This window comes from Prescottella equi (assembly GCF_020171745.1).
In the GTDB taxonomy this organism is placed as follows: domain Bacteria; phylum Actinomycetota; class Actinomycetes; order Mycobacteriales; family Mycobacteriaceae; genus Prescottella; species Prescottella equi_A.
The window spans coordinates 114,118-229,460 of record NZ_JAIVAH010000007.1; the positions used below are offsets into that span (position 1 = coordinate 114,118).

Below are 115,343 nucleotides of genomic sequence, written 5' to 3' on the forward strand. Positions count from 1 at the left end.
CACGATAGGACGGGCCGCGGGCGCGAACCAGGGGTTTGCCGGAACTGTCGTCAGCTCGCGTCGTGCTCGTGGAAGTGGGTCGCGCCGATCGTGTGCAGGAGTTCGTGCACGGTGTCGTCGATCAGTCGGTACCGCACGGTCCGGCCGGACCGTTGCGCCGCCACCCAGCCCTGCTGCCGCAGCAGGCGCAGCGCGTGCGACACCGCGGTGCCCGTCATGCCGAGCGCGGCCGCGAGGTCGGTGACGCAGATGTCCGGCGCGTGGTGCAGGCACAGCAGCAGCCGCAGCCGGTTCGGGTCGGACAGCAACTCGAAGCGTCCCGCCCAGCCCGCGATGTCCGGCGTCACGAGCGCCTGCGCGGCGCGTCGGACATGGTCCGGGTCGATGGCGGGCATCTCGGTCACGGCCCCAGTGTAGGTCCGCGAGTCCGAATCGGGACCCAACTAACGTTGAGGCGTGGTCATGCAGCAGGCAGTCAATCCCGCCGACGGTGTCGGCATCGCGTACCGGGTGATCGGCGACGGCGCCCCGCTGGTCCTCGCGCACGGGACGGCGCTGTCGAGCGCGATCTGGCGGGCGTTCGGGTACGTCAAGGCGCTGCGCGACGAATTCCAGCTGATCCTGCCCGACATGCGCGGTCACGGCCGCAGCGACAAACCCCACGACGCGTCGTCGTATGCGATGGACCTCGTCGTCGGTGACATCCTCGCGGTGCTCGACGACCTCGGGCACGACCGGGCGCACTATCTCGGCTACTCGTTCGGCGGCCGGGTCGGACTGTCGCTCGCGGTCGCCGCGCCCGAGCGCCTGCGGACCCTCACCGTGGGCGGCGGCAGCGCCCGGCCTCAGGCCGGTTCGTTCGACAAGCTGTTCTTCCCGGGCTGCATCGACGTCCTGGACCACGAGGGCATGACGGCGTTCCTCGATCAATGGAACGCGTACCGCCCCTGGCCGCTCGATCCCGCGACGCGGGCGGCGTTCGACGCCAACGACACTCGTGCCCTGGTCGCTTACCTGCGCCGGTCCGAAGCGGAACCGGGTGTGCCCGATGCGGCGCTGCAAGCGCTGGACGTGCCGACGCTGCTGTTCGTCGGCTCCGAGGACCGGCCCCGGCTGTCCGACACCAAGCGGCTCGCGGAGTTGATCCCCGGATCCAGGCTCGCGGTGATCCCCGGTTTCGACCACGCCACCACCGTCGCGGCCTCGCCCGAGGTGCTCGCCGTGGTGAAACCGTTTCTCTCCGAGAACGACTGAGGGAGCCCTCCCGAATGACAGGAGAACTCCCTCGACGGTCGTGTCTCAGCGGCTGAACGCACCCTCGAGCCGGTTGCGCGAACCCGGGTGGATCAACCGCGCCGCGCTCACCAGTCCGTGCTCGGACCAGGTCCGGCGCCGGATCAGCAGGCACGGTTCGCCGCGATCGATCTGCAGCAGACGGCACTCCTCCGGGCTGGCGAGAACAGCCTCGACGACGTGCTCGCCGCGCACGAGGGGTGCGACGCGACTGAGGTAGTCGTTGGGCGTGATCTTGGTGAAGTCCTGATCGAGGTACTCGGGTGCCTCCGACGGATTCACCAGCCGATCCTCCACCTGGATCGGCTTGTCGTCCTCGTAGTGCACGAGAACCGAGTGGAACACCTTGGCGCCGACCGCATCCCGGAGGAATGCCTGCGAATGGTCGGTCTCCTCCTCGCGCACGAAGATCACCTCGGTGCGGTGCCGATGGCCCCGCTCCTGGATCTCGTCGGCGATGTTCTTGACCTCGAACAGCGGTGACGGGGTCTTGGTGCTCGCGACGAACGTGCCGATGCCCATCATCCGGACGATCAGGCCCTCGCCCGTCAGCTCGCGCAGCGCCCGGTTGATCGTCATCCGGGACAGCCCCAGCGCGCCCACGAACTGGTTCTCGGACGGCAGCTGATCACCCTCGGACCAACGGCCCGACCGGATCTGCTCCGCGACCAGCTTCTTGACGCGCTCGTACGCGGGGACGGACTCGCCGCCGGCCTCGTCGAACAGCGCGGCCAGTTCCGCGTCGACGTCAACCACTGCCATCCGCTGCCCCTGTTCCTCGAGAAGTCCCGCCGCTCCGTCGGTCGACTCGGCCCACGAAGTCTACCGACCAGCGAGTTGCCGGAACGGTGCTGGTCATCGGCTCGTCGACGCCAGAGCGGGTTCGCCGACGCCGATCCCGTACGTCCGGGCGCGGTCGAGGACCGCCTCGGCCGCGCGCAGACGCGGGAGGTAGCTGCCGTCGATGCTGTCGGTACGGCGGCCGAGGAGTTCCCGCGCGCGCCGCACCTCATCCGGGCTCGGCGCGAACCCGCTGTTGATCGTGCGGATGTGGTCCGGCTTCACGCACAGCATGCCACCCATCCCGGTCGCGACGGAGCGACGGCAGTAGGCGCGCAGGCCGTCCATGTCGGGCGCCAGCGACGGTCCGTCGATCGGCGCGGGAAGACCGGCCGATCGGCTCGCCAGCACGAGGTGTGCCCGCGCGCCCATGACCGTCGCCGAGTCGTCCGCCGCAGCCGTGTCGTGCCGGAAGTCGCCGCTGCCGAACGCCAAGCGGGTCAAGGAGTTCGCGCGCGCGATCGACACCGCCTCGAGCACCCCGGTCGCCGACTCGACCAGGGCGATCAGACCGCCGGCGAAGTCGCCCAGCGCGGACGCCGTCGCGTCGATCTGTTCCGCCGACTCGGTCTTCGCCAGGACCACCCCGAGCACCCCGGGGCACCGGCTCGCGAAGTCGAGGTCCACGTTCCAGTCCGCGGTGGTGGCGTCGTTCACCCGGAGCCACGCCCGCCCGCCGCGGGCCGCCCAGTCGTGGATTTCGTCGCGCGCACGGGCACGATCGCCGGGTGCGACCCCGTCCTCGAGATCGAGGATGACGGCGTCCGGGCCGTAGCCGCGGATGCGCTTGTCGAGGTCGTGCGTGCGGGTTCCGGGGACCAGCAGCCACGAGCGCGCGTCGCGGGGCGAGACCGCCCCGACGGACTCACTGGTGTTGCGGCAGTTCACGGTAGTGATGACTTTTCCTCTCGTGGGTGGAGAACAGAACAGGGCTGCGGATCAACCGACCATCCGTCGCAGCTGACGCGACGCGACGGACAGCGCGGCCAGGTCCCGCTGGCCGGACGCGGAGATCTCCGCGAGGGAGTTCCGGGCCCGGCGCAGCCGCGACTCGTTGCGTTCCTCCCAGTCCGCGATCATTCGCTCGGTGTCGTCGCCGGGCACCGCCTGCGCGAGAACCTCGAGGGTCAGGGCACGCACGCTGTCGTACAACTCGTCGCGCAGGGACAGCCGGGCGAGCGCGTCCCACCGGCTCTCCTTGCCGAGCGCGGATACACCGTTGAGCAGCGGGACGATCCCGACCCGCTCGCACAACCGGAAGTACAGCTCACCGGCGACGGCGATGTCGTACTCGGCCAGTTCCGCGATCTCGACCACATCGAGCAGGCCGAACCGGTCCAGGGCCAACTCGACGTCGCGGACCAGGTCCTCGGGGGCACCGCGGTCGGCGATCGCGCGCGTGCGGTCCCGGAGGTTCGTGCGGTCGGCGCCCACCAACCATTCCTCGAGATGGGCCGACGAGTCCTCGATGCGCTCCCGGAAGCGCGCGATCTCGGCGCCCACTGCGAGGGGCTGCGGCCGTCGGTGCAGCATCCAGCGGGACGCCCGGTCGAGCAGTCGGCGGGTGACGAGAACCAATTCGTCGGCGACCTCACTGGGAACGTCGGCGGCGGCGATCCGGGACCACAGATCGGACAGCCCGAACACCTCGCTGACGATGCCGAACGCCCGCACGGCGTCGTCCGCCGTCGCACCCACTTCCTCCGCGAGCCGGAAGACGTACGTGATGCCACCGCGATCGACGACACGGTTGGTGAGTGCGGTGGCGACGATCTCGCGGCGCAGCGGATGCCGGTCGATCGCGTCGGCATGCTCGCGGCGCAGCGGGCTCGGGAAGTATTCGCGCAGCGTCGGCAGGAACACGTCGTGGTCGACGAGCTCGCCGGCCAGCAGCGCACCCTTCAGCCCGAGCTTCACGTGCGCCATGAGCGTCGCCAGTTCCGGGGCCGACAAGCCCTCGCCGGCCCGCTGCAGCGCGGCGAGCGCCTTCGCATCGGGCAGCACCTCGAGCCTGCGGTCCAGCGCCCCGGCGGCCTCGAGTGCCTTGATCTGACGGGCCTGCACGCCCAGCATCTCGGACGCGTCCGACAGCGCGACACCCATCGCCTCGTTCTGGGAGACGTTGTCCGCCAACACCAGCGCCGCGACCTCGTCGGTCATCTCGGCCAGCAGACGCGGCCGTACCTCGGCGTCGAGGTTGCCGTCGCCGACCAGACCGTCGAGCAGGATCTTGATGTTGACCTCGTGGTCGGAGCAGTCCACGCCGGCCGAGTTGTCGAGGGCGTCGGTGCCCACTCGCCCACCGGTGCGGGCGAACTCGATCCGTCCGGCCTGCGTCAGGCCGAGGTTGCCGCCCTCGCCGACGACCCGGGCCCGCAGCTCGCATCCGTCGACGCGCACCACGTCGTTCGCCTTGTCGCCCGCGTCGGCGTGCGATTCGGTCGAGGCCTTGACATAGGTGCCGATGCCGCCGTTCCACAGCAGGTCGACCGGGGCGCGGAGAATCGCCCGGATCAGTTCGGGCGGCGTCAGTTCCGTGACGCCCGGGTCCAGACCGAGCGCCCGGCGGACGGAGTCATCGATCGGGACGGACTTCGCACCGCGCTCCCACACGCCGCCGCCCGGACCGATCAGCGACCGGTCGTAGTCGGCCCACGACGACCGCGGCAACGCGAACAGGCGCTCCCGCTCCGCGTACGACGTCTCGGGGTCGGGCTCGGGGTCGAGGAAGACGTGCCGGTGGTCGAATGCCGCGACGAGCCGAATGTGCCTGCTGCACAGCATGCCGTTGCCGAAGACGTCGCCACTCATGTCGCCGACGCCGACCGCGGTGAAGTCCTCCCGCTGGGAGTCGACACCCAGTTCCCGGAAGCGACGCTTGACGCTCTCCCACGCGCCCCGCGCGGTGATGCCCATCGCCTTGTGGTCGTAGCCCACCGAACCACCCGACGCGAACGCGTCGCCGAGCCAGAAGTCGTACTCGGCCGCAACCGCGTTCGCGATGTCCGAGAACGAGGCAGTGCCCTTGTCGGCGGCCACCACCAGATAAGTGTCGTCGGCGTCGTGGCGGACGACACCCGGAGCCGGCAGGACGGCCCCGGTGCCGCGATCGATGTTGTCGGTGAGGTCGAGCAGGCTGCGGATGAACATGCGGTAGCCGGCGACGCCCGCTTCCCGCTGGGCCGCGCGGTCGGCCTCGGCGTCGCCGGTCGGCACCGGCGGCCGGCGCAGCACGAAGCCGCCCTTGGCTCCCACCGGCACGATCACGGCGTTCTTGACCGCCTGCGCCTTGACCAGCCCCAGCACCTCGGTGCGGAAGTCCTCCCGGCGGTCGGACCACCGCAGACCGCCGCGGGCGACCGACCCGAACCGCATGTGCACGCCCGCGACGGCCGGCGAATACACGAAGATCTCGTGCCGGGGCCGCGGCTCCGGCAGCTCGGCGATGTTGCGCGCGTCCAGCTTCAGCGCCAGGGCCTCGCGCACCGGATCGGCGAAGTGGTTGGTGCGCACGGTGTTACGGATGGCATCGAGCAGGGCGCGGAAGATCCGGTCCTCGTCGAGCCCCGGCACCTGCGCGATCGACGCCGCCACCTCGGTGGCCACCGCCTGGCCACCGTCGTCCGACTCCGTGTCCGGATCGAATCGTGCCGTGAAGCACCGGACCAGTTCCGCGGCGATGGACGGGTAACGGCACAGCACGTCCGCGACATACGCACTGCTGTAGGGCAATCCACCCTGACGCAGATACTCGGCGTACGCGCGCAGCACCGCGACCTCGCGCCAGCGCAGGCCTGCCCGGGCCACCAGTTCGTTCAACCGGTCCGCCTCGGCGTCACCCCGCCACAGCGCCTCGACAGCAGTCCCGAACCGGACGGCGAACCCGTCGAATCCGTCGACCGGGGCCGACGGGTACCGGACGGTGAATTCGTATAGCCAGCAGGACATTCCCGCGGGAGACGTGAGTGCGTAGGGACGCTCGTCCAGGACCTCGACACCGAGGCTCTGGAGCAGCGGCATGAGGTCACCGAGCGAGGCCGGGCGGCCGCCGACGTACAGGGTCAGGCGGTGCGTCCCGCGGCCGGTCGCGTCGGCGGCGATCCGCACCCGGACCGCCCCGTCGGAGAGCCCGTCGAGGATGGACAGGTCGATCCGCGCCCGCTCCGGGGCGAAGTCCTGCTTGTAGCCGGCGGGCAGTTCCGCCACGAAGCGAGCGAGATGCTCCCGCGCTCCGGGATCCGCGTCGGCGAGCAGTCGCTCGTCCCAACGGCGGAAGATTCGCGCGAGAGCATCGTCGATCTCGCTGGGGTTGGGCATCGATTCGGTCGGGGTGGAGACGGTGTTCATCTGGGAACCTTCCGCCGGGTGCCACGCTGCACCCGACTGGTCGTCGTGTCCGTTCAACTGGTCGAACATCTCGGATGTCGGGGGCGGTTCCGAAGGGCGCCCCTTGACATCAGCTTGTATAGACAGGAATATACAAGTCATAGTTGCAGAACGTGAGCCAGCGCACAACAGCTACGCCCACACGGATTCGGACGACAACGGCGTCGGACCGAAACCACGAAACACCACCGCGCCCTCACCGCCCGATTCGCTAGGAGTTACCCGATGGACATCACCTCACCCGGCCACGAAGCCCGCCCGGTCAGCGCCCCGCGCGGCTCCGAGCTGAACACCCTCGGGTGGCAGCAGGAGGGCGCACTGCGCATGCTCATGAACAACCTCGATCCCGAGGTTGCCGAGCACCCCGACAACCTGGTCGTCTACGGCGGCACCGGCCGCGCCGCCCGCAGCTGGGCCGCGTTCGACGCCATGGTCGCGACCCTCAAGACGCTGAAGAACGACGAGACCATGCTGGTGCAGTCCGGCAAGCCGGTCGGCGTCTTCCGCACCAACGAGTGGGCGCCGCGCGTGCTGCTCGCCAACTCCAACCTCGTCGGCGACTGGGCCAACTGGGAGCAGTTCCGCAAGCTCGAGGCCGAGGGCCTGATGATGTACGGCCAGATGACGGCCGGTTCCTGGATCTACATCGGCACGCAGGGCATCCTGCAGGGCACCTACGAGACCTTCGGCGCGATCGCCCGCAAGCGTTTCGACGGCACCCTCGCCGGCACCATCACCCTGACCGCCGGCATGGGCGGCATGGGTGGCGCGCAGCCGCTGGCCGTCACCATGAACGACGGCGTCGCGATCTGCGTCGACTGCGACGTCACCCGCATCGACCGCCGCATCGCCCACAAGTACCTCGACACCAAGGCCGACAGCATCGAGCACGCGCTGCAGCTGGCCACCGAGGCCCGTGACGCCCGCAAGCCGCTGTCGATCGGCCTGGTCGGCAACGCCGCCGAGATCTTCCCGGCCTTGCTGGCCATGGACGCCCCGATCGACATCGTCACCGACCAGACGTCGGCGCACGACCCGCTGTCCTACCTGCCGATCGGCGTCGACATCGCCGACATGAAGGATCTGGCCGCGAAGGATCCGGAGAAGTTCACCGAGGATTCCCGCAAGGCGATGGCCGCGCACGTCGAGGCCATGGTCGGCTTCATGGACAAGGGCGCCGAGGTCTTCGACTACGGCAACTCCATCCGCGACGAGGCCCGCAAGGCCGGTTACGACCGCGCGTTCGAGTTCCCCGGCTTCGTCCCGGCCTACATCCGCCCGCTGTTCGAGGAGGGCCTCGGCCCGTTCCGCTGGGCTGCGCTGTCGGGCGACCCGAAGGACATCGCCGCGACCGACAAGGCGATCCTCGAGCTGTTCCCCGAGAACGAGCACCTCAAGCGCTGGATCGAGATGGCCGGCGAGAAGGTCGCCTTCGAGGGCCTGCCCGCCCGCATCTGCTGGCTCGGCTACGGCGAGCGCCACAAGGCCGGCCTGAAGTTCAACGAGATGGTCGCCAGCGGCGAGCTGTCCGCGCCGATCGCGATCGGCCGTGACCACCTCGACTCCGGCTCCGTCGCCTCGCCGTACCGCGAGACCGAGTCCATGAAGGACGGCTCGGACGCGATCGCCGACTGGCCGCTGCTCAACGCCCTCGTCAACACCGCGTCCGGCGCCTCCTGGGTGTCGATCCACCACGGTGGCGGCGTCGGCATGGGCCGCTCGATCCACGCCGGTCAGGTGTGCATCGCCGACGGCACCGAGCTGGCCGCGAAGAAGATCGAGGCCGTGCTCACCAACGATCCGGGCATGGGCGTCATCCGCCACGCCGACGCCGGTTACGAGCACGCCATCGACACCGCGCGTGAGCGCGGCGTGCGCATCCCGATGACGGAGAACAACTGACCGAGGGCAACTGACTCACACCTGAACAAGGGCTCACGACGACCAGCGTGAGCCCGAACCGGCGGCACTGACGTCGGCTCCGCGGCGAGCGGCAACGCGCAGGACGATCCCCCCTGCGCGTTGCCGCTCGTCGTCGTTTCCGGGGGCGCGGGAACGACGGACCGGAGGCCCCTGGACAAACGACAGGACCGGATGCGATAGTCGTCATATGCCACTAGGTGGCAATTGACTTCCACTAGATGAAATCTAGCGATTCCCCCTCTCGTTCCTCCAGGAGTTACCCGTGACCGCTCAGACGCTCGACGACACCCTCGACCTGACCGAATTCCGCAGCACCGTGCGCGCTTTCGCGAACGCGGAGATCCTTCCCGGCGCCGCCGAGCGCGACGAGTCCAAGGAATTCCCCGCGCGCCTGATGCGCCGCCTGGCCGAGCAGGACCTCATGGGCATCTCCGTTCCGGAGGAGTTCGGTGGCCTCGGCCTGTCGACCCGCGCCCAGCTCGTCGCCGTCGAGGAGGTCGCCCGCGCCGACGCCGCGCTGGCGTCGATCTACACCGCCCACTACCTGGGCCTCGAGCCGATCCTCGTGGGCGGCACCGAGGAGCAGAAGAAGCGCTGGCTGCCCGGACTGGCCTCGGGTGAGGTCCTCGCCGGCTTCGCCCTCACCGAGCCCGACGCGGGCTCGGACATCGCCTCCATGCGCACCGTGGCGCGCCGCGAGGACGACGGCTGGCACCTGTCCGGCTCCAAGACCTTCATCTCCAACGCCCGCGAGGCCGACCTCGTCGTGCTGTTCGCCAAGACCGACCCCTCGGCCGGCTTCCGCGGCATCACCGCGTTCGCGGTCCCGAAGGGCACGCCCGGCATCAGCTACTCGGAGCCGCAGGACAAGATGGGCATCCGCTCGGCGCCCACCTACACCGTCTACCTCGACGACGTGGTCCTCCCGCACGACGCCGTGATCGGCACCGAGGGCCGTGGCGGCAACATCGCGCTGACGGCGCTCAACCGCGCCCGCATCGACGTCGCCGCGATGGCCAACGGAATCGCTCTGCGCGCTTGGGAACTCGGCCGCGAGTACGCGTCCGAGCGCAAGCAGTTCGGGCACCCCATCTTCGAGTTCCAGGCCATCCAGCTGCTGCTCGGTGAGTGCGACGCCAAGCTGGTCGCCTCGCGCGTGACCGCCGACTGGGCCTCCGACGTCAAGGACGCCGGCCAGGACCTGCGCCGCGCCGCCTCGATCTCCAAGTTCGTGGCGACCGAGGCCTGCTTCTCGATCGTCGACCAGGTCGTCCAGATCCACGGCGGCGCCGGGTTCATGCGCGAGTCCGAGATCGAGCGTCTCTACCGCGACTGCCGGATCCTGCGCATCTTCGAGGGCACCTCGCAGATCCAGCTGCTGACCATCGCGGGCAACGCCCCGTCGATCCGGTCCACCGAGTACTGAGAACGACTGGGAGACAACATCATGACCGCGCTTCCCCCGCTCGACGGCGTCCGCGTCGTCGACCTGTCCCGCGTGCTCGCGGGCCCGTTCTGCACCGCGCTGCTCGCCGATGCCGGCGCCGACGTCGTCAAGATCGAGTCCAAGGCCGGTGAGGATTCCCGCCACCTCGGACCGTTCCGGGACGGCGAGAGCATCTACTTCAACGTCCTCAACCGCGGCAAGCGCTCGATCGCGCTCGATCTCAAGGACCCCGAGGACCGGGAGTCGTTGCTGCAGTTGATCGCCGACGCCGACGTCGTCGTCGAGAACTTCCGCCCCGGCGTCACCACCCGACTGGGGATCGACTACGAGGCAGCGAAGGCACGCAACCCGAAGATCGTCTACGCGTCGATCTCCGGCTTCGGCCAGAAGGGCCCGATGTCCGGGGCCGCCGCCTACGACCTCGTGGTCCAGGCGCTGTCCGGCGTCATGAGCATCACCGGCACCGAGGAGTCGGGTCCCACCCGTCTGGGTGAATCGTTCGGCGACACCATCACCGGCGTCTTCGCCGCGTGGGGCATCAGCACGGCACTGCTGGCCGCCCGCACCACCGGTCAGGGCCAGCACCTGGACGTCGCGATGTTCGACAGCATGCTCGCGATGCTGCCCACCGCGCACAGCCAGCTGCAGGCGTCCGGCGAGACCCCGAAGCGGGTCGGTAACCGGCACCCTGTGTCGACGCCGTTCGACACCTACAGTGCCGACGACGGCCTGTTCGTGCTCGCGATCGCGAGCGAGAAGGGCTTCCAGACGCTGGCCCGGACCATGGGGCGCGAGGAACTGATCACCGATCCCCGGTTCACCGAGGACGCCCTGCGCACCGAGAACGAACCCGCGCTGCGCAAGGAGATCGAGGCGTGGGCCGCCGGCCGCACGGTCGCCGAGGTCCTCGACCTGCTGGACGCGGCCGGACTGGCCGGCTCCGAGGTGTGGGACGTCCAGCAGGCGCTCGGGTCGGACCAGGCCCGGTACCGCGGCGTCGTGGAGACGTTCGAGCACCCCAAGGCGGGCACCGTGTCGTACGTCCGGCAGCCGGTCGTCTTCGGCGACAGTGCGCGTCCGGCGGTGCGGCGCAGCCCGCTCCTCGACGAGCACCACGACGAGGTCCTCGGCGGAACGCCCGCACGATAGATTCGTCGGACGGTCGGCCGAACGGTCGACGCCCTCGGCATGGGAGACACGCATGGCCCCCGGTGACGTGACGCGCAGCGCCAGTCGCACTTTCGAACTGCTCGGCGCGATCATCGAGCACGGTGGACTGACCCTCGCCGACGCCGCGAAGACGACCGACCTCGCGACCAGCACGGCGCTGCGGCTGATCCGCAGCCTCGAGCAGACCGAGTTCGTCCTCCGCGGTGAGGACAACGTCTATCGGGTCGGTCCGCGACTGCTGCAGATCGGCGCCAAGGCCATCGCGGACAACCAGCTGCTCCTGCGGGCGCAGCCGGCCATGACCGAGATCGCCGAGATCACCCGGGAGTCGACGTACCTGTCGGCTCCCGGGCCCCGGGGAACGGCGCTGTACATGGGGCAGATCGAGGGCACCCACGCCATCCGGCACATGGGTTGGGTGGGGCAGACGGTGCCGCTGCGGGGAACCGCCGTCGGCGCGGCCCTGCTCGGCGAGGTGGGCGCGGACGGCTACGCCATCGCCCACGACACCATCGAGGACCACTCCACCGGTGTGGCCGCACCGATCTACGACGCGATCGGCCGGATCGTCGGCGCGCTGAGCGTCGTCGGTCCCACGTTCCGACTCGACGACGACGTCTGCGCCCAGCACGGACGGGTGCTGGTCGAGCGCTGCGCACGGCTCTCGGCCGAACTGGGCCGCACGGTCCCGTCGTAGGCCCGGCCGGATGTCACATCGGTTCAGTTGGACTGAACGAATGTCACATTCGGCCACCCACGGCAGGTCGGGACTGAGAAGTTTGGTGCCGCGGTCTCGTATTCGAGACAATGACGCGGCACGCCGGCCGATCGGGCCGGGGTCGGAAGGGGACGTTCGATGTCGACGAGCCGGGTCAAGTCCGCGGAGCGGGTACTCGACGTGCTCGATCTGCTCGCTCGACGGGGTGTGCCGATGGCTGCGACGGAGATCTCGAGCGCCCTGGACCTGCCGAAGAGCACGACGCATCACCTGCTCAACGTGATGCGGGACCGGCGGTTCGTCGCGTACTGGCCCGATCAGCGGGCCTGGACGCTCGGCGTCTCCGCGTTCGAGGTGGGGGCGTCGTACATGCGGTCCGGGCCGCTGCACCGCGAGGGGCAGCGGCACATGGTCGCCCTCACGCAGGCCGCGGACGAGACGTCGCACCTGGCCGTGCTGCAGGGCACCGACGCGATCTACCTGGACAAGCGCGAGCCACTCAAGCCCGGTGTGCGGCTGGTGACGGAGGTCGGGACCCGGCTGCCCGCGCACCTGACGGCGGTCGGACGGTCGATCCTGGCGCGTCTCGATCCGGAACAGCTGAGCGCGCTGTATGCCGGGTACACGTGGCCCACCCGCACCGGCGAGGGGCCGACGTCGCTCGACGACCTGCGTGCCCTGCTGCAGACCGACCGCGAGCTGGGGTACTCGGTGGAGCGTGACTCGACCACCAACGGCGTCACGTGCATCGCCGGACCCGTCGTCACGCGCGACGGTCGTCCGGTCGCCGCACTGGGCGTCGCGTACCTGAGCGGCGCGCGCACGGATGCCGAGACCGCGAAGCTGGCCGAGCTGGTGACGGACGCGGCCGCGCACTTCTCGGACAGCCTGAGCGACCGGATGGTCGAAGAGTCCATGGAGTCCTGAGCCCGCTCCCCACCCGCCTTCGCGGAACGACCCCACCCTTCCATTGTCTCGTATACGAGACTATGGTCTCCTATACGAGACACAATCGCCACGGCCCCGCATCCGACGCGACCGTCGGGCCGTCCCTGCCTTCGGAGTCCTCCATGACCCTCACCGCCCAGTCCACCGACCTCGTCGACGTCGGACTCGGACCCGTCACCATCCAGGACGTCGTCGACGTCGCCCGCCGCGGCCACGGGGTGCGCCTCACCGACGACGCCCTCGCCGAGATCGCGCGTTCGCGCCGCCGCATCGAGGACCTCGCCGTCGACCCCCGCCCGGTGTACGGCGTCTCGACCGGTTTCGGCGCGCTCGCCACCCGGCACATCCCGCAGGAGCTGCGGACCCAGCTGCAGCGCAGCCTGATCCGCTCGCACGCGGCCGGCTCGGGCCCCGAGGTGGAGCGCGAGGTGGTGCGCGCGCTGATGCTGCTGCGCCTGTCCACGCTCGCGACCGGACGCACCGGCGTGCGCCCCGAGGTCGCGCAGGCCTACGCCGACCTGCTGACCGCCGGGATCACGCCGGTGGTCCACGAGTTCGGCAGCCTCGGCTGCTCCGGCGACCTCGCCCCGCTCGCGCACGTCGCGCTCGCGGTGACCGGCGAGGGCACGGTCCGCACCGCGGACGGACGACTGCTCGACGCCGCCGACGCGCTCGCCGAGCACGGCCTGAGCCCGGTCGTCCTCGCCGAGAAGGAGGGCCTGGCCCTCATCAACGGCACCGACGGCATGCTCGGCCAGCTCGCACTCGCCGTCACCGATCTCGACCATCTGCTCAAGCTGGCCGACATCGCGGCCGCGATGAGCGTCGAGGGCCTGCTCGGCACCGACCGGGTGTTCGCGGCGGACCTCCAGGCGCTCCGGCCGCACCCCGGTCAGGCCGCGGCCGCCACCAACATGGCTCGGCTGCTGGCCGATTCGCCGATCGTCGCGAGCCACGCCGGCCCCGAGGACACCCGCGTGCAGGACGCCTACTCGCTGCGCTGCGCACCGCAGGTGGCCGGTGGTGCGCGCGACACCGTCGAGCACGCCCGCACCGTCGCGCACCGCGAACTCGCCTCTGCGGTCGACAATCCCGTCGTCACCCTCGACGGCCGGGTGGAATCGAACGGCAACTTCCACGGCGCCCCCGTGGCCTACGTCCTCGACTTCCTCGCGATCGTCGCGGCCGACGTCGCGAGCATCAGCGAGCGCCGGACCGACCGGTTCCTCGACGTCGCCCGCAACCACGGTCTGCCGCCGTTCCTGGCCGACGATCCCGGCGTGGACAGCGGACTGATGATCGCGCAGTACACGCAGGCCGCGATCGTCTCCGAGCTCAAGCGCCTCGCGGCGCCGTCGAGCGTCGACTCCATCCCGTCGTCCGCGATGCAGGAGGACCACGTCTCGATGGGCTGGTCCGGCGCCCGCAAGCTGCGCCGCGCCGTGGACGGGCTCACCCGAGTCCTCGCCATCGAGATCCTCACCGCGGCACGAGGTATCGACCTGCGTGCCCCGCTGCAGCCCGCACCCGGCACCGGCGCCGTGGTCCGAGCCCTGCGCGAGAGCGTTCCCGGACCGGGCACCGACCGATTCCTCGCGCCGGAGATCGAGCGGGCCGTCGCACTCGCGGCGTCCGGCACACTGGTGGCGGCCGCCGAGCACGAGATCGGCGCCCTGCAGTGACCCGCACTGTCAGTCTTCCCCGTGCCCGGCCCGAGATCGACGCGCTGCCCGCGTATTCGAAGGCCTCGGGCGCGGCGACGGTTCGCTGGCGCGCGTCGAGCAACGAATCCACCATCGCGCCGTCCCCGGCCGTCGTCGAGGCGATCGCCCGTGCCGGTGCACACGGCCACCTCTACCCGACGCTGTTCGCCGACGATCTGGTCGCGGCGCTCGCCGAGCGGCTGTCAGTCCCGGCCGACGCGGTGCTGACGGGCGCCGGGTCGCTGGCGCTGCTGCAGCAGGTCCTCACTGCCTACACCGGACCGGGCACCGAGGTGGTGCACGCGTGGCGCAGCTACGAGGCGTACCCGATCCTCATCGGGATCGCCGGTGCCACAGCCGTTCCGGTGCCGCTGGACGCGGCGCACCGGCACGACGTCGATGCGATGATCGCGGCGGTGACGCCCGACACCCGCGCGGTGCTGGTGTGCAACCCGAACAACCCGACGGGCACCGAACTCACCGAGACCGAGTTGCGGCGACTGCTCGACCACGTGCCCTCGGACGTCCTGGTGATCCTCGACGAGGCGTACCGCGAGTTCGCCGAGGAGCAGGTCGACGGCGTGGAACTGCTGCGCGAGTACCCGAACGTGGTGGTGCTGCGGACCTTCTCGAAGGCGTACGGGCTGGCGGGCCTGCGCGTGGGCTACGCGATCGCCGATTCCGCCGTCGCCGCTCCCCTGCACGCCGCCGCCCCGCCGTTCGGCCTGAGTTCAGTCGCCGAGGCCGCGGCGTGCGCCGCGCTCACCGACCCCGGGCACACCGACCGGATCGTCGAATCGGTCCGGGCCGGACGCCGGCACCTGCGCACGGGACTCGCCGACCGAGGCATCGAAACCCCCGCCAGCGGAGGAAACTTCGTCTGGATCCCGGTGGGCGACCAGGCCGCTTCCCTCGACGCCGCCTGCGTCGCGCACGGGGTGTCCGTGCGAGCGTTCTCCGGCGAGGGCGTGCGAGTGACCGTCGGCGACCGCGACGCCGAGGATGCCGTGCTCGCCGCCGTCGACGCCTTCACCGCAGACCGACAGAACTGATACGAGGAACCCGATGTCTCTCACCGCCCTCTCCGACGCCCTCGGCTCGAGCCGACTCGTCACAGACCCGGACGTCATGGATGCCTACACCCGGGACGAGGCGCACCTCGCGATCCCCGGTCGCCCGCTCGCGGTGCTGCTCGCGGACTCGACCGAGGACGTCGCCGCCGCCATGAAATGGGCCACCGCTCATCGTGTTCCGGTGGTTCCCCGCGGCGCCGGCTCGGGCCTGGCCGGCGGCGCCACCGCGATCGACGGCTGCCTGATGGTGTCCACCGCGGCCATGCGGGACATCGTCGAGCTGAACGCCGCGGACCAGCTGGCGGTGGTCCAGGCCGGTGTGGTGAACGCCGACCTCGACCGGGCGGCCGCCGAGCACGGCCTGATGTACGCCCCGGATCCGAGCAGCTTCCAGATCTCCACGATCGGCGGCAACATCGCCACCAACGCGGGCGGGCTGCGCTGCGTCAAGTACGGCGTCACCCGGGACTCGGTGCTGGGTCTCGAGGTGGTGCTGGCCGACGGCCGGATCCTGAGGACCGGGCATCGCACCGTCAAGGGCGTCGCGGGCTACGACCTCACCGGGCTGCTCGTCGGCTCGGAGGGCACCCTGGGGATCGTGACGAGCGCGACCGTGCGCCTGCGCCCGCGGCCACGCCGCGAGCCCGCGACGATCGTCGGCAGTTTCCCGTCCTTGCGGGCGGCCGCGGACGCCGTCGCCGCGGTGGTGCGCGCCGGGATCGGACCGAGCCTGCTCGAACTGATCGACCGGGCCACCCTCGTCGCAATCGACGAGTGGAAGCGCATCGGCCTGGAGTCCGGGACCGAGGCGATGCTCATCGCGCAGGCCGACGGCCCGGACGCCGACGAGGCCGCCGCTGCGATCGAACGCCACTTCACCGACGCGGGCGCGGACTTCGTCGCGGTCTCCCAGGACCCGGCCGAGTCGGCCCAGTTGCTCGAGATCCGCCGGCTCGCGTACCCGGCGGCCGAACGCCTCGGCCAGTGCCTGGTCGAGGACGTCGGGGTACCGCGCTCACGGCTGCCGGAGATGGTCGAGTCGATCGAGGAGATCTCGCGGCGACACGACGTCACGGTGATGACCGTCGCGCACGCCGGCGACGGCAACGTGCACCCGACGTTCGTGTTCGATCGCCTCGCCGACGGGTCGGTCCCGGATGCCGTGTGGACGGCCGCCGACGAGGTGTTTCGACGCGCCCTCGAGCTCGGTGGCACGCTTACAGGTGAGCACGGCGTCGGGGTGTTGAAGCGACGCTGGATGGCGCTCGAAGTGGGAGAGACAGGATTGGACATTCATCGCGCGGTGAAGGCCGCGTTCGATCCGCTCGGTCTGATGAATCCCGGAAAGGGCTTCTGACCGGCGACCAGGACAAACAATCCGGATACAAAGCCAGATGTTGACAGGCCTGTATATACAGGCCTATACATTTCCCATCGGCATGGCGTGATCCAACGCACAAGCATCGAAGAAGGTGGGCATCACCCCCGGAAGTCGACCCCGCCGCACGGTGCGGTCACCGCAGAAAGAGCAGGACCTATGACACACGACGGCAGCACTTCCGAGGTGCTCCTCGCCCCGGAGCGACGCACCATCGACGTCGTTCCCGACGACGAACGCCACGGCACGCCCCGCAGCCAGTTCACGCTGTGGTTCGGCGCGAACATGCAGATCACCGCCGTCGTCGACGGCGCCCTCGCCGTCGTCTTCGGCGCCGACGCACTGTGGGCCATCATCGGCCTGCTGATCGGCAACGTCTTCGGCGGCGCCGTGATGGCACTCCACTCGGCCCAGGGCCCCCGCATGGGCCTGCCGCAGATGATCTCGAGCCGCGCCCAGTTCGGCGTCAAGGGCGCGGTGATCCCGCTCGTGCTCGTGATCCTGATGTACCTCGGCTTCGCCGCCACCGGCACGGTTCTGGCCGGCCAGGCCGTGAACAAGGTGCTCGGCCTCGACAGCGCCTGGATCGGCATCGTGATCTTCGGATTGCTCACCGCGTTCGTCGCCGTCACCGGCTACAAGCTGATCCACATCGTCGGCAAGATCGCGACCGTCGTCGGCATCATCGGATTCACCTACCTGGCGATCCGCCTGTTCCTCGAGTACGACGTCCTCGACTACGTCGGCATCGTCGACTTCGACTTCGTGACGTTCCTGCTCGCGATCTCCCTCGGCGCCGGCTGGCAGCTGACCTTCGGCCCGTACGTCGCCGACTACTCCCGCTACCTGCCCCGCGAGACCAGCGAGCGCACCACGTTCTGGTCGACCTTCCTCGGCAGCGTCGTCGGATCGCAGTGGTCGATGACCTTCGGCGCCCTCGTCGCGGCCGTCGCGGGTGACGCCTTCCTCGGCAACCAAGTCGGCTTCATGGGCGACCTCGCCGGTCCCGCGATCATCGCGTTCCTGATCTACCTGGTGATCGTGACCGGCAAGCTGACCGTCAACGTGCTCAACGCATACGGCGGCTTCATGTCGATCCTCACCACGGTGACCGCGTTCGACGGCCGTTCGCAGATCTCGACCAAGGCCCGCTCGTTCTACATCCTCGGCTTCACCGTCATCTCGATGTTCATCGCGATCGCCGCGAGCGCCGACTTCCTGGACAACTTCAAGAACTTCGTCCTGGTGCTGCTGATGGTGTTCACGCCGTGGAGCGCGATCAACCTGATCGACTACTACCTGATCTCGAAGGAACGCATCGACATCCCGGCGCTGTACGACCCCAAGGGTCGCTACGGAGCGTGGAACGTGCCGGCCCTGGTCGTCTACGTCGTCGGCGTCCTCGCCCAGATCCCGTTCCTCGCGCAGAAGATGTACACCGGCCCGATCACCGACATGCTCGGCGGCGCGGACATCTCCTGGATCGTCGGCATCGTGCTCACCGGCGCGATCTACTACCCGGTCGCCAAGCGGACCAACAACCCGCCGGCCGAGATGATCTACCCCGCCCACACCTCGATGGTCGACAGCCGGGTCTGACCCCGGCCACCTCTCCCCTCACCGAACAGTCACCTAGGAGCCTCACGTGACCACGACCGGTCCCCGGACCACCGCACTGACGAACATCGGCACCCTCGTCACCAACGACCCCTCGCTGGGCGACGGGGCGCTGGGTGTCCGGCACGACGCTGCGGTCGTCTTCGAGGACGGCGTGGTCGCGTGGGTCGGTGACTCCGCGGATGCTCCCGCCGCCGACGCGGGGCACGATCTCGGCGGCCGGGCCGTGCTGCCCGGCTTCGTCGAGAGCCACTCGCACCTGGTGTTCGCCGGTGAGCGGGCCGAGGAGTTCGCCGCCCGCATGTCGGGCGAGAAGTACGCCGCGGGCGGCATCCGCACCACCATCGAGGCGACGCGCGCCGCGAGCGACGACCAGCTCGCCGCGAACGTGCGACGCCTGCTCGACGAGTCGCTGCGCTCGGGCAGCACCACCGTCGAGATCAAGAGCGGCTACGGCCAGAGCGTCCGGGACGAGCTGCGCAGCGTGCAGGTCGCGGGCCGGTTCACCGACGAGGTCACGCTTCTGGCCGCGCACGTCCCGCCGCCCGAGTACGCGGGCCGCGGCGACGAGTACGTCACGATGGCCGTCGACGAGATGATCCCGGCGTGCGCCCCGTACGCGAAGTGGATCGACGTGTTCTGCGAGCGCGGCGCGTTCACCCTCGAGCAGTCCCGCGCCGTCCTCGCCGCCGGCGTCGCGCACGGCCTGATCCCCCGCGTGCACGGCAACCAGCTCGGCGAGGGCCCGGGCGTGCAGTTGGCCGTCGAGATGGGTGCGGCGTCGGTCGACCACGTCACGTACGTGACGGACGCCGACATCGACGCGCTGGCGAACAGCTCGACGGTGGCGACCCTGCTTCCGGGCGCCGACTTCTCCACCCGCAACCAGTACCCCGGTGCCCGCGCGCTGATCGACGCCGGTGTCACGGTCGCGCTCGGCGCGGACTGCAACCCCGGCACCTGCTACACCACCAGCCTGCCGTTCTGCATCGCGATCGCGGTCCGGGACATGCACATGACCCCGGCCGAGGCCGTGTGGGCGGCCACCGCGGGCGGCGCGAAGGCGCTGCGCCGCGACGACGTCGGCAGCCTGCGGATCGGCGCCCGCGCCGACGCCATCGCGCTCGACGCCCCGTCGTACCTGCACCTCGCCTACCGTCCGGGTGTGCCGCTGATCCGTGAGGTCTTCAAGGACGGCGTCCTCGCGACGGCCACGAACTGATCGAGGGAACAGGCAGCTGACATGACGAACCACATCGACGTCGACATCGCTCCCCGGCCGTGGTCGGGACGCACCGACGGCCTCGGAGCCGAACATCTGCGCTGGCACCAGGCCGTCACCCCCTACCGTCCGGAAACGGGCCCCGGCACGGTCCTGATCGGCTTCGCGAGCGACGAGGGCGTGCGCCGCAACAAGGGCCGCCAGGGCGCCTCCGCCGGCCCGGACGCGCTCCGCAAGGCCCTCTCGTCGATGGCGCTCGAGAACGCGACGACGCTGTCCGACGCGGGCACCGTCGCCGTGACGGGCGATCGGCTCGAAGCCGGCCAGGAAGCCCTCGGTGCCGCCGTGACCACCGCACTCGACGCCGGACGGCTCCCGGTCGTGCTCGGCGGCGGCCATGAGGTCGCGTACGGCACCTACCTGGGTGTCGCCGGTTCTCAGCTGCGACAGCGGCATCCACGTCTGGGCATCCTCAATCTCGACGCCCACTTCGACCTGCGCAGCGACCCGATCCCGAGCTCCGGTACGCCGTTCCGGCAGATCGCCGAGGCCGAGCAGGCCGCGGGCACGAGCCACCGCTACGACGTCATCGGTATCAGCCAGCCGAGCAACACCAACGCGCTGTTCGACACCGCGCACCGACTGGGGGTCCGGTACCTGCTCGACGACCACTGCGGCGTGGCCGATCGGGCCCGGGTCGACGAGTTCCTCACCGACTTCCTGGACGACGTCGACATCGTCTACCTGACGATCGATCTCGACGTGCTGCCCGCCGGTGTCGCGCCGGGTGTCAGCGCACCGGCCGCCTACGGTGTGCCGCTCGAGATCATCCAGCACGTGTGCGACCGGGTGACCGCGAGCGGCAAGCTCGCGGTCGTCGATGTCGCGGAACTCAACCCGGCCCTCGACGTGGACAACCGGACCGCCCGCACCGCGGCCCGGCTCATCCACCGCATCGTTGCCGGGCACGTTCCGCCGACGGCCTGACACAGCCCGCCGCCGCTCGAGCCGCTATTCCCCCTCCCCTGTAGCCGGCACCCTCTTCCAGGGTGTCGGCTGCAGTGGTTTCGGAGGCATGCGGTTGTCCGGTCGTACCGTTGACGCGGTCAGGCTGCGTGTGGTCCTGCCCGCCCGTGAGCGGGCATGGGTTTCTTGTACGGATCGACGGTGCTCGGTGGGGTGAACCACGGCTTTCTGTCAGTGCCGATTTTCACTTCCCAGTGGGAGTGGTGCAGCAGTTGGTGGTGGTAGCGGCACAGCAGCACGAGGTTGTCGAGATCGGTGGGTCCGCCGTCGGCCCAATGCGTCACGTGATGGCCTTCGCAGTGGGCGGGTGGTGCGCCGCAGCCGGGGAAGGCGCAGCCATGATCGCGGGCGATCAACGCTCGACGCTGTTTCTTCGACACTGTTCTGCTGGTGCGGCCCAGATCGATCGGGACGCCGTCACTCATGACGACCGGGGTGAGGTGGCAGTCGCAGGCCAGGCGTCGTGCAGTCGCGATCGACAGTGGCCCCATGTGTGGCATGCGTGCGATGTCTTTGTCGCCGAACAGGTCCCGATCGCTCTCCGGGTCATCGTCCAGATCGCCGCCGAACCCCGTCCATGCGTGCTCGTGTGCTGTTTCGCTGCGGGCGAGGTCGGCGGCGTTCACGTGCAGGGACAGATGCGGCCGTTCCCCGCCCTCGATGGGGGCGTCGCCGGAGTCGAGGTAGCGGCGCAGGATCTCGGCGAACGCGTCCGCGCGCTGCCGCGCCGGGGTGCGGGCGCCGGCAGGGTCGTCCATCGGGTTACGCGGCTTGGTCAACGCAGACAACGCCGTCAGCAACATCTCGCCGGTCACCGCGTCGAGATCCCCCTTGACCGCGACGCGACCGTTCAACGTTTTCGAGGCGTGGAACTCGTTGCGCTCGACGTCCTCGCTGGGTGGCAGTTCGTCGGATTCGAAGATCCGCTCCAACCGGGAGATGCAGGTGCGCACGGTCGTGGTGGTGGCGGTGGGCCCGGTGGCGCTGTCCAGCAACACTTTCCGGCACGCATCCAGTGCGTCGTTCGGCATGCCGCGGGGCGGGGTCTCGCAGAACTTTCCGATCAAAGCGGCATGCTCGGCAGAGATGTCACCTGCGTTGAAGGCGTCGGCGATCTCGGATTGCCGACCGAGCATCTTGCCCAACGCCAGGATCTTCGCTGCGACCGATACTTCCAACAGCGAATTCGCGGCCAGCCAGAACTTCACACTCCGAAATCCGAGGGTGTCGAGCGAAACTGCCCGCTCATCCACCTCGGCCACCATCGCAACACGTAACGCCTCGAGGCGCTCGATCTCGCCGGAGACATCCAACGTGGCCTGCAACAACAAGGCCTCAGGGAGCCGGCACACGTCATCGGGCCGCAGCGCGGTGGTTGCGATGCCCGAATTGTTGAGTCCCCCCGGATTCATGACTCGAGCCTAGTTCGAACTGGTGTTCGAGTCAAGGAGTTTCTCGTGCGCCAGACTTCCTGGCAGGCTCCGGGCGTTTACGATCCGGGACACGAGCAGGAAAGGGGGAGGCGTGTGGCGAGGTCACGGCCGACAACGGCTAGTTGTGGGCTCCGGTTCGGGTACCTCGGATCGTATCGGCGCGATCACCGACGCCGCAGGCAACAAAAAAGTTGTTCTGTTGGAATGCAAGGGCGGAAAAGCCCAACCGTGGCGGGAGCTCTCGCCTGAAAGGAGTAATTTGTGGCTACTCGTAAAAGAGACCGTGTTGCCAACATGATTAAGACGGAATTGACCGATGCATTGGCGCGCGCGGGGTACATGCCGTTTGATCCCCTAGTGGAGACGAATGAGGGTGCCTTCTGGTTCAAGAGTGATTCTGTCGGCATTCCGAATACCTTCGCGGCTGTGCAAGCACTTATTGGCTATTCGAGGGACGGTGCAGTGAGGTGCACGGGAACTGCCTTCCTGATATCTCCGACGATAGATGACGCACTACGGTCAATGCCATCGGACGCACTGCTGAAAGGCGATCGGCCGGACAGCCCCTTCCATGAGCGCGTTGACCATCGGTTTTTCAACGATCTGCCGGGTCTGGAGTCGGTGGGGGAGGCGCCATGGGTGATTACTGAGGCGGACGTGCCGATTGCCGTGCAGTGGTTTGAGAATCGCGTATCCGGGGCGGTTGCGAAATGGTTCGACGATCGCAAATCGCTCGAGAGGTTGATCTGGGTGGCGGAGGAGCCGATCCCGGGAACCTCGCACAACCGAATCAACCCCCGTGTTCTACGGGCGACAATTATCTTGTGCATCGTCAATGGTAAATTCACTTATGCGGCAGGATTGATGACGGCGCACCTTGAACGCGATCACGTGCAGCCGAATATTGATTCATCCGAGCGTGTTTCCGCGTTTGATAGGGCTCTGGCGGATAGGTTTCCAGAGTATCGGCGTGCCCGAGGCTGATGACCTTGCCATTTCCCAGAAATTGGGATATTCCGCTGTGGATGTCTTCTCGGGGCTCCCAGGCTGCCGTAGCTGTCGACTAGCAGCTTCGCGACCTGCGGATTCAACGCCCAGTTGAGGCGTGATTCGGGACCTTCACTGTCGCCCAGATTGCTCGTGATAAGCATGTCATCCGAAGGCATGTCGAAGGGGAAATGTATGGACCGCCGCAGCTTGATCACGATCGCTGAGCAGTTGGTACCGGAGAGGCCGTCGCTCACTGAGGCGGTCCGGGCGGCAGTGGATGACAGATGGGCATTGGCGGAGCTGACCAGAGGTTTACAGGACGCTGCGGTCATGGAGTACATCGACTGGTCTGACGATCCGGAGATGGCCCGAGAAGCATTGGAATCCTTGAAGTTCCACCCGTCGTCCATGTCGTGGGATTGGTGGGAAGAACACGAGGATGACGACGATGAGGACGAGGACATCGAGCGGTTCCTCGGCTTGGCCGGAGAGCAGAGCCGCAAGCACGGCGTACTCCTGGTCGAACTCGATCTCGGTGCCGATGGCTACCTGCTGGGTTTCGTTCCCACAGGCTCGGCCGAGGACATGATCGAAGCCGGATCACTGAATGTCGTTCGCCGAGGCTGGCAGGATGCGTGAGGCGGCGCAGTTCTTGACGCAAGACACTGGATCGACCGCCGACGGGCAATGCTTCGGACCTCTCACAACCAACGCGGCGGCTGGAGTTCGCTGCCCGCGGTGAGCCCCACCGCACCACGACCCGATGCCCAGTGGACCACGGCGACAAGCGAACCCGCGACGATGTCGGTCACCGGCGGACCGTCCTCGACGACGACGAACCGACGATCGCCCACCTCGAGGACCAGGCCCGCGCCCTCACCCCTGCGTCGCCACATCGCAACGATGTCGTCGAGGAGCGAATCGAGCACCACCTGTGGGAAGTCCTCGAACCGTGCGCCGTTTCCGAGATCGACGGCGTGGATCCACACCTCGCGATTGCGCATCCAGGCCGTCTCCGACGCCGGCACCGTTCGCCCCTGCGCGGTCCGTACCTCGGCGTCCCACGCAGCGTCCGGCAACGTGCGCCACTTCTCGTCGAGCTGGGCCGCTCTCTCGGCGAAGAGGTTTCGCAGCGATCCCGCACTGAGGAGAGCACCCTCGTCGATCTCCCGGGCCCGCTGCTCCACCGACTCGTACATCGGCGTCTCGATCCCGGTCGCCGCCCAGTCCAGGATCCGGCACAGCGCGGCGGCGTTGTAGGCGACGTGCGCGACGAGGTGCTTGCGCGTCCACCCGTCGAGCAGGCTCGGGCCGGAAAGGTCCTCGTCCGACAGCGCCGCCAGCTTCTGCGCGAAGTACGCGGTGCCCTCTCGCGCGATATCCAGGCGCTCGGCCAGATCCAGATCGTTGAACGCCACGAATGCTCCTACTCGACGACGGTCCCGCTCCCTCGACCGTAGCCCCACCCGAGAAACAACTCGGGCGCCGCGACCGAAACGGTTGCAGCGCCCGAGTTGGGAGTTGCCTCAGATCAGGCGCTCTGGCCCTCGCGCTCGGCGACGATGTTCAGAGCGATGTCGACGAGCATGTCCTCCTGGCCACCGACCAGCTTGCGCTTGCCGGCCTCGAGCAGCAGGGTGCGGACGTCGACGTCGTAGCGAGCCGACGCCGTCTCTGCGTGACGCAGGAAGCTCGAGTAGACACCCGCGTAGCCCAGGGTGAGGGTCTCGCGGTCGACGCGGACCGGACGGTCCTGCAGCGGGCGGACGATGTCGTCGGCAGCATCCTGCAGCGCGAAGACGTCGCAGCCGTGCTTCCACTCGTGCAGGTCGGCGACCGCGATGAAGGGCTCGATCGGGCAGTTGCCGGCACCGGCGCCGTGACCGGCGAGCGATGCGTCGACGCGGTAGACGCCTTCCTCGACGGCGACGACGCTGTTCGCCACCGACAGGGAGAGGTTCTCGTGCGCGTGGATGCCGATCTCGGTGCCCTCGTTGAGGACGTCCTTGTAGGCACGGACGCGGTCACGGACACCGTTCATCGTCAGGCGTCCGCCCGAGTCGGTGACGTACACGCAGTTCGCACCGTAGGACTCCATCAGCTTGGCCTGCTTGGCCAGCTCCTCCGGGGCAGCCATGTGGCTCATCATCAGGAAGCCGGAGACGTCCATGCCGATCTCGCGGGCCGTCTCGATGTGCTGCGCGGAGACGTCGGCCTCGGTGCAGTGCGTCGCGATGCGGACCGAGCGCACACCCAGCTTGTAGGCGTGCTTGAGCTCCTCGATGGTGCCGACACCCGGCAGCAGCAGGGTGGTCAGGCGGGCGTTCTCGAGGACGTCGGCCGCAGCCTCGATCCACTCCCAGTCGGTGTTGGAGCCCGGACCGTAGTTGACCGAGCCACCGGCGAGACCGTCACCGTGCGCGACCTCGATCGCGTCGACACCGGCAGCGTCGAGAGCCTTGACGATCCGCTTGACGTCCTCCGGCGAAATGCGGTGGCGCACAGCGTGCATGCCGTCGCGCAGCGTGACGTCCTGGACGAAGATAGTGGGGTTGGTGCTCATCGGGTGGCTTCCTTCTTCTGGGCGATGCGCTCAGCGATCTGCAGGCCGGCAGAGGTCATGATGTCGAGGTTGCCTGCGTAGGCGGGCAGGTAGTGTCCTGCACCCTCGACCTCGAGGAAAATCGACACCTGGTGGGTCGGGCGGTTGCCGCCGTCGATCAGGGTCTCGACCGGCTGATCGGCGGGGATCTCGGAGATCTGGACCTGCTGCTTGAGGCGGTAGCCGGGCACGTAGGCCGAGACGTCGCCGACCATCTTCGCGACGGACTCGCGGATCTGGTCGTGCGTGGCCGGGTCCGAAGCGTCGACCAGGCAGAAGACCGTGTCGCGCATCATCAGCGGCGGCTCGGCCGGGTTCAGGATGATGATCGCCTTGCCGCGCTTGGCGCCACCGACGGACACGATCGCGCTGGACGTGGTCTCGGTGAACTCGTCGATGTTGGCGCGGGTGCCCGGGCCGGCGGACTTCGACGCGATCGACGCGACGATCTCGGCGTAGGCAACCGGGACGACCCGGGAGACGGCCGCGACCATCGGGATCGTGGCCTGGCCACCACAGGTCACCATGTTCACGTTCGTGGCGTCGAGGTGCTCGTCACCGTTGACGGCCGGCACCACGAAGGGGCCGATCGCGGCGGGGGTGAGGTCGATCATGCGCTTGCCCAGCGGGCGCAGGCGCGCGTCGTTCACGACGTGAGCCTTGGCCGACGTCGCGTCGAAGACGATCTCGATCTCGTCGAAGTTGGGGAGACCGACGAGGCCCTCGACACCCTCGGCGGTGATCGGCACACCCATGGAAGCGGCGCGGGCGAGACCGTCCGACGCGGGGTCGATACCGACCATCGCGCCCATCTCGAGGTGATCGGAGTGGTTGAGCACCTTGATCATCAGATCGGTGCCGATGTTGCCGGATCCGATGATCGCGACCTTGACCTTGCTCATGCCTCGGTTCCTTCCTTGAAACGTGTGGTCACGACACCGAGTCCGGACACGGAGACGGTGACGACATTGCCGGCCTGGACCGGCGCCATGGGGCCGAGGGCACCGGACAGGATGACCTGACCTGCGCGCAGCGGCTGGCCCAGCTCGCGGGCCGTGCGGGCGAGCCACACGACGGCCTCGATCGGGTCGCCCAGGCAGGCCTCGCCGTTGCCGGAGGAGACTTCCTGGCCGTCGACGGCCATCGACATGACGACGTCCTTGGGCTCGAACTCGTCGAGCGTGCGACGCTGCGTGCCGAGCACGTAGACGCCGGAAGACGCGTTGTCGGCGACGGTGTCGCCGAAGCGGATGTCCCAGTTCTCGATGCGGCTGTCGCAGATCTCGAGCGCGGCGACCGCGTACTCGATCGCGCCGCGCACCTGCGCGGCGTCGAGCGGGCCGTCGATCAGGTCGGCGCCGAGCACGAAGCCGACCTCGCCCTCGATCTTCGGCTGGATCAGAACGCTCATCGGGACGTCGTCACCGTCGGCGTACTGCATGTCGTCGAAGAGGACGCCGAGATCGGGCTGGTTCACGCCGAGCTGCTGCTGGACCGCGACCGACGTCAGACCGATCTTGCGGCCGACGACGACGGCGCCCGCCTTCATCCGGAGGTCGTTGACGCGTTCCTGCACCTGGTAGGCGGCGACGAGGTCGTCGGCGCCGATCAGGTCACGGATCGGCGCGCAGGGCACACCGGCCGCTGCGGCCGACGCGAGGCGCTCCGCGGCAGCGGCGATAGCGGACTCGCTCACCGCGGTGGAGTTCGTGGACTGGGTCATGTCGATAACTGTGCTGGGCGGGGGCGCCCGAGGCCAACCTTCTGTCTCGCTCAGCGATACGCTCGACGCGTGACCGGTGCAGCGAACCTCGACACGGTCCTCGGCAAAGCGGTCGCGATCCTGCGCAGTTACCGCCCCGAGGACAACGTCGTACCGCTCGCAGAGCTGGTGAGACGCACCGGGCTGCACAAGGCGACCGTGCACCGGCTCGCCGGCGAACTCGTGGCGAACCGGCTCCTCGATCGCGTCGACGGCGGCTACCGGCTGAGCGGCGGACTGTTCGAGCTGGGCATGCTCGCCTCGCTCGAGCGCTCGCTGCTCGAGATGGCGATGCCGTTCCTGCAGGACCTGTACGAGCGCAGCCACGAGACCGTGCACCTCGGGGTCCGTGACGGCCACGACGTCGTCTACGTCGCGAAGATCGGCGGCCACCGCCAGGCGATCTCCCCGTCCCGAACCGGTGGGCGCATCCCACTGCACTGTTCCGCGATCGGCAAGGCCCTCCTCGCGCACTCCGACCCGGACCTGCGCCTCGAGGTGCTGGCGGCACCGCTGGTCCGGCGGACGCCGCACACGATCGTGGCGCCCGGCATCCTGCAGACCCAGCTCGACAAGGTGGTCGAGACCGGCGTCGCGTTCGAGCGCGAGGAGTCGGCGCTGGGCATCGCATGCGTGGCCGCACCGGTCTTCGGCGCCGACGACCGTGTCGTCGCGGCCATCAGCGTCACCGGACCCACCAACCGCTACCGGCCCGAGAGTCAGGTCGCCGCGGTCCGGGCGGCCGCGGAGGGGCTGCGCAGCACGATGTCGCGCCGCGCCCAACTCCGCTGATCACACTCCCTCTGCGTTCGCGACCGGATCGGACCAGATGTCCATCGGCACGGCCTCGACGCTGCGCCCGGACTCGTCGAGGATCCGTCCCATCCGCTTGAAGAAGCGCAGTGTGACGGTGCGGTCGAGGATCTCGAGCGACGGCACCGTCCGCCGCAGGAGCTGTTCGAGCCGGTGGACGTCCTCGAGCGAGCGGACCCACACCGAGTAGAAGAAGTTGGCGGGCGCCCCCGTCAAGACGAGGCACGCGCGAGTCTCGGGCAGTTCGACGAGGCGCTGCGCGACGGCGTCGCACTCGTCGACCGGCACGTGCGCCCACATCAAGACCGACACGGGCCAGCCCGACAGCGGCTGCGCGACGTCGCAGCGCAGCAGCAGCGAGTTCCGATCCAGCAGGGTGCCGAGCCTGCGGCGTGCGGTGCTGACGCTGCAGCCGAGTTCGGCGGCGATGTCGGTGAGCGACGCCCGGCCGTCCCGGGACAGGCAGGCGATCAGTGCCCGGTCCGCGTCGTCGAGCGGACGCAGCGTGCCCGTCGTGCGACGGCCACGCCCGTCGAGGTGCGCCCGCTGGTCGGCGTCGAGTGCGCGCAGCTGCCAGTCCCCACCCATCGCGTAGGGACGGATCACGAGATGCGTTCGGGTCGAGCGGATTCCGGGCAGCTTCTCGATCGCGTTCAGCAACAGGCGCGACAGCGCAGCAAGGTCCTTCACGCTGACCGTGAGCAGTAGGTCACGGGAGCCGCTGGCGTGTTCGACGGTGAGGACGTGCGGCCACCGCACCAGGATCTCGGCGGTCGGCAACACCTGACCGGCCACGCACTCGATCTCCACCAGCGCGGCCGTCTGCGGACCCGCGGGGTGCGCGGTGACCCAGGCCGACCCGCTCTCGACCAGACGGGACCAGCGCCGAGCCGCCGTCACCGGATCGACCCCCAGCGCCGCCCCGACCTGCGCCCACGGCGCCCGCGGGCCGAGCTGGAGCGTGTTGATCAGACTCAGGTCGAGTTCGTCCAGCGCGTCATATTCCTGAGCAGATCCATCGGTCACGGAAAAATCCTGCAAATTCGTCGGGTGTGATGCACGTCATGGGCATCATGCCTCGAGTTGCGCCGCTTCGGCACGACCACCCGAGGAGAGGGGACGCCGGTGTCGTTGACCGAGGACGCGAAGGAACTGCACGAGGACCTGGTCCGGCTCCGTCGCACGTTGCACGCCGAACCGGAGGTGGGCCTGCATCTTCCGCGCACCCAGGAGCGGGTACTCACCGCACTGGACGGGCTGCCGCTCGAGATAGGCACCGGTACCGACCTGACGTCGGTCACCGCGGTGTTGCGCGGCAGCCGGCCGGGGCCGACGGTGCTGCTGCGCGGCGACATGGACGCGCTGCCGGTCGGCGAGCGGGCGAACGTCGACTACGCCTCGACGATCCCGGGGAACATGCACGCGTGCGGGCACGACCTGCACACCTCGATGCTCGTCGGCGCCGCCCACCTGCTGTCCGCGCGCCGCGAGGGTCTCGCGGGCGATGTCGTGTTCATGTTCCAGCCGGGTGAGGAGGGCTACGACGGCGCCGGACACATGCTGGCCGAGGGCGTGCTCGAGGCGTCGGGGTCCCGTCCGGTCGCCGCGTACGGTCTGCACGTGAGTGCGTCGGGAGCCCCCGGCGGCGTGTTCGTCACGCGGAAGGGCCCGTTGATGGCCGCGAGTGACGTCGCAACGGTGCGGGTGCTGGGCCGCGGCGGCCACGGGTCGTCCCCGCACGGGGCGCTCGACCCGATCCCCGCGGCCTGCGAGATGGTGACGGCCCTGCAGACGTTCGCGACCCGGTCGTTCGCCCCGTTCGACCCGGTCGTGCTGACAGTGGGCGCCTTCCATGCCGGAACCGCTGCCAACGTCATTCCCGACGACGCCCGGTTCGACATCACGGTGCGCACCTTCTCCGTCGAGAGCCAGGCGAAGGTCCGGGCGGGAATCGCTCGGGTGTGCCAGGGCATCGCGGCCGCGCACGGGCTCGAGGTGGACGTCGACTACGACGAGCAGTACCCGGTGACCGTCAACGACGACACCGAGACCGAGTTCGTCGCCGACGTCGTCGCCGAGGTGCACGGACCGGAGCGGTTCGCGTGGCAGCCGCAGCCGGCGGCCGCGTCCGAGGATTTCTCGCGGGTGCTGAACGAGGTTCCGGGGGCGTTCGTGTTCCTCGGCGCGTGCCCCGCGGACCGGGATCCGGCGGCGGCCGCGTTCAACCACTCGCCGCTCGCGGAGTTCGACGACGCCGTCCTGGGCGACGGCGCCGCGCTCTACAGCGAACTCGCGCTCCGGCGGCTCGCCGCCGCCGACAGCGCGGCGTGAACGGTCCCCGGTCCGCATGTACCCCCCGTGCGGACCGGGGCCGGGATCACTTGGCCAGCAGGCCCTTCGCGATGTGCGTCACCTGGATCTCGTTGGAACCGGCGTAGATCATGAGCGACTTCGCATCACGCGCAAGCTGTTCCACCTTGTACTCGGCCATGTAGCCGTTGCCGCCGAACAGCTGGACGGCCTCCATCGCGACCTCGGTCGCGGCGCGGGACGAGTACAGCTTCATCGCCGACGCCTCCGCGAGGGTCACCTTGTCGCCCGCCGCGGTGCGCTCGATCGCGTTGAACACCATGTTCTGCACGTTGAGACGCGCCACCTCCATCTCGGCCAGCTTGAGCTGGATGAGCTGGAACTGCGCGATCTCCTTGCCCCACAGCTTGCGGTTCTTGGCGTACTCGATCGACAGGCGCTGGCACTCGTTGATGATGCCCAGCGCGAGCGACGCGATGCCGATGCGCTCCGCCGCGAACGACTCCTTCGCGCTCTCCTTGCCGTCGCCCTTGGCCGGGTTCTCGGTCTCACCGAGCAGTCGGTCCTTGGTGATCCGGACGTTGTCGAAGAACAGCTCACCGGTGGGCGAGGAGTTCATGCCCATCTTCTTGAACGGCGCGCTCTGCGTGAAGCCCTCCATGCCCTTGTCGAGCACGAAGCCGAGGACCTTGCGGTCGCGGCGGTCGACGGAGGCGTCGCCCTCGTCGAGCTTGGCGTAGACGATCGTGACGTCGGCGTACGGACCGTTGGTGATGAACGTCTTCTGACCGTTGAGGATGTAGTCCTCGCCGTCACGGCGGACGTACGACTTCATGCCGCCGAACGCGTCGGAGCCGGAGTCGGGCTCGGTGATCGCCCACGCGCCCACCTTCTCCATCGTGACGAGCCCCGGCAGCCAGCGCTTCTTCTGGGCCAGGGTGCCGCGGCTGCGCAGGGTGCCGGCGGTGAGGCCGATGCTCACACCCATCGACGCGACCAGGCCCAGGCTCACGCCCGCGATCTCGCTGTTGAGGATGACGCCCATGCTGCCGGCGCCGCTGAAGCCGCTCGACTTCTCACCCGACTCGGGCAGCGCCTCGCCGCGCTCCTTCGCCTCTTCCTTGGCGAAGGACTTCTCGAGCGCCTCGGTGGCCATCTCGTCCATACCGAACGTCGAGTACATCTTGCGGATGATCTCGAACGGGGGCAGTTCACCACTCTCGAGCTTGTCGACGTGCGGCTTGACCTCCTTGTCGATGAAGCCACGGAGGGCGTCACGGAACATCAGGTCGGTGTCTGACCACTCGTACATGTAGAACTCCAGTCGGTGCGCTCGATGTGGCCTGCATGACAGACCGGGCCACCCCGTGGCGGCCGCCACATCCACACATATAGAACGCGTTCTCTTTTGTCCACCCTTCGGGCATTTAGTTAGTGCACGACTTAATCGTGTATGCTTCATTTCATGACCACGACCATCCCCGAGCAGGATCTCGACTGGGGCGACGTCGATCCACTCGCCCTCGATCGTCAGGTGTGCTTCGCCCTCGCGGTGGCGAATCGCGCGGTGCTGTCGGTCTACCGCCCGCTCCTCGAACCGATGGGACTGACGCACCCGCAGTACCTCGTGATGCTCGCGCTGTGGGGCCGCGCTCCCATGTCGGTCAAGGAGATCGGGCAGGCACTGCAGCTCGACTCCCCCACGCTGTCCCCGCTGCTCAAGCGACTCGAGTCCAGCGGACTCATCACACGCACCCGCAGCGCCGCCGACGAGCGCCAGCTGGTCGTCGAGCTCACCGAGGACGGGAAGGCCCTGCGCACCCAGGCCGAACGCATCCCCGGCGCCGTCGTCCAGCGACTCGGCGTGAGCCTCGCCGAACTCGAAGAACTCCACTCCGTCCTCACCCGTGTCAATGCGGCGGCACTGCGCGCCGGCGCCCTGCACGAATGAACCGCCCCTTCCAGACAGGTACAGGTATCCAGGACATGTCCAGCAAGACTCCTTCGAAGGCCAAGCGCCCCAATCCGTTCCAGTGGGTTGCCTACTCGTGCGGCCGCAAGCTTCCCGACTCGATGCAGGCGTGGGTCCTCAACGACCTCATCGGCGACTGGGCAGTGCCGCGCCACATGATTCGCAGCATGGTGCCGTTCCTCCCGATCTTCGCGGCGTTCTTCCTGTTCCCCGGACCGCTGTGGCTGCGCGGATCGATGGTGCTGCTCGGTGTCTTCCTGGCACTGTTCTTCTCCGCGGCCTACATGGAGCAGAACCGTCGCCGCCGGCTCGAGAAGCACGGTCTGGACCCCAACCTCGAGAACCCGAAGAAGGTCGCCCGCCACGACGCCGAGAAGGCCGCGTACGAGAAGGCACACCCGCACGCGTTCTGAGGTCCACCTCCCGGTCCCCGAGACAGAACCCGCTCGCGGACCCCAGGAGCCCCTAACCTGCGCGCATGACCGAGTTCATTCTCCCGACCACGCCAGGCCCTTGTCGGAGTCTGCAGACCCACGTCCGCGACGAATGGATCGACGTCAACGGACACATGAACGCCCAGTTCTACGGCACCGTGATCTACGACGCCCACGCCCGGTTCACCGACTCGATCGGTCTCGGTGACGAGTACGTGCACCGGACGGGATTCGGCAAGATCGTCGTCGAAGCCCACATCACGTACGAACGCGAACTCCGACAGGGCGAGCCGATCGCCGTCGACTCCTGGCTGCTCGGGGTCGACGACAAGCGAGCACACTTCTTCCACGAATTGCGCTCGCTCACCTCGGGTCACCGCGTCGCCGCGGGCGAGCAACTGGATCTGCACTTCGATCTGCAGTCACGTCGGGTCGCGCCGTTCCCGGAGGAGGTCCGGTCCCGGCTCAGCGCGTTGTCGGGCTCGCAGCTCTCCGCCGGGATGCCGGCCGGGACGGGACGCACGCCCGGCGTCAGGACGTGAGACGTCTCATCTGCTGTAGAGGGTGACGCCGTCGGATTCGACGGCTTGCACCGCGCCGCGGTCGGCCAGAACATCCAGGTGCGCAACGGTTTCGACAACCGCATACGGCTGCAGCGACGCGGGAAGTTCGTCGAGCCGCTGATCGCGTCGCGTCCAGCGCAACCGGTGCGCCACCTCGAACGCGGTGACCGCGTGAGACGGCACGGCATCGAGGGTGCGGTCCAGGCGGGCGTGATGGTGATCGATCAGCTGACGGGCGCGCTCGGCCGCGCTCGGCATCGTCGGGCCGTGCGCGGGCAGCAGCTGCGCGTCGGGCATCGTCTGGACCAACAGCAGCGAGGCCAGGTAGTCGCCCAGCGGCAGCCTGCCCGGCGTGGTCTCGAGCCCGATCCACGGCGTGATCCGGGGAAGGACGTGGTCGCCCGTGAAGAACAACCGAGCCTCCGGATCCCAGAACGAGTAGTGCCCGTTCGTGTGCCCTGGCGTGGGGATCGCGACGAGGGTTCGGTTCTGCAGCACGATCCGAGGGTTGCCCTCGAGCCAGTGGTCCGGCAGTTCCATCCCGACGTCGGGGACTCCCTGCATCCCCTCGACCATCCGGTGTGCGCCCGCCCGCACCAACATGGCTGCCGCGCCGGACGACGTCTCCCCGGCCGCCGCTCCTCCCATGTATCGCTCGACCATCGGCCGCTCGCCGACCCCGAGACTGACGGGGGTGCCGTGCCGGCGACGAATCTCGAGCGCCTGCGAGTAATGGTCGGTGTGCCAATGCGTGATGAGGAAGCGGCTGATCCCGCTCGGCTCGAATCCGATGCGTTCGAGACCCTGCTCCAGATGGCGGACCCCGTCCTCGGTGGCCCACCCCGAGTCGATCAGGACGACGTCGTCGCCGTCGACGATGACGTACACGTTGATTGCCGGCGGGCCCTCCGGAAGCGGCAACGGGATACGGAACACTCCGGGCGAGATCTCGTGCGCACCCGGCGCGGTCCAGTGCGGCACCGGGTCGGGCTCGACGGCCGCCGGAGCACTACTTCGCGAATCCACGCCTGGAACATGCCACGGGTGAATCCTCCCCCGGCTCGCGTCGACCGCTGAGCGAGACCGACTCAGTACGAGGATGTCCCGCCGCCCGCACGTCGTGCGTCGAGCGCCGAACCCAGCGTGATGATCCCGTCGTAGGAGTTGGGATCGAGTCCGGCGAGATCCCGGATCCTGCCCAGCCGGTTGTTGACCGTGTTCGGGTGGATGCAGAGGGCGCGCGCCGTTCGACCCCGATCGAGGTCGTGATGGAGGTAGACGTCGAGTGTCTCGACCAGTTCCGGGTACGGATCCAACGGCAGCAGACAGTCCCCCAGGTACTGGTGACCGGCGGTCGCCCGCGACAGCTGGAACGGCAGCGCAAGATCCCTGAGCTGATACACGGCCGGTTCTCTACCCATCCGGCGCGCGAGTTCGAGGAGTTCGCGGGCCAGCGCTCCGGCTCCCGCGAGTTCGCGGCGTTTGACGGGTCCGGACACCGCCCCGGTCACCGTGGATCCGACAACCTCGCCCACGGCCGCGGCCAGGTCGACCGCCACCCGGAACCAGTCGGCATCCGCGCCGGGCCACCGCGGAACGAGCACCGTCGTCGAGTCGGGCTCGACGATGGCGAGCGTCGGTGGCGTACCGACCGCCTCGAGCACCCGGACCGTGCGCGCCTCCCTGGTCCGCCACGCCCTCGCGTCCGTTTCCATGTCGCCGCCGGACAGGGCGAGGACCGAGTACTCGTCTGCCAGTTCGATCCCGCACCAGCGCGCCGTCGGGTCCGCGTCCTGGCCGGCCAGCAGCAACCGGGCCAGCAACTCGCGCGACGGCTGCTCGTCCCCCTCGAGCGCCACCCGCTCGCTCTCGTACGAATCCACGACGGTGCGGGTGACGACCTCCTGAAGTCGCAGGACGCCGTCCGCAATGTCGACCAGCGCGGCGGCCCGCTCACCCGCCGCCGCACGGCACTCGTCGAGGAGGATTCGACCGAACCTGTGCCAACTGTGCAGCACCGCAGACAGCGAAGCACCGTCCACCGCCGCCTGAACGGCACCTTCACGGACCGGCCGCAGTTCATCTGCGGTGAATGTCCTGTTCTCCCGGATCGCTCTCGCTGCGATCCGAAAGAATCGAAGAGTGCTGCGCTGCAACAACTCCGGGTTCGGAAGATTGGCAGTGGCCGGAGTCCCCCGCTTACGGCCGAACGCTTCGAACCTGGTGTCCAGGCGATCCAGGACGGCGAGAACAGCGGCGCTCGGTGCGCCGCTAATGAGCTCGTCGTCCGACGGCATGCCCGAACGATACGCCGACGGTCCGGCGGGTCGAGGCGCAATCGGACGGGCCTGTCACGCGGAGAACGCCGATCCGGACATATCTCGTGCAGCCGCGCCCGGGTCAGCACTTTGTGCCGGCGGGCTCGTCTCGCCTATCCGATTGCGGTGAGCCCGGCGAGGGTCGCCGAGCATGCGTTCGCGACTTCCACGCCCTTCTTGTCGAAGTGCGAGGTGAAGAACGCGTCGTGATCGAGATGCTCGTGGAAGTGGTGCGGGGTGAGCACTGCCGAAAACACCGGCACGTCGGTGTCGAGCTGGACGCGCATCAGGCCGTCGATCACGGCGGAGGCGACGAACTCGTGCCGGTAGATGCCGCCGTCGACCACCAATCCGGCCGCGACGACTGCGGCGAAGCGTCCGGTGCGGGCAAGGCGCTGGGCGTGCAACGGGATCTCGAACGCTCCGGGAGTCTCGAAGAACTCGATCTCGGTCGGGTCGTGCCCCAGCTCTTTCCACTGCACCACGAAAGCGTCACGTGCGTGGTCGACGATGGCCCGATGCCAGGTGGACTGGACGAAGGCGATGTTCATACGCGAGATCCTAGAACGTCGAAGCTCGCCGGAAGGCCCCGCGTTCGAGAAATCTGTCTTGCGTCAGAACTTGGCGGGGATTGACCGCATTGCAGGTTGGAGTTGTGAGTGGCCGAGTCGTGTGAGGAGCGCAATCCTGTTCCCGCCCCGGGTGCGATCTCGCCGACCTCGATCGCTAGTCCTCGTCCTCGTACTCCGGTTCGGGCTCGTCCAGCCATGCCTGATACTCCGGACTCGTCAGATCGAGGAAGATCGCGCTGACACTCAGGTCCAGCGTAATGACCGCTTTCGGCAGGTCCCACCGGAGAGCTGCCGTTGGTCCGGGTTCGGCGCTCGTGGCTGTCCCGAGGAGTGCGGTCAATGCCACATCGAGGTTCGTGAACCCTTCGTCCAGCAGCGGACGCACCACTGTCATGGGTGTGGCGTCATCTGCCAGGTCCGTGACCAAGATCGAGATGTATTGCATCGAACGGTTATGCCTGTACATGTTCGCCTTCGGCCTGCTGACATGAAGGTCCGTCCGAATCGAGCCGCCGCCTTCCCGGAGTTCGACGAGCTCCCATCCAGCTTGCGAACAGAAGGGTTCCAGGTCGTCGACAGTCCAGGTCCAGTCGAATTCTGCGGCGAGGCGGGCGATCCGGGTGGCGCCTTCGATGTCGACGTGCATGGGTGGATGCTACTTTCTGCTCGACCGCAGTTCCGGCAACCCATGGACCACGCTGATCCAGCGAGACACCAACGGTCGGTTCACATCCAATCCGACAAGGCCACCCAACGGCCGTTGCCCAGCCGAGATCCGGCTGGCCGGTACCGCCGTCGATATCGGCGTGCAGGGATCGAGGCGGCTGACCGGTGCACTCGCCGATCGGTCTTCGTCGTCCTCGTCCTCTTCGTCGTCCCATTCATCTTCGGGTTCGTCGGTCCACGCTTGATGTTTGGGGCTGACGAGGTACATGGCTACGGACTTGAGCCCAGCCGACAGGATGATCACCACGTTCGGCAGATCCCAACGAAGTTCCTTGACAATACCGGCGGTGACGGGGGTTCCCTCCCCGAACTCCGCGGTCATCGGCACGCTCAATTCGGCGAGGAACTCCGCCATCACCTCCGGAATATCGGTGTCGGGATCGGCTACGTCGGTCACCCAGATGTCGATGTAGTTGAGTGGCCCCCAGGTCAGGTGCGCGTTGCCGCTGCGGCGGTTGATGTCGAGGTTCGTGATGATCTCCGCACCAGTGGCGGAGAAGCGTTCTGGTTGCCAGCCGGCGGCGGCGCAGAAACGTTCGAGGTCCTCGGAGTCCCACGTCCAGTCGAAACGGGCTGCCAGGCGCGCGGTCCGGACCGCGCCTTCGATATCAGCGTGCATGGTCAGGAATCATGCCTTCGCGCCGAGAGGATGATCACCACGTTCGGCAGATCCCGGCGAAGTTCCTTGACGATGCCAAGCGTTGTCCCCGCTCCATCTCGGTACGCCTTCGACTGGGATCTTCGTTCGCCTTGACCTCGCCATACGCCTCCCCTTCCGGCTCGTGTCCCGGATCGTAAACGCCGGGACCCTGCCAGAAAGTCTGACGCGCGAGACACCCATTGACTCGAACATAAGTTCGAACTAGAATCGAGGCATGAATCCGGGGGGACTCAATAATTCGTGCATCGTGGTCACGGCGCCGCGGCCCGAGGACATGGGCACACTGCCCGAGATCTTGCTGCTGCAGACCGCGCTCGACATCTGCCACGCAATGGAGCAACTCGACGCCCTGCGGGCGGCTGCCGTTGCCGAAATCGACGAGCGCGCAGTCTCGTTCGACACCCTCGGGTTCCGCAGCGTCAAGCAGTGGCTGGCCGCCAACACGCTGCTGGAAGTATCGACCACAACACGGATCCTGACCTTGGGGCGCATGCTCGGCCGGCAACCCGAGATCGCCGACGCCTTCAACGCCGGCACTATCTCCGCCGAGCACGCCGCCCTTATCGGGAAGTTCTGCGAAACCCCACCCCGCGGCATGCCGAACGAAGCGTTGGATTCCTGCCGGAAAGTGCTGCTGGACAGCGCCACCGGACCCACCGCCACCACGACGACCGTTCGCACCTGCATCTCCCGGCTCGAGCGGATCTTCGAATCCGACGAACTCCCGCCGAGCGAGGACACCGAACGCAACGAGTTCCACGCCTCGAAGACCTTGAACGGGCGAGTTGCAGTCAAGGGTGATCTCGACGCAGTCACCGGAGAAATGCTCCTGACCGCCCTGTCGACGTTGACCAAGCCGCGCAACCCGATGGACGACCCCGCCGGCGCCCGCACCCCGGCGCGTCAGCGGGCCGACGCCTTCACCGAGATCCTGCGCCGCTACCTCGACTCCGGAGACGCCCCCATCGAGGGCGGCGAGCGACCCCACCTATCCCTGCACGTGAACGCGCAGGACCTCGCCCGCACCGAAGCGGACCACGAGTGGACAGGCTCGGACGGCGATCCGGACCTGTTCGGCGACAAAGACATCGCCCGCATGCCCCACATGGGACCACTATCGATCGCGACCGCCCGCAGATTGGCCTGCGACTGCCACCTCACGCCGATCGTCATGAGCGACGGCGTACCGATCGACCTGGGCCGCACCAGCAGAACAGTGTCGAAAAAGCAACGGCGGGCACTCATCGCCCGCGATCACGGCTGCGCCTTCCCCGGCTGCGGCGCAGTCCCCGCCCACTGCGAAGGCCACCACGTCACACATTGGGCCGACGGCGGACCAACCGACCTCGACAACCTCGTGCTGCTGTGCCGCTACCACCACGGACTGCTGCACCACTCCCACTGGCAAGTGAGAATCGGCGCCGACCGCCACCCGTGGTTCACCCCACCGTCGACCGTGGATCCCTACAAGAAACCCATCCCCGCCCACAATCGCGCCGGACCCCGGGCGGCCTGAGGGAACGGCGGATCAAGCGGTCCGCAGGAGAAGTTGCCCCAGCACAGTGGCAATCGTCGGTGGATCGTCCATGGGCAGCAACGGCAGACGAACATTCGCCGTCGAGATCCGCCCCTGCGCGTGCAGAACCGCCTTGACGACAGTGGGATTCGGCCCGGACATGAGCGCGCTCGCCGGTCCCACCAGCGCATTGGCCAAGGCCCGCGCCTTCAGCGAGTCCCCGCTGCGCCACAAATCGAACAGTTCGACGAACTCCCGCGTGCAGACGTTCGCGGTCGCGAGAATCGCGCCCGCCGCGCCCATCGCCAGCAGCGGCGAAACCAGCGTGTCCTCCCCCACGAGAATCGCGAACGAATCGTCGCATTCCGCGAACAGACGCGCCGTGCCGGTGTCCACGACACCCACCGCCTGCTTGATCCCGACGATCCGCGGATGCCGCGACAGCCGGACGATGGACTCCCAGCCCAGACGCTGGCCCGTCCGATACGGCACGTTGTACAGGACCAGCGGAAGGCGACTGCGGTCGGCGACGTGCTCGAAGTGCGCCACCGCCCCGGCCTCGGATGGGCGCGTGTAGTACGGCACGGTCACCAGCACGCCCGCCGCATCGACCAGCCCGTCGACCTCCTCGATCGCCCGCACTGTGTCGGCCGTGTCGTTGGACCCCGCCCCGACGAGCAGCGGGACACCCCGCTCCCGGCACACCCTGTCGCAGATCAGCAGGACCTCGCGGCGCTCGTCCGGCGTGAGCGTCGACGGTTCGCCGGTGGTCCCCAGCGCGACGATTCCCGACGCTCCCTCGTCGATCACCTCGTGAGCGAGGCGTTCCAGATCGGTGGTCGCAACTGCGCCGTCGTGCGCGAACGGCGTGATGAGGGGGACGAGGATTCCTGACGGGTGAAAGTTCATGCGATCAGTCTCGGCGGCCCTCAGCTGAAGAACCAGTTCACATTTCTGATGCAAAACGTAAGCTGAACTGATGCTCGATGTTCGCAGACTGAGGCTTCTGAGGGAACTTGCCCATCGCGGCACCATCGCGGCGGTCGCAGAGGCACTGGCGTACACGCCGTCCGCGGTATCGCAACAGCTTGCGGCGCTCGAACGCGAGGCCGGGCGCCCTCTGCTGACGCGCACGGGTCGCCGGGTGAGCCTCACACCCGCCGGTGCCGTACTCGTCGAGCACACCGAAGTGGTTCTGGCCGAACTGGAGCGAGCCGAGGCCGCACTCGCTGCCGGCGCAGAGGGCATGTCCGGGTCGGTGCGCCTGGGCACCTTCACCACGGCGCTGCAGACGGTGGTGCTGCCGGCCATGCTCGAAATCGCTCGCTCCGCAGGCAATCTCGATCTGTCCGTGACCGAGGTCGATCCTGCGGACGTACCGGACCTCCTGCGCAGCGATCATCTGGACATGGCGCTGGTGCACGAGTACGACAACGTCCCGTCCGCCATGGGCTCGGGCATCGAACTGGAACCGTTGCTCGACGAGGTCGTCTTCCTGGCGTCCCCGAGCACCCCCGACGGCAGCGGGATCGACGTGATCCGCGGCCACTCCGAAAGTCGCTGGATCGTCGGCAATCCCGGAACGCTCTGCCACACGATGGCGATCCGCACGTGTCAGTCCCAGGGCTTCGAACCCCGCGTCGCACATCGGGTCGACGACTTCACCGCCGTCCTGCGACTCGTCGCCGCGGGAGCCGGGGTGGCGCTGGTGCCGCAGCTGGGTGCCACCGAGGTCCCGGCTGGAGTGACGCTCACCGCGTTACCGATCAACAGGAAGACCCGCATCGCCTACCGCCGCGGTAGCCGATCGCGGCCGGCATTCGCCGCTGTCGGCACGGAACTTCATCGTGCAGCGCTTGCCTTCCCACGTCCCGGCGACGAACCCCACTACGCCTGACCGCCCGTCACTTCACCGAGCCGACGCTCGAGGTACTCGCGCTCGGGTGCGGTCCCCGCAGACTCGAGCGCGCACCGGTACGCGTCGGCGGCCTCGTCCCGGCGGCCGAGGTGGGCGAGGAGTTCTGCCCGGGCCGTCGCGTACGGGTGGTACGACGTCAACCGTGGCTCGTCGGCCAACTCGTCGAGCAGCGCCAGGCCGGCCTCCGGACCGTCCCGCATCGCGACTGCCACCGCACGATTCACGGCCACCACCGGCGACGGCACCAGTCGGAGCAGCACGTCGTACAAGGCCACGATCTGCGGCCAGTCGGTGCCTGCGACGTCGGGCGCCTCGTCGTGCAGCGCCGCGATCGCGGCCTGCACCCCGTAGACGCCGGGCGGGCCGCCGGTGAGGGCGACCAGCACCAGCGCGCTGCCCTCCTCGATCATCGGACGGTCCCAGACCGTGCGGTCCTGGTCGTCCAGCAGCACCATCTCGCCGCCCGGACCGGTCCGGGCGCCCCGACGGGCGTGCACGAGCAGCATCAGCGCCAGCAGTCCCGCCACCTCACGCTCGTCGGGCAACAGCCGGTGCAGGACGCGGGTCAACCGGATCGCTTCCTCGGCGACGTCGAGGCGCTGCAACGAAGGTCCGGCACTGGCCGCGTAGCCCTCGGTGAAGATCGAGTACAGCACCTGCAGGACACCGGGCAGCCGCTGCGGAAGCTCGTCGGCGCCCGGAACCCGGAAGGGGATCCGGAGATCCTGGATCCGCTTCTTGGCCCGCGTGATCCGCTTCGCCATCGTCGCGGTCGGCACGAGAAAAGCCCGAGCCACCTCGGGTGTCGTGAGGCCGGCGAGGCAGCGCAGCGTCAGCGCCGTGCGGTCCTCGGCCGGCAGCGCGGGGTGCGCGCACGTGAAGAACAGTTGGAGCCGCTCGTCGGGCAATTCGCCACCGGCGTCCGCGGCGGGAGCGGGATCGGCCCGATCCGCCTCCACCTGCAGCACCGCGATCCGCGCCGCGAGTACCTGGTCCCGGCGCAGACGGTCCACCGCCCGGCGCCGTGCGGTGGTCAGCAGCCACGCCCCCGGCTTGGACGGCACCCCGTCCACCGGCCAGTGCCGCAGCGCGGCCTCGATCGCCTCCGACGTGGCCTCCTCGGCCAGGTCGAGGTCGCCGAACCTGCTGACGAGGGCGGCGAGCAGGCGGCCGCGCTCCTCCCGGAAAACCTCCTCGACGGACGTCTCCGCGTCGGCCGCGCGGCCGCCGCCCTCCCTGCCCATCGGTCGTCAGTTGCCGAAATCGGCGATGGGGCGCACCACGATCCGCCCGCCGCCGCGCGATCCCGGGCAGCGCGCCGCCCAGTCGAGCGCGACATCGAGGTCCGGCACGTCGATGACGTAGAACCCGCCCAGGACCTCACGGGTCTCGGCGAACGGCCCGTCGGTGGCGATGGTGCGGGCGCCGTCCTCCCCCACCTGGATGCTGGTCGCGGTGACGAGGTCGGCCAGCGACTCCCCCGAGACGAAGATCCCGGCGTCCTTGACCTCCTTGTCGTAGACCATCCAGTCCTCGGGGGTGCAGCCACTGGCGGCATCGGCGGACTCGGCGTTGATCAGCAGCAGGTACTTCATGATCGGTTCCTCCTCGAGAGGTGCTCGTTGTTGCGGTACACCATGACGACGAACGAGGAGGCCCCGAAAGGACAGCGCCGGTGAACTTTCTTTCGCGCCGTCAGTCGAGCCCGCGCAGGAACTCGAGCATCGCGGTGTTGACCTGCTCGGCCGCCTCCATCTGCACGAAATGCCCGACGTCGGGGATCACGTGGGTCGAGCGCAGGCCGGGCACCATCGCGGCCATCGTCTCGAACGGATTCTCCCCCATCATCTCGAGCACCGGGTCCTTCGATCCGGCGATGAACGTCGTCGGGACGGTGATCGGACGCCCGTGCAGTTCCTCGTTCTGCTCCCACACGTAGTCGTCGGCGCGGTACCAGTTGAGCCCGCCCGTGAACCCGGTGCGCGTGAACTCGTCCACGTAGTAACCGAATTCCTCCTCGCTCAGCCACGACCACGGCAACGCGGGCGGTTCGGGCAGCACGTCGAGGTAGCCGTTGCCCTCGGACGGGAAGTCCCAGCAGTCGAGGTAGCGGTTGGCGCCGCTGAGCGCGTGGAAGATCTTGGACAGGAACTCGCGCGGATGGTCGCCGAGTTCCCGGTCGGCCGGACCGTACTCCTGGAAGTAGTGCAGGTGCACGAAATGCTGGGACGACATGTACCGGAAGCCGTCGGTGGGCCGGACGGGCGACCGCGGCATCCGGGGGACGCTCAACTGCATCAGGGCCCGCACCCTGCCCGGCGCCCAGTTGGGCAGGTCCCACACGAGTTGCGCGCCGAAGTCGTGGCCCGCGAACACCGCCTGCTCGATACCGAGCGCATCGAGCAGGCCGACCATGTCGTCGACGGTGTGCCGACGGTCGTACTCGCGGGGATCCGCCGGCACGTCGGTGCGGCCGTAGCCGCGCATGTCGGGGGCGATCACCCGGTAGCCGGCTTCGGACAGCGCCGACAGTTGGTGTCGCCAGCTGTACCAGAGTCCCGGAAAGCCGTGACACAGCACGATCGGGTCGCCTTCGCCCTGCTCGGCGATGTGCATGTCGATGTCCCCGACGCGTACCGTCCGGTGCGTGAGTGTCTTTGCAGGATCGGTCATTCCGGAATATTAGGTCACTTCAAACGCGGGCGGAGCCAATCGACGAGATCGTCGAGCACCTTCTCCTGCTCGGGTTCGTTGAACACCTCGTGGAACAGGCCGTCGTACGTCTTCAGCGTCAGATCCTTCGACCCGGCGTGTGCCGCGATCATCCGGCTGCCGGAGATGTCGGCGAGGTGGTCCTCGGTGCCGTGCAGGAGCAGGACGGGCAGGGTCAGCGACGGCAACCGCGCCGGAAAGCTCTCGGCGGCGAGGATCATGCCGCGGGCGATGCCCGCCTTGACCTTTCCGTGATGGACGAGAGGATCGGACTCGTACGCCGCGACCACCGCGGGATCGCGGGAGACCGACTTCGCGTCGAGTGTCTCGACAGGGATTCCGGGTGCGAACCGGCCCAGGATCTTGCCGATCTCGACCACGATCTTGGGCTTGCCGCCGACGACGTCGACGGCCGGCGCCGAGAGGATCAGACCCGACAGTTCGTCCTGGTGGTCGAGAGCGTACGACAGCGCGATCGCACCGCCCATGCTGTGTCCCAACAGGAACCGGTCGAGTCCCGGATTCTCGGCGGTGGCGATAGCCGACAGTTGGTGCAGGTCATCGATGAACTCCGACCAGTCGTGCAGCTCGATCCGCTTGCCGCCCGAGCGGCCGTGCCCGCGATGATCCGGCGCGTAGACGACCAGACCCAGCCCGACCAAACGTTCGACGACGTGACCGTAGCGGCGCGCATGCTCGCCCAGACCGTGCGCGAGCAGCAGGATGCCCGTCGGGGGACCGTCCGGACGCCAGACGTCGTACACGATGCGGGTGCCGTGCACCCCGGCGAATTCCGACTCTGTGTGCTGCACGAATGCGAGTCTAGGTCGGCAGACGGCGTTATGGGGCGCTTGTCGCCCGACGCTTGTCAGCCCGATCCGTCGGCGGCACGATGAAAGTGGCCGACAGGAGTCGCGATGAACACCACCGATGCCCCGTTTCTGAGGTACACCGACCAGACCGGGCACGCCCGGGAGGTGACACTGTCCGTCGACACCCCGCGCGTGACGGTGGGCCGGTCGTCGGACGCGGACGTCTCACTGGCCGCCGACCCGGAGGTCTCGCGCCTGCACGCGACGCTCGAGTGGATCGGCACGGACTGGACCATCGTCGACGACGGTCTGTCCCGCAACGGCACGTTCGTCAACGGCGAGCGCATCTCGGGCCGCAGGCGCCTGCGCAACGGCGACAGCATCCGGATCGGCAACTCGGCGTTCGTGTTCCGCGACCTGGCGGGGCAGGGCGGCGAGCCCACCCGGGTGGCCGCGGACATCCCGACGGTGCGCTCGCTCACCAAGACACAGCGGGAGATCCTGATCGCGCTGTGCCGGCCGTACAAGCACAATGCGGCGTTCGCGAACCCGGCGTCCAATCAGCAGGTCGCGGACGAGGTGTTCCTGAGCGTCGACGCGGTCAAGACGCACCTGCGCGCGCTGTTCGCGAAGTTCGGTGTGGAAAACCTGCCGCAGAACCAGAAGCGGTTGCGCCTGGTCGAGAAGGCGCTGCACAGCGGGGTGATCACCGAGCACGATCTGTGACCGGTCAGGCCGCGGCGCGCACGTCCGGCGTCACCTGCGCGCGCAAGCGGGTGAGCGCACGATGCTGCGCGATCCGCACCGCGCCGGGCGTCGTGCCGAGGGCGTCGGCGGTCTCGGTGGCCGACATGCCGCGCACGAGGCGCATGACGAGAATGTCGCGGTGCCGCGGCGGCAGGGTCTCGACGAGGCTGCGGGCCCATGCGCCTCGCTCACCGGCGATCGCGCGCTCCTCCGGGCCGGCCTCGGGGCACACCACCTCGCCCGCGTCCTCAAGCGGCGCGCACGCCTTCCCGGCGGCGCGGCGGGCGTCGATCACCTTGTGGCTCGCGATCGCGTAGACGTACGTCAGGAAGGACGCACCGCGGTCGCAGTAGCGCGGCAGCGCGGTCATCAGGGCGACGCACGCCTCGTGGGAGACGTCCTCGGCCACGGCCTGCAGGGTCCCGCGCCCGAGCCGGGCGAAGCAGTACCGGCGCACCAGGGGGTAGACGATCGCGAGCACCCGCTCGCGCGCCTCCCTGTCGCCGGCGACCGCACCCGGCACCCACTCCTGCAGCACCTCGCGGGCACGCTCGGCGGACATCTCGTTCTTCGCCGTCATGGTCGGCACGTATGCACGCATCTCGTATCTCCCGACGCGGACGGCGCGGTCGGCCGTCCCACGTCTTCGATCCTCGGCGCGTTGCGCGGCACCCGACAGGCACCCTCGGGTGGCAGTCCTCCACCCTGTTCCGCTTGTCGGAGTCCGCCGCTAGGGTTCCGGGCATGACCGTAGAGCAGAGCCTCGACGACCAATTCCTCACGGCCGCAGATCCTTATCGCCGCGAACTACTGGCCCACTGCTACCGCATGATGGGATCGATCCACGACGCGGAGGATCTGCTGCAGGAGACGATGGTGCGGGCGTGGCGCGGCTACGGAAAATTCGACGGCCGGTCGTCGATCCGCACGTGGCTGCACCGGATCGCGACCAACACGTGCCTGACGGCGCTCGAGGGCCGCGACCGCCGGCCGCTGCCCACCGGGCTGGGGGCACCCAGTTCGGATCCGTCGGAGGAGCTGGTCGAGCGCCGCGAGGTGCCGTGGCTCGAGCCGATCCCGGATTCGATGGTGTGGGGCGATTCCGGTTGGGGTGCGGACGATCCTGCGACGGTGGTCGCCGCACGCGAGTCGGTGCGGCTGGCGTTCGTCGCGGCGCTGCAGCACCTGTCGGCCCGGCAGCGCGCGGTGCTGGTGCTGCGCGACGTGCTGCAGTGGAAGGCCGCCGAGGTGGCCGACGCGCTGGGCACGTCCACCGCGGCCGTCAACAGCCTGCTGCAGCGGGCCCGCGCCCAGCTCTCCGAGGCCACGCCCAACCCGGACGCGCTGGTCGAACCGGACTCCGATCACACCCGCGAACTGCTGCGCCGGTACGTCGACGGGTTCGAGCGCTACGACATCGACGGACTCGTCGAGCTCTTCACGCGGGACGCGGTGTGGGAAATGCCGCCGTTCGTCGGCTGGTACGTCGGCGGCCCCGACATTGCCCGGCTCGTCAAGGAGAAGTGCCCGTCGGAGGGTCCGGGCGACATGCGCCTGCTGCCGGCGTCGGGCAACGGCCAGCCCGCGCTCGGCATGTACATGCGCGGACCGGACGGCGTGCACCGCCCGTTCCAGCTGCACGTCCTCGACATCACCGAGCGCGGGGTCTCCCACGTCACGTGCTTCTTCGACGTCGACCTGTTCGCGAGGTTCGGGCTGCCGCCGCAGCTCTGACGAACCCCGCGAACGTCGCCGTCACTGGCCGGCGGCGGCCGGATCCATCCACATGACCTCCCAGACGTGATTGTCGAGGTCGCGGAAGGACCGTCCGTACATGAAGCCGTGGTCCTGCGGGTCCATCCACTTGCTGCCGCCGGCCGCGATCGCGGCGTCCACGAGCGCGTCGACGCCGTCCCGGCTGTCCGCCGAGATGCACGTGAGCACCTCACGGCTCTTCGACGTGTCGCAGATGTCGTCGGCGATGAAGTCGCGGAAGCGGTCCTTCTGCAGCAGCATGATCCAGGCCGAGTCGTTGATCGCCATGCAGGCGGTCTTCTCGTCGCAGAACTGCTCGTTGAACTCGAAGCCGAGGCCACCGAAGAACGTACGGGTGGCGGCGACGTCCTCGACCGGCAGGTTGACGAAGATCAGACGGGACATGGGGGCTCTCCTTTGCGCGCGTGCGGGGTCGGGCCGAGCCCGATCGAGGCTCGCACAGATGACAGACCACCGCCGCGCCGAAAACTCATCGCGGCCGCAAACTCGTCGCGGCGGACCGCAGGGGCTAGGCACACGACCGGCGCGGTGGTCTGATGGATTCATGAGTGAGGACAAGCGACACTTCGTGGCGAGTCGACTCGACGGAATCGTCCACACGCTCGAACTGCAGGCGCCGACCGAGAGCGAGCCGTCACCGGTACCCACCGCGAACGGCTTCACGGGATCTCTCGCGGAGGCGCAGCGGCACCGGGCCGAACTGGAATCCGCGACACCCGCCCGCGTGGACGAGATCGCGGCCGGGTATCCGGAGATCGCGAAGGACTGGGCCCAGAAACAGTCGGCCTGAGCCCGAGACCTAGTACCCGTACGGGAAGGCCACGCCTGCGGCGTCGAGCCGCTTGACCCGGCGATGCTCCACGAGCACCAGCGCCGAACCGACCACCAGGCTCACCGCGCAGATGGTCCCGGCGATCCACGCCCATCCGGCGAACCCGTAGCCCGCGGCCACCAAGGCCATGCCCAGGGTCACGATCGCGATGCCGACCAGCGCGTAGCCGGGCCAGTTCCTGGTGTCCGCGATGGCCTCGCCCGGGTGGTCGTGTGCCACCGGGGCCGGGCGGGGAACGTTGTCGTAGTAGCTGTCGCTGTAGCTCACAAAAGCCTCCCGGTCCGAAAGTTCCGATTGCGCTCTCGTACTGCGGGCCGTGTCCCGTGCGGAACGTGGCGACGACGGCCTCGTGCCGATTCTCCACCCGGTGCGGGACCTTCCGCACGACTACGGCGGATCCGGCCACCCCAGGTGGTGAAAAGCCCACCCCTCGGTGATCCGACGGCCCCCTCGGGGAGCCTGTCGGCGCCTCCCCCGGACGACGAGATTGGAGTGAGCAGGAACGACGCGAACCCGGGAGGCCACCATGAGGACCAGCGCTCACGACCTCAGCCGTCGTCACGTCGTGGAGTCCGAGGACGGGGTGTCGCTCGCGGTGCGCGAGTACGGCCCGGCGGATGCCCCGGTCACCGCGGTGTTCGTGCACGGCCACTGCCTGCACACCCACTCGTGGGCGCGACTGCGCTCGCATCTCACCCGAGAGTGGGGCACCGCGGTCCGGATGGTCTTCTACGACCATCGCGGCCACGGCGAATCCGGTAGCGCCCCCGCACACACGTACACGATCGACCAGCTGGGCCGCGACCTCGACGCGGTGATCCGGAAGGCCGTCCCGACCGGACCCATCGTGCTGGTCGGCCATTCGATGGGCGGGATGACCGCGCTCGCCTACACCCGCCAGAACCCGGAGACCGTGGGCAACCGGATCGTCGGGGTGGGGCTGCTCTCGACGGCGGCCGGCGACATCACCCGTTCCGGTCTGGGGCGGTTCCTGCGGCACCCGCTCGTCTCCGCGTTCCAGTTCGGTGTCGAGCGCATGCCGCGGCTGAGCCAGCGTCTGATCAGCATGGTCCTCGACAACCCGACGTCGGTGGTGACGATGTACGGCTTCCTGCGGTCGTTCGTCGGATTCGACGAGTCGCATTCCCTCGCCGGACTGGCCGGGATTCCGTCGCTGGTCCTCGGTGGCACGTCCGACATGGTCACCCCGTTCGAGCACTCCGTCGCGATCGCGTCGAATCTCCCCGCCGCCGAACTGGTTCGGCTCGGCGGCGCGGGACACTCGGTGATCCTCGACCAGGCGCACGAGGTGGCGCACGCGTTGGTGCGACTCGTCGACCGTGCGGCGGCGCACCACGAGTCCCGTCAGCCCGCCGAGCCCTCCCTCGTACCGGCCAGCGCAGCCTGATGGGAAGCCGCGGCGTCCGCGAGGTCCCGCGCGTCGTCCGAGTCGGCGCCCCGACCGATCTCGACGGTGAACACCTCGTCCCATCGGACGAGTCTGTCGGGATCCCATCCCAGCAGCGCGCGGTCCAGGAGCAGCCGTTCGCGGACGCCCCGCGATCCCCGGACCCGTTCCTCCGCGACGGCGCCGACCCACGCGAGGATGTCTGCCGGGCGCAGCGTTCTCGACGTGGTCCGGTAGTGCGCCCAGGTGGCCTCGAGTACATCGGATTCGGCACAGTCCCTGAGTAATTCCGACCAGTAGTACTCACCCGGTTCGTCCGGGGCCGGGACCTGTTCGACGCCTGCGCGGATCCGCAGCACCTCCCGGCACGTGAACACGTCGACCGTCTTGACCGGCCTCACGACACGCTGGCCCGGACCGTGGCCTCGACGACCGATTCGAGCGCCAGCGCGCGAATGTCGCCCTTCGCGAGCTTCCCGCCGGACGAGCGCGGCAGTTCCTCGGCGACGACGAGGTGCTCGGGGAACAGCTCCTTCGACACCCCGCGGTTGCCGAGGTGCTCCACGAGATCCGCCAGCGTCAGCTCCCGGCCCGGCCGCAGACTCACCACCGCACACACGCGCTCACCGAAGACCGGATCGGGAACCGGGACGACACCCGCCAGATCGACCGCGGGGTGCGTCTCGACCTCCTGCTCCACCTGGGGTGCGGAGATGTTCTTGCCGCCGCGGATGATGATGTCCGACGTGCGCCCCACCGGGGTGAGGTAGTCGTCCTCGACGGTCACCAGATCGCCCATCAGCATCCAGCCGTCCTCCGTGAACAGCTCGGCGTTGGCGGCGGCGTCGTCGTAGTAACCGGCGCAGGTGAGCGGTCCACGCCCGGCAGGCCGGCCCGGGCCGCCGGTGTCGGTGACGTCGCGGCCGTCCCCGTCGAACAGGCGCACCTCCATCTCCGGGATCAGCCGCCCGGAGGTCCCGATGCGGCGCTCGAACGAGTCCTCGACACGGGTGACGCTGAACGCCCCGCTCTCGTTCGATCCGAAGAACTGCAGCACGGATGCCCCGGTCCGGTCCTCGAACTCGGCCGCGCGATCCGCCGGCACCGCCTCCCCGCCGGTGAACATCACCCGCAGCGACGACAGGTCCGCCTGCTCGGCCAGCGGCGAGTTCAGCAGCATCCGGAACTGGGTACTGACGCAGCACAGGACGGTGACCCGTTCCCGCTCGATCATCCGGATCATGCTCTCCACGTCGAACTTCGGCAGCACCACCGTGGGCACACCCAGCATGGTGGGGGCGTAGTGCGACGTCCACAGCCCGAACCCGAACGGGGCCGGGACCGCGCCGAAGAACACGTCGTCGCCCCGCAGGTGTCCGGCCTCGATCGCCAACCGACTGAACGCCATCCACCGGTTGTCGAACTGCGTCACGCACTTGGGGAGGCCCGTGGTTCCCGACGTCGAGTTGAGCAGGTTCAGGTCGTTGGGGCCGAAACTGCGGTTGTCGACGTCCGCGCGGTCCGCCCGGCCCGGCGCGATCAGAACCGCGGTGCGGCCCGAGACGTCGAAGACGCCCTCCACACCGCGCTCGGACATCACGACGTGGAAGTCGAGCGGGAGACCGAGGCCGCGCAGTTCGCGCACCAGCACCGACGACGAGCGACCCCCGAGCGCGTCGAGCGTGATCAACGTCCTGGCGCCGGTCTTGCGGACGAGGTGCGCGATCTCCCGGTCACCGGCGCGAGCACCGATCCCGACCGCCACCACGCCGGCGCGCGCGGTCGCGACCAGGGCAGCGTGGACGAGGAACGTATCGGGTAACTGGACCGCGACCCGCTCACCGAGCGGGATACCCAGCGCCACTAGGGTGGAGGCAAGCTCGTCGGCGACGGAATCATATGTTGCCCAGCTTGTTCGGCCGCTCGGAGTGATGTATGCGTCTGTGTCCGGCGTTCGGTTCGCGTGCTCGCGCACCATACGGTGCAGCGGTACGGTTCCCCACCATCCGGACTCCACGTAACGACCGACGCGTTCGGGGTCGATGAGGCTCATCTCGATCTCCTTGTCCGGGGACGACCACGTCCCCGCGGGTACTGACTTCGCTAACATTCAGAACTCAGGTGGCGGCTCCGGTCGGAGATCCGTCGTCAACCGGAAGGAAGTGACGCGGTGCCCCAGCAGGGACCGGACAGGAAGGCCCCCGCCGTCGACCCGGGCAGTCTCCGCTGGCGCAGGCTGGCCGAGATGGTGGCCGACCAGATCCGTGAGCGCATCCTCCGCGGCGACCTCGCCGAGGGCGATCTCCTGCCCAAGGAGGCCGAACTGCGCGAGCAGTACCCGGTCAACGTCCAGTCGCTGCGGGAGGCGCTGCGGATCCTCGAGGCCGAGGGCCTGGTGAAGGTCCGCCGCGGCAACCGGGGCGGCGCGGTGGTCCACCGGCCCACCCCCGGCAACGTCGCCTACAGCCTCTCGATGGTCCTCGCGATGTCGGGCACCGACATCGACGACGTGGGCCGCGCCCTCCACGAGGTCGAGCCCATGTGCGCCGCGCTGTGCGCCGAACGCGAGGACCGCGCCACCGAGGTGGTGCCGATCCTGCGCGCCCTGCACGAGGAGTCGCTCGCCAACGTCGACGACCTCGTGGCCGCGACCACACTGTCCCGGCGGTTCCACGAGGCCGTCGTCCAACTCTGCGGCAACCAGTCCCTGATCGTGCTCGCCGGCGCCCTCGAGTCGCTGTGGTCGAGCCACGTCACCGACTGGGCCAACCAGCGCGCCGACCCCGAGACGATCCCACCGACGGAGCGGGCCCAGGCCCTCGCCGTCCACGGCCAGATCCTGCAGTGCATCGAGGACGGCGACGCCGCGTCGGCACGGGTGATCGCCGCCCGGCACCTGAGGGACGTCCAGACGTACCCGCACGACCCGGACCGCCCGCACGTCCCTCTCGACCCGGCCGTGGCGCGGGACCGCCTCTTCTTCGGCTGACGGGATCCGGTCAGAAGCTGTTCGGATCGTCGATCACGCTCTGCGGCACCGGATGCCGGTACAGCTTGGACGCGTTCTCCCACGTGATCTTGCGCAACTCGTCGGCCGAGAGTCCCTTCATCGACTCGTTGACGACCTCCATCGTGCGGGGCCACAGGCTGTCGCTGTGCGGGTAGTCCTCCTCGAGGAGGATGTGGTCGATGCCGATGCGGTCGCGCAGCACCATCGTGGAGGGATCCTCCACGGCGCAGAACCAGAAGTTCCGCTTGAGCACGTCGGCCGGCGAGATGTCGATGCCGTCCCACGTGCCGTACATCGACGAGTACGTCGTCATGTGGTCGAGCCGATCGAGAAGTGCAGGAACCCAGCCGATTCCACCCTCGGACATCACGATCTTGATGTTCGGGAATCGGACCGGGATCTTCGAGAACAGCCAGTCGACGGTCGCGAACATCGCGTAGCCGAAGAACAGTGTGCCGGCGACGTCCGGCGGGGCGTCCTCGGACGTGCTCGGCGACGTGCTCGACGATCCGATGTGCAGATTGATGACCGTCTCGGTCTCCTCACACGCCCGCATGATCGGATCCCAGTGGCCCGAGTGCACCGACGGCAGGCCCAGCGCGTGCGGACCCTCGGAGAACGTCACGGCCTTGAAGCCGCGCTCGGCGTTGCGGTAGATCTCCTGGGCGCCGATCTCCGGGTCGAGGAAGTACGGGATCTGGCACGGGATGATGCGGTCCGGGTACGGCCCGGCCCAGTCCTCGAGGTGCCAGTCGTTGTATGCGCGGGTGGCCGCGAGCGCGAGTTCCTGGTCGCTCGTGCTCAACTGCAGGCGCTGACCGGCGAAGCCCGGGAGGAACGACGGAAAGTTCAGGGACGCATACACGCCCGAGAGGTTCATGTCCTTGACGCGGTGGTGGATGTCCCACGATCCGCGGCGCATGTCCTCGAAGCGCTGCGGATCGAAGCCCCACTCGTCGACCGGACGCCCGACGACGGCGTTGAAGCCGACGTTCGGGATCTCCTTGCCGTCGTACACCCAGATGTCGGCGCCGTCGCGGTGGATCACCTTGGGCGCCCGGTCCGCGAACTTGGCGGGCAGGCGACCCTCGAAGGTGTTCTTGGGTTCGACGATGTGGTCGTCGACCGAGATGAACGGGAAGGGCCGGTGCGCCTTCTCCGGTTCGGGCAGGAATGTGACCTTACCCTTGACGTTCGTCGTGAAGTCGGTGTTGTGGATCAGGTCGTCGAGACTGGCCATCGTGCACACTCCTCGGATGCTTGTGGTTCGTCGAATACGGCTGCGCTGCATGCGCAACCGTGAGCTTCATACGGATCTGAAAGTTGTCAGTCGAGAACGTCGGGCTCGGTGCGGATCAGCCTGCGGACCGCACCGGCCCAGTAGACGCCGGCCGCGCGCTCGACGAGCGCTTTCTGCATCGCGACGCGGATACTCTTCTCGATCGGCAAGGGGTCCTTACCGAGCAGCAGGATGTCGTACGCGAGCCGGCAGAAGCGGTCGATCGACGCCGCGCGGTACACCGCGAGCTCGACCGTGTCGGCGGTCGTGATGATGCCGTGGCTGGCGAGGATCACGTTGTTGCGGTCACCGATCATGTCGGCGAGATCGCGGCCCAGCGCGGCGTCGTCGACCTCGCCGGTGTATTCACTGACCAGCGAGAGGTCGTCGTCGTACAGGCTGCCGGTCTGGTGCGCGATCATCGGCAGCACGCCGACGGCGGCCAGCAGGGTCACGTAGTAGGGATGGTTGTGGATGACGACGCGGGCGTCGGGCCGACGGCGGTGCAGCTCGGTGTGGATGTGGTAGGCGGGGGTGACGTCCCACTTCCCCTCGATCACAGCACCGTTCGCGTCGACACGGCAGACGTCGGAGGCCGAGACCTCCTCCCACCACAGCCCCCACGGGTTGATGAGGAGACTGTCGTCGTCGCGATCCGCCCACGTGATGTGGCCGGCCATGTTCTCACTGAAGCCGTCATGGGCCAACGTGCGAAAGGCACACGCGAGCTTCTGCTCGTTGGTGAGTTCCACCCCGATGGGCGGCGTGACCCTGGGCTGCCAACCCTCCATCGAGTTCGATTCCTGCTCTGCAGAATTCGTCGGCTCGTCGAGCACGGTCACGGCGCCTCCTTGCGTCGAGAATGAACCACTTCGGGAACTACCGAAACTCTAACTTACAAAAGATAGCAATGTAAGCCCCATCTCATCCCGATCCGGAAACAGGCGCCGAGCCCCGGGAACGACGAAGCGCTCACCCCCGATCGAGGGTGAGCGCTTCCGGCAGAGCAGTTTTCGTTTCGGGTGGAATCGTCTAATCGGCGCCGAAGCCGGATGCCGGCCGCGTGAAGACCTCACGCAGCAGCGGCACGAAGGTGTCGATCGGCAGCGTGTCGTAGTTCGGATCGAACGACACCTGGTCCCATTCCGCGCAGAAGTGCGCACACGCATCGAAGTACGGGCTGTCCCGGTAGCGCTCGCGCGTGTCCGGATCCAGCCCGAGCCGATCCCAGTAGTGATAGCCCTGGAACACGCCGTGATGCTTGACCACCCAGGTGGCCTCGGCATCCAGGTAGGGCGCCACGATGGCTGCAGCGAGTTCGGAGTGATTCGCAGGCGCGATTGCGTCGCCGATGTCGTGCATCAGTGCCGCGACCACGAGATCGGTTCGCGCACCCTCGCGCAGCGCACGGGTCGCGGTCTGCAGCGAGTGCTCGTATCGGTCCACCTGGTAGCCGAGCGTGGGACCACGCAGCGCCTCGAGCATCTCGATCATCGTGTCCGGCAGTCGATCATTGAGAAATATCTTCGACTCCGCCACGATGAGCGCGATGTCCTCGGGGGTCGATTCGTCCATCCGCGTGAAGCTCACTTGCCGCTCACCCGACGTATCGATCGTCATGACACGAAACCCTTCCACTCGTCGCGGCCGCCGCATGCGCGTCGCCGCTAGTCCTACTATCTTTATATAGAAAGAGTCCGAGCTGCGGGCAAGATCGTGTCCCGCTGGGCAAGATCGCCCTTCCTCAACAGTGCTGTCGCGCGCGGCGCCGCTCAGGCCGACGAGAGCCGCAGCTCGTCCACGACACCCCGCAGGGCCTGCACTTCCCGCCGCAACTGCGCGAGTTCGTCCCCCGCACCGCGCTCCCGGACCGGATCGGAGTGCACGACCGCCGTCGGCGCCGGGGATCCTGACGCCCGGGCCGTGATGCCGTCGACGAACAGGTCCACCAACGTCGTCGACAGCATGATGTGATCGGCGTCGAGCGAGTCCCGGTGCCACCGCGTCGCGGTCCACACGATCTCCCGCAGCAGCCGCTGAAGCTGCGCGGACTCGAAGTCCTTCCGAAAGCTGTTCTCGGCGATACCGTTCGCGAGGATCCGAGACCACACGTCCTGAGCCTCGACGACACGCGCGTCGATGTGGAGGTACCCGGGCAGGGTCGGTAGGACGGAGAACTCCTTGTCGTAGATCTCCGACGCATGCGGATGGCGCACCGCGACCCGCAGCGAGACGTGGATCAGATCGCACAGCTGTTCCGGCGCCGCCACGGACCAGCGGATCTCGCTCGCATAACTGCACGTCAGGTCGTCGAGGAAGGCGATCAGGATCTCCGAGACCAGCTCGTCCTTGGACCCGAAGTAGTGGTACAGGCTGCCCGAGTGCAGCCCCACCTCGTCGGCGATGTCACGCACCGTGGTCGCAGCGACACCGCGCGACGAGAACATCCGGGCGGCACACGCGACGATCTCGGGGCGTCGACTGGGCGTCACTCGCGGCCGGCTCATCAGGCCTGCCCGTTCAGATCCTGGTCGCCCCACGCCTTCGGTGGCCGGGAGAAGACCTCCTCGAGCATCGGCATGAAGAACTCGAGCGGTTCCGAGTCGTAGTCGGGGTCGAACGACTCCTGGTCCCACGCGGCGCAGAAGTGCGCGCAGGTCTCGAAGTACGGCGAATCCCGGTACCGGTCACGGCTGTCCGTCGGTATGCCTAGCTTCTCGCCGTAGTGGTAGGTCTGGAAGACGCCGTGGTGCCGGACCACCCACACCGCCTCGTCGTCGAGCACCGGCCGCAGGATCGCCGCGGCCACCTCGCTGTGGTTGTCCGGGCAGAGGTCGTCGCCGATGTCGTGCAGCAGGGCCGCGACGACGAGGTCCACCCGGGCACCCTCCCGGTGGGCGCGCGTGGCCGACTGCAAAGAGTGCTCGTATCGGTCGACGCGATAGCCGAACGTGTATCCCCTCATCGACTCCAGTAGCCGCACAACGGTTCCGAGCCAGTGGTCGCGGCGGTGCCCGGAGGCCTCGTCCCGGATCAACTCCATCTCGGCGACGGTGGCGTCGTCCATCCTGGTGAATCCGACAGTTCGCGACTCGTGCACGTCTCGTCTCCCCTCGTGAGGCAGTGTGGCCTGGGTAACACTACGCAGCGGGACGATACCCGATCAATCAATTGATGGGGACCCAATCGATTGATTGACATTCGGCGCGTCCTGCCTCAACATGACTTCGCAATTACGGATCGATCCGAACGGAATCCGCTGCGGCCGAACAGTGCCCACCATCTCCACCGTTTCGAGAGCAAGCTCCCCACCCTCACGGGCAGTCTCCGAAGGAGAACGTCATGACCTCTTCCACCCCGACACCGCGAACGGACACGACCGTTCGGGGCAAAGCCCGGATGATCCTCGCGGTCAACATGGGCAACGCGCTCGAATGGTTCGACTGGACCGTTTTCGCGATCTTCGCGGTGTACTTCTCGAACCAGTTCTTCCACTCCGACAACGAGGTGTCGAACCTCCTGTCCACGATGGCAGTCTTCGCCGTCGGCTTCGTGATGCGACCGCTGGGCGGCCTGTTCTTCGGACTCATCGCCGACCGCCGCGGCCGGAAATTCGTCATGGTGCTGACGATGTCGCTCGTCGCCGCATCCAGCGTGCTCATCGCCGTAGCCCCCACCTACGGGCAGGTCGGGGCCTTCGCGTCGCTGTGGCTGCTGGTGGTGCGCTGCATCCAGGGCCTCGCGCACGGCGGCGAACAGGGCGGCTCGTACACCTACATCGCCGAGGTGGCGCGCCCCGACAACCGAGCCCTGTGGGGCAGCACCGTGATCATGTCGACGGTCGGCGGCACGGTGCTCGCCACCCTGCTCGGTGCCATCATGCGCACTGCCGTCGACTCGTCCACCATGTCCGACTGGGGCTGGCGCATCCCGTTCCTGATCGGCGGTCTCCTCGGCTTCTTCGCCCTCTACCTACGCCGCGGGCTCGCCGAGTCCGAGACGTTCGAGGACGCGTCGGAGGCCTCTCCCGCGCCGGAATCCCCAGTCAGGGCGGCCCTGCGCGACGTCTGGGCGCAGCGCGGATCGATCCTCCGGGTCGTCATTCTCGTCGGCGGCACCTCGGTGTTCTCCTACACGTGGTCGGTGAACGCGCCGGCGTACGCGATCAGCTTCCACGGAGTGGACGACCGGCTCGCGATGTGGTCGGGCGTGGTCGCGAACCTCGTGTTCATCGCCGCTCTGCCACTCGCCGCGATGCTCGCGGATCGCGTCGGACGCCGGGTGAACAACATGGTGTGGGGCATCGGCGTCGCGGTGCTGGCCTTCCCGCTGTCCGGACTGCTCGACGACTCCGCGATCACTCTCGTGACGGCGATGTCGCTGGCACTGGTCCTGCAGTCGTTCGCGGCGAGCACCCAGGTCGCGTGGTTCGCCGAACTGTTCGCCACCAAGTCGCGTGCGACGGGCACCGGCATCGCGGTCTCGCTCGCGGCGGCGGTGTTCGGCGGCACCGCGCCCTACCTGAACACCTGGCTCACCTCGCGGGGCTCGGCGGATCTCTTCACTTGGTACGTCGTGGCGCTGGCACTGTGTGTCGCTGTCGCGGCGTTCTTCACCCGGGAGACCAAGGGCATGTCGCTCACGGTCACCCACACCCCGAACCCGTCCACGACGACGGAATCGACGCCCGTCTGATCCAGGTTCGCATTCCCCTCCCGGACGCCGCGCGCCTGTGACAACATGTGCTGTCCGTGCACCTGGTCACGATTCGTGACCAGGTGCACGAGCAGGGTTTCGCAGCGGGGGCGAACCAATCGCACCGACGGGGGTCGGTGGACATGGGGAGTGTGTTGCTGTGGCAGTAGATCGATCGGCGATCGCGGCCGGCGGACGATTACCGCGGGCGGAGCGATTCCTGCTGAACCGCCCACGCCTGTTCCAGTTGTTGTCCGGACCGACGGCGCTGACCGTCGTCCGCGGGCCGCGCGGCGCAGGAAAGACGGCACTGCTGCGAACCTGGGCCCGGGTGCGGCCCGACTTCACCGGATCCGTGATCGATCCGGGCACTCCGTCGCCGGACACGTCGCCGAATGATTACTGGGACAGCGTGTCCCAGGAAATTGGCAGAACGACCCAGAGCGATTCCGACGACCCGATCGTCCTGCTGCTCGACGACGTCGACCGACTCCGCGGCCCGGACACGGAGTCCCACGTCCTCGCGCTACTCGACAGCGACGAACGCCTGCAAGTCGTCGTCACGACCCGATCGACGTCCGTGTTCGACGACGCCACGATGCTCGACGTCGACGGGCTGACGATCTCCCCCACGGATCTGCTGTTCACTCCCACCGAATCGCAGGCCGTGTTGCAGGCCCGCGGAATCGACCTGGCGCCACATCTTCTGGAGACGGTGCAGACCGTGACGGGCGGCTTTCCGCCGCTCGTGCAGGCCGCCGTCTCGGTCGCCCGCCCGTTCGGCACCGACTACGAGGAGAGCCGGGACCTCGCCCGCCGCGCGCTCGAGCGCTCGATCGATCGGTACGTCGAGCGCACGATCCTGAGCGACCCCGATCTGGCCGACCTGCGTCAGTTCATGCTCACGATCTCCGCGGCGCGGATCGTCACCGACGAGGTGGCCACTGTCCTCGCCGACGACGACGCCGCGCCGGAGCGGGTGCGGGCGCTCGAGGCCGCCGGCCTGCTGGTCCGTTCGACGTGGCCCCGGGACGGCGAATGGCGCTTCCCGCCGCCGATTCGCGAATCCCTGATGCGCGATCTGAGACTGGAGGCTCCGCAGGGGCCGCTGCGCGCGTCGGGCACCCTGGCCCGCTGGTTTCTCGGACGCGGCGAACTCGATCCTGCGCTCGCGCATGCCGTCGAGGGCCAGGACTGGGAGCTGACGGTCTCGATCCTCAAGTCCAACTGGGTCGAGCTGGTCTCGCGCCACTTCCGGTTGGTGCGTGAGTCTCTGCTGGCACTGCCCGCCGCGGCGGCCGCCGACGACCTGTCCATCAAGGCCGGGCGTGAACTGTTCCTGCGATTCGGCGCCGACTCGGCGGGCTTCGCGGCACCCACCGTCCCGTCGTACGACATCGAGGTCTCCGAGGCCGACATGTCGGTCGTCACCGAGACCCTCGCGGTCGGGACCGTGCAGTCACTGATCCTGCGGGTCGCGGGCGACTTCGAACGGGCCGACGAGATGACCGCGCAGCTGTCCGCGTTGGCGGACCGCGCGATCGAGGTGCAGCACGGCCAGCTCACCGAGTTCCTGCCGCTGCTGCGTCTGCAGTGGGGCATCACCCACCAGCTGCGGGGTGACCTCACGCGGGCGTCGACCGAGCTGCGCCGCGCGCACCACGGCAACCGCCCCGCCGGGACCGACTTCATCGCCCGGAACGCGGCCGGCAACCTCGCCCTCGGTTACGCCCTCACGGGCGAACTGACCCACGCAGACTCCTGGCTGGACCGCGAACGGCGCTACGACGACTCGGGGTCGGGGATGTCGTCGATGGTCCGGGTCGGCGGCCTCGTCGCGTCCGCGCTGGTCGCGCTGGACCGCATGGACGTCACGCTCGCCGCAAAGGCCCTCGCCGAGCTCGGCGATCTGCCCGACGACGAGGAGTTGTGGGCGTTCGCGCTGTACGCGCACTGCCAGCTGGCCCTCGTGACGGGCAACGCGGAGCAGGGCCTGGACCGGCTGCATCGCGCGACCGCGGTGTACGACAGGTGGTTCACGTCCGGGTCGGTCGCGGCGCCGCTGCTCGCCGCGACCGAGGCCGATCTGTTCTCGGCACTCGGCCGCGGCAACGACACGTGGGCTGCGCTCGAGCAGGCCCGCGGACGCGGCCCGTGGACGGCGATCGCCCGGGCCCGGATGGACCTGGCGAGCGGCTATCCCGCGTCCGCGCTCGCCGGCTGCGCCCGACCGGTGATCGCGAACTGTCCGCATCCGCGGATCCGGATGGAGTCGGCACTGCTGCAGTCCGTCGCGCACCTGGACATGGGGAACACGGAACCGGCCGTGACGCTGCTGCAGCGCGCGGGCGCGCTGTTCGAGCAGACCGGGCTGGTCCGCCCGTTCGCGTCGCTGTCCGCGAATGCCGTCGAACGTCTCGTCGGCCTGGGCGTGGACCTCCCCGAGGCGTGGCCGGCGTCGGCGCCCCCGGTCGGTCGCGAGGTGTTTCCCGAGCGGATCCGCATGGTCGGCATCAGCGACCGCGAGTCCGCGGTCCTCGAGGCGCTGGCGTCGACGCCGTCGGTCGCGGAGATCGCCGGACAGCTCTACGTCTCGCAGAACACCGTCAAGACGCAGCTGCGCAGCCTGTACCGCAAGCTCGGCGTCCATTCGCGGGCCGACGCACTGCTGACCGCGACCCGGCTGGGATTGCTCGCGAGCCGGCACGACACCGACGGCTGACGCGCCCGGACCCGGGTGGGAATAGATCGAGTTCGAGGTTGTTGAGCTACGGTGAACTAGTTGAATCATCAACTAACCGCTCGGAGGAGACCCGAATGCCCGCCGTGACCGTCGACAACATCCTCGCGCTGCCGCGCATCGAAGCCGTGGATCCGACCGCCGTGGACCGCCCCGTCCGGGGCATCGTCACCGCGCCCGTCGGCTACGAGGGCGAGGGCTTCCCCGTCCGCCGCGCCTTCGCCGGCATCGACCTCGCACAGCTCGACCCGTTCATCCACATGGACCAGATGGGTGAGGTGAACTACGCCCCCGGCGAGCCCAAGGGCACCCCGTGGCACCCGCACCGCGGCTTCGAGACCGTCACCTACATGATCGACGGGATCATGGAGCACCAGGACTCCAACGGCGGCGGCGGCATCATCGGCGGCGGCGACACCCAGTGGATGACCGCCGGTGGCGGCATCCTCCACATCGAGGCTCCGCCGGAGCACCTGGTGATGAGCGGCGGCCTGTTCCACGGCGTCCAGCTGTGGGTCAACCTGCCCAAGAGCAACAAGATGGCGGCGCCCCGCTACCAGGACATCACCGGCAGCAAGGTCGCCCTCGCGTCGAGCGCCGACGGCGGTGCCCTGATCCGCGTCATCGCCGGCGAGATCGCCGGGCACCAGGGCCCCGGATCGACGTACACCCCCATCGCGCTGTCGCACACGACCGTCGCACCGGGGGCGAGCGTGACGCTGCCGTGGAACCGCGACTTCAACGCCCTCGTCTACGTGCTCGCGGGCGACGGATTCGTCGGCGCCGAGAAGCGGCCGATCTCGTCGGGCCAGACCGCGGTGCTCGGCCGTGGCGACTCGATCACGATCGCGGCCGCCGACGTCCAGGACTCGCGCACCGAGTCGCTCGAGGTGTTCATCCTGGGCGGGCAGCCGATCCGCGAGCCCGTCGCGATGGCCGGCCCGTTCGTCATGAACACCAAGGCCGAGGTCATCCAGGCGTTCGAGGACTACCAGGCCGGCCGACTGGGCTCCATCCCGGCAGCCCACGAAACCCTGAACTGAATGCCGTTGCCGGACAGTCGATCACATCGGTCGAACGACCGACCGATTGTGGTCGACTTCCGGCCCGACACTCGTCCGTGAACAGTCCGAGACCGAACCGACACCACTGATTCGGCGCCGACGGGTCCCAGTTCGTACCCTGGTGACTCGACAGCGCGAACGCCGTGGAGCAACTCCGACCGTGTCTGTCAGCGAGGAGGACCGCATGCCAGCTCTCACCACCCCCCACGTCGACGTCCACCGCTCGGGCGACCGTCTCAAGACCCGGATCCCGTGGCTGGACTCCAAGCACTCCTTCTCGTTCGGGCAGCACTACGATCCGGACAACACCCACCACGGGCTGCTGCTCGTCAACAACGACGACATCGTCCAGCCGGGTCAGGGCTTCGACACCCACCCCCACAAGGACATGGAGATCGTCACCTGGGTGCTGCGGGGGTCGCTGGTGCACCAGGACTCGATCGGACACTCGGGGGTCATCTACCCGGGTCTCGCGCAGCGAATGAGCGCGGGCACCGGCATCCTGCACTCCGAGAAGAACGACTCGTGGCGGGTGCAGGGTGACGAGCACGAGGAGCCCGTGCACTTCGTGCAGATGTGGGTCGTGCCCGACGAGCCGGGCATCACCCCCGGCTACGAACAGCTCGAGATCGACGCCGAACTCCTCGCCGGCGGGCTGGTCCCGGTCGCGTCGGGCATGCCGCAGCACCGTGACCACGCGGCCATCCGGATCAAGAACAAGTACGCGTCGCTGCACGCCGCCCGCCTGCAGCCGGGCAAGGCTGTCCGCATCCCCGAGGCGCCGTTCGTGCACGTGTTCGTCGCACAGGGCACCGCGGAGATGGAGGGCGTCGGAACCCTGTACGAGGGCGACGCGGTCCGGCTCAGCGCGTCCGGCGGACAGCAGATCACCAGCGAGACCGGTGCCGAGATCCTCGTCTGGGAGATGCACGCGCGTCTCGGCGGGTGAGAATCACCCATTGCCGGGTCGGCTTCGCCTGCTAGCCAGGAAGCATGACTTCGGTATCGGTCGCACCACGCGGCATCGACCCGCTCAACACCGTGATGGGTGTGCGCACCCTCGCGATGAACGCCGCGGGTGCACGCTTCGAGCAGTCCGTCGGCCCGCGGTTCCACGACCACCGCGGGCTGACGACGCTCGGATCGGTGGGCGTCGTCGCCGACGACGCGGTCGCCGGGGCGTTCTACGCAGCCGTTCCGGCGGGCAGCCGCACCGTCGTCTCGCAGTTGGTCGTGACGGCCGCGGCGCCGCTGCCGCGAACCGGCGACGTGACCGCGTCCGCCTCCGCGACGCACCTCGATCTCGACAGCGGCACCGGCGTCACCAGCGGCGATATCCGCAACCCGGACGGCCGGATCGCCGCGCTGCTGCGGGCGCGCAGCTTCATCGTCTCCCGGCCGTCGCAGGTCGACGTGCACTACGGCCCGGCCGCCGACCTCGTGGTCCCCGAACCCGAGGCCTCGACGTCGCCGGACGAACTCGCGACGCTGCCGGGACTCGCGATCGTCGCGGGGATCGCCGGCGGCAGCGTGCGCCGGGGACCGCTCGCCGGTCTCGTCGACCTGACGGTGGAGACGTCGGCGCGTGGCGCCGTCACCGCCCGCATGACGCCCGGGTCCTGGATGAGCAACGAGATCGGCACGGTGCAGGGCGGCGTCCTCCTCACGGTCGCCGACCTCGCCGCTGGGCTCGCGGCGCAGACCCTCACCGAGCCGGGCCGCTCGTTCCGGATCCTCGACGCGCACCTCGACCTCGTCCGATCCCCCGCCGTCGACGGTCCCCCGATCCGGGTCGAGTCCGAGGTCGTGCGGGCCGGTCGTCGGCTCGCCCTGATCGAGACACGATTGTTCGGCGCGGACGGCGGACTGCTCGTGTCCGCCCGGGCGAGCGCGCAACTGGGATAGCGGTTCGGTGGCCGCGGGCGGTGGTGGTACACAGGTGCAATGACCCAGACTGCCGCCGATCCGAGCACCGCACCCGAGCTGGTCGACCGGCTCAACCTGTTCATGGGTGTCGGGGCGCGGGAGATCCGGCCCGGACACCTCGTGCTCGCGCAGGAGGTCGGCGCGCGCTTCCACGACCATCGCGGACAGACGATCCTCGGCTCGGTCGGTGTGCTCGCCGACGCGTGCCCGGGCGGCTCGCTGGGCAACTCGATCCCCGCCGACGCCGGCATGGTGCTGTCGCAGATCTCCGCGACGCTGGCCGCGCCGATGCCGACCCACGGAACTGTCGTCTCGACCGGCGACGTCGTGAACCTCGATCTCGACAGCGGCATCGGACTCGCGGCCGGCGCCATGCACGACGGCGACGGCACCACGGTCGCGGTCCTGCAGTCGCGCGGCGTCTTCGTCACGCGGCCCCGCGCGAACGCCGACGCGGTGTTGAGCGGTCAGCGCCTCCCGGTGCCCGCGCCCGAGCCGTGCGCCGCCCCGGACGAACTGGCCGGCCGCGGCGGCCTGGACATCGTCGACGGCATCGCATCGGAGCGGATCGCGCGCGGCCCCCTCGCCGGGCTGCTCGACCTGCGCCTGGCGGACGTCGAACGCGGTTCGCTGACAGCGACATTCGCGCCGCAGGACTGGATGAGCAACTACCTGGGCTCGATCCAGGGCGGCATCCTGATCACCGCGGCCGACCTCGTGAACGGTCTCGTCGCGCAGACCCTCACCGCCGCCGATCAGCGATACCGGATCCTGGACCTGCGCATCGACTTCGTCCGCTCCCCCGCCACCGACGGCCCCGCCATCCGCGCGGAGGCCGAGGTCGTCCGGGCCGGACGCCGCCTCGCGCTGATCGAGTCCCGACTGCTCGACGCCTCCGGTCAGGTGCTCATCCGGGCCGCGGCGAGCGCACAGTTGTCCTGACGGACACCGCATGAACCGGGACGTGGAGCTGAGTCGGCTGCGGATCAGCCGACGACGGGCGCTGGCGCTGGGCGGCACCTTGACGCTCAGCGGCGTCCTGGCGGCCTGCGGCGGCGCGGATCCCGACGCCGCCCCGGCCGCGACCACCACCGCCGTCCCGAGCGACATCGAACCGCGCCTGCTCGCGCTGCTCGACGAGGCGCCGCGCTGCACGATGGCGGTGGAGGAGACGCAGGGCCCGTACTGGTTCGACGTCGACTCGATCCGTCGTGACATCCGCGAGGACCGTCCCGGCCTGCAACTGAACCTCGCGTTGCGGGTGCAGGACGTGCGCAACTGCGGCCCCGGCGGCGACGCGCCCGCGGTCGCGAACGCGGTCGTCGAGATCTGGCACTGCGACGCGGGCGGGGTGTACTCCGGCTACGAGGCCGCGTCCGTCGCGGCGAACGGCGGCACCGAGGCGCCGGCGGTCGGTGGCGCGTCGTCGATCGTCACGATGTCCGACGGGTCGTACAGCCTCGACGACGGGCAGATCCCGACCACCGACGACGGCACCTACCTGCGCGGCGCGCAGACCACCGACGCCAACGGCATCGCCCAGTTCACGACGATCTTCCCCGGCTGGTACACCGGCCGCACCGTGCACATCCACCTCAAGGTGCACATCGACCGCCGGACGGTGCTGACCACGCAGCTGTACCTCGACGACGCGCTCAGCGACGACGTCTTCGCGAGCGTCTCCCCGTACACCGACCACCCCGGACGCGACACCCGCAACGACACCGACGTCATCTTCCACGACACCGGCCTCGTGGCGACCGTCCGCGAACCCGACCGGATCCTGGCCGCGATCAATCTGGGACTCGACGCCTGAGTTTCGGTTCCCAGGAAGCTCACAGCAGACGTCCAGCCGCACGCCAGCCCACTCGCCGACGATTGGTCGTATCGAATCATTCGTTGCGAGGAAGGATGTCGCGTGAACAAGGACGTGGAACTGAGTCGGCTGCGGATCAGCCGACGACGGGCGCTCGCACTGGGCGGAACCGTCAGCCTGAGCGGACTGCTCGCGGCGTGCAGTGGTGGCGGTAGTTCTTCGACGGCCACCACGACGTCAGCGGCTGCGTCCTCGGCGTCCTCGGCGTCCTCTGCGTCGTCTGCAGGCGCCACCGGCACCGTCGACGAGCAACTGCTCGCGCTGCTCGACCAGGCCCCGCAGTGCGTCATGGCGGTCGAGGAGACGCAGGGGCCGTACTGGTTCGACGTCGACTCCATCCGCGGCGACATCCGCGAGGACCGTCCCGGGCTCGAACTGAACCTCGCGATGCGGGTGCAGGACCTGGTGAACTGCAGCGCCGACGGCAGCGCCGGCGCCGTCGCGAACGCGGTCGTCGAGATCTGGCACTGCGACGCGGGCGGCGTCTACTCGGGGTTCGAGTCCGGGTCCGTCGCCGCGAACCAGGGCGGCGGCATGGGCGGACCCGGTGCCGGTGGCATGGGCGGACCCGGTGCCGGCGGCATGGGCCAGCCACCGCAGGGCGGCATGGGCGGTCCGCCGCCCGGCGGCACGCCTCCGGAGGGCATGGGTGGTCCGGGCGGAGGTGCTCCCGGCGGCATGGGCGGATCCGGCGAGACGTCGGACGGTTCGTACAGTGTCGGCGACCAGGAGGCGACCACCACCGACGATGGCACCTACCTGCGCGGCGCGCAGACCACCGACGCCGACGGCATCGTGCGGTTCACGACGATCTTCCCCGGCTGGTACACCGGCCGCACCGTGCACATCCACCTCAAGGTGCACGTCGACAAGAAGACTGTGCTCACCACGCAGTTGTACTTCGACGACACCCTCAACGACGAGGTCTTCTCCACCGTCTCGCCGTACACCGACCACACCGGTCGCGACACCCGCAACGACACCGACAGCATCTACGACGCGGCCGGCCTCATGGCGACGTCGCGGCAGCCGGATCGCCTGCTCGCGGCGATCAACCTGGGCATCGACGTCTGACCCTGCCCCTGGTGTGGCCGAATGTCACATGCGTCCATTCGGAGTGAACGCATGTGACATTCGGCCACCGGGGTTGGTGCGCGAGGACCGGACGCCCCGACCGAGACGGTGTAAAGATGGAGCGATGACGACTGCGCAGCATTCCGGCATCGACCTGACCCACATCGACGCGGGCACGCGCCCGCAGGACGACCTGTTCGTGCACGTCAACGGCAAATGGCTGGACGAGTACGAGATCCCGGCCGACCGCGCGGTGGACGGCGCGTTCCGCACGCTGTACGACAAGGCCGAGGAGGACGTGAAGACGCTCATCCAGGAGGCGTCCGAGTCCGGTGCGGCGCACGGCACCGACGCGCAGAAGATCGGTGACCTGTACTCGAGCTTCATGGACGCCGACGCCGTCGAGGCCGCCGGGCTGTCCCCGATCGCCGACGAACTCGCGGCCGTCGCGAACGCCGGGAACCTGAGCGAACTGGCGGGCATCGTCGGACGCCTGCAGCGCACCGGTGTGGGCGGCGCGATCGGGCAGTACGTCGACACCGACGCCAAGAACTCGGCACGCTATCTGGTGCACTTCACGCAGTCCGGCATCGGCCTGCCCGACGAGTCGTACTACCGCGAGGACAACTACGCCCCGATCCGCGAGGCGTACGTCGCGCACATCCGGAAGATGTTCGATCTGGCCGGGATCGAGTACGACGCGCAGCGCGTGTTCGATCTCGAGACGGCGATCGCGGCCGGCCACTGGGACGTCGTCAAGCGCCGCGACGCGGAGCTGAGCTACAACCTGGTGACCCTCGACGACCTGCACTCGCAATACGGCGGATTCGACTGGGATGCTTGGATTTCCGGCCTGCAGGCGACGCCGGAGCAGCTCGCCGAGATCGTGGTGCGTCAGCCCGGCTTCGTCGAGTCGTTCACCGAACTGTGGACGTCGCGTCCGATCGAGGACTGGAAGGCGTGGGCCACGTGGCGCGTCCTGCATTCGCGGGCGCCGTACCTGACCGAGGCGATCGTCGCCGAGGACTTCGCGTTCTACGGCAAGACCCTCAGCGGCACCGAGGAGAACCGCGAACGCTGGAAGCGTGGCGTCTCGCTGGTGCAGGACCTGCTCGGTGAGGCCGTCGGCAAGCAGTACGTCGAGCGGCACTTCCCGCCGGAGTCCAAGGCGCGTATGCAGGTGCTGGTCGAGAACCTCCAGGAGGCGTACCGCCGCAACATCTCCGACCTGGAGTGGATGAGCCCGGAGACCCGGCAGGCGGCGCTGGCGAAGCTCGAGAAGTTCACCCCGAAGATCGGCTACCCGGACAAGTGGCGGGACTACTCGGCCGTCGAGATCGACCCGGCCGACCTGGTGGGCAACTACCGCAGCGGCTACGCCGCCGAGCACGACCGCGACATCGCCAAGCTGGGCGGTCCGGTGGACCGCGACGAGTGGTTCATGACGCCGCAGACCGTCAACGCCTACTACAACCCGGGCATGAACGAAATCGTCTTCCCTGCAGCGATTCTGCAGCCCCCGTTCTTCGATCCCGAGGCCGACGACGCCGCCAACTACGGCGGCATCGGCGCGGTGATCGGCCACGAGATCGGGCACGGCTTCGACGATCAGGGCGCCAAGTACGACGGCGACGGCAACATGATCGACTGGTGGACCGACGACGACCGCACCGAGTTCGGCAAGCGGACCAAGGCACTCATCGAGCAGTACAACGACTTCGAGCCGATGGACCTGCCGGGTCATCACGTCAACGGCGAGTTCACGATCGGCGAGAACATCGGCGACCTGGGTGGCCTGTCGATCGCACTCGAGGCGTACCGCATCGCGACCGAGGGCAGCGAGGCTCCCGTGCTCGACGAGCTGAGCGGCCTGCAGCGCGTGTTCTTCGGCTGGGCGCAGGTGTGGCGGACCAAGGCGCGTAAGGAAGAAGCGATCCGACGCCTCGCCGTCGACCCGCACTCGCCGCCGGAGTTCCGCTGCAACGGCGTGATCCGCAACCTCGACAGCTTCCACGACGCGTTCGGCGTCGAGCCGGGCGATGCGCTGTACCTGGAGCCGGAGAAGCGCGTCAAGATCTGGTGATCTCCGACTGGGCGGTTCGCCGGTTTCCTTGACCGGCGAGCCGCCCTGCGCGTGGCGGCACAGGAATTTAGGGAACCGAACCAACGCTGACACGCGAATCCGTCCGGGGCACCATGGGAGACAGACCAGTTCGCTCCGATCCCGCAGTGCCCGACGGACGGTGAGGTGACACGGTGGCGGAAGCTCCGACGGACGCCGAGACCGGGACGAGTTCCGTCGAGCACAGTGGCTATCACCAGGAGCTGAAGCGAACGCTCGGCTCGTTCCAGGTGTTCGCGATCTCGTTCGCGTTCATCTCGGTGGCGGTCGGCATCTTCGGCACGTACGACGACGTCCTGCAGGACGCGGGGCCGGTCGGGATCTGGCTCTGGGTCGTCGTCGCGGCCGGGCAGATCCTGGTGGCGCTCGTCTACGCGCAGTTCGCTGCCCGCATCCCACTCAGCGGCTCCACGTACCAGTGGGCCTCACGACTGGCGAATCCGAAGATCGGCTGGGGGTTCGGCTGGCTCACCGTCTGCTACCTGTCCTTCGGTGTCGTCGCGGTCGACAACGCCCTTGCCAGCCAGGCCTTCATGCCGCTGTTCGGAATCGCGGAGGACGAGGGCACCGCGCGGCTGATCACGCTGGCAATGGTGCTTGCACAGGCCCTGATCGTCGTGTTCTCGACCCGCATCGTCGCGATGATCAACGCGAGCGCGGTCGGTCTCGAGCTGGTGATCGTGATGGTGCTGGCGATCGCCCTCGTCGTGGCCGTGGCGGTCACCGGCAACGGGGCGGTCGACAACCTCACCTCGCGGGGTGTCACCGGAAATGCGCCCGACTACTTCGCGATCGGCGGCGGGTTGATGGGCGCGATGATCATGGGACTGGCGACGCTGGTCGGCTTCGACGCCGCAGCGAACCTGGCGGAGGAGGCGAAGGATCCGTTCCGCAGCGTTCCGCGCGCGATCGTGGGGTCGGTTGTGGCGGCCGCGCTGCTGGGGTTCGTGTTCCTGATTGCGCTCACCGTCGCGATCGACGACGTCCCGCGCATCAGCGAGAGCGCCTCGCCGGTCGCGGCGATCATGCGCGATCAACTCGGCCCGGTGGTGGAGCGGATCCTGCTCGTCGCGATCACCTTCGCGTTCTTCGGCGCCGGGATGGTGACCATGGCCGCGTGCTCGCGGATCGTCTTCGCGATGGCCCGCGACTCCCGCTTTCCCGCCTCGGGCCTGATGCGGCGGATCGATCCGCGCACGCAGACCCCGATCCCGGCGACGATCCTGATCTGCGTCGTCGCGGTGGTGCTGATGCTCGCGCTGCCGGGTGCCGCGCTGTTGAAACTCATCGTGGCCGGGACGATCCTCACGGTGATCGTCTACGGCGGGACGATCGTCCTCTACCTGGCGGTGCGCGGACGGTTGGACCGCAGAGCCGGCGCCTTCAACCTCGGGCGGTTCGAACTGCCGGTGGCGATCGGTGCGCTGGTGTGGATGGTGATCGTGCTGTTCGTGGTGGTCTCGCCCGTCGAGGCACGGGTGCCGGTCGTGCTCGTCGCCGCACTGATCCTGGTCGGCGCCGCCTATTTTCTCTGGTTGTGGCGCTTCCGCCGCGACGTGCTCGAGACCGAACCCGGCGACATCAGCGTCTTCCAGCACTGACCGACGGTTATCGAATACCTCAGCGCGCGTACATGATCACGCCGACACCGCACAGGCAGATCGCGGCCCCGATGATGTCGTAGCGGTCCGGCCGGAAGCCGTCCATGACCACCGCCCACAGCAGCGAACCTGCCACGAACACACCGCCGTACGCGGCGAGGATGCGGCCGAAGTTGGCGTCGGGCTGCAGCGTGGCGACCAGCCCGTAGATGCCGAGGGCGATCATCCCGGCGCCGACCCACAGCCAGCCCCGCTGCTCGCGCACGCCCTGCCACACCAGCCAGGCCCCGCCGATCTCGAACAGCGCGGCCAGGACGAACAGCAGGATCGAACGGGTCACGGTCATGGCATCAATATCTCAGGCCGTGGGACTAACGGTTCCAGTCCCCCAGCCCGTCGGCGCCGCTGAGGATGCCGCCGGCGGTGTTCTGCACGATCACCGGGTCGCCCTTCTTGGCGTTCTCGAAGAACCAGCGGCCGTCCTCGGTGCTGACATTGAGGCAGCCGTGGCTGACGTTGCTGTAGCCCTGCTGCTGCACCGACCACGGCGCGGCGTGGACGAAGATGCCGCTGTAGGAGATTCGCGTCGCGTACTCGACGTACGTCCGGTAGCCCTCGGGCGCGTCGATCGGCACACCGTACGTGGACGAGTCCATGTACATGTCGCGGAACTTCTCACCCACGATGTAGGTGCCGTTCGGGGTCTCGTAGCCGGGCTTGCCGAGCGATGTCGGCATCGTCTTGACGATCTCGCCGTTGCGGGTGACGGTGATCTGCTTGGTGTTGTCGTCGGCGACGGTCACGAGGGCGTCGCCGATCGAGAACGTGGACTGCGCGTCGCCGGCCTGGACGGTGACCTGGATGTTGGCGGGCCAGAACTGGGTCGGCTTCCACCGGACCTGCTTGTCGTTGATCCAGTAGAAGTGCCCCTCGACCGGCGGGTCGGTGGTGACCCGCATGGCCCGCTCGGCGACGGCGCGATCACCGACGGCCTCGTTGAAGCGGATGATGATCGGCTGCGCGATGCCCACCACCTCGCCGGGTGCCGGATTCAGCGACGGTGCCGAGAAGTTCGCGGGCCCGAGCGGCGGCGGAGCCGTCACGACCAGGCCGGCCGGCAGCAACGCCTGGATCTCACGTGGCAGCTCGAATCCCGGCGGGAGCACCAGTGGCGGCGTGGGGATCTGCGGCAGCTCGAGCGCGGGAAGCTGGACGCCGGGGATCTCCGCGCTGCCGGGGAACAGCGGCGCGGCCTGCGCGGGAGCGACGAGCGCGGCACCGGCCGCGGTGACCCCGACGAGCACGGCTGCCGCCCGGACGAACCACCTCTGCCGACCACGTCCTGCGATCTGCCCGGTCATGTCCGTACCCCCTCGCTCGACGACACCGTGCCACGGTCGCGCCGCCACAGCGGGCGTCCGGTACGTCTTATTCAGCCATACCGGACGCGCGTCCCACAACCGACCCGCCGCGAACCGCTACGCCCCTCAGCCGGCCTCGCCGCGTGCGATCTCGAGCATCGCGGCGATGTCGACGATCTTGGTGCGGGAACGTCCACTCTCGGCGCCGAGTGCGCGTTCCTGCTTGTCGATCCGCTGCCAGCCCTGGAAGTCGACGACGTCGGGCTGACGCTCCCCGACGATCCGGCCGAGGTGCTCACGCTCGCTGGACGGCTGGGGCAGCATTCCGTCGGAGAAGTCGGACAGCAGGAGATCGACGGTGGCCGCCGAGCAGTGCTTGTTGGTGCCGATGACGCCGGTGGGCCCGCGCTTGATCCAGCCCGCGACGTACACGCCGGGGACGGGCTTGCCGGTCTCCGGGTCGATGACCCGTCCGTTCTCGTTGGGCACGACGCCGCGGCGCTCGTCGAACGGCAGATCGGCGATCGGCAGGCCCTTGTAACCGATCGACCGCAGCACCAGGCCGGTCTCGAGGGTTTCGGTGCGGTCGGTCGGACGCGCCGAGAGCTTGCCCGCCTCCTCGGCGACGAGTTCGTTGCGCACCAGGCGGATGGCCTCGACGTGGTCGTTGCCGGTGAGCTCCTCGGGCGAGGCGAGGAAGCGCAGCACGATGCGCTTGCGTCCGTCCGCGGTGGTCCGCTTGGCGAACTCCTCGGCCTGCCGCACCTTGAGCTTCTCGGACGGCTCGGAGTCCGGTCCGTCGATCCACTCGCGGCTGGCCGCATCCAGGATCACCTCGTCCGGATCGACGACGATGTCGACATCGGTCATCTGTCCGAGCGCGATCAGTTCGGGGTTGGTGTACGCGGCCTGCGCGGGCCCGCGTCGGCCGACGATGACGACCTCACGGATGTTGCTGTGGCGCAGCGCCTCGACGGCGTGCTCCGCCATGTCGGTCTTGGCCAGCTCGTCCGGATCGGTGACGAGGACGCGGGCGACGTCGAGCGCGACGTTGCCGTTGCCGACGATGACCGCACGCTCACCGGAGAGGTCGAACTCGTGGTGCGCGTAGTCGGGATGGCCGTTGTACCAGGCGACGAACTCGGTGGCGGCGTGCGATCCGGGCAGGTCCTCGCCCGGAACCCCGAGACGACGGTCGCTGGCCGCGCCCACCGCGTAGATGACGGCGTGGTGATGTTCGAGGAGCTCCTCGTGGCTCACGTGCTGCCCCACCTCGACGTTGAAGTGGCACTGCACCGAGCGCTTGCCGAGGGCCGAACGGAACACGTCCGCGACGCCCTTGGTGCCCGGATGGTCGGGGGCGACGCCGGCCCGCACGAGTCCGTACGGCGTGGGCAGGCGGTCGAAGATGTCGACCTCGACGCGCGGGCGTGAGGTCAGTTCGATCGCGGCGTAGCAGGCCGACGGGCCGGACCCGACGATCGCGACACGCAGCGTGCCCAGATCGGCGCTCAGCTTCCGCGGCGAGGCCAGCTCGGGCCAGTCCGGACCGATCGGGTGCTTCTCGAAGTACGCGGCATTGATCTCCGGGTACATCGAGTGCGCCTCGCTGAGCTCGTTCTCACCGAAGATGGCGTCGACGGGGCACTCGTCGACGCACGCGCCGCAGTCGATGCACGTCTGCGGGTCGATGTAGAGCATCTCGGTGGTGGCGAACTCTGGCTCGTCCGGCGTCGGATGGATACAATTGACGGGACAGACATCCACGCACGATGCATCGTTGCAGCATGCCTGCGTAATCACATAAGCCACAGTTGTTTCCCTACCTGTGCGTACCCACCGAGACCGACATTCTCGCTCAGACTATAACGTGTTTCAGTTTCGGTCGAGGTTCCGTTGCGTCGGAACGTGATCGGTGCGTCCCGGGATCACTCGAGTCGGGGGTCACTCGAGTCGGAAGCCGACCTTCAACGTCACCTGGGTGTGGGCCACGGCCCCGTCCTCGATGTGACCGCGGGTCTCGATCACCTCGAACCACTCCAGATTCCGCATGGTCGCGTTCGCCCGGCTGACGGCGTTGGCGATCGCGGCGTCGACGCCCTTGCTCGACGAGCCGACGATCTCGATCACCCGATAGACATGGTCACTCATCCGAAGACCTCCTCACGAACGCATGATCGCCTGCGCCTCGGCGCCGAGCTTGGCCAACCGCAGGTCACCGAGCGCGGTGACCGCGTTGCCCAGCCGGTTGGTGACGAACGCCAGCGCCAGACCCGTCTCCGGATCGGCGTACGCGCCCGAGCCGCCCACCCCGTAGTGCCCGAGCCCGCGGGTGGGCTGGACCCGGCTGGCCAGCAGCGGCGGGTGGTAGCCGAGCCGCCACCCGAGCTTGACGCCCAGCACGTAGTCGCGGTCGCGGGTCTGCACGGCCCCCATCTGCTCGAGGGTCTCGGGCTGCAGGAACCGGGTGCCGTCGATGACGCCGCCGTTCGCGATCGCGGCGTACATCCGGCCCAGCGAACGGGCGCTGAACACGCCGTTCCACCCGGGCATCACGGCGTCGTGCACCGCGGGGTTGCGGACGAGTTCGTCGAAGCCGTCGGGCATCGCGGCCTCGGCGAGTCCGCGCAGCGGGCCCGCGAAGGACAGGACCGCCGACGTCATCCGCCAGTCCAGGCCGCCGGGATTGATGTGCGGGAACAGCTTGGCGATCCGTCCACGCTGCGCCTGCGGCACCCGGTACCAGAACTCGGGCATCCCGAGAGGCTCCGCGATTTCCTCGCGGACCAGTTCGGTGAACGGCTTGCCGGTGGCCCGTGCCAGCGTCTCCGCGACCAGCCACCCGTAGGTGACGGCGTGGTAGCCGGGACCCCGAAGTCGACGCGGATCCGGCGCCGCGGCCGCAAGAGCCTCGATGACGGTCTCGTAGTCGAGCAGTCCGGTGCGTCCCGGCACCAAGCCACGGACCTTGTGCAGGCCGGCGCGATGCGTCAGGACGTCCCGGATGGTGATCGAGTCCTTGCCCGCCGCGCCGAACTCTGGCCAGTAGGCGGCGACGGGGGCGTCGTAGTCGACGATGCCGCGCTCGGCCAGCCGGTGCGTGACGGTGCTGGCGACACCCTTGCCCGTGGAGAACGACAGCGACACGGTGTCGCTGTCCCACCGGCGGTCGCGGTCCGCGTACCCGGCCCAGACGTCGAGCACCTTCTCGCCGTGGACGTAGGCGACGAGGGCTCCGCCGCCGTTGTGCGGCTGGCGGTACATGGAGAAGAACCGGTCCGCGAGGGACAGGAACCGCGGGTGCACCAGCATCTCGGTGCGCGCCTGCGGGGCGGCCGGGACGCCCGTGGGCGGCCCGAGCGGGGCTCGAACAGGGGCAGTTGCCCCAGTACGCGGCGCGTTGCCGTGCTCCACATGGATCGCCATCGCGACCTCCGATCCGCTCCTCACACCATTGTGATTGGCGCAGCGTAAGCGTGGAAGGGTTTCCGGCGGAGCGAAACAGACATACGCGATGAGCGGGGCGAAAGAACTACCTGGTCAAGCGACCGATTTCAGTTCTCCTTGCGGTCCCGGTCGCGGCTCGGCTGCACCCGTTTGGGCTCGCCGGGCATCTTCGGATGGTTCGGCGGGTACGGCAGATCCCCCAGTCCAGCGGCCGCGTCCCGCTCGGCCATCTCGAGCAGGACGTCGAGCGAGTGCGCGACGTCGTCGAGCGTCGCCATCGGGTCGCCGCGGCCGGCGAGCAGTGCCGGAACGGTCGCGATGGTGAAGTCGTCGGGCTCGACGGACGCGAGTTCCTCCCAGGTCACCGGGGTAGAGACGGTCGCGATCGGGGTGTTGCGCGCCGAATAGGCCGACGCGATCGTCTTGTCGCGGGCGTTCTGGTTGAAGTCGAGGAAGATGCGCTTGCCGCGCTCCTCCTTCCACCAGTGGGTGGTGGCCCGGTCACCGCTGCGCCGCTCGATCTCCCGGCACAGCGCGATCCCGGCGCGGCGCACCTCGACGAAGTCCCAGCGCGGCTCGATCCGGATGTAGACGTGCAGTCCGCGCCCGCCCGACGTCTTCGGGAACCCGATCAGTCCGAGTTCGTCGAGCAGCGGTTGCATGACGTCCAGTGCGACGCGGCGGGCGTCGTCGAAGTCGGTGCCGGGCTGCGGATCGAAGTCGATCCGCAGTTCGTCCGGATGCTCGACGTCGGGGCAGCGCACCGCCCACGGGTGGAACGTGACGGTGCCGAGGTTCGCGGCCCACACGATGTCGGCGGCGCTGCGCACCCGGAGCACGTCCGCGGTGCGCTTGGACGGGAACGTGACCTCGCACGACGCCACATGCTCGGGCCGCTTGGCCGGCACCCGCTTCTGGTAGATCTCCTCGCCCTCGACCCCGTCCGGGTAACGCTGCAGGTGCGTGGGCCGGTCGTGCAGTGCTCGCAGCAGCTCACCGCCGGTCGCGACCTTGAGGTAGTACTCGACGAGGTGCCGCTTGGTGCCGCCCTCGGGACCGAGCCGCGGGTAGTAGATCTTGTCGGGATTCGACAGCCGGACGGCCACGCCGTCGACGTCGAGCTCCTCCGCCGGAGAACGCTTGGTGGCCGCCATGTTTCAGCTCTCTCCCGTGAGTACGTCGGCGAGGTCGTAGCGCAGCGGGACCTCGAGTTGCTCGAACGTGCACGACGCCGGGTCGCGGTCCGGACGCCAGCGCAGGAACCGGGCGGCGTGCCGGAACCGGACTCCGGCCTGGCTGCCCCGCTCCCCCAGGCCGCCCTCCATCTGGTCGTACGCGACCTCGAGGACCCGTTCGGGACGCAGTGGCACCCAGCTCCGGTCGGCGCTCGACCGCCATCGCGTCGCCTCGCCCTCGGCGACGACGTCGTCGCCCACCCGCAGCGGTTCGAGTTCGGCCAGCAGTTCGACGCGGCGCTTCGCGGTGAACGCCGATGCGCCACCGACCATGTGCAGTTCGCCGCCGTCGTACAGGCCCAGCAGGATCGATCCGATGCCCGGCTGGCTCTTGTGCGGCCGGTAGCCGATCGCCACGACATCCGCCGTCCGGGAGTGCTTGACCTTCACCATCTCCCGCTTGTTCGGCAGGTAGTGGCCGTCGAGCCGCTTGGCGACGACACCGTCGAGTCCGGCACCCTCGAACGTCTCGAACCAGCGTTCGGCGGTCGCGGCGTCGAGCGTCGCGGCGGTGAGGTGACAACTCGGCCCGCCACCGATCGCCCCGAGCAGCGCCGCCCGGCGCTCCGCGAACGCACGCTTCGTGTAGTCGTCGTCGCCGAGCGCCAGCAGGTCGAACCCGATGAACTGGGCCGGGGTCTCGGCGGCGAGCAGCCTCACCCGGCTGTCGGCGGGGTGGATGCGTTCGGACAGCGAGCCCCAGTCCAGCCGGGTGCGTCCGCCGATCTCGCGTGGCACCACCAGTTCGCCGTCGACGACGCACCGTTGCGGCAACTCCGCGCGGACCGCGTCGACCATCTCCGGGAAGTAGCGCGCGAGGTCCTTGCCTCCGCGCGAGCCGAGAACGACGTCGTCGCCGTCACGGAACACGATGGCCCTGAACCCGTCCCACTTCGGCTCGTACGACCACACGGGTTCGCCGGCGGGCTGTTCGGGCACTCCGGATGCGGCCTTGGCCAGCATCGGCTGCAGGGGTGGCGCGATCGGGAGATGCACGGGGTCCATAGTGGCACCCGTTGGCCGTCTTCGCGCTGCGCTTCGCCGTCAGGGTCGGCGACGCTCGTCGGTGCCGGCGATCTTGCCGGTGCTGATCGCGAGCCGATTCCACGTGTTGATCGTGAAGATGACCGCGAGGACGTGGGCCATCTCCGACTCGTCGAAGTGCGCCGCGGCCTCGGCATACACGGCGTCCGGCACTCCGCCGGCGATCAGCGTCACGGCCTCGGTCAGCGCGAGCGCGGCCTGTTCGCGTTCGGAGAAGAAGTGCCGCGCCTCCCGCCACACCCCGACCATGTGCAGGCGCATGTCGTCCTCGCCCGCCGCGCGCGCGTCACCCACGTGCATGTGCAGGCAGTAGGCGCAGCCGTTGAGCTGGGAGGAGCGGATCTGGATCAGCTCGATCAGCGCCGGGTCGACGCCCTCGCGGGCAGCGGCGTCGAGACCGAGCAGGGCCCGAAATGCCTTCGGGGCGGCGTCGGCGAAGGTGAGTCGAGGGGCGGCGGTAGTAGTCATGACCACTACGGTAGGGAGCGAATAGACCACCCGAGAGGTGCATTCCGATGTCGAAATCATGGGTCAATTTCGCCGAACGGCTCGGCTCCGACCTGCACCTGGAGCTGACCGGAACCGGTTCGCGCCGAGCAGCTCTCGCGGAGGCGCTGCGCACCGCGATCCAGGACGGCCGACTCGCCGCGGGGACCGCACTTCCGCCCTATCGGTCGCTCGCGGCCGACCTCGGCATCGCGCGGAACACCGTCGCCGCCACCTACTCCGAACTGGTCGCCGAGGGCTGGCTCACCGCACGCCAGGGTTCGGGCACCCGCGTGGCGGAACGCTCCGCGGCCCTCCCGCGGCCGCGCACGCCCGGGAGACCGACCACCGCGACCGCCGTGCCCGAGCACAATCTCCTGCAGGGACTGCCCGACGCCTCCGCCTTCCCGAGGAAGGCATGGGCGACCTCGACGCGCCGCGCGCTCACGAACGCACCCAACAGCGCCTTCGGGCCCGGTGACCCCCAGGGGCGACTCGAGTTGCGGACCGCGCTCGCGCACTACCTCGCCCGTGCCCGGGGTGTGCGCGCCGAGCCCGAGCGCATCGTGATCTGCGCCGGATTCTCCGACGCCCTGCGTCTGCTGTTCGGCGGCGGCGTGCTGCGCGGGACGCTGGCAGTCGAGGCGTACGGTCTGGCGTTCCACCGCACTCTGCTGGCGTCCGCGGGTGTCCGGACCGTGCCGCTGGGCCTGGACGAACACGGCTCCCGGACATCGGAACTGGACGACCACGACGATGTCTGCGCGGCACTGCTCACGCCGGCCCACCAGTTCCCGATCGGCGGCCCGCTGGATCCGGTGCGCCGCCACGCGGCGGTGGAATGGGCACGCCGGCGCGGCGGCACGGTGATCGAGGACGACTACGACGGTGAGTTCCGGTACGACCGCGAACCGGTCGGCGCGGTCCAGGCTCTCGACCCCGACCACGTCGTCTATGTCGGGTCGGCCAGCAAGAGTCTCTCGCCCGCCCTACGCCTGGGCTGGATGGTGCTGCCGGAGTCGCTGGTCGACGCCGTGCTGGAGGTCAAGGGCCGGCGTGAACGGTGGACCGGTGTGGTCGACCAGCTCACGTTCGCCGATCTGATCGACTCCGGGGCCTACGACCGGCATGTCCGGCAGATGCGTCTGCGCTATCGGGCTCGCCGCAACCGTCTGGCCGCCGCTCTCGCCGAGCACGCACCACACATCGAACCCACCGGCATCGCCGCGGGACTGCACGCCGTGCTGCGACTGCCGCCCGGCACCGAGGCATCGACCGTGGAAGCCGCTGCAGCGCAGGGCATTGCACTCGACGGGCTCGCGGGCTACCGGCATCCCGATGCCGCGCCCGCCTTCGACGGCCTGGTCGTCGGCTACGCGGCGCCGTCGGACCACGCGCTCACCCCGGCACTCGCCGCGCTGTGCCGGATCCTGCCGCCGCGCCCGTGAACCGGGGACGGACGTCAGCGCTGTTCGCCGGCTTCGACGAACAGCGCCGACGGTCGATCAGCCGTTCGCCTCGACGGTTTCGAGCACCGAGACGACCGGCGTCGGGTTACGCGTCAGGTCCAGCACCGGGCAGTGTGCCTCGGCCGCCGCGTGCAGTTCCAGGTAGCGCTCGCGCGATTCCGGTCCGGTGATGGTCACGACCACCCGGACCTCCCCGAAGCCCGGGCGGACGGCGTCGTCGAACCCGAAGAAGCCGCGGACGTCGAGGTCACCCTCGGCTCGGGCCTTGATGTCGTCGACCACGATCCCGAGGCGCTCGGCCCAGAACCGGTAGGTGACGACGTGGCAGGACAGCAGCGAGGCCAGGTAGTACTCGACCGGGTTGGGCGCCGCGTTGTCGCCGCCGAGGGCCGGCGGCTCGTCGACCTCCACCGTGTACTTACCCAGCGAGACGGTGCTGGCGACGGCGTCGTGCGCCTGGGCCTTCGCCCGGAAGACGACGTGTGCCTTGGAAGCGTCGTCCGCAACGGCGTCGGCGGTCGCGGAGGTGATGGCGGACAGATGCGAGACGGAAGCTGTGGTCATGGAAGAACCTGTCGTGAGAGTGCGGATGCGGGCAGCCGAGGGCGGCCCGGCGAAAGTGTCGTCGGGGTCGATCAGGACCGACGACAACCGCAGGTGCACACGAGCGCGAAATCGACATGGCGACGCCGCGTCAGCAGCATCCCGAGGTCGATCACGCGCGGTCCGGTCACAGCCGAGACTGTAACGCGCCGAACGCGCTACAGCCAGCCGCGCTTCTTGAAGATCCGGTAGAGGCTGAAACAGGTGAGGAACATCAGCATCAGTGCGAACGGGTAGCCGCCGGCCCAGTGCAGCTCGGGGATGTTGTCGAAGTTCATGCCGTACACGGTGCCGATCAGCGTGGGCGCGAACAGGATTGCCGCCCACGACGAGATCTTCTTGATCTCCTCGTTCTGCGCGTAGCTGGCCTGCGTGAGGTTACGCATCTCCTCGTTCTGCGCCTGCGAGACCAGCGTCGCGTTGACGGTGAGCATGCTGGCGAGCAGTTCCCGGAATCCGTCCACCCGCTCGACGACCGTCGTGGCGTGGTCGGTGACGTCGCGCAGGTACTTCTGCAGTTCCTCGTCGGTCTGGTACTTGTCGAAGCCCGCCGACAGCGCCCGGAGCATGCCGAGCAGCGGCTTGGTGGCGCGCTGGAACTCGATGACCTCGCGCGAGAGCTCGTAGATGCGCCGCGACACCATCGGATCGCCGCTGAAGATCTCGGTCTCGATCTCGTCGATGTCGTTCTGCAGGCCCGCGACGACCGGCGCGTACCCGTCGACGACGGCGTCGAGGATCGCGTAGAGCACGGCCTCGGGACCGAGCTTCAGGAGTTCGGGATCGCTCTCCATACGGTGCCGAACGTTCGACAGGTCCGGCGACTCGCTGTGCCGGACGGTGAGCACGAACGTGGGGCCGCAGAAGATGTGCAGCTCGCCGAAGTCGACGCTCTCCGACTCGTCGAGGTAGCGGGCAGCGCGGAGCACGACGAACAGCGTGTCGCCGTACCGCTCGAGCTTGGGGCGCTGATGCGCGACGATCGCATCCTCGACCGCGAGCTCGTGCAGGTCGAATTGCTTTGCCGCCGCGTACAATTGCGCGTCGTCCGGACGGTACAGTCCGATCCAGGCCATCGACGACGCGTCCGGCAGACTCGCGAGCGCCTCGGCGAGGGTCGACGGCGAGGCGATGCGCCGGCCGTCGCGGTACACCGCACTGTTGACGACACTCGACTCGACCGCACGCTGCTGCTGAGCGGCCGGCGTCTGGCCCGGGTGGCGCGGAGCCATCGAATGCTCGGGCGAGACGGTGTCGTCGGCGGTACCGGCGGCACGCCGAGGAAGGATCGAGCGGTTGGGACGCTTGTCACGCATGGCGAACACGGCTTTCGGGAAGGTCCGCGGCGGCGCCGTCGGTCACGGCGGCAGCAGACACCAGTCGAACGCCACCCGATCGGATGGCGTGGATTGCCTGAGTTTCAGCTGGTACTCGGAGGTTGGCTACTCATGACTAGCCCCACCTCCTCTTTCCTCGAAATCCCGCGACCGCACGCGGGCAAGGTTCGACACGAACGACGACACCCTACTCCGCCACCGACGACGGCGACAACCGCCGCGATCAGCCGATGCGTTCCATCTCCGACAGGTAGCGTGCGGCATTCGCGACGTACGTCGCCACGCCACGTCGAATTCCATCCGCGAACTCGTCCGGATTCGGATGCGGCGCAACGGTTGCCGGCGCACCGAGCACACGCGAACGCGGCGGGACGACGGTCCCCTCGGTGAGGAGCGCGGCCGCACCGACGAGGCTGCCTGTGCCCACCACCACTCGCTGCAGGCACGTCGACATCGATCCGATGAGGCATCCGTCCTCGACGACCGCACCCTCGAGGTGCGCGTTGTGCCCGACGACGCACCCCGCGCCGATCACCGTCGGCCAGGCCGCCGACGTGTGCAGCACGGTGCCGTCCTGGATGGACGTGCGCGCGCCCACGCTGATCGTCCCGTAGTCGGCCCGCAGCACCGCCGACGGCCAGATCGAGGCCTCGGCGCCGACGGTCACCGCGCCGACGACAACCGCCTCGGGGTGCACGAACGCGGTCGGGTGGACGTCGGGCACCAGGTCGCCGAGCCGGTAGATTGCCACGTGGAGAACGCCTTTCGAACGGGAAATGTACTTCTCGAGATTTCTACCCGGCGTCCGTCGAGCCCTCGCCATCAGCCTGGCGTTCGTGCACCCCGGCGACGAACAGGTCCAGATGACCACACGTGCCGCGCATGGCGAGCGACTCGTCGCCCTGCACGATCCCGTCGACGACGTTCTGATGATGCCCGGCCCCGAGTTCGGGTTCGTGGACGCCCTCGGTGAAGTCGTAGGTGGCGCGCAGCGGCTCCGAGATTCCGGCGAACAGTTCGTCGAGGACCGGATTGTGGGCTGCGGCGACGACCGCGACATGGAATGCGAGATCGGCGTCGGCGAACGCGGCGCCGTCCCCGCTGCGGCCGGTCTCGTTCCGTAGATCGAGTGCCTCGCGCAGACGCCGCATGTCGTCGTCGGTGCGGCGGGCGCACGCGAGCCGCACCGCCTCGAGTTCGAGGGCCCGCCGGACCTCGTAGACGTGGAGCATCTCCGAGACCGCGACCTGACGGGTGAGGAGCCCGCCGATGTCGGTGCGAGCGCACACGTACGTCCCGTCCCCTCGGCGGATCTCCAGGATCCCGGTGGAGGTGAGGCACTTGATCGCTTCGCGGAGGGTGTTGCGACCCACGCCGAGCAGCTCGGTCAGCTCGGGCTCGGTGGGAATCCGTTCGCCGATCGGCCAGTCTCCCGACGCGATCCGGACGCGCATCCAGTCCAGCGCCTGCTGGTAAGCCGATTCCCTCTGCACAACCGTCACCGGTTCATCCTCACACGAGTCGCCGCCCGCCCTCACCCAGAATACATGGGACGTCCTACGTAGGATGTATTCGTGCCGACGACTTCCGTACGCTCCAGGACCGACCCACAGAACTCCGCCGACCGCGTACCTCGCTGGCCGGCGCGCCACTTCCACGGCATCGGGTACGTCCTGGCGATCCTGCTGGTGGGCGCGAACATGCCCACCGCGCTCTACGGCATCTACCGTGCAGACTTCGGATTCAGCCCCGTCACCCAGACGGTGATCTTCGCGGTGTACGCCGCCGCACTCGTTCCTGCGCTCTTCCTCTTCGGACCGCTGTCGGACCGGGTGGGGCGGCGCCCGGTCCTGGTGACAGCCCTCGTCGTGGGGCTCGCCGGGGCCGCCGTGCTCACGGTTGCCGACGCGACCGCCTGGCTCGTCGTGGGGCGCGTCCTCCAGGGAGTGTCGGTGGGCGCCTGCTCGGCCGCCGGAGCGGCGGCCCTGCTCGATCACGTACCGGCGCGCGACACCGTGCGCGCCGCCCGCGCGGCGAGTGCGAGCACCGCGGCGGGTGCGGCACTCGGCCCGCTCCTCGCGGGCGCAGTCGCCGAGTACCTCCCCCACTCCACCGTGCTGCCGTACGTTCTCTTCGCCGTGGCTCTCGTCCCGGGCGTCGTCGCCCTCGTGGCCCTCCCGAAAGCGGCCGAGTCGGAACGCCGCGGACGGACCGACGGCACCCCGCGTCGCCTCGTCGAGGTACCGCGCCTTCCGCGCGAGATCCGGTCGGTGTTCGTCCTGGCAACGCTTCCGGCCGCGATCGCCTGGGCCACGGTGGGACTGTTCCAGTCGGTCGTGCCGTCCTGGATCGCGGAACTGCTCGGTGTCTCCAACCTCCTGGTGGGCGCGGCGGCCGCCGCGCTCGTGATGGGGTGTTCTGTGCTGTCGCAGCTGAGCATGCGTGGCATCGATCCGCTTGTCGCGCAACGCATCGGACTCGGGGTGATGTTCGCCGGGACGGTGGGACTGTTCGTCGTCGACCGCATTCCGAGCCTGCCGTTGCTCTTCGTCGTGACGGTGGCGGTGGGCATCGGGCACGGCTGGGCCTTCGCGGGCGGCATGCAGCGGGTGGGTGCGGCCGTCGCGGTGCAGGCCCCGGAGTCGAGCGGAGCCGTGCTGGCCGCCTTCTTCACCGTCACGTACATCGGCCTGGGCGTGCCGGCGATCGCGGCCGGGCTCCTCGTGACGTATCAGGGAACCGCGACAGCGGTTGCGGAGTTCTCGGTGGCCGCAGCGATTCTGTGCCTGATCACGTTGGTCCTGAACATGATCCGCCGATCCGAGCCGGCGGGACAGGCTACGGAATGAGCCCCTGCCGCCGCGCCTCGACGACCGCCTCGTGCCGGCTGCGGACCTCGAGCTTGGTCATGATGTTGCGCATGTAGCTCTTGATCGTGTCGAGCCGTAGGCCCAGCCGCTCGGCGATCTCCGCGTTGCGGCAGCCGAGCGCGACGTGCACGAGCACCTCGAACTCACGGGCGGACAGTGCGATCTTGGCCGGCACCGACGGCCCGGTGGTCAGCCCACGCAGCTTCTGCTCGACGGCCTCCACCTCGGCCGTCAGGGCTGCGTCGTCCAGCCGATCGGCGATCGAGCGCAACGCCAGGTAGCTCTCGGCGATCCCCTCCGACACCCTCGGGTCCCGGTGCCCCGCCGACTCGGCGCGCCCGTTTTCGATCATCACGATCCGGCGGTCCACCTCGTCCCGGACCTCGATCTCGTGCGCGAGCTTGTGCGCGGACCGCATGACGGCCTCGGCGACGACGTCCCCGATGGGGAGGTTGGCCCGCAGGCCGCCGTACACCGCGGCCCGGGTCTTCCCGCGCACCACGACGGGGGCGGCGAGCAGCGACTCGATTCCCTCGCTCGCCACCTCGTGGTCGTAGTCGTGCGTGATGTGCCGCGAATGCGCGTAGTCCTGGACGGCACCGGGACGCTGCTCGGCCATGACCCGACCACCCAGTCCGCATTCGGTGTCGATCGTCAGGTCTCGCAGCATCGCACCGCGCGTCCCGACGAACCCCGACAGCCGCAGGCTGCGCCCGTCGACCGTTCCCCCGAACAGCACCGGCAGCGACGTGCTGGTGCGCAGGTACCGGAGTTCGGCGCGGATCGCGTCCTCGTCGCTCGGTCGCAGGGTGTCGGTCATCTGTTCGTTCGGCACACTCTCGCTCGATCGGCGCGGGCACCCACCGCGGATACCCACTTTCGAGGGTAGCGGCCGGTGGACCACCGCCCTTAGCGTCGCCCCGACGGTTTGTAACGCCCGTCACGTGCAATCACCACGGAGGTACTCGTGTCCGAACTGTCCGCTTCGGCGAACCACACCCCGCTCAGTCCGCTGCGCTTCCTGGACCGCTCGGCCACGGTGTTCCCAGACAAGACCGCGATCGTCCACGGGGACCGGAGCTACACCTACCGCGAGTTCGCCGACGAGTCCGCTCGGCTGGCCCGCGTGCTGCGCTCGCGCATCGAACCCGGCGACCGTGTCGCGTACCTGTCGCCCAACACCCCCGAGATGCTCATCGCGCACTTCGCCGTACCGCTGGCCGGCGGCGTGCTGGTGGCGCTCAACTCGCGCCTGGCCGGGGCCGAGCTCGAGTACATCCTCGACCACGCGGGCGTGAAGATCCTCTTCGTGGACTCCGAGCTGGTGGGCTCGGTGCGCACCGCGCGGGAGAACGTCGGCAGCGTTGCGGAGATCGTCGAGATACCGGACTCGACGATCCTGTACCCCGACGTCCCCGCCGGTGTGGTGACGGCGCAGTACGACGAGTTCGTCGGCAGCCGCGACGGCCTGACCGACGAGCCGCTGCACTGGGGCGTCGAGGACGAGCAGCAGGTCATATCGATCAACTACACGTCCGGCACCACCGGTAAGCCCAAGGGCGTCATGTACACCCATCGCGGCGCGTACCTGAACTCGCTGGGCGTGACGTTCCACAACGGGTTCGACGGCAACACCAAGTACCTGTGGACGCTGCCGATGTTCCACTGCAACGGCTGGTGCACGCCGTGGGCCGTCACGCAGGCCGCCGGTACCCACGTGTGTCTGCGGGCGGTGCGCGCCGACGCCATCTGGGACGCGATCGACGATCTCGGCATCACGAATCTGTGCGGCGCACCGGCGGTGTGCACCACGATCGCGGGTGCCGATCGCGCCCATCCGGTTCCGTCGCTGCGGATCACCAACGGCGGCGCACCCCCGGCGCCGACCACCATTGCCCAGCTCGAGGCGCTCGGCATGAGCTTCGTCCACGTGTACGGACTCACCGAGGTCTACGGGCCGTACACGATCTGCGAGTACCAGAAGGCCTGGGACGACTGCTCTCCCGAGGAGCGCGCCGCGCTGGTGTCCCGTCAGGGCGTCGGCATGGTGCAGGCCGAGAACGCGCGCGTCGTGGACGAGAACATGGTGGACGTGCCGGCCGACGGCGAGACGATGGGCGAGATCGTCCTGCGCGGCAACAACGTGATGCTCGGCTACTTCCGCGACGCCGACGCCACCGCGGAGGCCTTCGCGGGCGGCTGGTTCCACACCGGTGACCTCGGCGTCATGCACCCCGACGGCTACATCCAGCTCAAGGACCGTGCCAAGGACATCGTCATCTCGGGCGGCGAGAACATCTCGACCGTCGAGGTGGAGCAGGCGATCATGTCGCATCCGGCGGTGCTCGACGTCGCGGTCGTCGGTGTGCCGCACGAGAAGTGGGGCGAGCGCCCCAAGGCGTTCGTCATCCTCAAGAAGGGCGCCACCGCGACCGCCGACGAGATCATCAAGCACACGCGGAGCAAGATCGCGCGCTTCAAGGTGCCCGAGGAGATCGTGTTCCCGCTCGACCTGCCGCGCACCCCGACCGGCAAGGTGCTCAAGTTCGAGTTGCGCGCAATGCAGAACTGAGACGCGGGGTGCCCCGCCGGTTGTTCCGGCGGGGCACCCATCGCGCTCGACGCAGAACTAGGTTCGCGGCGATTCGAGTTTTGTACAAAACCGAGCGATCTGTACAAAACTGAGCGATTCGTACCTTTCCGCCTAGACCCGGTCGGTCTCAGTCTCGGGGCAACCCGAGCATCCGCTCGCCGATCACGTTGAGCTGCACCTCGGTGGTGCCGCCGTAGATCGTCGTCGCGCGGCCCGCGATGAGCTGTTCCATCGCCTTGTCGCTCGGCTCACCGGGCACCGCCACCACTCCCGCGGGTCCCAGCTCGGCCACCACGAACTCCGAGATCGCCTGGCCCAGACCCATACCCAGGAGCTTGCCGACCGACGACGTCGCGCTCACGTCCGCACCGGAGAGCTGTTTCAGCACCAGCCGCGCCCCGATGAGATCGATCGCCTGACTCTCGGCGATCAGCTCACCGAACCGATGCCGTCCGACCGGGCCGAGGTCTCGGCCGCGCGCGAATTCGAGCAGATCCCTGTCACTCGCGTACGCCTCCATCTTCTGGCTCAGTGCCACCCGCTCGCCGGCCAGCGTCGTGCGGGCGACGTGCCAGCCGTCGTTCACGTCCCCGACGACGTTCTCATCCGGGACGAAGACGTCGTCGAGGAACACCTCGTTGAACAACGCCGAGCCCGTCATCTCCCGCAGCGGCCGCACCGTGACCCCCGGTGTCGACATGTCGAGCACGAAGTACGTGATGCCCTCGTGCTTGGGCCGCGACGGATCGGTGCGGGCGATGAGCATCGCCCAGTCCGCGAACTGCGCGACGGTGGTCCAGATCTTCTGGCCGGTGATCTTCCATCCGCCGTCGACCTTCTCGGCGCGGGTGGTCAGCGACGCGAGGTCCGATCCGGCACCGGGCTCGGAGAACAGCTGGCACCACACCAGATCGCCGCGCAGGGTGGGCACGGCCAGTTCCTGCTTCTGCTTCTCCGAGCCGTGCGCCACCACGGCCTGCACCGCCCAGCCACCCATCAGCAACTGCGGCATCGCAATTTCCGCCGACTTCACCTCCTGCGCGATCACGATCTGCTCGAGCGGTCCCGCACCGCGCCCGTACGGCTTCGGCAGGTGCGGCTGCACCCAGCCGCCGTCGCCGAGCGCGATCAGCTGCTCGTCCTCGTCGTCGATCGCGGCGATCGGCTCGAGTGCCGCGCGCACGGCCACGCGCAGGTCCTCGGCCGCGGCCGGCAGCTCCAACTCCGACTGCCGGACCACGCCCGCGAGCGACTGCTCGGCGACGCGCTCCACCCGCTCCTCACGTGTGCCGAGCACGCCGCGGATCGCGAGAGCGCGACGGTAGTACAGGTGCGCGTCGTGCTCCCACGTGAACCCGATGCCGCCGTGCACCTGGATGCAGTCCTGCGCCACCTGCACGGCCGCGTCGGGCGCGATCACCGCCGCCACCTCGGCCGCGAAATCGGCTGTCGTGTCGTCGCTGTCGAGCGCGGACGCCGCATCCCAGATCACGGCCCGCGCCTTCTCGAGCGCGATCCCCATGTGCGCGCACTTGTGCTTGACGCCCTGGAACTGACCGATCGGACGGCCGAACTGGACGCGGGTCTTCGCGTACTCGGCCGCCGTCGACACGCACCAGGACAGCACGCCCACGGCCTCGGCGCCCAGCACCACCGACACGATGGACCGCACCCGGCGGTCGCCGAGCCCGTCGAGGATCCGGTCGCCGCCGACCGCGAGCGCGGCGGCCTCGACCCGCGCGGATCCGCGAAGGACGTCGACGCCGTCCTGCGGGGTGACGGTGAGGTCGGCGCGGTCCACGACGATCCAGCGCACCACGTCGCCGACGAGCGCCGGCAGCAGCAGCACGTCGGCGTGTTCGGCGGCGACCACCGCGTCGAGGGTCCCCGACAGCGAGTAGCCGTCGCCCACCGGATCTGCCGCGAGCGGGCGTCCGAGAGCGACTGTCGCCGTTCGTGTCCCGTCGAGCAGACCCGGTAGCACCTCGATCCCGATCTTGGAGTCGGCCGCGCCGAGAACCGCGGCGGCGGCCGCGGTCGGCACGAACGGCCCCGGCGCGACCGACCGTCCCAGCGCCTCGAGCGCCACCGCGAGGGTGAGCAGACCGGCCCCCTGGCCGCCTCGGTCCTCGGGCACCGCGAGCCCCGGCAGGTCCTGCCCGGCGAGCGCCGACCAGAACGGCGGCAAGCGGTCCTCGGTGCGCGCTTCGACCGCAGCGCGCACGTGCTCGGCGGTGATCGTGTGTTCCGCGAAGGCGCGCACCGAATCCGCGAGGGCCACATGCTCGTCGCTCAGTCCGAGTCCGAGTTCGTACGCGTTGCGTCCCATGCGCTCAGCCCAGTCGTTCCGCGAGATCGCCGACGGTCCACGGGCCGTCGCTCTCGATGGTGTCGCCGCCGTGCCAGTTGATCAACTCCGAGATCGCCCCGCCCTGGACGGCGTACACCTTGCCGGTCAGCTTGCAGTCGGCCGCCGCCAGGCGCCCGACGAGCGGCGAGATGTTCGACGGCGCGAACGCGTCGAACTCACCCTCCGGGATCTCGGCGGCGAACAGCGCCCCCATGCCGGGGGTGGCGAGCGTGAGCCGGGTGCGGGCGATCGGCGCGATCGCGTTGACCCGCACCCCGTACCGCTCGAGTTCGTCCGCCGCCACCAGGGTCAGGGCGGCGATGCCGGCCTTCGCGGCCCCGTAGTTTGCCTGCCCCGCGTTGGGCATGAACGTGCCCGACGCCGACGCCGTGTTGATCACCGAGGCCTGAACCGGCTCACCGGCTTTGGCCTGCGCCTTCCAGTACGCGGCGGCGTGGTGCAGCGTCGCGGCGTGCCCCTTGAGGTGCACCGCGATGACGGCGTCCCACTGGCTCTCCTCCATGCCCGCGATGAAGCTGTCACGCAGGATGCCGGCGTTGTTCACCAGGATGTCGAGGCGACCGAACTCGCGCACCGCCTGGGCGACGAGCGCCTCGGCACCGGCCCAGTCGGCGACGTTGTCGGTGTTCGCGACCGCCCGTCCGCCCGCGGCGACGATCTCGTCTACCACCTGCTGCGCCGGACCCGCGTCGGATCCGGTGCCGTCGTTGGCGCCGCCGAGATCGTTGACGACCACCGCCGCGCCCTCCCGCGCGAACAGCAGTGCGTGCTCGCGGCCGATGCCCCGTCCCGCGCCGGTGATGATCGCGACGCGCCCGTCCAGTGTTCCCATGATGTGTTCCCCTCTCGTCACGAAGTCAGTCGCCGGATCAGCCGGCGGGTCGATCTGCGATGACGGCGAGGCCGTCCTTGATCACCAGGTCGTCGCCGACACCGGTCTCGTACGCATAGGTCGAGGTGCCGGGTTCTGAGGTCGTTCTCCAGAATCGGGTCTCGATGTGCTGCCCGGGCAGAACGGGTTTCGCGAAGCGGACCGCGAGTCGCTTCAGCCGTTCGACATCCCCGTCGGCGAACTCGGTGAGCGCGGCCCACGACGTGAACGCCATCGTGCACAGCCCGTGGTTGATGATGCCGGGCAGTCCGGACATGCGGGCGATCTCGTCGTCCAGGTGGATCGGCATGGGATCGCCCGACGCCGGCGAGTACCGGAACGTCTGGTCGTCGTCGATGTGCGCGGTGACGACGGCGGACGGATCCGCGGCCGGCAGCGCCTCGTCGAACCGGTGCGGCGGCGCCTGGTCACCGAGGCCGGGTCCGGCGTCGACCTTGCGGAAGAACGCCGTCATCCACTGTTCGTTGACCAGTTCCCCACCGTCCGTTCGAGTCTCGACGTACACGACGACGGTGGAACCGTTCTCCCGACCGGTGAAACCGACCGGCTTCGCGCGGACCACCAGGGCGTCGCCGGGCCGGATCGGACGGTGGAAGTGGAAGTCCTGCTCGCCGTGCACCAGCTTCATGAGCAGTTCGACGGGCGCGACCGACAGCGCCGCGGGCGCCATCGAGGTGAATGCCGGCACGACGGCGAACACCGGCGGAGCGATCTCGCCGCGCAGGTGCCGCTCGATGGGGTCGTTGGTGGCGGCCGCGTATTCGGCGATGCGTTCGGCGGTGACCTCGAACCGTTCGGGGTCGGTCCACACCCCGAGCCCGGAGGTGTCGAATTCGACAGTGGGCGTGGTCATCCCGCTACCCGACCAGTTCGGCAAACTTGGCGAGCGACGCCTCGAGATCGGCGGCCGCGTTCTTGGCGACGGCCTTGCCGATCGGGCCGACGATCATCGTGCCCTTGAAGCTCGCGTCGATGACGGCTTTCGAGCCCGAGCCGTCGGGCTCGACCCGGAGCGTGAATTCGACCGTGACACCGGCCATGCCGGTGCCGGCGATCTTCACCAGCCTCGGCACCTCGACCTCGGTGACGGTCCACTCGATCTTGTTGGCCATGCCCATCACGGAAACCACCTCGGTGAAGGTGGCGCCGATTCGGACCTCGGTGGGCAGCTCGCTCTTCCAGCCCTGGTGGATCGTCAGCCACTCCTCCCAGCGGGAGAGGTCGGACAGGGCGTCCCACGCCTTGTCGGGCGCGGCGGGCAGGGCGGCGGAGACGGAAACGGAAGCCATGACTACTCCTGGAGGATTGTGGGACGGAAGGATTCAGCGTTCTGCGGGTCGGTACGCGGTGACGACGACGGCGCCGCCGAGCCCGATGTTGTGCTGGAGCGCCACCGTGGCATCGGTGACCTGCCGCCTGTCGGCGGTCCCCCGCAGCTGCCACGTGAGTTCACTGCACTGCGCAAGGCCGGTCGCGCCGAGCGGGTGTCCCTTCGAGATGAGGCCTCCCGACGGGTTGACCACCCAGCGACCGCCGTACGTGGTGTCGTCGGCGTCGACGAGCTTGCCGCCCTCACCCTCGGCGCACAGCCCGAGCGCCTCGTACGTGAGCAGCTCGTTGGTGGAGAAGCAGTCGTGCAGTTCGATGACGTCGATGTCGGCCGGACCGATCCCGGCCTGCTCGTAGACGAGACGGGCGGCCGTGCGGGTCATGTCGGCGCCGACCAGGCTGATCGCGCTCCGGTCCTCGAACGTGCTCGGCAGGTCGGTGACCATCGCCTGGCCCACGATCTCGACCGCCTGGCCCGCGAGCCCGTGGCGGTCGACGAAGTCCTCGCTCGCGACGACCACGGCACCGGAACCGTCCGACGTCGGCGAGCACTGCAGCTTGGTGAGCGGGCCGTAGATCGGCTTCGAGGCGAGCACGTCCTCGAGCGTGTACTCGTCCTGGAACTGCGCGTACGGGTTGTTGATCGAGTGCCGGTGGTTCTTGACGCCGATCCTCGCGAACTGTTCAGCGGTGGTGCCGTAGCGCTCCATGTGCTCCTTGCCGGCGGCGCCGAACATGTACGGCGCGGGCGGCATCGCGAACTCCTGCAGTTCCGCGAGCGCGAGCAGGTGCCGCATCATGGGCTGCTCGCGGTCGTCGTACGTCGTGCCGAGGGAACCGGTCTGCATCTTCTCGAACCCGAGCGCGAGCGCGCAGTCGACCTGACCGCTGCGAACCGCCTGCGTCGCGAGATAGAGCGCGGTGGATCCGGTGGAACAGTTGTTGTTGACGTTGACGATCGGAATGCCGGTCAGCCCCAGCTCGTAGACCGCGCGCTGCCCGGACGTGGACTCCCCGTACACGTAGCCGACGTACGCCTGCTGCACCTCGCGGTAGTCGATGCCCGCGTCCTCGAGCGCCTTCGTCCCCGCCTCCCGCGCCATGTCGGGGTAGTCCCACTCGCGCGCCCCCGGCTTCTCGAACTTCGTCATCCCCACCCCGACGACGAAAACCCTGTTGCTCATGCCGACTCCCGATCCGGATCAAGTTGTGTGTGACACGCTGTCCGACCAAAAGTAAGTGAGACACACTGTCCAGTCAATGCCCGCCCGAGTACTCTTCGCCGAATGACGGACGGGCGCGCGACGCGGTGGGACGACCACAAGATGCAGCGGCGCGACCGGATCCTCGAAGCCGCGCTCGAGGCGGTCGAGGACGGCGGTACCGACATCGGCGTCCAGCAGATCGCCGAGCGCGCGCAGGTACCCCGATCCGTCGTCTACCGGATCTTCGCCGACCGCGGCGACCTCGACGAGCAGATCCGGCTGCGAATCATCGACGCGATGATGGCGGACCTGGGCCCGGTGCTGACGCCGCACGGCACGGTGCGGGAAGCCATCGTGCTCGCGGTCGACACCTACCTGCGGTGGATCGTCGAGCATCCCCGCCTGCACGCGTTCCTCGGCAAGGGCGCGCCGAGCCGGAAGACCGTGGGCTCGCGCGCCGTCACCGGAACCAAGACCGCGATCGGTATCCAGCTGGGGGCACTCCTCGCCGGCATCCTCGATCGCCGCGGCGTGACGTCGAACCTCGCGGAGCCGATGGCGTTCGCCCTCGTCGGACTGGTGGACGCCACCGTCAACCGGTGGCTGAGCCAGCCGGAGAGTCCCGTGCCGAGCGAGGACCTCGCCCGGTTCCTCGAGATCTCCATCTGGAGCGTGCTCGACGCGAATCTCCGAGCGCTGGGCGTCGACATCGAGCCGTCGACGCCGGTCGCCGAACTCCAGGTGTGATGTCCGGGGAGGTCAGCCGCGCCGCTCCAGGTACGCGGCGAGCACCGGCCCGATCACCGCGAGCGACGCCGGTTCGACCATGTCGTTGTGACCGCAGTCGACGGGGCACTCCTCGATCTCTCCGGTGACCAGCGGACGCCATTCCTGCGGCGACCGCCGCGCCTCGTCGTCGACGCCGACCGCCGGGAACACCAGCAGATCGCCGTCGTACCGCTGCGGCACGTAGCGGTGCACGAGCAGCCGCGAGTTGGCGTAGCCGTCGTTGATCCGCTCGAGATGACCCGCGGTGATCGCGCCGGACGTCCCGAAGTGCGCGTCGAGCATGCGGGCCGCGTCGTCGTACGTGAGCGGGGCGGCGTCGTCCGTCTCGAACCCCAACCCGCGGAGCAGATCCGTGAGGTCGAGGCGCCCCAGCAGCGGATCGGAGCCGTCGTCGGGGTAGCTGTCCATCACCGCGAGCGAGCCGACGGGACGACCGCGCCGCTGCAACTCGACGGCCATAGCGTGGGCCAGGACCCCGCCGAGCGACCAGCCGAGCAGGTCGTACGGGCCGTCCGGCGCGATCGCCTCGATCTCGTCGACGTACCGGGCGGCGAGGGCCTCGACCGACGCGTACTGCTGACCACCGGCGATGACCGGCAGCTGCAGCCCGAACACGGGCCGTTCCGACGGCAGGAAGCCCACGAGACCCGCATAGCCCCAGGACAATCCGATTCCCGGATGGACGCAGAACAGCGGCCGGGCCGCACCCTCGCCGCGCAGCGTTATCACCGGCGCCAGCGCGGCACCGGCGTCGTCGGACGCCGACGTCTCGATACGGTGGGCCAGCCCCGCGGGCGTCGGATTCAGGAACAGCGCCTGCAGCGGCACCGGCTCGTCCATCCGTCCGCCCAGCTCCGCGACGAGCCTCGTCGCGAGCAGCGATGTCCCGCCCAGGTCGAAGAAGCTGTCGTCCATGCCGACCCGGTCGACGCCGAGCACCGCGGCGAACGCCTCGACGACCGCGGCCGCGACCGGACCGTCCGGCTCTCGGTACACCGTTGCCGCCGCGAGGAACTCGGGCGCGGGCAGCGCGTCACGGTCGAGTTTGCCGGTCGGCGTGAGGGGGATGTCGCCCAGCACCGTCACCGCGGACGGCACCATGTGCGCCGGCAGGTGCCGGGCCGCGGCGCGGCGCAGTTCGTCGGGGTCGACGTGTGCGTCCAGGGTGGGGCACACGTACGAGCACAGCAGCGTGTTGCCGGCGGGCCCGGGCCTGGCGAGCGTGACGGCGAAGCCGACACCGGGCTGCGCGGACAGCACGGTGTCGATCTCCCCCGGCTCGATCCGGAACCCGCGGACCTTGACCTGGAAGTCGCTGCGCCCCACGTACTCGAGGGTGTCGTCGGCGCGCCACCGCACGAGATCACCGGTGCGGTAGAGCCGTCGGCCGGGCGGCCCGAAGGGATCCGCGACGAAACGCGTCGCCGTCAGGCCGGGCCGCCGGTGATAGCCGCGGGCGAGTGCCGGTCCGGCGACGTACAACTCGCCGATCACCCCGCGCGGCACCGGGTGCAGACGGGAGTCGAGGACGAGTTCGGCGGTGCCCCGGATCGGGCCGCCCAGCGTGACCGGGCGATGCGGACGCATCGGCGCACTGATGTTCGCCATGATCGTGGTCTCGGTGGGCCCGTACGCGTTGAGCATGGTCCGGCCCGGCGCCCACCGGGTCACCAGTTCGGGTGGGCACGGCTCACCCGCGACGACGAGGGTCCGCAGCGAATCGAGCCCCTCCGGATCGAGCGAGGCCAGTGCGGTCGGTGTCACGAAGGCGTGTGTCACACGTTCGGCGGCGAGGACCGCAGCCAACTCGGCACCGCCGTACACGTCGGGCGGTACGACGATCATGGTGGCACCCGCACTGAGCGCCATCACCGTCTCGAACACCGACGCGTCGAAGCTGGGCGAGGCGAAGTGCAGCGTCCGCGCATCCGGCGTGACACCGAGCCGGTCACGTTCCTCCGCAGCGAGATTCGCCAGTCCGCGGTGGGTGACGACGACGCCCTTGGGCATTCCGGTGGAGCCGGACGTGTAGATCAGGTAGGCGGGATGATCGGCCCGCAGCGGACCGGTGCGGTCGCCATCGGAGATCGGCCGGTCCGGCAAGGCTGCCACCTCGGACTCCGTCGCGGGGTCGTCGAGCACGAGCCACGGTGTCGAGTCCGGCAGTCGGTCGCGCCGGGATCGCGTCGTGAGCCCGACCACCGCGCCGCTGTCGCCCAGCATCCGGGCGATCCGCTCTGCCGGGTAGTCGGGGTCGACGGGGACGAATGCCGCCCCGGTCCGCGCGACGGCCCACACCGCGAGCACCGAGTGCACCGATCGCGACAGTCCCAGCGCCACGGCGGTCTCGGGTCCGGCCCCACGTCCGATCAGATACCGCGCCAACCGATTCGACCGCTCGTCGAGTTCCCGGTAGGTCATTCTGGTACCGGCGCAGCTGACGGCGACCGCGTCACCGTCCCGCGCGGACGCCGCGAGGAGGTCCGCGAGCAGCACCGGCGGCGCATCGGCGACGCCCAGGGCCGGCGCGACACCGTCGAGTTCGCCCGCGCGCAGCAACTCGAGATCACCGACGGCGCGGTCCGGGCGCGCGGCGGCGGACTCGAGCATCCGGACGAAGCGCTCCGCGAACCCACGCACCGTCCCAGGATCGAACAGATCGGTCGCGTATTCGATCCCACCGACGACCCCCGCGGGCGCACCCGCGTCGTCGAACCGCTCGGAGAGGACGAACTCGAGATCCTCCTTGACCGCCCCGAGTCCGGGATCGAGCGACTCGAGCGCCAGGTTCGGCAGCTCCATCCGGCCCGCGCCGTCCGACTGAAACTCGAGCGCCACCTGGAACACCGGCGAATACGCCGTCGAGCGAGCCGGATCGAGTTCCTCCACGACGCGTTCGAACGGCACGTCGGCATGCGCGAAGGCACCCAGGTCCACGTCCCGGACACCGTCCAACAGCTCCGAGAACGGCTGCCGTGCATCGATCCTCGTCCGCAGGGCGAGTGTTCCGACGAACATCCCGACCAGGTCGTCGAGCGCCCGTTCGCCGCGGCCCGCGATCGGCGTGCCGATGACGATGTCATCGGTGTCGCCGAGCCGGCTCAACAACACCGCGAGCGCCGCGTGAATCGTCATGAACAGGCTCGATCCGCGCCGGCGCGCGATCTCGAGCAGCCGGCGGTGCAGGTCCGGACCGATCGTGAACTCGGTGCTGCCACCGTGGAAGGACTGCTGGATCGGGCGGGGCCGATCGGTGGGCAGGCTCAGCAGATCGGGGGCACCGGCAAGCGTCCGGGTCCAGTAGTCGAGCTGCCTGGACAGCACCGATCGTGGATCGTCGGCAGCACCGAGCAGCTCACGCTGCCACAAGGTGTAGTCCGCGTACTGCACCGGCAGCGCGTCCCAGTCCGGTGGGTGACCCTCCACCCGGGCCGCATACGCGCGCATGACGTCCCGGGACAGGGCGCCGATCGAGAACCCGTCGATCACGATGTGGTGCGCCGCCAGGACGAGGGTGTGGTCGGTCGCCGATCGGCGGAAGAGCGCGCCGCGCACCGGGATCTGCTCGGTCACGTCGAATCCGGTGGCGGCGATCGCGCGGACGGCGCCGTCGAGGTCCGACTCGTCCACCACCGGGGTCGGCGTGAGATCGAGTGCCACATCGCCACCCGGGTGCACCTGCTGCACCGGACCGTTCGATCCCAACGGGAAGGCGGTGCGCAAGGCCTCGTGCCGCCCCAGCACGTCGGCGACGGCGTCCTGCAGGGCCGGTACGTTCAGCGTCCCGGTCAGCCGCACCGCCATCGGGACGTTGTAGGCCGCGGAGGTCGGGTCGAACTGATTGATGAACCACATCCGCTGCTGCGCCGCCGACAGCGGAATCTCGTCGGGCCGTTCGACGGGTTCGAGCGGGGGACGCCCCGACGGCCCGGTGTCGTCGTGCTCGATCCGCTCGGCGAGGGCCACCGCGGTCGGCGCCTCGAACAGTGCCCGCACCCCGAGGTCGACGCCGAGCGACTCGTCCAGCCGCGCCACGGCACGGGTAGCGGTCAGCGAATTGCCGCCGAGGTCGAAGAAGCTGTCCGTGGTGCCGATCCGATCGACACCGAGCACGTCGGCGAACGCCTCGACGACGGCCGCCTCCACCGGATCGGTCGGAGGCCGGAACACCCGTGTCGCGGGGTCCAAGTCGGGGTCGGGCAGCGCTCGGCGATCGAGCTTGCCGACGGGGGTGAGCGGAACGTCGTCGAGCGCCACGAACGCCGTCGGCACCATGTGTTCGGGTACCCTCGCGGCGAGGCGCGCGCGGAGTCCGTCGACGTCGATCCGTCGGCCGTCCACCGCGACGACGTACGACACGAGCACGGTGTCCCCGGACGGACCGCGACGGCCGAGCGTCGCCGAGAATCGGACGTCCGGGTGCCCGGTGAGGATCGAGTCGATCTCGCCGAGTTCGATACGGAAGCCGCGGACCTTGACCTGGAAGTCGCTGCGCCCGCGATACTCCAACCGGCCGTCCCCGGTCCACACGCCGAGATCGCCGGTGCGGTACATCCGCCGGCCGGGCGCACCGAACGGCGCGGCCACGAACCGGTCCGCGGTCAGGCCGGGACGGCGGTGGTAGCCCCGGGCCGCGCCGGGACCGAGGATGTAGACGTCGCCCACGACACCTGCCGGGACCGGCTGCAGGCGGGCGTCGAGGACCACCTCGAACACTCCCGGAATCGGGCCGCCCATCGTCAGGCTCCGCGCTTGGGCTCCGGTGTATTCCTCGATGTTGACGACGATCGTCGTCTCGGTGGGGCCGTACACGTTGAGCACGCGGCACACCGGGAGCCAGTCCGCCACCAGTTCGGGCTGCCACGACTCCCCCCCCACGAGGACGCATTCGAGGTCGTCGAGCCCGACCGGATCGACCGACGCCAACGCGGCCGGCGTGATGAAGGCGTGCGTGACGCGTTGCTTACGCAGCACCGCGGTCAGTTCGGTGCCGCCGTAGACGGTGCGCGGCACGATCACCATCGTCGCCCCCGCCGCGAAGCACAGCAGGTACTCGAGCACCGACACGTCGAAGCTGGGCGAGGAGAAGTGCAGCGTGCGCGAATCCGCGGTGGTCCCCGTTCGATCCCGCTGCGCCTCGGCGTAGTTCGACAGACCGCGATGCGAGATCGTCACGGCCTTCGGCCGCCCCGTCGACCCGGACGTGTAGATCAGGTACGCCGGGTTCTCGATCCGCACCGGAGCGGTCCGGTCCGCGTTGGTGACGGGCGCAGGCGAACGACGCGAGCACGCGGCGGCGAAGGCCGGATCGTCGAGCACGAGCCAGCGCACGCGGTCGGGAAGCCGTCCACGGTGCGCCGCCGTGGTCAGCCCCACCTCGGCACCGGAGTCGGTCAGCATGTCCGCGACACGCTCGGCCGGGTAGTCCGGGTCGACCGGCACGAAGGCCGCACCGGATCGGGCCACGCCCCACATTGCCGTCACCGAATCGAGAGAGCGCGGGATGCCGAGCGCAACATGCGATTCCGGGCCGATCCCCAGCTCGATCAACATTCTGGCGAGCCGGTTGGAGCGGGCATCGAGTTCCCCGTAGGTGACCTCCGCTCCCCCACTGACGAGCGCGACGGCATCCGGATCCCGTGCGGCGGCGGCATCGAGGATCTCGGGAAGCGCGCGCACGTCGGCGGCCGGGCCTCCCGATACGGGCATCAGTTCGCGCCGCTCGGACGACGTGAGCAGATCGAGCTGCGCCACCGGACGCTCCGGGTCGTCGACGATCGCGCGAACGACCCGCAGCAGCCTGGTCGCGACGTCCTGGACGTCGCTCTCCTGCAGGAGATCCGGACGGAACTTCATCGTCACGCGGAGCCGATCCGGCACGGACGCGACGACACTCAGCGGGTAGTGCGCGGAATCGCGGGCCTCGATGCCCGTGAGCCGCGCGCCGCGCAGCGTGGTGTCCGCGGGCACCTCGGCGCGCACCGGGTACGACTCGAACACGGCGAGGGTGTCGAACGAGGCCCCCGGTCCGGCGGCCCGCTGGATGTCGAGCAGGTCTACGTCGTGGTGGTCGAGCAGCGCCGCTTGCTCGGACTGGATGCGGGTGAGCAGGTCGGCGAGGGTCTCGCGCGGATCGAGGCGCACCCGCGTCGGGAGCGTGTTGATGAACAGTCCGACCATCGACTCGATGCCGGCGATGTGGGGCGGGCGCCCCGAGACCGTGGTGCCGAACACGACGTCGTCCCGCCGGGTGCGCAGCCCCAGGACGATCGCCCACGCCACCTGCACGACCGTGCCGAGGGTGATGTCGTGCGCGGCCGCGAGTTCGCGCAACCGCTCGGAGGTCTGCGCATCGAGTTCGAACTCGAGGTCTCTGGACTCGACGTACCGCTCGGGTGCGGCGGCGCGGTCGGGAACGAACAGCGTCGGATCGTCGACGCCCGCGAAGGCCTGCCGCCACGCCTCGAGGTCCGACGCGCGGCGATGCCCACCGAGCCACTCGAGGTAGGCGCGGTAGGACCGCACCGGCGGCAGCACCGACCGGTCGCCGCCCGTCACGTAGAGCGTGACGAGTTCCTCCAGCAGGAGCGGGGTCGACCAGCCGTCGAGCAGGATGTGGTGGTTGGTGAGGATCAGGCGATGCCGGTCACCGGGTAGGTGCACCAACATGATTCGAAGCAGCGGCGCCTGCGCGACGTCGAACGGTGTGGTGCGATCCTCCGCGAGCAGCACCGCCGCGCGCGCCGACGCCGCCTGCCTGCCGAGGCCGGTCAGATCCACATCGGTCCACGGCGCCTCGACGTCGTCCGAGATCACCTGCACCGCTTCACCCTGCGCATCGCGGGCGAAGGCGGCGCGCACGTTCGCGTGCCGGGCGAGCAACGCAGTCACGGCGGCCCGCAGCAGCGATCCGTCCACGGGTCCGTCGAACGTGAGGATCAGTTGCACCAGGTACGCGTCCGCCTCGGCGACGGACATTTCCGCATGGAACAGCAGGCCACGCTGCATCGGCGACAGCGACCAGACGTCGGACAGTGCGGGATACCGCCGTTCGAGTCGCTCGATCGTCGCCTGGTCCAGCCGCACCAGGTCGAAGTCCGACGGCGTCCTGCCACCCGCTCCCGGCGCGCGCACCTCCTCGACGAGCCTCGTCGCCGACTCCAGCCACGCCCGCGCGAGCTGCTCCACCTCGCCGGCGGCGAGCACCCCACGCGGGAAGTCCCAGGTGCAGACAAGACGAGGGCCGTCCGGTCCGGCGACGGTCGCGGCATTGACGTCCAACGCGTAGGCCACCGGCAGGTCCGGCGCCACCACACCGCGGAGCCCCGAGTCCTGCACCGGGAGCCACGGACCGCCACCGGGATCCGCGTCGAAGCGGCCGAGATAGTTGAAGCTGACCTGCGGGGCCGGTCGCGACGCCAATTCCGTTGCAGTGTCGTCGTTCAGGTAGCGGAGCATGCCGAATCCGATGCCGTGGTCGGGGATCGCACGCAGCCGTTCCTTGACGTACTTGACCACCGCTCCGAGGTCCGGTGTCGCCCCGGACAGCTCGAAGTGGACCGGGTAGATCGTCGTGAACCAGCCGACGGTCCGGGACAGGTCGGCGCCCGGAACCGCGTGCTCTTCACGGCCGTGCCCCTCGAGTGCGACCGTGACCCCATCGGTGTGGATGCCGCGCTCGGCGCGCCAGTTCCGTAGCGCCAGCGCCAGGACCGTCAGCAGGGCGTCGTCGACGGTGCCGTGGAAGGCCTCCGGGACCGCGGTGAGCAGACCCTGCGCGATCTGCGCCGGGAGTTCCACTTCCACCCGGTCGACGGTGGATCCGACGTCCACCGCCGGGTCGACGGCGCGGGCGCCGAGCGGGGCCTCGTCGGCCGCGGTCATCGCCCGCCACAGGTCCAGTTCGGCCGAACGCTGTGGTGCGGCCGACGCGAGCCCGGCGGCCCACGTCCGCATCGATGTCCCGACGTCCGGGAGGTCGGGCTCTCCGCCGGCGGCGATCCGGGTGCAGGCGACGGCCAGATCCGGGATCAGGATCCGCCACGACACCCCGTCGATCACGAGGTGGTGCGCCAGCACGAGCAGCCGGGAGCCGTCCGGACCGCGGAAACGGGCCACGCGGATCATGTTGCCCACGAACGGGTCCAGCCTGTCTGCAGCCTCGTCCGCGACGGACCGCAGGACGTGGGTGAATCCCGGGCCACGCACGGTGTCCACGGGCACCGTCTCCACGACGTCGGCGGCGACCGGGCCGTCGGGTCCGTCCGGGGGTGACACCTCGACGCGCCACCCGGTGCGGGACCGCTCGTCCGTGCGCAGTCGGGCGCGCAGGCCGTCGTGCCGGCGGAGCACCGCGTCGACGCCACCGACGAGTGCGCTGTCGTCGAGGTCGGCGGGCACCTCCAGCAGCACCGACTGCGCGTAGCGGCGGAAGTCGCCGCCGCGCTCGGCCAGCCAGTGCACGATCGGTGTGGCCACCACGTCGCCGACGCCGCCACCCGGCAGCTCCGGGAGCCGCACCGGCTCCGGCGACTCGTCGAACACCGCGATCTCGGCGAGCCGCGCGACGGTCCGGCGCTCGAACACGTCACGCGGAGTCAGCCGTATCCCGGCGGTCCGGGCCCGGGCCACCAACTGGATCGACATGATCGAGTCACCGCCGAGACCGAAGAACGAGTCGTCGACGCCCACCGAGTCGATGCCGAGCACCTCGGCGAAGACGTCGGCCAGGACCTGCTCGACGCCGCCGGCCGGTGTCCGCCCGGCCCCGCTGACCGGTTGCGGGTCCGGCAGCGCGGCGCGGTCGATCTTGCCGTTCACCGTCAGCGGGAACTCGTCGAGCACCGCCACCACCGACGGCACCAGGTAGGACGGCAGGCGCAGGCGGACGGCGTCCAGCACCGCATCCACGTCGATCTCCCGGCCGGGCCCGGGCACCACGTAGCCGACGAGTCGCTCGCCGCCGCCGGGGCCTTCCCGGGCGAGGACGAGGGCCGCCTCGACGTCGGGTACCGCGAGCAGCGCAGCCTCCACCTCGCCGGGTTCCACCCGGAAGCCGCGGACCTGGACCTGGAAGTCGCTGCGGCCCAGATACTCCAGCATCCCGGCCGCGTCGATGCGGACCCGGTCGCCGGTTCGATACATCCGCGCGGAGGCGTCGAACGGGTCGGCGACGAAGCGCGTCGCGGTCAGACCCGGCCGGCCCCGGTAGCCGCGCGCCACCTGCGGCCCGGACACGTACAGCTCGCCCACGACGCCCGGCAGCACCGGATGCAGGCGGTCGTCGAGTACCCGGATCCCCATGCCCGGCAGGCCGATTCCCACGACCGATCCCACCGTGCGGGGCGCGCGTGCCGCCTCGGCGTCGACCCGTCGCCACGTCACGTGGACGCACGTCTCGGTGATGCCGAACATGTTCATCAGCGACGGCGCGGCGTCGCCGTGCCGGTCGATCCATCCGGACAGCCGTGCCACGTCCAGCGCCTCGCCGCCGAACACCACCCAGCGCAGCGCGAGGGGACGCGGATCAGGGCTCTCCGCGTCCGCCCGGTCCAACTGTGCGAACGCGGACGGCGTCTGGCTGAGCATCGTCACCGACTCTCGCCGCAGCACGGCCAGCAGATCGTGGGGCGAGCGCGCGGTGTCGTGGTCGATCACCACCGTCCGGCCACCGAACGCGAGTGCGCCCCACAGTTCCCAGACCGCGAAGTCGAAGGCGAAGGAGTGGAACATCGTCCACACGTCGTCCCGGCCGAAACCGAGCGTTTCGCGCGCCGCGGTGAGCAGCGTGACGACGTTGCGGTGCGTCACCGTCACGCCCTTGGGCCGGCCCGTCGACCCCGACGTGTAGATCAGATAGGCGGGCGCATCGGCATGCAGGGGCGCGACCCGGTCGGCGTCGGTGACCTCCGCTGCGAGGCCGCCGTCGAACCACACGTCGCCGGTCGGGTCGACGCACACCACCGGGACCTCGGACGGGAACTCGACGTCGGTGCGGTCACGGCGGAACGACCCGTCGATCAGCACGCACGCGGCCCCGGCGTCGCCGATGACGTACCCGATCCGCTCGGCCGGGTAGCCCGGATCCACCGGCAGGTACGCCGCGCCGGACCGCACGATGCCCACCGTGGTCGCCACCAGGTCGACGCCGCGATCCATGACGACGGCCACCACCGACTCCGGTCCGATGCCGCGTTCGATCAGCCACCGCGCCACACGGTTCGAACGCTCGTCGAGGTCGCGGTACGTCAGACGGGTGGACCCGGACACCACCGCGACCGCGCCCGGGTCGACGGCGGCGGCCGCGGCGAACAGGTCCGCGAGGGTCCGGTCGGAGACCTGGCCGGGCAACGCCACCGGTCCCGGCGCCGACCCTGTATCGAGGTCCAGGTCGCCGACCGGCGTGGCCGGAGCACTCACCACGCCATCGAGCACCGCGCCGATCGCCGTCGCGAGCGCGACGACCGTGGAATGGTCGAAGATGTCCGTCGCGTAGAGGATCTCGCCGGACAGGCCCGCGGGCGCACCGGCATCGTCGAAGCGCTCACCGACCCCGAACTGCAGATCGAACTTCACCTCGCCGGCGGCGACGTCGAGCGCGTCGACCGTGAGCCCCGGGAGGTGCACTCGTGGGCGCTCGACGTTCCGGAACTCGAGCAGCACCTGGAACAACGGGGCACTGGAGGTGTCCCGCCCGGCTCCGCTGCGGGCGACGATCCGTTCGAACGGCACGTCTGCGTGCGCGAACGCGTCGAGGTCCGTGTCCCGAACCGCCTGCACGGCAGCGGTGAACGGTCCGCTCGGGTCGATGTCGGCACGCAGCACGAGCGTGTTGACGAACATGCCGATCACGTCGTCGAGGTCGGCCTCACCGCGTCCCGCGACCGGCGTGCCGATCACGGTGTCGCGTCCCGCCCCGATGCGGGAGAGCAGCACGGCGAGCGCGGCGTGCACCACCATGAACACGGTCGCGTCGAGCCGCGCGGCGATCTCGGTCAGCGCGCGATGGGTGGTGGCGTCGACGGCGAACCCGACCCGATTGCCCGCCGTGGAGCGCCGCGGCCCGCGGGGCCGGTCGAGCGGCAGCGTCGACACCGGCGGCGCCCCGGACAGCCGGGCGAGCCACCAGTCCTCCCCGGTCGACAGCCGGGAGTCGGGGTCGTCCGGCGTGCCGAGGGTCTCGCGTTGCCACAGCGCGTAGTCGGCGTACTGCACGGGCAGCGGTTCCCGGTCCGGCGCCTCGCCTCCGATCCGTGCCGTGTACGCCGTGGCGACGTCGCGGGCCAGCGGGCCGATCGAGAAGCCGTCCGCGACGATGTGGTGCACCACCAGCACCAGCACGTGGGCGTCGGTCCGCTCGCGCAGCAGGACCACCCGCACCGGCACCTCCCGCGCCACATCGAATCCCGCACCGCAGACGGCGTCGATGCGCGCGGCGAGGCCGTCCGGCGTCACCGGTTCGGGCGCCAGATTTCCCACCACGGCGGCGGCCGATGCGGTCACCTGCATAGGGCCGGACGGTGAGGACGGGAAGAGAGTGCGCAGCGACTCCTGCCGCTGCACGACGTCGACGAGCGCGGCGCGCAGCGCGACTGCGTCCAACTCTCCCGAAAGCCGGAGCACCAGTGGCACGTTGTACGCCGCAGAGGCCGGATCGAACTGGTTGACGAACCACATCCGCTCCTGCGCCCACGACAGCGGCACCCGGTCCGGCCGGGTCACCGCCCGCAGCGACCGGGCCTCCGGTACCCGTTCCTGGCCCGTCGCGCGCGCCGCCCGGTCGGCCAGACGGCCCGCGGTGCCGCACTCGAACACGTCGCGGACGTCGATCTCCGAGCCGAGGCCGCGGTTGATCCGTGCGACGGCACGGGTCGCACCGAGCGAGTTGCCGCCGAGCGCGAAGAAGTTGTCGTCCAACCCCACCCGCTCGACGCCGGTGATCTCCGCGAACACCGTCACGACGTGTTCCTCGGCGGGGGTGGCCGGGGCCCGGTAGCCGGCCGCGCCAGACGTGAACTCCGGTTCGGGCAGCGCGTCCCGGTCGAGCTTGCCCACGGGGGTCAGCGGAATCTCGTCGAGGACGACGATCACGTTCGGCAGCATGTGGTTCGGCAGTCGCACGGCGGCGAACTCGGTGAGGTCCGTCGTGTCCACCGGGGTGCCCGCGTCGGGGACGACGTAGGAGGCGAGCAGCGGATCCCCGGCGGTGCGCCTCCTGGCCACCGTGACCGCGTGCGCGACGGCCGGGTGCGCGACGAGGACGGCGTCGATCTCGCCGAGTTCCACCCGGAACCCACGCACCTTGACCTGGAAGTCGCTGCGCCCCAGATAGTCCAAACCACCGTCGGACCGGACCCGGACGACGTCACCGGTGCGGTACATGCGAGTGCCCGGAACGCCGTCGGGGCTCGCCACGAAACGCGTGGCCGTCAACGACGGCCGCCGGTGGTAGCCGCGGGCCGTGCCCGCACCCGACAGGTACAGCTCGCCCGGAACCCCGACCGGCACGGGCCGGAGGAAGGCGTCGAGCACCAGTGCCGCGGTACCGCGGACCGGCCGTCCGATCGCGATGTCGGCCCCGGGGACCAGCGGCGTGCCGATCGTCGAGAGCACGGTCGACTCCGTCGGTCCGTAGCCGTCGAGCATCGTGCGCCCGGGAGCCCAGTCGGCCACCAGTTCGGGGCCGACGGCGTCACCCGCGACGACGAGAACCTCCAGCGCGGGCAGGCGCGACGCCTCGACCGTGGCCAGGGCCGCAGGGGTTATGCACGCGTGCGTGATCCGCTCGCGCGCCAAGAGATCCGCGAGCGCGGTGCCGCCGTACACGTCGGGTGGCGCGATGACGAGCGTCGCCCCGGACGAGAACGCCTGCAGCATCTCGAGAACCGAGACGTCGAAGCTCGGGGAGCAGATGTGCAGGCACCGCGCGCTCGCCGGGATCGGGTACCGCTCCGCCTGTTCGGCAAGCAGACTCGCGAGCCCGCGGTGGGTCACGCTCACGCCCTTCGGCGTTCCCGTAGATCCCGACGTGTAGATCAGGTAGGCGATGTCGTCGGTGTGGGCCGCGGGGGCCTGCCGGACTGTCTCGTCGACGCCGTCTCCCGGATCGTCCAGCGTCAGCCAGCGGACCGAATCCGGCAGCGTCGCCCGATGGTGCGCTGTCGTGACCCCCACGGTGGCACCGGAATCCGCGACCATGTGGTCGAGGCGCGAGCGCGGATACGTCGGATCGACCGGCACGAACGCGGCCCCGGACTTCGCGACCGCCCATACCGCGAGCACCGACATCTCCGAACGTGGTGCGGCGCATGCAACCACGGCCCCCGGTCGCGCGCCCGCACCGATCAGCGCCGACGCCCACCGGTCGGACAGCGCGTCGAGTTCGCGGTACGTCAGTCGGCGGCCGACCGCGTCGACCGCGACGCCGTCCGGATTGGCCGCCATGCCGACGGCGAGGAAGTCGCGCAGCAGGCGCGGCGCGACCGCCGGGCCGCCGCGGAGCGGCACGCTCGCGTCCCGCTCCCGAGTGGTGAGCACGTCGATCCCGGCGACCGTGCGCTCCGGATGCCGGGTGAGGACACCGAGCACCGCGGACAGTCGATCGGCGATGGATTCCACTGCGGTGGTGTCGAAGTGGTCGACGCGGTACTTCAGGGTCACCTGCAGCCGGTCGGTGAGTCCGGCAAGCAGGGTGAGCGGGTAGTGCGTCGCGTCGTGCCCCTGCACCCCGGTCACCCGCAGACCCGCGATGTCGGCGCCACGTTCCAGCGCCGAACGGTCGACCGGGTACGACTCGAAGACCGTGAGCGTGTCGAACACCGCGCCCGGGCCCGCCACCCGCTGGATGTCCGCGAGCCCGACGTGCTGGTGCTCGAGCAGTGCGGACTGCTCGCTCTGGACACGGGCCAGCAGGTCCCCGACGGTTTCACGTGGATCGAACGCGACCCGCACCGGGACGGTGTCGATGAACAGGCCGATCATCGTTTCGATTCCGGCCACCTCGGGTGGCCGGCCGGCAACCGTGGCGCCGAACACCACGTCGTCGCGCCCGGTGAGCGCGCCGAGGACGAGGGCCCAGGCAACCTGGAAGACGGTGTTGGGCGTGATGCCCCTCTCGCGGGCGCTGCGCAGCAGTGCCGCGGTGTCGGGCTCGGTCAGGATCACCGTCACCTCGTCCGACCCGCCGCCGTCGGGTGCGCCCGGCTCGGACGGCGCGAGCAGCGTCGCGCCGGAGGACCCGGCGAGGGCCTGCCGCCACGCCGCCACCGATCCGTCCCGATCCCGGCCACCCAGCCACGCCAGGTACCGGCGGTACTCGTCCGACGGCGGTGGCGCGATCGAATCGTCTTGAACTGCATAGCGAGTCAGCAACTCCTGCAGCAGCAGTGGGGTGGACCACCCGTCGAGCAGGATGTGATGGTGGGTCACCACCAGGCGATAGGTATCGGGCCCCGTGCGCGCGAGCAGGAACCGCATCAGAGGCGCGCGATCCATCGGGAACGGGGTGGAACGGTCGCCCGACAGCAGGTCGCGCCACGCGGCATCGAGGTCGCGCCCGTCGCCGTTCCCCATGGACAGGTCCACCTCCCGCCAGGGTGCGGTGACCCCGCGCTCGACCACCTGCACCGTGTCACCGGCACCGACCTCGACGAAGCAGGCGCGCAGATTCGGGTGCCGATCGAGCAGTCCGTCGGCCGCAGCCCGCAGGCGTGCCCGATCGGGTTCGCCCTCCAGGTCGACGACGAGCTGAACCAGATACGCGTCCACCGACCCCGCCGCCAGACGTGCGTGGAAGAGCAACCCGGATTGGAGCGGGGTCAGCGGCCAGACGTCGACCAGCCGGGGATACGCGTGCTCGAGCGTCTCGAGCGAGCCCTGCTCGAGCCGAACCAGGTTCACGTCGGACGGGGTCAGTCCCCCGGCGCCCGGCGTCCCCGCGTAGGCCGCGAGACCGGCGAGTGCCTGCCGCCACAACGCCACGACCTCCTGCACGTCGGCGCGATCCAGCAGCCCCGACGCGTACCGCCACGACGACTCGAGCACCGGCCCGTCGGGGCCGGCAGCGACACCGGCCGCGATCTCGAGGACGGCGGACACCGGCATGTCCGGGTCCTGCGCGCCACCGAGGCCGGCCGTGTCGACGGGCGTCCACGCCCCGGCGTCGTCCCCGGCTCCGGTCAGGCGGCCCAGGTAGTTCAGCACCACCTGCGGCGAACATCGCAGCCGCGCACCGTCGTCGCCGTCGAGTTCGGTGAGCATCCCGTAGCCGATGCCGCGATCGGGCAGTACCCGCAGATGCTCCTTGACGAGTTTGAGCGCGGTCCCGGCGGCCGGGCCGCCGGCGAACGCGTCGTCGATATCGATGGCCGCGACTCGCGGCCGGGTGGGATGCAACACGGTGAACCAGCCGACGGTGCGGCTGAGATCCGCGCCGGGAGCGACGGCTTCCTCCCGGCCGTGGTTCTCGATGCCGACCAGGGCGTCCGGCGCGGCGGCTTCCCGGGTGCGCCACCGCCGCAACGCGAGCGCGAGCGCGGTGAGCACGACGTCGAGTGCGCTGCCGCGGATCAGCTCGGGCAGTGCGGTGAGCGCGGCCGCGGTCTCGGCGGCGGGCAGCGCGTCGCGGACCACCTCGACGGTCGCGTGCACGTCACGCGCCGGGTCCATCGCACGCCGGCTGATCGACGGATCGTCGCCGTCGACGATGCTCTGCCACAAGCGAAGTTCGTTGCTCCGGTCGGTAGCGGCGTCGCGGAGCGCGTGTGCCCACCGCCGCATCGAGGTGCCGACCTCGGGCAGCACCGGGACCTCCCCCTCCCGCGCCTGCGCCCACGCGGTCGCGAGATCCGGGACGATCACCCGCCACGACACCCCGTCGACCACGAGGTGGTGCGCGACGATCAGCAGCCGGCCGGTGCCCGCCGGTCCCGCGAATCGCGCGAACCGGATCATGTGTCCAGCAGCGGGATCGAGACGGTCGGCGGTCGCCGCGGCCACCTCTTCGAGCACGTGCTCGAACCCGTCGTCGAACGACGACACCGGGACCGCGTCGAGCACGTCGTCGGCCGCGACGCTGCCGACCGGTGGCACCGTCAGCGCCCCGGCGGATCCGAGTCGCGCCCGCAGCATGTCGTGGCGGTCCACGACGGCCTGCACGGCCGCGGTGAGATCACCCGCTTCGACGTCGGGCGGCAGCTGCAGCAGCACCGACTGCGAGAACCGGCGGATCCGGCCGTCCGCACGGCGCAGCAGCCACGACACGATGGGTGTTGCCGGCACCTCACCGACGCCGCCACCGGCGAATTCGGCGAGCACGACCGGTTCGTCGGCGCCGCGAGCGACGACGGCGGCCGCCAGACCCGCCACCGTGCCGCGATCGAACACGTCGCGCGGCGTCAGCGCCAGACCGACGGCCTTCGCGCGCGCCACCAGTTGGATCGACATGATGCTGTCGCCGCCGAGCGCGAAGAACGAGTCGTCGACGCCCACCGAATCGAGGCCCAGCACGTCGGCGTACAGACCGGCGAGGGTTTCCTCGACCGGCGTCGACGGCGGCCGGGCCGGGCGCGGTTCGACGCCGAAGTCCGGTTCCGGCAGCGCGGTTCGATCGAGCTTGCCGTGCACGGTCGTCGGCACCTCGCCGATCACCGCGACGTGCGCGGGCACCATGTACGACGGCAGCCGCGACGTCAGCACGTCCCGCAGACCCTCCGGATCGACCACCGCGCCGGGCTCCGGTACGACGTACCCGACGAGGCGGTTCCCGAGCTTCGACACTGCCCGCAGCACGACGGCCGCCTGTACGACGGACGGCTGGTCGACCAGGGCGGCCTCGATCTCGCCCGGCTCGATCCGGTAACCGTGCAGCTTGAGCTGGCGGTCGGCGCGACCGAGGTACACCATCGCCCCCGACGCGGTCCATCGCACGCAGTCGCCGGTGCGGTAGAGGCGCCCTCCCGCAGCACCACTCGGGTCGGCGACGAATCGGGACGAGGTGAGGGCGGGCCTGCGGTGGTAGCCCCGTGCGACGCCCGGGCCGGCGAGGTACAGCTCGCCCGGGGTGCCGACCGGCACCGGGTGCAGACGGGTGTCGAGCACGAGTGCGTGGAAGCCCGGTGCGGGCGGACCGATCGTGACCGGCACCTCCGGGACGAGCCGATCGCTGATGCTGCCGACGACCGTCGTCTCGGTGGGCCCGTACGCGTTGTGCATCGCGCGTCCCGGCGCCCAGCGGGCCACGACGTCCGGCGGGCACTCCTCACCGCCGGCGAGCACGCAGCGGAGATCGTCGAGTCCGTCGGCGTCGGTCGCCGCCAGCACCGTCGGTGTCATGATGCAATGCGAGACGTGTTCGGCGGACAGCAGGTCCCGCAGCACGTCACCGCCGAACACGTCGGCGGGAGCGATCACCATCGTCGCGCCGGACCCCACCGCGAGAAGCAGTTCGAGGATCGACGCGTCGAAACTGGGCGACGCGAGATGCAACGTGCGCGACGATGCCGTGGTCCGGCACCGCCGGTGCAGGTGCTCGGCGAAGTCCGCGATGCCACGGTGGGTGACGGCCACGCCCTTGGGGGTTCCGGTGGATCCGGAGGTGTAGATCAGGTACGCGACGTGGTCGAGGCGCAGCGGGGCCGTGCGGTCGGCGTCGCCGATCGGGGCATCCGATGTCGGCTGCCGGACGTCGCCGTCGAGCACCCACCACGGCGTGGATCCCGGGAAGGACTCGCGCACGTCCCGGATCGTCAGCCCCAGTGCCGCGCCCGAGTCGTCGAGCATCAACGCGATCCGCTCCGGCGGGTGGGCGGGGTCCACGGGCAGGAAGGCGGCACCGGCCTTCACGACCGCCCACAGGCCCACCACATACTCGGGGCACCGCGGCATACCGAGTGCGACGACCGCCCCCGGCCCGATCCCCGCATCGATCAGTCTGCGCGCCAGCCGGTTCGAGCGGCGATCGAGATCACCGTAGGTGAGGTCACGGCCGTCGTAGCGGACCGCGGGACGGTCCGGGCCCCGCGCCGCCGCCGACGCCAGCACCGCGGCCAGTGTCCTCGGGCCGCCGCCCCGCGCGCCGCGGACCGGGACGAGTGCCGCCCGTTCACGTGCGGTGAGCAGATCGATGTCGCCGACAGTCGTGCCGGCCGAATCGGTGGCGGCACGCAGGATCCGGACGAGGCGTTCCGCGATGCCACGGACGGTGTCGGCGTCGAACAGGTCCGTGGCACCGACGAATCCCGCTGTCATTCCGGCTGCGGCGCCGTCGGCGCCGAACTCCTCGGCCACGCTGAGTTGCAGATCGAAGGCCGCGACCTCACCCGCGTTCTCGACAGGTGTCACCCGCAGGTCCGCCAGTTCCAGGTCGGGCGGGGCGATCGTCCGGAACTCGAGCATCACCTGGAACAGCGGCGAGTGTGCCGTGGATCGGGGCGGGTCCACGGCCTCGACGACGCGCTCGAAGGGGATGTCGGCGTGCATGAACGCCCCGATGTCGGTGTCCCTCACCCGTTCCAGGATCTCGGCGAACGACGCGGCGCCGTCGACCCTCGTCCGGAGCACCAGGGTGTTGACGAACATCCCCACGAGGTCGTCGAGCGCGGCTGCCCCGCGGCCCGCGACGGGCGTGCCCACCGCGACGTCGTCGGATCCCGAAAGCCGGGACAGCAGCACCACCAGCGCGGCGTGCATCACCATGAACACGCTCGAATCATGTTCCCGGGCAACCTCGACGATCCGCCGGTGCAGGTCCGCCGGCACCTCGAATCCGACCCGGTGGCCGTCCTGCGCCCGGGTGTCGGGACGCGGACGGTCACACGGCAGTTCGAGAACGTCCGGCAGGTCCGCGAGCGCCGTCGTCCAGTAGTCGAGTTGCCGGGCCGCCGGCGACGTCGGGTCGTCGGCGTCGCCGAGCCAATCGAGTTGCCACAGGGCGTAGTCGGCGTACTGGACATCCAGCGCGGGCCACTGCGGCGCCTCCCCCGCCCGGCGGGCGAGATACGCCACCGACAGGTCCCGTGCGAGCACGGTGAGCGAGAAGCCGTCCGCGAGGATGTGGTGCAGCACCACGGTCAGGACGTGCTCGTCGTCACCACGGCGGGTCAGGCCGACCCGCACGGGAATCTGCTCGGTGACATCGAATCCGCGGCCGGTGAGCTCCTCCGGAGCATCGACGTCCAGCAGTCCCGGAACGAGCTCCGGCGGGAGCACCACCTGGCGCGGACCCGCCTCGTCGAGCGGGTAGACGGTGCGGAGCGCTTCGTGCCGCGCCACCACGTCACCGAGCGCCGCGCGCAGCACGTCACGGTCGAGCGGTCCGGACAGGCGCAGCGAGGCCGAGATGTTGTATGCGGGAGACGCGGTGTCGAACTGGTTGACGAACCAGATCCGCTGCTGGGCCGGGGACAGCGGCAGACGCTCCGGCCGCGGCCCGGCGACGAGTGGTGGCCGCACCGCATCGCCCACCGACCCGACGGCGCGCTCCGCCAGTCCGGCCACGGTGGGCGCGTCGAACACGTCGCGGATCCCCAGCGTGGCCCCGACCGCATCGTTGACGCGGGCGGCGAGCTGCGCGGCCACCAGCGAGTTCCCGCCGAGAACGAAGAAGTCGTCGTCCGCACTCACCCGCTCGCATCCCAGCAGATCGGCGATCACCGCCGCGACCGCTTCCTCCACCGGGGTGGCCGGTGCGCGGCCGGGGGCCGTGGTCTCCTCCGGCGCGGGGAGCGCGGCGCGGTCGAGTTTGCCGTGGGCGGTCACCGGCAGCCGGTCCAGCACCACGATCGCCGACGGCACCATGTATGCCGGAAGGGTCTGCGCCACAAGACGTGTGGACGCACCTGGATCGATCGTCCGCCCACTCTCGGGCACTACGTAACCGACGATCCGGGGCCCGGCGGGACCGTCGGCGGTGACGGCGACGGCCGACGCAACGTGTGGTAGCGCCGCGAGCGCCGACCCGACCTCGCCGAGTTCGACGCGGTAACCGCGGATCTGGACCTGGGTGTCGGCCCGGCCGGCGAACCGGAGGGTGCCGTCGGCACGCCACGCGCCCCTATCGCCGGTGCGGTACATGCGCGTGCCCGCCGCGAACGGGTCGGCCACGAATCGCCCCGACGTCAGCCCGGCGCGGGCGAGATAGCCGCGGGACACCTGCGCTCCGGCGACGTACAGTTCGCCCACCACACCCACCGGAGCCGGATGCAGGCGCCCGTCGAGCACCCGCACCGTGATCCCGGGCAGCGGGCGGCCGATCCCGTCGTGTGCCCCCTCTGCGACGGTATCCGCGGTGAGCGGCCCGTAGGTGACGTGGACGCAGGTCTCCGTGATCCCGTACATGTTCGTCAGCCGCGGAGCGTCGTACCCGTGCCGCGCACCCCAGTCCCGCAGACGGGCAGGGTCGAGCGCCTCGCCGCCGAAGACCACGTGGCGCAGGGCCGAACCCGAATCCTGCTCGGGGAGAGACGCGTCGGCCTCGCTCAGTTGCACGAACGCGCTGGGGGTCTGGCTCAGCACGGTGACCCGCTCGCGCGTAAGCAGGTCCAGGAACTCGCGCGGCGACCGCGCCGTGTCCCGGTCCACGACCACCACCGTCGCACCGTGCAGCAAGGCGCCCCACATCTCCCACACCGCGAAATCGAAGGCGTACGAGTGGAACATCGTCCACACGTCGGTCGCGGTGAACTCGTACAGCGGCCGGGTGCGGTCGAACAGCGTGACGACGCTGCGATGCGACACCGTCACTCCCTTGGGCCGGCCCGTCGACCCGGACGTGTAGATGACGTACGCGGCCACGTCCGGGTGCAGGGGTTGCCGTCGGTCGGTGTCGGTGACGGCGCCCCCGGACAGCCCGGCGACCGCCGACGCGACCTCCGGTTCGTCGAGCGCGATCACCGGCAGGTCGGGTACGAGCGCCGACAACCGCACGCGTCCGGCGGCATCGGTGAGCACGCACGCGGGCTCGCAGTCCCGCAGCACGAACGCGATGCGCTCGTCGGGATAGTCCGGGTCCACCGGCACGTACGCGGCCCCGGCGCCGACGACGGCCGTGAGCACGACGGGTAACGCTTCCGACCTGTCGGTCACGACGGCGACCCGGCTCTCCGGGCCTATCCGCCTGCCGATCAGCCAGCGGGCCAACCGGTTCGATCGCTGCGCGAGTTCACGGTAGCTGAGGCGCCGATCACCGGCGACCACCGCGATCGCGTCCGGGTCGACGGCGGCTGCCCGGTCGAGGTGCTCGGGCAGGGTGCCCGCGACCCCGTCCGGGTCGACCGCCCCGACAGAGAGCGCCCGGTCCGCCGCGGGA

At 69.4% G+C, this 115,343-nt stretch carries 90 protein-coding genes (1 of these 90 running past the window's edge); 40 read left to right on the forward strand and 50 right to left on the reverse strand.

Annotated features, from left to right (window positions below; genetic code table 11):
• Window positions 1-50: 50 nt before the first annotated feature.
• Window positions 51-395, reverse strand: coding sequence for an ArsR/SmtB family transcription factor (locus LCL87_RS05675; protein ID WP_225017891.1), 345 nt, complete (start codon window positions 393-395; stop codon window positions 51-53).
• Window positions 396-462: 67 nt separating this feature from the next.
• Between LCL87_RS05675 and LCL87_RS05680 the strand changes: the two genes are divergently transcribed.
• Window positions 463-1,254 carry an alpha/beta fold hydrolase gene (locus tag LCL87_RS05680; protein ID WP_225017893.1) on the forward strand — a complete coding sequence of 264 codons (792 nt, stop codon included), beginning with the start codon at window positions 463-465 and terminating at the stop codon, window positions 1,252-1,254.
• A 45-nt stretch (window positions 1,255-1,299) separates the two neighbouring features.
• Here LCL87_RS05680 and hutC read toward each other — a convergent pair whose 3' ends face one another.
• The 3 genes from hutC to LCL87_RS05695 form a co-directional block, all read right to left on the reverse strand.
• Complete coding sequence (hutC, locus tag LCL87_RS05685; RefSeq protein ID WP_225017535.1) at window positions 1,300-2,055, reverse strand: histidine utilization transcriptional repressor HutC; 756 nt, start codon at window positions 2,053-2,055, stop codon at window positions 1,300-1,302.
• 93 nt (window positions 2,056-2,148) lie between these two features.
• Window positions 2,149-3,021, reverse strand: coding sequence for an HpcH/HpaI aldolase/citrate lyase family protein (locus LCL87_RS05690; RefSeq protein ID WP_225017537.1), 873 nt, complete (start codon window positions 3,019-3,021; stop codon window positions 2,149-2,151).
• A gap of 51 nt (window positions 3,022-3,072) precedes the next feature.
• Entirely contained in the window at window positions 3,073-6,480 is a 3,408-nt protein-coding gene (locus tag LCL87_RS05695; protein ID WP_225017539.1) for an NAD-glutamate dehydrogenase domain-containing protein, read from the reverse strand.
• Between the two features lie 264 nt (window positions 6,481-6,744).
• Here LCL87_RS05695 and hutU point away from each other — a divergent pair, with 264 nt between their 5' ends.
• From hutU to hutG, 11 genes are all read left to right on the forward strand, one after another.
• Window positions 6,745-8,421 carry a urocanate hydratase gene (gene hutU / locus LCL87_RS05700; protein ID WP_225017541.1) on the forward strand — a complete coding sequence of 559 codons (1,677 nt, stop codon included), beginning with the start codon at window positions 6,745-6,747 and terminating at the stop codon, window positions 8,419-8,421.
• Window positions 8,422-8,704: 283 nt separating this feature from the next.
• Window positions 8,705-9,868, forward strand: coding sequence for an acyl-CoA dehydrogenase family protein (locus LCL87_RS05705; protein WP_225017543.1), 1,164 nt, complete (start codon window positions 8,705-8,707; stop codon window positions 9,866-9,868).
• 21 nt (window positions 9,869-9,889) lie between these two features.
• Window positions 9,890-11,038 (forward strand): CoA transferase, encoded by a 1,149-nt coding sequence (locus tag LCL87_RS05710; protein ID WP_225017545.1) that lies wholly within the window; start codon window positions 9,890-9,892, stop codon window positions 11,036-11,038.
• Between the two features lie 52 nt (window positions 11,039-11,090).
• On the forward strand, window positions 11,091-11,756 hold the full coding sequence (locus LCL87_RS05715; protein ID WP_225017547.1) for an IclR family transcriptional regulator domain-containing protein: 666 nt from the start codon (window positions 11,091-11,093) through the stop codon (window positions 11,754-11,756).
• 159 nt (window positions 11,757-11,915) lie between these two features.
• Window positions 11,916-12,704, forward strand: a complete 789-nt coding sequence (locus LCL87_RS05720; protein WP_225017549.1) for an IclR family transcriptional regulator — start codon at window positions 11,916-11,918, stop codon at window positions 12,702-12,704.
• 143 nt (window positions 12,705-12,847) lie between these two features.
• Window positions 12,848-14,407, forward strand: a complete 1,560-nt coding sequence (gene hutH, locus LCL87_RS05725; protein ID WP_225017551.1) for a histidine ammonia-lyase — start codon at window positions 12,848-12,850, stop codon at window positions 14,405-14,407.
• Window positions 14,404-15,480, forward strand: coding sequence for a histidinol-phosphate transaminase (locus tag LCL87_RS05730; protein WP_225017553.1), 1,077 nt, complete (start codon window positions 14,404-14,406; stop codon window positions 15,478-15,480). Before hutH ends, LCL87_RS05730 begins: the two co-directional genes overlap by 4 nt.
• Before the next feature lie 13 nt (window positions 15,481-15,493).
• Window positions 15,494-16,858 (forward strand): FAD-linked oxidase C-terminal domain-containing protein, encoded by a 1,365-nt coding sequence (locus LCL87_RS05735; RefSeq protein ID WP_225017554.1) that lies wholly within the window; start codon window positions 15,494-15,496, stop codon window positions 16,856-16,858.
• 180 nt (window positions 16,859-17,038) lie between these two features.
• The gene (locus tag LCL87_RS05740; protein WP_225017555.1) at window positions 17,039-18,478 is read left to right on the forward strand and encodes a cytosine permease; all 1,440 of its coding nucleotides are present in this window, start codon (window positions 17,039-17,041) and stop codon (window positions 18,476-18,478) included.
• A gap of 46 nt (window positions 18,479-18,524) precedes the next feature.
• Window positions 18,525-19,718 carry an imidazolonepropionase gene (gene hutI, locus LCL87_RS05745; protein WP_225017556.1) on the forward strand — a complete coding sequence of 398 codons (1,194 nt, stop codon included), beginning with the start codon at window positions 18,525-18,527 and terminating at the stop codon, window positions 19,716-19,718.
• A gap of 21 nt (window positions 19,719-19,739) precedes the next feature.
• Window positions 19,740-20,705 carry a formimidoylglutamase gene (hutG, locus tag LCL87_RS05750; RefSeq protein WP_225017557.1) on the forward strand — a complete coding sequence of 322 codons (966 nt, stop codon included), beginning with the start codon at window positions 19,740-19,742 and terminating at the stop codon, window positions 20,703-20,705.
• 119 nt (window positions 20,706-20,824) lie between these two features.
• Here the strand turns inward: hutG and LCL87_RS05755 are convergent, their stop codons facing one another.
• The gene (locus LCL87_RS05755; protein WP_225017558.1) at window positions 20,825-22,156 is read right to left on the reverse strand and encodes an HNH endonuclease signature motif containing protein; all 1,332 of its coding nucleotides are present in this window, start codon (window positions 22,154-22,156) and stop codon (window positions 20,825-20,827) included.
• Between the two features lie 282 nt (window positions 22,157-22,438).
• On the opposite strand from LCL87_RS05755, the gene LCL87_RS05760 reads away from it, so the two are divergent.
• On the forward strand, window positions 22,439-23,161 hold the full coding sequence (locus tag LCL87_RS05760) for a hypothetical protein (RefSeq protein ID WP_225017559.1): 723 nt from the start codon (window positions 22,439-22,441) through the stop codon (window positions 23,159-23,161).
• A 198-nt stretch (window positions 23,162-23,359) separates the two neighbouring features.
• Window positions 23,360-23,806: a DUF6630 family protein gene (locus LCL87_RS05765; protein WP_225017561.1), complete on the forward strand. Its 447-nt coding sequence runs from the start codon at window positions 23,360-23,362 to the stop codon at window positions 23,804-23,806.
• A 62-nt stretch (window positions 23,807-23,868) separates the two neighbouring features.
• On the opposite strand, the gene LCL87_RS05770 is transcribed toward LCL87_RS05765, so the two are convergent.
• The 4 genes from LCL87_RS05770 to LCL87_RS05785 all read right to left on the reverse strand — a co-directional run bounded on the left by LCL87_RS05770 (window position 23,869) and on the right by LCL87_RS05785 (window position 27,492).
• Window positions 23,869-24,585: a maleylpyruvate isomerase family mycothiol-dependent enzyme gene (locus tag LCL87_RS05770; RefSeq protein WP_225017563.1), complete on the reverse strand. Its 717-nt coding sequence runs from the start codon at window positions 24,583-24,585 to the stop codon at window positions 23,869-23,871.
• 113 nt (window positions 24,586-24,698) lie between these two features.
• Window positions 24,699-25,730 carry a 4-hydroxy-2-oxovalerate aldolase gene (gene dmpG / locus LCL87_RS05775; protein ID WP_225017565.1) on the reverse strand — a complete coding sequence of 344 codons (1,032 nt, stop codon included), beginning with the start codon at window positions 25,728-25,730 and terminating at the stop codon, window positions 24,699-24,701.
• Window positions 25,727-26,671, reverse strand: coding sequence for an acetaldehyde dehydrogenase (acetylating) (locus LCL87_RS05780; RefSeq protein WP_225017567.1), 945 nt, complete (start codon window positions 26,669-26,671; stop codon window positions 25,727-25,729). The genes dmpG and LCL87_RS05780 overlap by 4 nt, the downstream gene beginning before the upstream one ends.
• Window positions 26,668-27,492: a fumarylacetoacetate hydrolase family protein gene (locus LCL87_RS05785; RefSeq protein ID WP_225017574.1), complete on the reverse strand. Its 825-nt coding sequence runs from the start codon at window positions 27,490-27,492 to the stop codon at window positions 26,668-26,670. Before LCL87_RS05785 ends, LCL87_RS05780 begins: the two co-directional genes overlap by 4 nt.
• A 69-nt stretch (window positions 27,493-27,561) precedes the next feature.
• On the opposite strand from LCL87_RS05785, the gene LCL87_RS05790 reads away from it, so the two are divergent.
• A complete protein-coding gene (locus tag LCL87_RS05790) occupies window positions 27,562-28,323 on the forward strand; it encodes an IclR family transcriptional regulator (protein ID WP_225017576.1) in 762 nt (253 codons plus the stop codon).
• Here LCL87_RS05790 and LCL87_RS05795 read toward each other — a convergent pair whose 3' ends face one another.
• On the reverse strand, window positions 28,324-29,370 hold the full coding sequence (locus tag LCL87_RS05795; protein WP_225017578.1) for an AsnC family transcriptional regulator: 1,047 nt from the start codon (window positions 29,368-29,370) through the stop codon (window positions 28,324-28,326).
• A gap of 99 nt (window positions 29,371-29,469) precedes the next feature.
• Here LCL87_RS05795 and LCL87_RS05800 point away from each other — a divergent pair, with 99 nt between their 5' ends.
• A complete protein-coding gene (locus LCL87_RS05800; RefSeq protein ID WP_225017580.1) occupies window positions 29,470-30,675 on the forward strand; it encodes a M20 metallopeptidase family protein in 1,206 nt (401 codons plus the stop codon).
• Between the two features lie 46 nt (window positions 30,676-30,721).
• On the opposite strand, the gene LCL87_RS05805 is transcribed toward LCL87_RS05800, so the two are convergent.
• The gene (locus LCL87_RS05805; protein ID WP_225017582.1) at window positions 30,722-31,966 is read right to left on the reverse strand and encodes an acyl-CoA dehydrogenase family protein; all 1,245 of its coding nucleotides are present in this window, start codon (window positions 31,964-31,966) and stop codon (window positions 30,722-30,724) included.
• A gap of 153 nt (window positions 31,967-32,119) precedes the next feature.
• Between LCL87_RS05805 and LCL87_RS05810 the strand changes: the two genes are divergently transcribed.
• The 3 genes from LCL87_RS05810 (at window position 32,120) to LCL87_RS05820 (ending at window position 33,602) form a co-directional block, all read left to right on the forward strand.
• Complete coding sequence (locus LCL87_RS05810) at window positions 32,120-32,605, forward strand: MarR family transcriptional regulator (RefSeq protein ID WP_225017584.1); 486 nt, start codon at window positions 32,120-32,122, stop codon at window positions 32,603-32,605.
• 35 nt (window positions 32,606-32,640) lie between these two features.
• Window positions 32,641-33,039, forward strand: a complete 399-nt coding sequence (locus tag LCL87_RS05815) for a DUF5313 family protein (protein WP_225017586.1) — start codon at window positions 32,641-32,643, stop codon at window positions 33,037-33,039.
• A gap of 65 nt (window positions 33,040-33,104) precedes the next feature.
• A complete protein-coding gene (locus LCL87_RS05820; RefSeq protein ID WP_225017588.1) occupies window positions 33,105-33,602 on the forward strand; it encodes a thioesterase family protein in 498 nt (165 codons plus the stop codon).
• Window positions 33,603-33,608: 6 nt separating this feature from the next.
• Here LCL87_RS05820 and LCL87_RS05825 read toward each other — a convergent pair whose 3' ends face one another.
• The 5 genes from LCL87_RS05825 to LCL87_RS05845 all read right to left on the reverse strand — a co-directional run bounded on the left by LCL87_RS05825 (window position 33,609) and on the right by LCL87_RS05845 (window position 37,858).
• The gene (locus tag LCL87_RS05825; RefSeq protein ID WP_225017590.1) at window positions 33,609-34,649 is read right to left on the reverse strand and encodes an MBL fold metallo-hydrolase; all 1,041 of its coding nucleotides are present in this window, start codon (window positions 34,647-34,649) and stop codon (window positions 33,609-33,611) included.
• A 62-nt stretch (window positions 34,650-34,711) separates the two neighbouring features.
• A complete protein-coding gene (locus LCL87_RS25765; RefSeq protein WP_510850695.1) occupies window positions 34,712-35,920 on the reverse strand; it encodes a PucR family transcriptional regulator in 1,209 nt (402 codons plus the stop codon).
• A gap of 134 nt (window positions 35,921-36,054) precedes the next feature.
• Entirely contained in the window at window positions 36,055-36,492 is a 438-nt protein-coding gene (locus LCL87_RS05835; protein WP_225017594.1) for a 6,7-dimethyl-8-ribityllumazine synthase, read from the reverse strand.
• A gap of 175 nt (window positions 36,493-36,667) precedes the next feature.
• Window positions 36,668-37,159 (reverse strand): DUF6301 family protein, encoded by a 492-nt coding sequence (locus tag LCL87_RS05840; RefSeq protein WP_225017596.1) that lies wholly within the window; start codon window positions 37,157-37,159, stop codon window positions 36,668-36,670.
• 9 nt (window positions 37,160-37,168) lie between these two features.
• Window positions 37,169-37,858 carry a DUF6301 family protein gene (locus tag LCL87_RS05845; RefSeq protein ID WP_225017598.1) on the reverse strand — a complete coding sequence of 230 codons (690 nt, stop codon included), beginning with the start codon at window positions 37,856-37,858 and terminating at the stop codon, window positions 37,169-37,171.
• 256 nt (window positions 37,859-38,114) lie between these two features.
• Here LCL87_RS05845 and LCL87_RS05850 point away from each other — a divergent pair, with 256 nt between their 5' ends.
• Complete coding sequence (locus LCL87_RS05850) at window positions 38,115-39,416, forward strand: HNH endonuclease signature motif containing protein (RefSeq protein WP_225017600.1); 1,302 nt, start codon at window positions 38,115-38,117, stop codon at window positions 39,414-39,416.
• 12 nt (window positions 39,417-39,428) lie between these two features.
• Here LCL87_RS05850 and dapA read toward each other — a convergent pair whose 3' ends face one another.
• A complete protein-coding gene (dapA, locus tag LCL87_RS05855) occupies window positions 39,429-40,325 on the reverse strand; it encodes a 4-hydroxy-tetrahydrodipicolinate synthase (RefSeq protein WP_225017601.1) in 897 nt (298 codons plus the stop codon).
• Window positions 40,326-40,395: 70 nt separating this feature from the next.
• Here dapA and LCL87_RS05860 point away from each other — a divergent pair, with 70 nt between their 5' ends.
• Complete coding sequence (locus LCL87_RS05860; RefSeq protein WP_225017603.1) at window positions 40,396-41,313, forward strand: LysR family transcriptional regulator; 918 nt, start codon at window positions 40,396-40,398, stop codon at window positions 41,311-41,313.
• On the opposite strand, the gene LCL87_RS05865 is transcribed toward LCL87_RS05860, so the two are convergent.
• The 4 genes from LCL87_RS05865 to LCL87_RS05880 all read right to left on the reverse strand — a co-directional run bounded on the left by LCL87_RS05865 (window position 41,304) and on the right by LCL87_RS05880 (window position 44,858).
• Window positions 41,304-42,578 (reverse strand): DUF6596 domain-containing protein, encoded by a 1,275-nt coding sequence (locus tag LCL87_RS05865; RefSeq protein ID WP_225017605.1) that lies wholly within the window; start codon window positions 42,576-42,578, stop codon window positions 41,304-41,306. The genes LCL87_RS05860 and LCL87_RS05865 overlap by 10 nt on opposite strands.
• 6 nt (window positions 42,579-42,584) lie before the next feature.
• A complete protein-coding gene (locus LCL87_RS05870; protein ID WP_225017607.1) occupies window positions 42,585-42,929 on the reverse strand; it encodes a YciI family protein in 345 nt (114 codons plus the stop codon).
• A gap of 100 nt (window positions 42,930-43,029) precedes the next feature.
• Window positions 43,030-44,007 (reverse strand): alpha/beta fold hydrolase, encoded by a 978-nt coding sequence (locus LCL87_RS05875; protein ID WP_225017609.1) that lies wholly within the window; start codon window positions 44,005-44,007, stop codon window positions 43,030-43,032.
• A gap of 14 nt (window positions 44,008-44,021) precedes the next feature.
• A complete protein-coding gene (locus LCL87_RS05880; protein WP_225017611.1) occupies window positions 44,022-44,858 on the reverse strand; it encodes an alpha/beta hydrolase in 837 nt (278 codons plus the stop codon).
• 105 nt (window positions 44,859-44,963) lie between these two features.
• On the opposite strand from LCL87_RS05880, the gene LCL87_RS05885 reads away from it, so the two are divergent.
• On the forward strand, window positions 44,964-45,584 hold the full coding sequence (locus tag LCL87_RS05885) for an FHA domain-containing protein (protein ID WP_225017612.1): 621 nt from the start codon (window positions 44,964-44,966) through the stop codon (window positions 45,582-45,584).
• 4 nt (window positions 45,585-45,588) lie between these two features.
• On the opposite strand, the gene shbA is transcribed toward LCL87_RS05885, so the two are convergent.
• Entirely contained in the window at window positions 45,589-46,206 is a 618-nt protein-coding gene (gene shbA, locus LCL87_RS05890) for an RNA polymerase sigma factor ShbA (protein WP_510850696.1), read from the reverse strand.
• A gap of 143 nt (window positions 46,207-46,349) precedes the next feature.
• On the opposite strand from shbA, the gene LCL87_RS05895 reads away from it, so the two are divergent.
• A complete protein-coding gene (locus LCL87_RS05895) occupies window positions 46,350-47,339 on the forward strand; it encodes a sigma-70 family RNA polymerase sigma factor (protein WP_225017615.1) in 990 nt (329 codons plus the stop codon).
• Window positions 47,340-47,360: 21 nt separating this feature from the next.
• On the opposite strand, the gene LCL87_RS05900 is transcribed toward LCL87_RS05895, so the two are convergent.
• On the reverse strand, window positions 47,361-47,765 hold the full coding sequence (locus LCL87_RS05900) for a VOC family protein (RefSeq protein ID WP_225017617.1): 405 nt from the start codon (window positions 47,763-47,765) through the stop codon (window positions 47,361-47,363).
• Window positions 47,766-47,925: 160 nt separating this feature from the next.
• Here LCL87_RS05900 and LCL87_RS05905 point away from each other — a divergent pair, with 160 nt between their 5' ends.
• Window positions 47,926-48,171 carry a hypothetical protein gene (locus LCL87_RS05905; protein ID WP_225017625.1) on the forward strand — a complete coding sequence of 82 codons (246 nt, stop codon included), beginning with the start codon at window positions 47,926-47,928 and terminating at the stop codon, window positions 48,169-48,171.
• A gap of 9 nt (window positions 48,172-48,180) precedes the next feature.
• On the opposite strand, the gene LCL87_RS05910 is transcribed toward LCL87_RS05905, so the two are convergent.
• On the reverse strand, window positions 48,181-48,480 hold the full coding sequence (locus LCL87_RS05910) for a hypothetical protein (protein ID WP_225017627.1): 300 nt from the start codon (window positions 48,478-48,480) through the stop codon (window positions 48,181-48,183).
• A gap of 259 nt (window positions 48,481-48,739) precedes the next feature.
• Between LCL87_RS05910 and LCL87_RS05915 the strand changes: the two genes are divergently transcribed.
• On the forward strand, window positions 48,740-49,621 hold the full coding sequence (locus LCL87_RS05915) for an alpha/beta hydrolase (RefSeq protein ID WP_225017629.1): 882 nt from the start codon (window positions 48,740-48,742) through the stop codon (window positions 49,619-49,621).
• Here the strand turns inward: LCL87_RS05915 and LCL87_RS05920 are convergent.
• Window positions 49,579-50,022, reverse strand: coding sequence for a hypothetical protein (locus LCL87_RS05920; protein WP_225017630.1), 444 nt, complete (start codon window positions 50,020-50,022; stop codon window positions 49,579-49,581). The genes LCL87_RS05915 and LCL87_RS05920 overlap by 43 nt on opposite strands.
• Window positions 50,019-51,731, reverse strand: coding sequence for a class I adenylate-forming enzyme family protein (locus LCL87_RS05925; RefSeq protein WP_510850697.1), 1,713 nt, complete (start codon window positions 51,729-51,731; stop codon window positions 50,019-50,021). Before LCL87_RS05925 ends, LCL87_RS05920 begins: the two co-directional genes overlap by 4 nt.
• Before the next feature lie 60 nt (window positions 51,732-51,791).
• On the opposite strand from LCL87_RS05925, the gene LCL87_RS05930 reads away from it, so the two are divergent.
• Window positions 51,792-52,610, forward strand: a complete 819-nt coding sequence (locus LCL87_RS05930; RefSeq protein WP_225017635.1) for a GntR family transcriptional regulator — start codon at window positions 51,792-51,794, stop codon at window positions 52,608-52,610.
• 10 nt (window positions 52,611-52,620) lie between these two features.
• Here the strand turns inward: LCL87_RS05930 and LCL87_RS05935 are convergent, their stop codons facing one another.
• The 5 genes from LCL87_RS05935 to LCL87_RS05955 all read right to left on the reverse strand — a co-directional run bounded on the left by LCL87_RS05935 (window position 52,621) and on the right by LCL87_RS05955 (window position 57,010).
• Entirely contained in the window at window positions 52,621-53,871 is a 1,251-nt protein-coding gene (locus tag LCL87_RS05935) for an amidohydrolase family protein (protein WP_225017637.1), read from the reverse strand.
• 86 nt (window positions 53,872-53,957) lie between these two features.
• On the reverse strand, window positions 53,958-54,701 hold the full coding sequence (locus LCL87_RS05940) for a class II aldolase/adducin family protein (protein ID WP_225017897.1): 744 nt from the start codon (window positions 54,699-54,701) through the stop codon (window positions 53,958-53,960).
• A 241-nt stretch (window positions 54,702-54,942) separates the two neighbouring features.
• A complete protein-coding gene (locus LCL87_RS05945; protein WP_225017639.1) occupies window positions 54,943-55,530 on the reverse strand; it encodes an HD domain-containing protein in 588 nt (195 codons plus the stop codon).
• A 152-nt stretch (window positions 55,531-55,682) separates the two neighbouring features.
• Complete coding sequence (locus LCL87_RS05950) at window positions 55,683-56,417, reverse strand: TetR/AcrR family transcriptional regulator (RefSeq protein ID WP_225017641.1); 735 nt, start codon at window positions 56,415-56,417, stop codon at window positions 55,683-55,685.
• Window positions 56,417-57,010, reverse strand: coding sequence for an HD domain-containing protein (locus LCL87_RS05955; RefSeq protein WP_225017643.1), 594 nt, complete (start codon window positions 57,008-57,010; stop codon window positions 56,417-56,419). The genes LCL87_RS05950 and LCL87_RS05955 overlap by 1 nt, the downstream gene beginning before the upstream one ends.
• Window positions 57,011-57,252: 242 nt before the next feature.
• Between LCL87_RS05955 and LCL87_RS05960 the strand changes: the two genes are divergently transcribed.
• The 10 genes from LCL87_RS05960 (at window position 57,253) to LCL87_RS06005 (ending at window position 71,008) form a co-directional block, all read left to right on the forward strand.
• Window positions 57,253-58,605: an MFS transporter gene (locus tag LCL87_RS05960; RefSeq protein WP_225017645.1), complete on the forward strand. Its 1,353-nt coding sequence runs from the start codon at window positions 57,253-57,255 to the stop codon at window positions 58,603-58,605.
• Window positions 58,606-58,765: 160 nt separating this feature from the next.
• Window positions 58,766-61,327, forward strand: coding sequence for a LuxR C-terminal-related transcriptional regulator (locus tag LCL87_RS05965; RefSeq protein WP_225017647.1), 2,562 nt, complete (start codon window positions 58,766-58,768; stop codon window positions 61,325-61,327).
• Window positions 61,328-61,422: 95 nt separating this feature from the next.
• Window positions 61,423-62,388 carry a pirin family protein gene (locus tag LCL87_RS05970; RefSeq protein ID WP_225017649.1) on the forward strand — a complete coding sequence of 322 codons (966 nt, stop codon included), beginning with the start codon at window positions 61,423-61,425 and terminating at the stop codon, window positions 62,386-62,388.
• 205 nt (window positions 62,389-62,593) lie between these two features.
• The gene (locus tag LCL87_RS05975; protein WP_225017651.1) at window positions 62,594-63,358 is read left to right on the forward strand and encodes a pirin family protein; all 765 of its coding nucleotides are present in this window, start codon (window positions 62,594-62,596) and stop codon (window positions 63,356-63,358) included.
• A gap of 44 nt (window positions 63,359-63,402) precedes the next feature.
• Window positions 63,403-64,314 carry a hotdog domain-containing protein gene (locus LCL87_RS05980; RefSeq protein WP_225017653.1) on the forward strand — a complete coding sequence of 304 codons (912 nt, stop codon included), beginning with the start codon at window positions 63,403-63,405 and terminating at the stop codon, window positions 64,312-64,314.
• 39 nt (window positions 64,315-64,353) lie between these two features.
• A complete protein-coding gene (locus LCL87_RS05985) occupies window positions 64,354-65,277 on the forward strand; it encodes a PaaI family thioesterase (protein WP_225017654.1) in 924 nt (307 codons plus the stop codon).
• Between the two features lie 10 nt (window positions 65,278-65,287).
• Entirely contained in the window at window positions 65,288-66,151 is an 864-nt protein-coding gene (locus LCL87_RS05990; protein ID WP_225017657.1) for an intradiol ring-cleavage dioxygenase, read from the forward strand.
• A gap of 102 nt (window positions 66,152-66,253) precedes the next feature.
• Entirely contained in the window at window positions 66,254-67,285 is a 1,032-nt protein-coding gene (locus tag LCL87_RS05995) for a peptidase associated/transthyretin-like domain-containing protein (protein WP_225017659.1), read from the forward strand.
• Window positions 67,286-67,409: 124 nt separating this feature from the next.
• Entirely contained in the window at window positions 67,410-69,368 is a 1,959-nt protein-coding gene (locus LCL87_RS06000; RefSeq protein WP_225017661.1) for a M13 family metallopeptidase, read from the forward strand.
• A 173-nt stretch (window positions 69,369-69,541) separates the two neighbouring features.
• A complete protein-coding gene (locus tag LCL87_RS06005) occupies window positions 69,542-71,008 on the forward strand; it encodes an APC family permease (RefSeq protein ID WP_510850698.1) in 1,467 nt (488 codons plus the stop codon).
• A 19-nt stretch (window positions 71,009-71,027) separates the two neighbouring features.
• Here the strand turns inward: LCL87_RS06005 and LCL87_RS06010 are convergent, their stop codons facing one another.
• The 8 genes from LCL87_RS06010 to LCL87_RS06045 all read right to left on the reverse strand — a co-directional run bounded on the left by LCL87_RS06010 (window position 71,028) and on the right by LCL87_RS06045 (window position 78,563).
• Complete coding sequence (locus LCL87_RS06010) at window positions 71,028-71,354, reverse strand: YnfA family protein (protein WP_225017663.1); 327 nt, start codon at window positions 71,352-71,354, stop codon at window positions 71,028-71,030.
• Between the two features lie 25 nt (window positions 71,355-71,379).
• Window positions 71,380-72,369, reverse strand: a complete 990-nt coding sequence (locus tag LCL87_RS06015) for a L,D-transpeptidase (protein ID WP_225017665.1) — start codon at window positions 72,367-72,369, stop codon at window positions 71,380-71,382.
• Between the two features lie 126 nt (window positions 72,370-72,495).
• The gene (locus LCL87_RS06020) at window positions 72,496-74,181 is read right to left on the reverse strand and encodes an FAD-dependent oxidoreductase (RefSeq protein WP_225017667.1); all 1,686 of its coding nucleotides are present in this window, start codon (window positions 74,179-74,181) and stop codon (window positions 72,496-72,498) included.
• A 132-nt stretch (window positions 74,182-74,313) separates the two neighbouring features.
• Entirely contained in the window at window positions 74,314-74,520 is a 207-nt protein-coding gene (locus LCL87_RS06025) for a dodecin (RefSeq protein ID WP_225017669.1), read from the reverse strand.
• Between the two features lie 12 nt (window positions 74,521-74,532).
• Window positions 74,533-75,795 (reverse strand): serine hydrolase domain-containing protein, encoded by a 1,263-nt coding sequence (locus LCL87_RS06030; RefSeq protein ID WP_510850699.1) that lies wholly within the window; start codon window positions 75,793-75,795, stop codon window positions 74,533-74,535.
• A gap of 128 nt (window positions 75,796-75,923) precedes the next feature.
• Window positions 75,924-76,970, reverse strand: coding sequence for a DNA polymerase domain-containing protein (locus LCL87_RS06035; protein ID WP_225017671.1), 1,047 nt, complete (start codon window positions 76,968-76,970; stop codon window positions 75,924-75,926).
• 3 nt (window positions 76,971-76,973) lie between these two features.
• Window positions 76,974-78,047, reverse strand: coding sequence for an ATP-dependent DNA ligase (locus LCL87_RS06040; protein ID WP_225017674.1), 1,074 nt, complete (start codon window positions 78,045-78,047; stop codon window positions 76,974-76,976).
• Between the two features lie 48 nt (window positions 78,048-78,095).
• Complete coding sequence (locus LCL87_RS06045) at window positions 78,096-78,563, reverse strand: carboxymuconolactone decarboxylase family protein (protein WP_225017676.1); 468 nt, start codon at window positions 78,561-78,563, stop codon at window positions 78,096-78,098.
• Window positions 78,564-78,610: 47 nt separating this feature from the next.
• Here LCL87_RS06045 and pdxR point away from each other — a divergent pair, with 47 nt between their 5' ends.
• Window positions 78,611-80,029 (forward strand): MocR-like pyridoxine biosynthesis transcription factor PdxR, encoded by a 1,419-nt coding sequence (gene pdxR, locus LCL87_RS06050; protein WP_225017677.1) that lies wholly within the window; start codon window positions 78,611-78,613, stop codon window positions 80,027-80,029.
• A gap of 57 nt (window positions 80,030-80,086) precedes the next feature.
• On the opposite strand, the gene LCL87_RS06055 is transcribed toward pdxR, so the two are convergent.
• The 4 genes from LCL87_RS06055 to LCL87_RS06070 form a co-directional block, all read right to left on the reverse strand.
• Window positions 80,087-80,614: an OsmC family protein gene (locus tag LCL87_RS06055; protein ID WP_225017678.1), complete on the reverse strand. Its 528-nt coding sequence runs from the start codon at window positions 80,612-80,614 to the stop codon at window positions 80,087-80,089.
• A gap of 197 nt (window positions 80,615-80,811) precedes the next feature.
• Complete coding sequence (locus LCL87_RS06060; protein WP_225017679.1) at window positions 80,812-81,969, reverse strand: magnesium and cobalt transport protein CorA; 1,158 nt, start codon at window positions 81,967-81,969, stop codon at window positions 80,812-80,814.
• 244 nt (window positions 81,970-82,213) lie between these two features.
• A complete protein-coding gene (locus LCL87_RS06065; RefSeq protein ID WP_225017680.1) occupies window positions 82,214-82,741 on the reverse strand; it encodes a gamma carbonic anhydrase family protein in 528 nt (175 codons plus the stop codon).
• Window positions 82,742-82,784: 43 nt separating this feature from the next.
• The gene (locus tag LCL87_RS06070) at window positions 82,785-83,492 is read right to left on the reverse strand and encodes an FCD domain-containing protein (RefSeq protein ID WP_225017686.1); all 708 of its coding nucleotides are present in this window, start codon (window positions 83,490-83,492) and stop codon (window positions 82,785-82,787) included.
• A 72-nt stretch (window positions 83,493-83,564) separates the two neighbouring features.
• On the opposite strand from LCL87_RS06070, the gene LCL87_RS06075 reads away from it, so the two are divergent.
• Window positions 83,565-84,839 (forward strand): MFS transporter, encoded by a 1,275-nt coding sequence (locus LCL87_RS06075; RefSeq protein ID WP_225017694.1) that lies wholly within the window; start codon window positions 83,565-83,567, stop codon window positions 84,837-84,839.
• Here the strand turns inward: LCL87_RS06075 and LCL87_RS06080 are convergent.
• Entirely contained in the window at window positions 84,829-85,680 is an 852-nt protein-coding gene (locus tag LCL87_RS06080; protein ID WP_225017696.1) for a LuxR C-terminal-related transcriptional regulator, read from the reverse strand. The two genes, LCL87_RS06075 and LCL87_RS06080, sit on opposite strands and share 11 nt — an antisense overlap.
• A 147-nt stretch (window positions 85,681-85,827) precedes the next feature.
• Between LCL87_RS06080 and LCL87_RS06085 the strand changes: the two genes are divergently transcribed.
• A complete protein-coding gene (locus LCL87_RS06085) occupies window positions 85,828-87,432 on the forward strand; it encodes an acyl--CoA ligase family protein (protein WP_225017698.1) in 1,605 nt (534 codons plus the stop codon).
• 148 nt (window positions 87,433-87,580) lie between these two features.
• Here LCL87_RS06085 and LCL87_RS06090 read toward each other — a convergent pair whose 3' ends face one another.
• Genes LCL87_RS06090 through LCL87_RS06110 form a run of 5 tightly spaced genes read right to left on the reverse strand, consistent with a single transcriptional unit; the run spans window position 87,581 to window position 93,229 of the window.
• Window positions 87,581-89,782: an acyl-CoA dehydrogenase family protein gene (locus tag LCL87_RS06090; RefSeq protein ID WP_225017700.1), complete on the reverse strand. Its 2,202-nt coding sequence runs from the start codon at window positions 89,780-89,782 to the stop codon at window positions 87,581-87,583.
• Between the two features lie 4 nt (window positions 89,783-89,786).
• Window positions 89,787-90,656: an SDR family oxidoreductase gene (locus tag LCL87_RS06095; RefSeq protein WP_225017702.1), complete on the reverse strand. Its 870-nt coding sequence runs from the start codon at window positions 90,654-90,656 to the stop codon at window positions 89,787-89,789.
• Window positions 90,657-90,693: 37 nt separating this feature from the next.
• Complete coding sequence (locus tag LCL87_RS06100; protein WP_225017704.1) at window positions 90,694-91,569, reverse strand: MaoC/PaaZ C-terminal domain-containing protein; 876 nt, start codon at window positions 91,567-91,569, stop codon at window positions 90,694-90,696.
• A 4-nt stretch (window positions 91,570-91,573) separates the two neighbouring features.
• The gene (locus tag LCL87_RS06105) at window positions 91,574-92,005 is read right to left on the reverse strand and encodes a type II toxin-antitoxin system Rv0910 family toxin (RefSeq protein WP_225017706.1); all 432 of its coding nucleotides are present in this window, start codon (window positions 92,003-92,005) and stop codon (window positions 91,574-91,576) included.
• A 33-nt stretch (window positions 92,006-92,038) separates the two neighbouring features.
• Window positions 92,039-93,229 (reverse strand): lipid-transfer protein, encoded by a 1,191-nt coding sequence (locus LCL87_RS06110; RefSeq protein WP_225017708.1) that lies wholly within the window; start codon window positions 93,227-93,229, stop codon window positions 92,039-92,041.
• A 102-nt stretch (window positions 93,230-93,331) separates the two neighbouring features.
• Here LCL87_RS06110 and LCL87_RS06115 point away from each other — a divergent pair, with 102 nt between their 5' ends.
• Window positions 93,332-93,997 (forward strand): TetR/AcrR family transcriptional regulator, encoded by a 666-nt coding sequence (locus tag LCL87_RS06115; RefSeq protein ID WP_225017709.1) that lies wholly within the window; start codon window positions 93,332-93,334, stop codon window positions 93,995-93,997.
• A gap of 12 nt (window positions 93,998-94,009) precedes the next feature.
• On the opposite strand, the gene LCL87_RS06120 is transcribed toward LCL87_RS06115, so the two are convergent.
• Window positions 94,010-115,343: the 3' portion of a non-ribosomal peptide synthase/polyketide synthase gene (locus LCL87_RS06120; RefSeq protein ID WP_225017711.1), read on the reverse strand. Its footprint extends 3,017 nt past the window's final position; the window shows 21,334 of its 24,351 coding nt (coding positions 3,018-24,351); its start codon lies off the right edge, out of view; its stop codon occupies window positions 94,010-94,012.

Coding starts and splice junctions, on each gene's coding strand:
- LCL87_RS05680 (WP_225017893.1), top strand. CDS start 463: ATGCAGCAGGCAGTCAATCCCGCCGACGGTGTCGGCATCGCGTACCGG.
- shbA (WP_510850696.1), bottom strand. CDS start 46,206: ATGCGTGCATACGTGCCGACCATGACGGCGAAGAACGAGATGTCCGCC.
- LCL87_RS05865 (WP_225017605.1), bottom strand. CDS start 42,578: ATGGGCAGGGAGGGCGGCGGCCGCGCGGCCGACGCGGAGACGTCCGTC.
- hutU (WP_225017541.1), top strand. CDS start 6,745: ATGGACATCACCTCACCCGGCCACGAAGCCCGCCCGGTCAGCGCCCCG.
- LCL87_RS06115 (WP_225017709.1), top strand. CDS start 93,332: ATGACGGACGGGCGCGCGACGCGGTGGGACGACCACAAGATGCAGCGG.
- LCL87_RS05835 (WP_225017594.1), bottom strand. CDS start 36,492: ATGAACATCGCCTTCGTCCAGTCCACCTGGCATCGGGCCATCGTCGAC.
- LCL87_RS06095 (WP_225017702.1), bottom strand. CDS start 90,656: ATGGGAACACTGGACGGGCGCGTCGCGATCATCACCGGCGCGGGACGG.
- LCL87_RS05985 (WP_225017654.1), top strand. CDS start 64,354: ATGACCCAGACTGCCGCCGATCCGAGCACCGCACCCGAGCTGGTCGAC.
- LCL87_RS06105 (WP_225017706.1), bottom strand. CDS start 92,005: ATGGCTTCCGTTTCCGTCTCCGCCGCCCTGCCCGCCGCGCCCGACAAG.
- LCL87_RS05785 (WP_225017574.1), bottom strand. CDS start 27,492: ATGACCCAGTCCACGAACTCCACCGCGGTGAGCGAGTCCGCTATCGCC.
- LCL87_RS05895 (WP_225017615.1), top strand. CDS start 46,350: ATGACCGTAGAGCAGAGCCTCGACGACCAATTCCTCACGGCCGCAGAT.
- LCL87_RS05960 (WP_225017645.1), top strand. CDS start 57,253: ATGACCTCTTCCACCCCGACACCGCGAACGGACACGACCGTTCGGGGC.
- dapA (WP_225017601.1), bottom strand. CDS start 40,325: ATGAACTTTCACCCGTCAGGAATCCTCGTCCCCCTCATCACGCCGTTC.
- hutH (WP_225017551.1), top strand. CDS start 12,848: ATGACCCTCACCGCCCAGTCCACCGACCTCGTCGACGTCGGACTCGGA.
- hutG (WP_225017557.1), top strand. CDS start 19,740: ATGACGAACCACATCGACGTCGACATCGCTCCCCGGCCGTGGTCGGGA.
- LCL87_RS05675 (WP_225017891.1), bottom strand. CDS start 395: ATGCCCGCCATCGACCCGGACCATGTCCGACGCGCCGCGCAGGCGCTC.
- LCL87_RS05710 (WP_225017545.1), top strand. CDS start 9,890: ATGACCGCGCTTCCCCCGCTCGACGGCGTCCGCGTCGTCGACCTGTCC.
- LCL87_RS06060 (WP_225017679.1), bottom strand. CDS start 81,969: ATGCGTGACAAGCGTCCCAACCGCTCGATCCTTCCTCGGCGTGCCGCC.
- LCL87_RS05885 (WP_225017612.1), top strand. CDS start 44,964: ATGAACACCACCGATGCCCCGTTTCTGAGGTACACCGACCAGACCGGG.
- LCL87_RS05980 (WP_225017653.1), top strand. CDS start 63,403: ATGACTTCGGTATCGGTCGCACCACGCGGCATCGACCCGCTCAACACC.
- LCL87_RS05905 (WP_225017625.1), top strand. CDS start 47,926: ATGAGTGAGGACAAGCGACACTTCGTGGCGAGTCGACTCGACGGAATC.
- LCL87_RS06010 (WP_225017663.1), bottom strand. CDS start 71,354: ATGACCGTGACCCGTTCGATCCTGCTGTTCGTCCTGGCCGCGCTGTTC.
- LCL87_RS06015 (WP_225017665.1), bottom strand. CDS start 72,369: ATGACCGGGCAGATCGCAGGACGTGGTCGGCAGAGGTGGTTCGTCCGG.
- LCL87_RS05735 (WP_225017554.1), top strand. CDS start 15,494: ATGTCTCTCACCGCCCTCTCCGACGCCCTCGGCTCGAGCCGACTCGTC.
- LCL87_RS05820 (WP_225017588.1), top strand. CDS start 33,105: ATGACCGAGTTCATTCTCCCGACCACGCCAGGCCCTTGTCGGAGTCTG.
- LCL87_RS06100 (WP_225017704.1), bottom strand. CDS start 91,569: ATGACCACGCCCACTGTCGAATTCGACACCTCCGGGCTCGGGGTGTGG.
- LCL87_RS05935 (WP_225017637.1), bottom strand. CDS start 53,871: ATGGCCAGTCTCGACGACCTGATCCACAACACCGACTTCACGACGAAC.
- LCL87_RS05780 (WP_225017567.1), bottom strand. CDS start 26,671: ATGAGCAAGGTCAAGGTCGCGATCATCGGATCCGGCAACATCGGCACC.
- LCL87_RS05945 (WP_225017639.1), bottom strand. CDS start 55,530: ATGACGATCGATACGTCGGGTGAGCGGCAAGTGAGCTTCACGCGGATG.
- LCL87_RS06110 (WP_225017708.1), bottom strand. CDS start 93,229: ATGAGCAACAGGGTTTTCGTCGTCGGGGTGGGGATGACGAAGTTCGAG.
- LCL87_RS05915 (WP_225017629.1), top strand. CDS start 48,740: ATGAGGACCAGCGCTCACGACCTCAGCCGTCGTCACGTCGTGGAGTCC.
- hutC (WP_225017535.1), bottom strand. CDS start 2,055: ATGGCAGTGGTTGACGTCGACGCGGAACTGGCCGCGCTGTTCGACGAG.
- LCL87_RS06000 (WP_225017661.1), top strand. CDS start 67,410: ATGACGACTGCGCAGCATTCCGGCATCGACCTGACCCACATCGACGCG.
- LCL87_RS05695 (WP_225017539.1), bottom strand. CDS start 6,480: ATGAACACCGTCTCCACCCCGACCGAATCGATGCCCAACCCCAGCGAG.
- LCL87_RS05840 (WP_225017596.1), bottom strand. CDS start 37,159: ATGCACGTCGACATCGAAGGCGCCACCCGGATCGCCCGCCTCGCCGCA.
- LCL87_RS05875 (WP_225017609.1), bottom strand. CDS start 44,007: ATGACCGATCCTGCAAAGACACTCACGCACCGGACGGTACGCGTCGGG.
- LCL87_RS06030 (WP_510850699.1), bottom strand. CDS start 75,795: ATGGCGATCCATGTGGAGCACGGCAACGCGCCGCGTACTGGGGCAACT.
- LCL87_RS06055 (WP_225017678.1), bottom strand. CDS start 80,614: ATGACCACAGCTTCCGTCTCGCATCTGTCCGCCATCACCTCCGCGACC.
- LCL87_RS06025 (WP_225017669.1), bottom strand. CDS start 74,520: ATGAGTGACCATGTCTATCGGGTGATCGAGATCGTCGGCTCGTCGAGC.
- LCL87_RS05970 (WP_225017649.1), top strand. CDS start 61,423: ATGCCCGCCGTGACCGTCGACAACATCCTCGCGCTGCCGCGCATCGAA.
- LCL87_RS05950 (WP_225017641.1), bottom strand. CDS start 56,417: ATGAGCCGGCCGCGAGTGACGCCCAGTCGACGCCCCGAGATCGTCGCG.
- LCL87_RS05850 (WP_225017600.1), top strand. CDS start 38,115: ATGAATCCGGGGGGACTCAATAATTCGTGCATCGTGGTCACGGCGCCG.
- LCL87_RS06035 (WP_225017671.1), bottom strand. CDS start 76,970: ATGGCGGCCACCAAGCGTTCTCCGGCGGAGGAGCTCGACGTCGACGGC.
- LCL87_RS05805 (WP_225017582.1), bottom strand. CDS start 31,966: ATGTACGAGTGGTCAGACACCGACCTGATGTTCCGTGACGCCCTCCGT.
- LCL87_RS05720 (WP_225017549.1), top strand. CDS start 11,916: ATGTCGACGAGCCGGGTCAAGTCCGCGGAGCGGGTACTCGACGTGCTC.
- LCL87_RS06080 (WP_225017696.1), bottom strand. CDS start 85,680: ATGACCGACACCCTGCGACCGAGCGACGAGGACGCGATCCGCGCCGAA.
- LCL87_RS05870 (WP_225017607.1), bottom strand. CDS start 42,929: ATGAAGTACCTGCTGCTGATCAACGCCGAGTCCGCCGATGCCGCCAGT.
- LCL87_RS05940 (WP_225017897.1), bottom strand. CDS start 54,701: ATGGAGGGTTGGCAGCCCAGGGTCACGCCGCCCATCGGGGTGGAACTC.
- LCL87_RS05715 (WP_225017547.1), top strand. CDS start 11,091: ATGGCCCCCGGTGACGTGACGCGCAGCGCCAGTCGCACTTTCGAACTG.
- dmpG (WP_225017565.1), bottom strand. CDS start 25,730: ATGAGCACCAACCCCACTATCTTCGTCCAGGACGTCACGCTGCGCGAC.
- LCL87_RS05900 (WP_225017617.1), bottom strand. CDS start 47,765: ATGTCCCGTCTGATCTTCGTCAACCTGCCGGTCGAGGACGTCGCCGCC.
- LCL87_RS05815 (WP_225017586.1), top strand. CDS start 32,641: ATGTCCAGCAAGACTCCTTCGAAGGCCAAGCGCCCCAATCCGTTCCAG.
- LCL87_RS05975 (WP_225017651.1), top strand. CDS start 62,594: ATGCCAGCTCTCACCACCCCCCACGTCGACGTCCACCGCTCGGGCGAC.
- LCL87_RS05845 (WP_225017598.1), bottom strand. CDS start 37,858: ATGCACGCTGATATCGAAGGCGCGGTCCGGACCGCGCGCCTGGCAGCC.
- LCL87_RS06045 (WP_225017676.1), bottom strand. CDS start 78,563: ATGACTACTACCGCCGCCCCTCGACTCACCTTCGCCGACGCCGCCCCG.
- LCL87_RS25765 (WP_510850695.1), bottom strand. CDS start 35,920: ATGCCGTCGGACGACGAGCTCATTAGCGGCGCACCGAGCGCCGCTGTT.
- LCL87_RS05990 (WP_225017657.1), top strand. CDS start 65,288: ATGAACCGGGACGTGGAGCTGAGTCGGCTGCGGATCAGCCGACGACGG.
- LCL87_RS06090 (WP_225017700.1), bottom strand. CDS start 89,782: ATGGGACGCAACGCGTACGAACTCGGACTCGGACTGAGCGACGAGCAT.
- LCL87_RS05740 (WP_225017555.1), top strand. CDS start 17,039: ATGACACACGACGGCAGCACTTCCGAGGTGCTCCTCGCCCCGGAGCGA.
- LCL87_RS05810 (WP_225017584.1), top strand. CDS start 32,120: ATGACCACGACCATCCCCGAGCAGGATCTCGACTGGGGCGACGTCGAT.
- LCL87_RS05765 (WP_225017561.1), top strand. CDS start 23,360: ATGGACCGCCGCAGCTTGATCACGATCGCTGAGCAGTTGGTACCGGAG.
- LCL87_RS05925 (WP_510850697.1), bottom strand. CDS start 51,731: ATGTTAGCGAAGTCAGTACCCGCGGGGACGTGGTCGTCCCCGGACAAG.
- LCL87_RS05755 (WP_225017558.1), bottom strand. CDS start 22,156: ATGAATCCGGGGGGACTCAACAATTCGGGCATCGCAACCACCGCGCTG.
- pdxR (WP_225017677.1), top strand. CDS start 78,611: ATGTCGAAATCATGGGTCAATTTCGCCGAACGGCTCGGCTCCGACCTG.
- LCL87_RS05860 (WP_225017603.1), top strand. CDS start 40,396: ATGCTCGATGTTCGCAGACTGAGGCTTCTGAGGGAACTTGCCCATCGC.